The sequence below is a fragment of the Pseudosporangium ferrugineum genome, assembly GCF_003002065.1.
GTDB classification, from domain to species: Bacteria; Actinomycetota; Actinomycetes; order Mycobacteriales; family Micromonosporaceae; genus Actinoplanes; species Actinoplanes ferrugineus_A.
In genome coordinates this window covers 54,756-144,284 of record NZ_PVZG01000017.1, presented here as the reverse complement: position 1 = coordinate 144,284, position 89,529 = coordinate 54,756, and the positions used below count along the sequence as shown (strand labels likewise).

Annotated in this window: 86 protein-coding genes, 1 tRNA gene and 1 pseudogene (1 of these 88 cut by a window edge); 36 read left to right on the top strand and 52 right to left on the bottom strand. The window is 72.4% G+C overall.

Translation table 11 applies throughout. The annotated features are described in order from the left end of the window. Window positions 1-134 precede the first annotated feature (134 nt). Together CLV70_RS39875 and CLV70_RS30105 are read right to left on the bottom strand one after the other, a co-directional pair. A complete protein-coding gene (locus CLV70_RS39875) occupies window positions 135-281 on the bottom strand; it encodes a hypothetical protein (protein WP_158277851.1) in 147 nt (48 codons plus the stop codon). Between the two features lie 30 nt (window positions 282-311). Then, the gene (locus tag CLV70_RS30105) at window positions 312-806 is read right to left on the bottom strand and encodes a YajQ family cyclic di-GMP-binding protein (RefSeq protein ID WP_106129987.1); all 495 of its coding nucleotides are present in this window, start codon (window positions 804-806) and stop codon (window positions 312-314) included. Between the two features lie 150 nt (window positions 807-956). On the opposite strand from CLV70_RS30105, the gene CLV70_RS30100 reads away from it, so the two are divergent. From CLV70_RS30100 to CLV70_RS30090, 3 genes are all read left to right on the top strand, one after another. Continuing rightward, window positions 957-1,037, top strand: a tRNA-Tyr gene (locus CLV70_RS30100). Window positions 1,038-1,396: 359 nt separating this feature from the next. After that, window positions 1,397-1,768, top strand: a complete 372-nt coding sequence (locus CLV70_RS30095) for a hypothetical protein (RefSeq protein WP_211303938.1) — start codon at window positions 1,397-1,399, stop codon at window positions 1,766-1,768. A 384-nt stretch (window positions 1,769-2,152) separates the two neighbouring features. Then, window positions 2,153-2,710, top strand: coding sequence for a Uma2 family endonuclease (locus tag CLV70_RS30090; RefSeq protein WP_106129986.1), 558 nt, complete (start codon window positions 2,153-2,155; stop codon window positions 2,708-2,710). A gap of 197 nt (window positions 2,711-2,907) precedes the next feature. Here CLV70_RS30090 and CLV70_RS30085 read toward each other — a convergent pair whose 3' ends face one another. After that, window positions 2,908-3,192: a hypothetical protein gene (locus CLV70_RS30085; RefSeq protein WP_106129985.1), complete on the bottom strand. Its 285-nt coding sequence runs from the start codon at window positions 3,190-3,192 to the stop codon at window positions 2,908-2,910. Between the two features lie 125 nt (window positions 3,193-3,317). On the opposite strand from CLV70_RS30085, the gene CLV70_RS30080 reads away from it, so the two are divergent. After that, the gene (locus tag CLV70_RS30080) at window positions 3,318-3,548 is read left to right on the top strand and encodes a hypothetical protein (RefSeq protein WP_106129984.1); all 231 of its coding nucleotides are present in this window, start codon (window positions 3,318-3,320) and stop codon (window positions 3,546-3,548) included. Between the two features lie 14 nt (window positions 3,549-3,562). Here the strand turns inward: CLV70_RS30080 and CLV70_RS30075 are convergent, their stop codons facing one another. After that, window positions 3,563-3,844 carry a hypothetical protein gene (locus tag CLV70_RS30075; protein WP_106129983.1) on the bottom strand — a complete coding sequence of 94 codons (282 nt, stop codon included), beginning with the start codon at window positions 3,842-3,844 and terminating at the stop codon, window positions 3,563-3,565. Window positions 3,845-4,849: 1,005 nt separating this feature from the next. Between CLV70_RS30075 and CLV70_RS39275 the strand changes: the two genes are divergently transcribed. From CLV70_RS39275 to CLV70_RS30045, 7 genes are all read left to right on the top strand, one after another. After that, the gene (locus CLV70_RS39275; protein ID WP_146164207.1) at window positions 4,850-5,194 is read left to right on the top strand and encodes a hypothetical protein; all 345 of its coding nucleotides are present in this window, start codon (window positions 4,850-4,852) and stop codon (window positions 5,192-5,194) included. 179 nt (window positions 5,195-5,373) lie between these two features. Further along, a complete protein-coding gene (locus tag CLV70_RS30070) occupies window positions 5,374-6,090 on the top strand; it encodes an ABC transporter ATP-binding protein (RefSeq protein WP_245908543.1) in 717 nt (238 codons plus the stop codon). A 251-nt stretch (window positions 6,091-6,341) separates the two neighbouring features. Continuing rightward, on the top strand, window positions 6,342-8,282 hold the full coding sequence (locus CLV70_RS30065) for an ABC transporter permease (RefSeq protein WP_146164206.1): 1,941 nt from the start codon (window positions 6,342-6,344) through the stop codon (window positions 8,280-8,282). A gap of 75 nt (window positions 8,283-8,357) precedes the next feature. After that, window positions 8,358-8,945 carry a TetR family transcriptional regulator gene (locus CLV70_RS30060; RefSeq protein WP_146164205.1) on the top strand — a complete coding sequence of 196 codons (588 nt, stop codon included), beginning with the start codon at window positions 8,358-8,360 and terminating at the stop codon, window positions 8,943-8,945. Further along, window positions 8,917-9,927 (top strand): LLM class flavin-dependent oxidoreductase, encoded by a 1,011-nt coding sequence (locus CLV70_RS30055; RefSeq protein WP_106129980.1) that lies wholly within the window; start codon window positions 8,917-8,919, stop codon window positions 9,925-9,927. Before CLV70_RS30060 ends, CLV70_RS30055 begins: the two co-directional genes overlap by 29 nt. A gap of 149 nt (window positions 9,928-10,076) precedes the next feature. Next, window positions 10,077-10,439 (top strand): GNAT family N-acetyltransferase, encoded by a 363-nt coding sequence (locus tag CLV70_RS30050; RefSeq protein ID WP_106129979.1) that lies wholly within the window; start codon window positions 10,077-10,079, stop codon window positions 10,437-10,439. Beyond that, window positions 10,436-11,101 carry an MOSC domain-containing protein gene (locus tag CLV70_RS30045; RefSeq protein WP_106129978.1) on the top strand — a complete coding sequence of 222 codons (666 nt, stop codon included), beginning with the start codon at window positions 10,436-10,438 and terminating at the stop codon, window positions 11,099-11,101. The genes CLV70_RS30050 and CLV70_RS30045 overlap by 4 nt, the downstream gene beginning before the upstream one ends. Window positions 11,102-11,203: 102 nt before the next feature. Here CLV70_RS30045 and CLV70_RS30040 read toward each other — a convergent pair whose 3' ends face one another. After that, window positions 11,204-12,136, bottom strand: coding sequence for a glycoside hydrolase family 16 protein (locus CLV70_RS30040; RefSeq protein WP_106129977.1), 933 nt, complete (start codon window positions 12,134-12,136; stop codon window positions 11,204-11,206). 166 nt (window positions 12,137-12,302) lie between these two features. Here CLV70_RS30040 and CLV70_RS30035 point away from each other — a divergent pair, with 166 nt between their 5' ends. Then, on the top strand, window positions 12,303-13,001 hold the full coding sequence (locus CLV70_RS30035) for a GntR family transcriptional regulator (protein ID WP_106129976.1): 699 nt from the start codon (window positions 12,303-12,305) through the stop codon (window positions 12,999-13,001). Window positions 13,002-13,096: 95 nt separating this feature from the next. Here the strand turns inward: CLV70_RS30035 and CLV70_RS30030 are convergent, their stop codons facing one another. The 14 genes and pseudogenes from CLV70_RS30030 to CLV70_RS29965 form a co-directional block, all read right to left on the bottom strand. After that, on the bottom strand, window positions 13,097-14,353 hold the full coding sequence (locus CLV70_RS30030; RefSeq protein ID WP_106129975.1) for an MFS transporter: 1,257 nt from the start codon (window positions 14,351-14,353) through the stop codon (window positions 13,097-13,099). A gap of 123 nt (window positions 14,354-14,476) precedes the next feature. Beyond that, window positions 14,477-15,364: a zinc metalloprotease HtpX gene (gene htpX, locus CLV70_RS30025; protein WP_106130006.1), complete on the bottom strand. Its 888-nt coding sequence runs from the start codon at window positions 15,362-15,364 to the stop codon at window positions 14,477-14,479. Between the two features lie 103 nt (window positions 15,365-15,467). Continuing rightward, entirely contained in the window at window positions 15,468-16,919 is a 1,452-nt protein-coding gene (locus CLV70_RS30020; protein WP_106129974.1) for an NADH-quinone oxidoreductase subunit N, read from the bottom strand. After that, the gene (locus tag CLV70_RS30015) at window positions 16,916-18,457 is read right to left on the bottom strand and encodes a complex I subunit 4 family protein (protein WP_106129973.1); all 1,542 of its coding nucleotides are present in this window, start codon (window positions 18,455-18,457) and stop codon (window positions 16,916-16,918) included. Before CLV70_RS30015 ends, CLV70_RS30020 begins: the two co-directional genes overlap by 4 nt. After that, window positions 18,454-20,355: an NADH-quinone oxidoreductase subunit 5 family protein gene (locus tag CLV70_RS30010; RefSeq protein WP_106129972.1), complete on the bottom strand. Its 1,902-nt coding sequence runs from the start codon at window positions 20,353-20,355 to the stop codon at window positions 18,454-18,456. Before CLV70_RS30010 ends, CLV70_RS30015 begins: the two co-directional genes overlap by 4 nt. Further along, a complete protein-coding gene (nuoK, locus tag CLV70_RS30005; RefSeq protein ID WP_106129971.1) occupies window positions 20,352-20,672 on the bottom strand; it encodes an NADH-quinone oxidoreductase subunit NuoK in 321 nt (106 codons plus the stop codon). Before nuoK ends, CLV70_RS30010 begins: the two co-directional genes overlap by 4 nt. Further along, window positions 20,672-21,187 (bottom strand): NADH-quinone oxidoreductase subunit J family protein, encoded by a 516-nt coding sequence (locus CLV70_RS30000; protein ID WP_106129970.1) that lies wholly within the window; start codon window positions 21,185-21,187, stop codon window positions 20,672-20,674. The genes nuoK and CLV70_RS30000 overlap by 1 nt, the downstream gene beginning before the upstream one ends. Continuing rightward, a complete protein-coding gene (locus CLV70_RS29995) occupies window positions 21,184-21,771 on the bottom strand; it encodes a NuoI/complex I 23 kDa subunit family protein (RefSeq protein WP_106129969.1) in 588 nt (195 codons plus the stop codon). Before CLV70_RS29995 ends, CLV70_RS30000 begins: the two co-directional genes overlap by 4 nt. 63 nt (window positions 21,772-21,834) lie before the next feature. Continuing rightward, window positions 21,835-22,794, bottom strand: coding sequence for a complex I subunit 1/NuoH family protein (locus tag CLV70_RS29990; protein ID WP_106129968.1), 960 nt, complete (start codon window positions 22,792-22,794; stop codon window positions 21,835-21,837). A 266-nt stretch (window positions 22,795-23,060) separates the two neighbouring features. Further along, window positions 23,061-23,654, bottom strand: a pseudogene (locus CLV70_RS29985) (NADH-quinone oxidoreductase subunit C); the annotation flags it as partial. 26 nt (window positions 23,655-23,680) lie between these two features. Then, window positions 23,681-24,985 carry a DUF2252 domain-containing protein gene (locus CLV70_RS29980; RefSeq protein ID WP_106129966.1) on the bottom strand — a complete coding sequence of 435 codons (1,305 nt, stop codon included), beginning with the start codon at window positions 24,983-24,985 and terminating at the stop codon, window positions 23,681-23,683. A 52-nt stretch (window positions 24,986-25,037) separates the two neighbouring features. Next, the gene (locus tag CLV70_RS29975; protein WP_211303937.1) at window positions 25,038-25,625 is read right to left on the bottom strand and encodes an NADH-quinone oxidoreductase subunit B; all 588 of its coding nucleotides are present in this window, start codon (window positions 25,623-25,625) and stop codon (window positions 25,038-25,040) included. A 17-nt stretch (window positions 25,626-25,642) separates the two neighbouring features. Beyond that, a complete protein-coding gene (locus CLV70_RS29970; RefSeq protein ID WP_106129965.1) occupies window positions 25,643-27,091 on the bottom strand; it encodes a pyridoxal phosphate-dependent decarboxylase family protein in 1,449 nt (482 codons plus the stop codon). Then, window positions 27,088-28,410 carry an MFS transporter gene (locus tag CLV70_RS29965; RefSeq protein WP_106130005.1) on the bottom strand — a complete coding sequence of 441 codons (1,323 nt, stop codon included), beginning with the start codon at window positions 28,408-28,410 and terminating at the stop codon, window positions 27,088-27,090. Before CLV70_RS29965 ends, CLV70_RS29970 begins: the two co-directional genes overlap by 4 nt. 49 nt (window positions 28,411-28,459) lie before the next feature. Between CLV70_RS29965 and CLV70_RS29960 the strand changes: the two genes are divergently transcribed. After that, on the top strand, window positions 28,460-29,878 hold the full coding sequence (locus CLV70_RS29960) for a gamma-glutamyltransferase (protein WP_106129964.1): 1,419 nt from the start codon (window positions 28,460-28,462) through the stop codon (window positions 29,876-29,878). Here CLV70_RS29960 and CLV70_RS29955 read toward each other — a convergent pair. Continuing rightward, window positions 29,797-30,771, bottom strand: coding sequence for an FAD-dependent monooxygenase (locus CLV70_RS29955; protein ID WP_106129963.1), 975 nt, complete (start codon window positions 30,769-30,771; stop codon window positions 29,797-29,799). The genes CLV70_RS29960 and CLV70_RS29955 overlap by 82 nt on opposite strands. 90 nt (window positions 30,772-30,861) lie before the next feature. Between CLV70_RS29955 and CLV70_RS29950 the strand changes: the two genes are divergently transcribed. Beyond that, window positions 30,862-31,536, top strand: a complete 675-nt coding sequence (locus CLV70_RS29950; protein WP_106129962.1) for a TetR/AcrR family transcriptional regulator — start codon at window positions 30,862-30,864, stop codon at window positions 31,534-31,536. On the opposite strand, the gene CLV70_RS29945 is transcribed toward CLV70_RS29950, so the two are convergent. Both CLV70_RS29945 and CLV70_RS29940 read right to left on the bottom strand, forming a co-directional pair. Then, complete coding sequence (locus CLV70_RS29945) at window positions 31,533-32,309, bottom strand: class I SAM-dependent methyltransferase (protein WP_106129961.1); 777 nt, start codon at window positions 32,307-32,309, stop codon at window positions 31,533-31,535. The genes CLV70_RS29950 and CLV70_RS29945 overlap by 4 nt on opposite strands. After that, window positions 32,309-32,611, bottom strand: coding sequence for an MGMT family protein (locus tag CLV70_RS29940; protein WP_106130003.1), 303 nt, complete (start codon window positions 32,609-32,611; stop codon window positions 32,309-32,311). The genes CLV70_RS29945 and CLV70_RS29940 overlap by 1 nt, the downstream gene beginning before the upstream one ends. A 61-nt stretch (window positions 32,612-32,672) precedes the next feature. On the opposite strand from CLV70_RS29940, the gene proB reads away from it, so the two are divergent. Together proB and CLV70_RS29930 are read left to right on the top strand one after the other, a co-directional pair. Further along, entirely contained in the window at window positions 32,673-33,806 is a 1,134-nt protein-coding gene (proB, locus tag CLV70_RS29935) for a glutamate 5-kinase (RefSeq protein WP_211303936.1), read from the top strand. Further along, the gene (locus CLV70_RS29930) at window positions 33,803-35,041 is read left to right on the top strand and encodes a glutamate-5-semialdehyde dehydrogenase (RefSeq protein ID WP_106129959.1); all 1,239 of its coding nucleotides are present in this window, start codon (window positions 33,803-33,805) and stop codon (window positions 35,039-35,041) included. Before proB ends, CLV70_RS29930 begins: the two co-directional genes overlap by 4 nt. A 40-nt stretch (window positions 35,042-35,081) precedes the next feature. Here the strand turns inward: CLV70_RS29930 and CLV70_RS29925 are convergent, their stop codons facing one another. From CLV70_RS29925 to CLV70_RS29900, 6 genes are all read right to left on the bottom strand, one after another. Continuing rightward, window positions 35,082-35,552 carry a nitroreductase/quinone reductase family protein gene (locus CLV70_RS29925; protein ID WP_106129958.1) on the bottom strand — a complete coding sequence of 157 codons (471 nt, stop codon included), beginning with the start codon at window positions 35,550-35,552 and terminating at the stop codon, window positions 35,082-35,084. 153 nt (window positions 35,553-35,705) lie between these two features. Further along, window positions 35,706-36,887, bottom strand: a complete 1,182-nt coding sequence (moeZ, locus tag CLV70_RS29920) for an adenylyltransferase/sulfurtransferase MoeZ (protein WP_106130002.1) — start codon at window positions 36,885-36,887, stop codon at window positions 35,706-35,708. A gap of 112 nt (window positions 36,888-36,999) precedes the next feature. Continuing rightward, window positions 37,000-37,797, bottom strand: a complete 798-nt coding sequence (locus CLV70_RS29915; protein WP_106129957.1) for a DUF3152 domain-containing protein — start codon at window positions 37,795-37,797, stop codon at window positions 37,000-37,002. A gap of 62 nt (window positions 37,798-37,859) precedes the next feature. Then, complete coding sequence (locus CLV70_RS29910; RefSeq protein WP_106129956.1) at window positions 37,860-38,720, bottom strand: DUF3152 domain-containing protein; 861 nt, start codon at window positions 38,718-38,720, stop codon at window positions 37,860-37,862. A 30-nt stretch (window positions 38,721-38,750) separates the two neighbouring features. Continuing rightward, window positions 38,751-39,710 carry an alpha/beta fold hydrolase gene (locus CLV70_RS29905; protein WP_106129955.1) on the bottom strand — a complete coding sequence of 320 codons (960 nt, stop codon included), beginning with the start codon at window positions 39,708-39,710 and terminating at the stop codon, window positions 38,751-38,753. Further along, complete coding sequence (locus CLV70_RS29900; protein WP_245908542.1) at window positions 39,710-41,602, bottom strand: Daple; 1,893 nt, start codon at window positions 41,600-41,602, stop codon at window positions 39,710-39,712. Before CLV70_RS29900 ends, CLV70_RS29905 begins: the two co-directional genes overlap by 1 nt. Window positions 41,603-41,836: 234 nt before the next feature. On the opposite strand from CLV70_RS29900, the gene CLV70_RS29895 reads away from it, so the two are divergent. The 3 genes from CLV70_RS29895 to CLV70_RS29885 all read left to right on the top strand — a co-directional run bounded on the left by CLV70_RS29895 (window position 41,837) and on the right by CLV70_RS29885 (window position 44,967). Beyond that, window positions 41,837-42,499, top strand: coding sequence for a TetR/AcrR family transcriptional regulator (locus CLV70_RS29895; protein ID WP_106129954.1), 663 nt, complete (start codon window positions 41,837-41,839; stop codon window positions 42,497-42,499). A 38-nt stretch (window positions 42,500-42,537) separates the two neighbouring features. Continuing rightward, window positions 42,538-42,762: a DUF3107 domain-containing protein gene (locus CLV70_RS29890; protein ID WP_106129953.1), complete on the top strand. Its 225-nt coding sequence runs from the start codon at window positions 42,538-42,540 to the stop codon at window positions 42,760-42,762. A gap of 339 nt (window positions 42,763-43,101) precedes the next feature. After that, window positions 43,102-44,967: a DEAD/DEAH box helicase gene (locus CLV70_RS29885; protein ID WP_106129952.1), complete on the top strand. Its 1,866-nt coding sequence runs from the start codon at window positions 43,102-43,104 to the stop codon at window positions 44,965-44,967. A gap of 44 nt (window positions 44,968-45,011) precedes the next feature. On the opposite strand, the gene CLV70_RS29880 is transcribed toward CLV70_RS29885, so the two are convergent. After that, the gene (locus CLV70_RS29880; RefSeq protein WP_106130000.1) at window positions 45,012-45,305 is read right to left on the bottom strand and encodes a DUF2470 domain-containing protein; all 294 of its coding nucleotides are present in this window, start codon (window positions 45,303-45,305) and stop codon (window positions 45,012-45,014) included. After that, on the bottom strand, window positions 45,302-46,201 hold the full coding sequence (locus tag CLV70_RS41325) for a biliverdin-producing heme oxygenase (RefSeq protein WP_245908541.1): 900 nt from the start codon (window positions 46,199-46,201) through the stop codon (window positions 45,302-45,304). Before CLV70_RS41325 ends, CLV70_RS29880 begins: the two co-directional genes overlap by 4 nt. An 84-nt stretch (window positions 46,202-46,285) precedes the next feature. On the opposite strand from CLV70_RS41325, the gene CLV70_RS29865 reads away from it, so the two are divergent. Then, window positions 46,286-47,419 (top strand): class I SAM-dependent methyltransferase, encoded by a 1,134-nt coding sequence (locus CLV70_RS29865; protein WP_106129951.1) that lies wholly within the window; start codon window positions 46,286-46,288, stop codon window positions 47,417-47,419. Window positions 47,420-47,589: 170 nt separating this feature from the next. On the opposite strand, the gene CLV70_RS29860 is transcribed toward CLV70_RS29865, so the two are convergent. Genes CLV70_RS29860 through CLV70_RS29850 form a run of 3 tightly spaced genes read right to left on the bottom strand, consistent with a single transcriptional unit; the run spans window position 47,590 to window position 49,245 of the window. Next, window positions 47,590-48,687, bottom strand: coding sequence for a hypothetical protein (locus CLV70_RS29860; RefSeq protein ID WP_106129950.1), 1,098 nt, complete (start codon window positions 48,685-48,687; stop codon window positions 47,590-47,592). After that, the gene (locus tag CLV70_RS29855) at window positions 48,680-48,892 is read right to left on the bottom strand and encodes a heavy-metal-associated domain-containing protein (RefSeq protein WP_106129949.1); all 213 of its coding nucleotides are present in this window, start codon (window positions 48,890-48,892) and stop codon (window positions 48,680-48,682) included. The genes CLV70_RS29860 and CLV70_RS29855 overlap by 8 nt, the downstream gene beginning before the upstream one ends. Before the next feature lie 50 nt (window positions 48,893-48,942). Beyond that, window positions 48,943-49,245, bottom strand: a complete 303-nt coding sequence (locus CLV70_RS29850) for a metal-sensitive transcriptional regulator (protein ID WP_106129948.1) — start codon at window positions 49,243-49,245, stop codon at window positions 48,943-48,945. Window positions 49,246-49,427: 182 nt separating this feature from the next. Between CLV70_RS29850 and CLV70_RS29845 the strand changes: the two genes are divergently transcribed. Then, on the top strand, window positions 49,428-50,435 hold the full coding sequence (locus CLV70_RS29845; protein WP_146164204.1) for a C40 family peptidase: 1,008 nt from the start codon (window positions 49,428-49,430) through the stop codon (window positions 50,433-50,435). A gap of 194 nt (window positions 50,436-50,629) precedes the next feature. Here CLV70_RS29845 and CLV70_RS29840 read toward each other — a convergent pair whose 3' ends face one another. Then, a complete protein-coding gene (locus CLV70_RS29840) occupies window positions 50,630-52,786 on the bottom strand; it encodes a RecQ family ATP-dependent DNA helicase (protein ID WP_106129999.1) in 2,157 nt (718 codons plus the stop codon). Between the two features lie 125 nt (window positions 52,787-52,911). Here CLV70_RS29840 and CLV70_RS29835 point away from each other — a divergent pair, with 125 nt between their 5' ends. Beyond that, window positions 52,912-53,310 carry a hypothetical protein gene (locus CLV70_RS29835; RefSeq protein ID WP_106129946.1) on the top strand — a complete coding sequence of 133 codons (399 nt, stop codon included), beginning with the start codon at window positions 52,912-52,914 and terminating at the stop codon, window positions 53,308-53,310. Window positions 53,311-53,521: 211 nt separating this feature from the next. Here the strand turns inward: CLV70_RS29835 and CLV70_RS29825 are convergent, their stop codons facing one another. After that, window positions 53,522-54,391, bottom strand: coding sequence for an SDR family NAD(P)-dependent oxidoreductase (locus tag CLV70_RS29825; protein WP_106129945.1), 870 nt, complete (start codon window positions 54,389-54,391; stop codon window positions 53,522-53,524). Between the two features lie 147 nt (window positions 54,392-54,538). Here CLV70_RS29825 and CLV70_RS29820 point away from each other — a divergent pair, with 147 nt between their 5' ends. Continuing rightward, a complete protein-coding gene (locus CLV70_RS29820) occupies window positions 54,539-55,840 on the top strand; it encodes a TrkH family potassium uptake protein (protein WP_170148679.1) in 1,302 nt (433 codons plus the stop codon). Beyond that, complete coding sequence (locus CLV70_RS29815; RefSeq protein WP_106129944.1) at window positions 55,833-56,501, top strand: potassium channel family protein; 669 nt, start codon at window positions 55,833-55,835, stop codon at window positions 56,499-56,501. The genes CLV70_RS29820 and CLV70_RS29815 overlap by 8 nt, the downstream gene beginning before the upstream one ends. Here CLV70_RS29815 and CLV70_RS29810 read toward each other — a convergent pair. From CLV70_RS29810 to CLV70_RS29770, 9 genes are all read right to left on the bottom strand, one after another. Continuing rightward, window positions 56,498-58,294, bottom strand: a complete 1,797-nt coding sequence (locus CLV70_RS29810) for a serine/threonine-protein kinase (RefSeq protein ID WP_106129943.1) — start codon at window positions 58,292-58,294, stop codon at window positions 56,498-56,500. The genes CLV70_RS29815 and CLV70_RS29810 overlap by 4 nt on opposite strands. A gap of 278 nt (window positions 58,295-58,572) precedes the next feature. Next, window positions 58,573-60,078 carry a fused MFS/spermidine synthase gene (locus CLV70_RS29805; RefSeq protein WP_106129942.1) on the bottom strand — a complete coding sequence of 502 codons (1,506 nt, stop codon included), beginning with the start codon at window positions 60,076-60,078 and terminating at the stop codon, window positions 58,573-58,575. Window positions 60,079-60,108: 30 nt separating this feature from the next. Further along, window positions 60,109-61,122, bottom strand: a complete 1,014-nt coding sequence (locus tag CLV70_RS29800; protein ID WP_106129941.1) for a coiled-coil domain-containing protein — start codon at window positions 61,120-61,122, stop codon at window positions 60,109-60,111. Between the two features lie 94 nt (window positions 61,123-61,216). Beyond that, window positions 61,217-61,975 (bottom strand): SDR family NAD(P)-dependent oxidoreductase, encoded by a 759-nt coding sequence (locus tag CLV70_RS29795; protein ID WP_106129940.1) that lies wholly within the window; start codon window positions 61,973-61,975, stop codon window positions 61,217-61,219. 8 nt (window positions 61,976-61,983) lie between these two features. Beyond that, on the bottom strand, window positions 61,984-62,790 hold the full coding sequence (locus CLV70_RS29790) for an inositol monophosphatase family protein (protein WP_106129939.1): 807 nt from the start codon (window positions 62,788-62,790) through the stop codon (window positions 61,984-61,986). Further along, window positions 62,783-63,238, bottom strand: coding sequence for a response regulator (locus CLV70_RS29785; RefSeq protein WP_106129938.1), 456 nt, complete (start codon window positions 63,236-63,238; stop codon window positions 62,783-62,785). The genes CLV70_RS29790 and CLV70_RS29785 overlap by 8 nt, the downstream gene beginning before the upstream one ends. Then, the gene (locus CLV70_RS29780) at window positions 63,235-64,827 is read right to left on the bottom strand and encodes a sensor histidine kinase (protein ID WP_106129937.1); all 1,593 of its coding nucleotides are present in this window, start codon (window positions 64,825-64,827) and stop codon (window positions 63,235-63,237) included. Before CLV70_RS29780 ends, CLV70_RS29785 begins: the two co-directional genes overlap by 4 nt. Beyond that, window positions 64,824-65,981: a PP2C family protein-serine/threonine phosphatase gene (locus tag CLV70_RS29775; RefSeq protein WP_106129997.1), complete on the bottom strand. Its 1,158-nt coding sequence runs from the start codon at window positions 65,979-65,981 to the stop codon at window positions 64,824-64,826. Before CLV70_RS29775 ends, CLV70_RS29780 begins: the two co-directional genes overlap by 4 nt. A 163-nt stretch (window positions 65,982-66,144) precedes the next feature. Beyond that, window positions 66,145-66,492, bottom strand: coding sequence for a hypothetical protein (locus CLV70_RS29770; protein ID WP_106129936.1), 348 nt, complete (start codon window positions 66,490-66,492; stop codon window positions 66,145-66,147). Between the two features lie 117 nt (window positions 66,493-66,609). Between CLV70_RS29770 and CLV70_RS29765 the strand changes: the two genes are divergently transcribed. Both CLV70_RS29765 and CLV70_RS29760 read left to right on the top strand, forming a co-directional pair. Further along, window positions 66,610-68,994, top strand: a complete 2,385-nt coding sequence (locus CLV70_RS29765; protein WP_106129935.1) for a M28 family peptidase — start codon at window positions 66,610-66,612, stop codon at window positions 68,992-68,994. A gap of 58 nt (window positions 68,995-69,052) precedes the next feature. Continuing rightward, window positions 69,053-70,492: an ATP-binding protein gene (locus CLV70_RS29760; RefSeq protein WP_106129934.1), complete on the top strand. Its 1,440-nt coding sequence runs from the start codon at window positions 69,053-69,055 to the stop codon at window positions 70,490-70,492. Window positions 70,493-70,503: 11 nt separating this feature from the next. Here CLV70_RS29760 and CLV70_RS29755 read toward each other — a convergent pair whose 3' ends face one another. Then, window positions 70,504-70,788, bottom strand: a complete 285-nt coding sequence (locus CLV70_RS29755) for a Smr/MutS family protein (RefSeq protein WP_106129933.1) — start codon at window positions 70,786-70,788, stop codon at window positions 70,504-70,506. A 9-nt stretch (window positions 70,789-70,797) separates the two neighbouring features. After that, window positions 70,798-71,187, bottom strand: coding sequence for a tetratricopeptide repeat protein (locus CLV70_RS29750; RefSeq protein WP_106129932.1), 390 nt, complete (start codon window positions 71,185-71,187; stop codon window positions 70,798-70,800). Window positions 71,188-71,321: 134 nt separating this feature from the next. Between CLV70_RS29750 and CLV70_RS29745 the strand changes: the two genes are divergently transcribed. Beyond that, entirely contained in the window at window positions 71,322-73,487 is a 2,166-nt protein-coding gene (locus CLV70_RS29745; protein WP_106129996.1) for a hypothetical protein, read from the top strand. Here the strand turns inward: CLV70_RS29745 and CLV70_RS29740 are convergent. Then, window positions 73,474-74,862 (bottom strand): hypothetical protein, encoded by a 1,389-nt coding sequence (locus CLV70_RS29740; RefSeq protein WP_146164203.1) that lies wholly within the window; start codon window positions 74,860-74,862, stop codon window positions 73,474-73,476. The two genes, CLV70_RS29745 and CLV70_RS29740, sit on opposite strands and share 14 nt — an antisense overlap. Before the next feature lie 146 nt (window positions 74,863-75,008). Between CLV70_RS29740 and CLV70_RS29735 the strand changes: the two genes are divergently transcribed. Both CLV70_RS29735 and CLV70_RS29730 read left to right on the top strand, forming a co-directional pair. Next, window positions 75,009-75,746 carry a response regulator transcription factor gene (locus CLV70_RS29735; RefSeq protein ID WP_106129930.1) on the top strand — a complete coding sequence of 246 codons (738 nt, stop codon included), beginning with the start codon at window positions 75,009-75,011 and terminating at the stop codon, window positions 75,744-75,746. A 1-nt stretch (window position 75,747) separates the two neighbouring features. Next, the gene (locus CLV70_RS29730; protein ID WP_106129929.1) at window positions 75,748-77,328 is read left to right on the top strand and encodes a sensor histidine kinase; all 1,581 of its coding nucleotides are present in this window, start codon (window positions 75,748-75,750) and stop codon (window positions 77,326-77,328) included. On the opposite strand, the gene CLV70_RS29725 is transcribed toward CLV70_RS29730, so the two are convergent. Then, complete coding sequence (locus tag CLV70_RS29725; RefSeq protein ID WP_106129928.1) at window positions 77,275-77,679, bottom strand: hypothetical protein; 405 nt, start codon at window positions 77,677-77,679, stop codon at window positions 77,275-77,277. The genes CLV70_RS29730 and CLV70_RS29725 overlap by 54 nt on opposite strands. A 271-nt stretch (window positions 77,680-77,950) precedes the next feature. Here CLV70_RS29725 and CLV70_RS29720 point away from each other — a divergent pair, with 271 nt between their 5' ends. The 4 genes from CLV70_RS29720 to CLV70_RS29705 all read left to right on the top strand — a co-directional run bounded on the left by CLV70_RS29720 (window position 77,951) and on the right by CLV70_RS29705 (window position 83,188). Further along, a complete protein-coding gene (locus CLV70_RS29720) occupies window positions 77,951-79,030 on the top strand; it encodes a 3-deoxy-7-phosphoheptulonate synthase (RefSeq protein WP_106129927.1) in 1,080 nt (359 codons plus the stop codon). Between the two features lie 73 nt (window positions 79,031-79,103). Beyond that, on the top strand, window positions 79,104-81,260 hold the full coding sequence (locus tag CLV70_RS29715; RefSeq protein WP_106129926.1) for a glycosyltransferase family 39 protein: 2,157 nt from the start codon (window positions 79,104-79,106) through the stop codon (window positions 81,258-81,260). Window positions 81,261-81,489: 229 nt separating this feature from the next. Continuing rightward, entirely contained in the window at window positions 81,490-82,812 is a 1,323-nt protein-coding gene (locus tag CLV70_RS29710) for a bifunctional glycosyltransferase family 2/GtrA family protein (RefSeq protein ID WP_106129925.1), read from the top strand. A gap of 79 nt (window positions 82,813-82,891) precedes the next feature. Then, window positions 82,892-83,188 (top strand): DUF3040 domain-containing protein, encoded by a 297-nt coding sequence (locus CLV70_RS29705; protein WP_106129924.1) that lies wholly within the window; start codon window positions 82,892-82,894, stop codon window positions 83,186-83,188. Window positions 83,189-83,197: 9 nt separating this feature from the next. Here CLV70_RS29705 and CLV70_RS29700 read toward each other — a convergent pair whose 3' ends face one another. The 4 genes from CLV70_RS29700 to CLV70_RS29685 form a co-directional block, all read right to left on the bottom strand. Then, the gene (locus CLV70_RS29700) at window positions 83,198-84,292 is read right to left on the bottom strand and encodes a DNA glycosylase AlkZ-like family protein (protein ID WP_245908540.1); all 1,095 of its coding nucleotides are present in this window, start codon (window positions 84,290-84,292) and stop codon (window positions 83,198-83,200) included. Window positions 84,293-84,306: 14 nt separating this feature from the next. Beyond that, a complete protein-coding gene (locus tag CLV70_RS29695) occupies window positions 84,307-84,918 on the bottom strand; it encodes a GNAT family N-acetyltransferase (RefSeq protein WP_106129923.1) in 612 nt (203 codons plus the stop codon). Between the two features lie 73 nt (window positions 84,919-84,991). Continuing rightward, on the bottom strand, window positions 84,992-85,789 hold the full coding sequence (locus CLV70_RS29690; protein WP_106129922.1) for an IclR family transcriptional regulator domain-containing protein: 798 nt from the start codon (window positions 85,787-85,789) through the stop codon (window positions 84,992-84,994). Between the two features lie 3 nt (window positions 85,790-85,792). After that, entirely contained in the window at window positions 85,793-87,223 is a 1,431-nt protein-coding gene (locus tag CLV70_RS29685; protein WP_106129921.1) for an amidohydrolase family protein, read from the bottom strand. A 192-nt stretch (window positions 87,224-87,415) separates the two neighbouring features. Between CLV70_RS29685 and CLV70_RS29680 the strand changes: the two genes are divergently transcribed. The 3 genes in view from CLV70_RS29680 to CLV70_RS29670 are tightly spaced (at most 11 nt apart) and all read left to right on the top strand, a layout consistent with a single transcriptional unit that may run on beyond the window. Further along, window positions 87,416-88,540 carry a CaiB/BaiF CoA transferase family protein gene (locus CLV70_RS29680; protein WP_106129920.1) on the top strand — a complete coding sequence of 375 codons (1,125 nt, stop codon included), beginning with the start codon at window positions 87,416-87,418 and terminating at the stop codon, window positions 88,538-88,540. Next, window positions 88,522-89,298 carry a citryl-CoA lyase gene (locus CLV70_RS29675; RefSeq protein WP_106129919.1) on the top strand — a complete coding sequence of 259 codons (777 nt, stop codon included), beginning with the start codon at window positions 88,522-88,524 and terminating at the stop codon, window positions 89,296-89,298. Before CLV70_RS29680 ends, CLV70_RS29675 begins: the two co-directional genes overlap by 19 nt. Window positions 89,299-89,309: 11 nt before the next feature. Then, a protein-coding gene (locus CLV70_RS29670) for a DODA-type extradiol aromatic ring-opening family dioxygenase (RefSeq protein WP_106129918.1) crosses the window boundary here: on the top strand, window positions 89,310-89,529 show its beginning. The gene runs 647 nt beyond the window's last position; the window shows 220 of its 867 coding nt (coding positions 1-220); the start codon lies at window positions 89,310-89,312; its stop codon lies beyond the right edge, outside the window.

Sequence of the window (89,529 nt, the reverse complement as noted above, 5' to 3'; positions counted from 1 at the left end):
CGGCGGGCGCGTTGTTGCGGTCCAACCCCGCCGCCATCCCCGTATCGCATGCCCTAACTAGACAGCAGTCCCGAACCGGCAGGAATCACCCAAAGCGGCGATGTGGACGTAGGAGTGACCTCAACCCCAGAAGCTCAGTAAAGGGCGGCGTCGCGTACGGCCGGGAAGTTCCGCAGGATGCCCGCCGGCCCCCGGCCGGTGACCAGCATCCGCACCCCGAAGACCACGAGCACCGACCCGATCACACCGCCGACGACCAGCGTGGCCGTACCAAGGTCCATGCACCTCAGTCTGCGCCCCGCCCGGCCCGCTTACCGGTAGTTCGTGAACTGCAGCGCGACGCCGAAGTCCTCCTGCTTGAGCAGGGCGATGACGGCCTGCAGGTCGTCCCGCTTCTTGCCGGTGACCCGCAGCTGGTCGCCCTGGATCTGCGCCTGCACGCCCTTCGGCCCCTCATCCCGGATTTTCTTGCTGATGGCCTTGGCCTTGTCGGTCTCGATCCCCTCGATGACCTTGCAGTCGATCTTGTACGTCTTCCCCGACTGCCGCGGCTCGCCGGCCTCCAGCGACTTCAGCGAGATGTTCCGCTTGACCAGCTTCTCCTTGTAGACGTCGAGCGCGGCGGAAGCCCGCTCCTCGGTCTCCGAGGTGATGGTGACCCCGTTCTCCCCCGACTTGACGATGCTGGTCCCGGTCCCCCGAAAATCGAACCGGGTCCCAAGCTCCTTCTCCGCCTGGTGGAAGGCGTTGTCCACCTCCTGGCCGTCGACCTTGCTGACGATGTCGAACGACGGGCTGGCTGCCATGATCAGACTCCTGCTGCTGGGCCACGAATCGATGTCCACGAGGGCACCCGAAGGCCCCCCGACATGCCGACCGTACCCGGTTGCGGAACAGCCCGCGGCTACGGCTATCCTGTTCTCCGCTGCCACCGAACACCACGGCGGCGATGCCCAGGCGGGTTGCCCGAGCGGCCAATGGGAGCGGACTGTAAATCCGTCGCGAAAGCTACAGAGGTTCGAATCCTCTACCCGCCACAGGCACCAATAACGGCCCCGTGAGCTGCGAAACGCGCTCCGGGGCCGTTCTCGTAGGGTCCAGCAAGATCCGGCCGAATCCGGCTCGTCGCGAGCAGTTGGGGGCGGATCGCGGGCAGGTCGATCTTCCGTGCCACTCCCCCGTCCTTGCCTCTCAAGCCGTCCCGTCCGCCGTAGAACCACCCATCGGGATGCGGGTCGCCGCCGGGGCCGCCACAACTCGCGCCCGGTAGAGATGTATGAACGCTGGCGGTGGTCTGCTCGGCTTGCCTGGTTCGGCGGTGGGCGGGATGGCGGCCACCATCTCAAAAGCCCGAGACTCCTGCCGAAGGCACGCCCAGACCTGAGATCGTTCCCAGGTGCGCGAACTCGATCCACTGGAGCACGAAGAAATCTTCCTCCGGGAGATGTCCCAGCGTGTCCCCGATCTGCAGGACTGGTATCACCAGGACCCTGACGGCGAGCCATGGATGCTGGTGTCCTATGACTTCGTCAAAGGCGGCGCCGTGCTGGAAACCCTGCGCGTCGACTACGACGGGGCACAGTTGCGGGGCGGGTGGAGTCCTTCCTGCCTCAACTGGGACGACGGGCTCCGTGCGGCTGAAGCGCTCGTCGACACCAGCCCGCCTGACGGGCTCAGCATCGATCTCGCCGGTGACCCACGGGACGCGGCAGCTATCGCGTCCGAGTGGTTCCAAGCCCACATCGAGCGCTGGAACCGCCGCCCGTAAGAAGACATACGCCAGCAACAACAGCACCCGAGAACGGTTGGCCGGTGCGCTGGCCGATGCCGGCCGGAGGCCGCCAGCAGGCCGAGCGCGTCCGGCCGCGCCGCGCCTTGATTCAGAGAAATAGTTCGGCAGTGCGACGCGACCGCGGGGGCCACCATCAGTGCGGAGCTTGGGCGTCGGTCACAACCGTCACCTCAGTAGGCCGTTGGGTCAAGCGGAGGTTCTTGCGGCATTCGAGTGACGTGGTCACCGCCTCGGCTAGAGGACGACCTCGTTCTCCTCACTCCAGCGGGCCAGCTCTGCAGGGACGCCGTGCCGCTTGGAGTGCCGTACCGTGGGCGAGAGCATCTTCTTATCAGCCGCTGCTGGGGGGTGACGTAGTCGATGAGCGTGGGAGTGGTTGACCACGTCGGTCCATGGACTGAGGACGAGTATTTCGCACTCGGTGAGACGACGGATCGGATCGAGCTCATCGACGGGAGCCTGGTCGTGAGCCCCGCGCCGAGCATGAGCCATCAGCGCCTCTCCCGCCGCCTGGCGAACGCGCTGGAAGACGGCGCCGAGCCAGCCGGACTCTTCGTCTACGAGGCGATCAACGTCCGGCTGCATACCGGCCGTATCGTGATTCCTGACCTGGCCGTCGTGGACGTGGACGAGGAAGACGTCACGGCGGACGCCTCTCGTGTGCTTCTGATCGGCGAGATCGTCTCGCCGAGTAACGCCGCCATGGACCGCGTCCTCAAGATGCAGCTCTACGCCGCCGCCGGTATCGGGTGGTACCTCCTGGTCGAGCACGAGGTGCCAGACTCGCTGACACTGCGACTCAACCGCCTCGACGGTCAGCACTATGTCGAGGAAACCGTCGTGAAGACCGGCACGAGCCTGACCTCTGAGCACCCGTTCCGGTTCGAACTCGACACGCGGTCCCTCGTACATCGCTGAGAGCCGCTGCCACCGACAGCCAGGCACCTACCGACACCGCCCATTCGGTGGCGAGCCGCCGCAGCGGCCGGCCAGCGCCACGCTTATCGGTCGCCTTGGTCGGAAAAGGGACAACTCGGCAGCTGGTTGGGTGTTGAGGCGCCGGAGTCAGCCGCCCGGCCGGGTGCGGGAAGAGCGAAGGCCGACTTTCCCTGGTGTCAGGCTTGCGTGGTGTTGTTCGGGGGGCGGCCGATTTCTCCCAGGCTGTCGAGCAGGCGTTCGCGGGCCGCTGCCACCAGGTCGAGATAGTCGGGTTTGAAGACCTCGACCAGCGTCGTCTCCAGCGCCCCGGAGATTGCGTACACGGGTGACCAGACGGCGGGGTCGCGGTTGACCAGGGCGTCGAATTCGGGGGTGTCCCCCATCAGCATTGTGTGGAGCCAGTCGGACAGGATCAGAGCCTGGTCGTGGGTGAGTGTGATCGTGAAGTCGTCGTCCGCCATTCACGCAGGTTACGAGGCTCTTCGGTGGCAGGGTCAATCCTGCCCCCGAGGCTGCCGGCCCCCGCCGACATGGCGGCTACACGCCTCTCCGGCCCGGGCGAATGCGCTGCTCTACGCTTGCCGTCATGTCTGACGTCGAAGAGGATTTCGCGGCCCCCGGCCCGCTGGCCACGCACTACCTGACCACGCTCGAGGAGGCCGTCGAACACCTCCGGGCGGCGGATCTGCTGGGCTTCGGCGTACAGCTCCGCTCGTACCTGGAAACGACCGACGGCGAGTCGTTCACCGAGCGATGGAAGTTCGAGATCTTCGCGGAGTCCCCGGTCGAACAACTCGAGGCCGAAACCGAGGAATGATCGGGCCGGGCGGCTCAGTACCCGGGCCGCCACGCCAGCCGTTCCACCTCGTCAAGCTCACCGGCCGCGACGAGAAGCATGAGCCGGGTCATCTCGGCCCGGCTCGCCTCGGCGAGGTGCCGGGGCGGAATGCTGTCGTCCTCCACGTTCTCCCAGACCAGGCGGCCGGTCTGGAAGGCAGACAGACTCCAGCCGGTCCGGTCGTCGGTGACGGCGACGTCGGGGTGCTCGTCGTCCCTGGGATCGTCGAGCTCGGCGATGAGTGCGGGAATCCGACCCGGATCGCCGTCCTCCATCCCGCCACCCCGATGCATGACCGTGAAACCCACTACGGCCTCCGTGAGGTTGATCGCTTACGCGATTATGGCGACATCCACGGACGTTTGCCGATAGGTAGTCGAGGTGCGACCGGCCGCCCTCGACCCGCTGGCGGTCTTCGGCCAGCGCGCGACCGGATCGAGCGTCAGCCCGGCAGCTCGAACCGGAGGCAACCACCGCGCTGACCCCGGCTCCCAGCCGGCGGCGAGGGCAAGCCGTACGCCACGCTCCACCACCACTCGCCACGATCCAATCCTCAGGCTCCTGGTTGCGGTTCGGACCAATCACGGGAGCACGTTTCCGCTGCTCTCGCAGCTGCATGGAATCTCTTGTGGCAGGTATAGCAAACGCGTCGGTTCAGCGACTCCTTGAAGGCTCATCTCTTGGCACGCGGCAGCGATTGGCACGGAGCCGCGACGGCGGAGTGAAAGGGGCCGTACCCGTGTGGCTGCTCCCTAGCTTCACTGATCACCGCCGCGACCAGCGGTTCGCCGATGGCGCAACGATCTTTGTCTTACCGGGCCCTGCGGGGTGCTCGACCCACATAACCAGGCCGGATGAGGATCGGAGTCTGCATGCCGGTCGTCCCGCGAGGCATTCGAACCAAGTCCGAAAGTGCATTTCCCCTGCTCATTGAAACTTGCGCAGTGATCGTCGCGTCGAAGACCTATCCGAAGGCCAGCCAAACCTCCTCGCTTCGAGCACGTACGCAGGCAACGAACACTGGATGGATAACGCTCCAAGAGTATTTACCAGCACCTTTGCAAAGAACGTTGACAGCCCCTGCGAAGCTGATGAAGTCGTCCAGGCATCGGTCTTGATCGATGGATTCAGTGCGAAACGGGGGGAGATGCTGGCTGGCCATCCTCAATGCTCACGGGCGTGACAAAGTCCACTAGTTGCCAGGCCCGTCGAGGGCAGCACTCTGCGCCTTCGGCGGCAAACGATTGCCGCACAATTTAGGACGATGAGAGGGTCGGTAAATGAAAGCCTCTGAAATTCTCGGACGAGGTGCCCTTCTGGCGGTTGCCTCCGTCGCGCTGGCCGGCGCCGTAGGGCCCGCCTTTGCGGCGCACAGCTCGTACGTCTCTGGGTCTCGGGTCGTCACGAGCAACAGTGACAAGACGCTCAATGTTGCGGATGAGCTCGACGACGATGCCGCAGCCTACGGCCTCATGACGAGGCAAGGTGTCTCGGGCACGCCGCGACTGACGAACGGCGGAGGATCGGGTTCCACCCTCTCGCGGAACTACTCCGAAACCATCTTGTCGGTGCGGGCCTGCAAGGACTTCAACCTGCAGCCCGATCCCTGCGGCTCCTGGGGTTGATCTCTGATGGTTCCTGCTGTGCGGTAAGGTCTCGCAGGAACTGAGGGCATCGAACCACCGAAGGTAGCGCAGCATCCAGCGGAGGCGGTGTGGCTTTAGGTCACATCGCCTCCGGCTTTGATCAAGAGGATTAGCGCCAAGAATCCTCCATGCCTATAATGGTGCCGCGGGAGTCAAGGTTGAATGTCGATCCAATCGCGTTGCCAGCCAGGTCGGATCCGGTCCTGCGGATCGAGAGCCTGACGTATGCGATCGATGATCGGATTCTTCTGAATGAGGTTGACCTGCAGGTTGGTGCCGGTGAATCGGTGACCATCACCGGTCCGAGCGGGTCGGGCAAGAGCACGCTTCTTTCGTGCATTCTGGGACTCCTGAAGCCCAGCTCCGGGAGAATCGTCCTCTCCGGCCAGGACCTGGTGCGTCTGCGCGGGCGTGAGCTGGCGCGTATTCGTCAGCGGAAGATCGGCATGGTGTTTCAATTCGGTGAACTCATTCCGGAGTTGACACCGCTGGAGAACGTTGCGCTGCCTGCGCTGCTGCAACGAGGCAATCGCCGGGAATCGTACGACAAGGCTGCCGCGCTGTTGTCCGAGCTGGGCGTTCCGTCGCATGGCAGGACCGATCGATTGTCCGGAGGCGAGAGGCAGCGAACCGGCGTAGCGAGGGCCCTGATAAATTCCCCGGCCGTCATCCTCGCGGACGAACCCACGGGCGCCCTGGACGCCAAGACCAAAGATCAAGTGGCCGACATGATATTTGATCTTCCACGGGCGTACGGGTGCGCCGTGCTCGTGGTTACCCATGATGCGTCGGTGGCGGAGCGCGCCAACCACGTCGTGCATCTGGACGGTGGCGTTCTGGCGACCGTCCGGACGCCCGGCCTGGGCGGCTCGTGATGCCATGGTCGCCGATATTCACCATGGTCCGGCTCGGGTGGCGATCGGGGAACCGATCCGAGGCGGGGGGATTCCGGTTCACCGCGTTGTTGCTGGCCGCCGCGGCAGTGTGCATCTCCTTCATGGCCCTGGCTGTCGCTGAGGCGACCTACAGCGGCCGTGAGCATCGAGGAGCTGCGCGGGCTCCGATATATCACTCGGCCGACTCCGATCGACCCGCGGTTGCGCTCTGGGGTTCGGGGTTCGACACAGTGAACACGCGTCAGTTCTCCGTTATCTTCATCGAACCGTTGCTGCCTGACGCTCCGCTCCCGCCCGGCTTGCGCTCATGGCCCGAGCCGGGACAGGCAGTCATCTCACCAGCGCTCCTGCGAGCAGGCGCCGGCGAAGGAATAGCGAGCCGCTACGGTGATCCGGCCGGAACGATCGGTCCGGAAGGGCTTGAGGCACCCGGGGAGAAACTCGCCTACTTCCGGCCGCCGAAAGAACTGATCTCCACGGGCAAGATGTATGAGATCGAAGGATTTGGATCTCTGGGTCATGCCCCCGTGGGAGATGGGCTGATGGTCCGGCCCCTGGGGACCTTTCGGTTACTGGTGGGCTTTTTGATGGTTCTACCGGCGCTGGTCCTGCTTGCAGTCGCGGCAAGGACCGGATCGCAGTCACGCGACCGCAGGGTCGCCCTGGTGACCGTACTGGGTGGAACTCGATTCGACCGAATACTGGTGTCTGCCGGCGAATCCGCTCTCGCTGTCTCGACAGGCGTCGCGGTCAGTTCGATTCTGTTGCCGATACTGGCGACAACGGATGTGCGACTACCTTATGTCGACTATGTCATCTCGGCCTCGGATGTCCGCGGATCCATCTGGCTCCTGGTGGCGATGTGGATCGCCGCGGGAGCGGCCAGCATTCTGACCATCGTGGTGCTCGATCTTCTCGGTCTGGCCAGGAGAGGTGGCACCCGGCCGACCGGTAAACGGCGGGCGCCGACGGCGTTGGCTGCCCTGTGCCCGGTGATGCTGTTGGTCGCCGTTCGTGGGCCGGACTTGTTCACACCCGACAACCCGGCGCGGTTGCTCGTCAATTATGCGGGTGTTGCGGGAACGCTGATAACGCTCCCCGCAGTTGTCGGAATGGCGGCCAAAGTCGTCGGCAACGGGACGGCCCGGATCGCTCGGGCGCTTCGGACCAGTGGTCTCCTCGTCGCGGGGCGTTGGATGTCCGCACAGCCCAACGTCATCGCCCGGGTGACCTCCGGAATCGTCGCCGCGGTGGTGATCCTCATCCAGGTGCAGGTCTGGTACGGATTTCTCGGCGCGTCGGCCAGAGCGGCAGAGGCCGTTCACCGGGTTGTCGGTGACAGCATCCAGGTCTCGAAACTCGGTGCCGACGCCAGCTCGGGGCAGATCGCGGCCTATCACCGTTCGATCGAGAACGTGGCGTTGCCCCTGGTGATCGTCAGCGAAGAGGTTGCTCGCTCGACGCGGATCGTCGGCTCCTGCGCCACGTTGAACCACGTCGGATTGCCGTGCTCAGGGAACGCTGTGCCGTTGAATACGGACCATGCCGATGAAAGGCTGCGGGTGATTCTGGACCTCGCGGCCCCCGCTCGATCCGCCGTTACGTCGATGGCCGGCAGCACCGCGAACGTCGCCCTGAATGCGGACAGTCACGCCATCGAGCTGCTGGTGTCACCCTCGGGCCACCCGATTGATCGTGCCGCCATCGTAAGAGCGGCGTATCGCACGCTGCCCGGAGGGGCTGACGTGTCGCCGATCGGCGGCGATTGGCTCATCGGCGCATCGGTCAACGCCGACCAGGGGAGATGGATCGTCCTTCTGGGTGCGTTCGCGGTAGCGGTTCTGACCTTGGCCTGCGGCGTCAGCGGCTTGGCCGAATATCTTCGCTGGAGTCGCGTCCTCGCTCCTGTCAGCGTTCTCGCCGGCAACCGGGCTGTCTTCATCTCCAGTGCGGCATGGAGCGTCTTCATGCCGATCTTGCTTGCCGCGGCCTGCGCCTTCCCGATCGGCATGTGGCTGGCGCTGCCCGTAGCGCAGAAGGGAAGCGGGTTCTCCGTCACCCTGATCCAGGCGGGGTTCGGCTGCATCGTCAGCCTCGGATTCGTCCTTTATGCATGGGCGATAAGCGCGAGTCGGCATGTGTCGCGAAACTGGCTGCCGTCAGGAGACTGACGCGTCGGACGGTTGATCTCGCGGAGTGTGAGGGGCATAACTTGCACTGAGTGCAAGTTGAGCTACGGTCGGGGGGTGGCCGTACGGGAGTTGAGGAAGCGTGAGACCTGGCGGCTTGTGCATGGCACCGCGCTGCGGTTGATGACCGAGCGTGGGTTCGATGCGGTTTCCGTGGACGACATCGTGGCGGCGGCCGGGGTCTCTCGGCGTACGTTCTTCAATTATTTCGCCGACAAGGAGTCGGTGGTCTTCGACCCGGACCCCGATGATCCGGCGCTCTGGGGTGAGTTGCTCGGGGCGCGGCCCGGCGGCGAGCCGCTGTGGGTGTCGTTGCGGGAAGTGGTCGTCGGCTATACCGGGGCCTGCGCCGAGCGGATGATTCTGCAGCGGCGGGTTCGGCTTGCCTCGCCCGAGTTGGCGGGTTGTTCGCGGGAGGTTGCCGACCGGTTCTGGGATGCCGTGCGGGAGTGGGCCGCGCCGCGGGCCGGGGTGGATGGGTTCGAGCTGGAGCTCGTTGTCGGCGCCGCTCGGATGATTTTGCATGCTTCGTGCCCCTACTGGGACGCCTCTGCCGGGATCGGCGGGCTGCATTCGCTCGTACGGACCGGATTCGACACTTTTGATTGGACACGCCATGAGTCGCGTACCTCTGTCGGTTCTTGATCTCGCGACCGTACGGGAGGGGCATGACAGCGCCGATGCGTTGCGGGGGACGACGGAGATCGCGCAGGCCGCCGACGAGCTCGGGTATGCGCGGTTCTGGGTTGCCGAGCATCACAACATGCCGGCTGTCGCCTCGACGTCGCCGCCGGTGCTGATCGCGCACGTTGCGGCGAACACGCGGCGGATCAAGGTGGGGTCGGGCGGGGTGATGCTGCCGAACCACATGCCGTTCGTGGTGGCCGAGCAGTTCGCGCTGCTGGAGGCGTTGCATCCGGGGCGGATCGACCTGGGCATCGGGCGGGCGCCGGGCACGGATCAGGCTACCGCCGCCGCGCTGCGCGGGGTGTCGCCGCATCTGACCGTGGAGCAGTTCCCCGACCATCTCGGGATGGTGCTGGCGCTGCTCGGCGACGACCGGGTCGCGCCCGAGCGGATCGAGCGGCTGAGGGCCACGCCCGCGCCGCAGTCGTTCCCCGAGGTGTGGATGCTCGGGTCGTCGACGTACGGGGCCCAGGTGGCGGCGGCGCTGGGGCTGCCGTTCTGCTACGCGTACCACTTCGCGATGAGTGCGGACGTGGACACCGCGGTGCGGCTCTACCGGGACGGGTTCAAGCCGTCGCCGCGCTTCCCCGAGCCGCACCTCATGATCAGTGCGTCGGTCGTCGCCGCGGAGACCACCGAGGAGGCCCAGTACCTGGCCGGGCCGAGCCGGATCATGGCGCTGAGCCTGCGTACGGGGCGGCTGGGGCCGATCGTCTCGCCGGAGGCCGCGGCGAAGGTGGAATTGTCCGATCTGGACCGGAGCGTGCTGAGCCAGCTTCCCGGCACCCAGTACGCGGGCACCGCCGACGAGGTCGTGGCCGGCCTCGACGCCCTGGTAGAGCGGACCGGCGCCGCCGAACTGATCCTCGCCGGCACGGTCTACGACCCGCAGACCCGGCGTGACTCCCTGGCGCGCGTCGCCAAGGCCTGGGGCATTTGAGAAGCCGTCACCGGAGCATGAGGTCTGTAAGAATCGGCGCATGGCCTGGCATCTCACGAGGGACGTGACCGAATTCCTGGCCGCGGCGGGCGGATTCCTGCGCGCCCGGCCGGCGCAGAACCGTTGTTGCTGACGGTCGCCGACACCGGATGGCCGAGTTCTTCCGGGAGATCGGCGAGGAGGAGTCCGGGATCGAGAAATTCGTTGCCGGGCGGCTCGCGTACGGTGGCATGCTGCTCTGGGAGAACGGCGGCCTGCCGGTCTCCACGGCGTCGCTCAGCCGGCCCGATGCGGGCATGGTGCGGGTGCAGGCCGTCTACACCCCGCGGGAGCACCGCGGCCGCGGGTACGCCGGGGCTGTCACCGCGGCGATCAGCCGGGCGGCCCGGGAGGCCGGCGCCACGGAGGTGGTGCTCTTCACCGACCTGGCCAATCCGACCTCGAACGCCCTGTACCAGCGGCTGGGCTACGAACCTCTGGAGGACCGTACTGTGGTGGAGTTCCCGTCATGAGCCGGGTGTTGCAGGTCAACCTCGCGGTGCCCGAGCGCAGCGACGCCAAGAACGTCGGCATCACCGGCATCAACAAGCAGCCGGTCAGCCACGCGGTGGCCGTGCGCGCGCCCGGCCCGAAGGGTCTGCCGTCCGACCGGGCGAGCGGGCTGGCCGGGGACCAGATCTTCGACACCGCCCACCACGGCGGGGACGACCAGGCGGTTTACGCGTACGCCCGGGAGGACTACGACTGGTGGGAGAAGGAGCTCGGGCGGGAGTTGCCCGGCGGCCTCTTCGGCGAGAACCTGACGACCGCCGACCTCGACGTGAGCGGCGCGGAGCTCGGTGAGACCTGGCGCATCGGCGACACGCTCGTGCTGCAGACCACGTTCGGGCGCATCCCGTGCGCCACGTTCCAGTGGAAGATGGGCGAGCCGCGGTGGGTGAAGCGGTTCGCCGCGGAGAGCCGGCCGGGGGCGTACCTGCGGGTGGTGACGCCGGGCGAGGTGCGCGCCGGCGACGAGGTGACGGTCGTGGACCGGCCCGGCCACGGCGTGACCATCGCCGATTCGTTCCGGGCGTGGATGCACGATCCGGCGCTGCTGGCGTCCTATCTCGAGCTGGGCGGGGTTCCCGACGGGCTCAAGGCGGACATCCGGCGGAAGCTCCGGCTCGCCTGAGGCCGCCGCGGACGGACGAGGGCTCGCACGGTCGAGAGCTCGCCTGAGGCCGCGGACGGTCGAGGGCGGCCACCGGGACCGCGGCCGCCCTAGTCCGGCGTGCTAGGGAGTGCAGTCGTTGGAGGACACCACGGTGTCCGCGTGCGTGGTGCCCGACGCCCGGTAGGTGTTGATCGCCGAGGTCGCCTGGGCCGGCGTCAGGACCTGCTTCTTCGCGTGGAAGACGTAGTCGATCGACTCCTGCCACACCGAGGTGCCGCCGGGCGTACGGCCGGTCAGGTCGATGAACCACTGGTTGAAGTCGATCGACATGTTCTGCCGCGGGTAGACCTTGCCGGAGTGGTCGCCGACCAGGGTGCCGTCGATGTAGTACTTCACGTGCCCGGCGGCGACCGTGGCCATCACGGTGTGCCAGCCGGCGATGCTGCGGGCCTGCTGGCTCTGCTGGTTGTCGGCGTACCAGGGGTCGGGGACGTACGTGTACCAGGTCGTCTGGTAGTTGATCGGCCCCGACACGCCCCAGCCTCCGTTGGGCAGGTACTCGGAGAAGTCCATCTCCGAGTACGTCGGGTCCATCGGCGCCGCCAGCGGGGAGATCGTGTAGAACGTCTGGTTGACGTGGTTGCCGTCCCGGCCGCTCGCCGGCACGTCCGCGAACTTGATCCGGGCCAGGTAGGTTCCCTCGCGGAAGCGGCGATTGCTCTGCGAGAACTCGGCGTGCGACGTGCCGGCCGCGGTGCCGTCGGTGCGGGCCGTCAGCTGGGCCACCCGCTGACCGTCCACTGTGGGGAACGACACGTTGTCGGCCCGCCAGCTGGCCCCCTCGACGCCGGGGCCGCCCGCCTCGCTGCGGATCCGCCAGCCGCGCTGGGACAGGGCCGGGTCCGTACGCGACGAGTAGGTGAAGTCGTCGAAGAGCGTGCCGCAGGCAGCGGCGGCGCTGCTGCTCGGCGCGTGGGCGATGCCGAAGGCGGCGAGGGCGCCGACGGTGGCGGCGACCGTGGCGCCGAGGGTGAGTTTCCGGGTGTGGCCCATGGCGGAAGGGCTCCTCACGTCGGGGGACGGATGTTTACCACTGGTCAACACCAAACCGCGGACCAGTGGTAAACGTCAATACCTCCCACCTGTGGCCCCACTTAATTCACGGTCTGGCGGAAATGCGCCGTCGCGTCCACAATGGTGCCGACGGGAAGAGGTGGGGATGCGGCGTACGGAAGTGCGGGATCGTCTGCTCGAACTGATCGACGCCGTCGCGCCCGGCGACGCCCTGCCGTCCGAAAGGGACCTCAGCGGCGACCTGGGCGCTTCCCGGCCGACGATCCGCGCCGCCATCGAGGAGCTGGCCCGGGAGGGCCTGCTGGTACGCCGCCACGGCCGCGGCACGTTCACCAACCCGTACAAGATCTCGCAGGAGGTGCCGTCGGCGGTGAACCTGCCGCCCGCCGAGGGCGACTGGGCGAGCGAGGTGCTCGAGTTCGGCGTCACGCCGGCCGGGCCGCGGCTCGGGCGCCGGCTGCGGCTGTCGCCCGGCGAAGCCGTCGTCCGCGCCCTGCGCCGGCGGACCGTCGACGGGGCGACCATCGCCGTCGAGGAGATCCGCATCCCCCGGGCCGTCGCGCCGGGACTCAGCCGCGACGACTTCGGCACCGGCACGCTCTACCGCCGGCTGCGGGAACGGCACGGGGTGGTGCCGGCCGAGGCCGTACAGACGACCGAACCGACCGTGACGGACCCGGCCGAGTCGCGGCTGCTGGGCGTGCCGCTCTACTCGCCCGCGCTGCTGTTCGAGCGCACGACCAAGGACAGCCGGGGACGGCTCGTCGAATACACCCGCTCGGTCTACCGCGGCGACCGCTACCGGATCACCCAGCACCTGCGCTTCGGCCCCGAATCGGGCTAGCCGGGCCGGCCGGAGCCCGGCGCCCCAGCCAGCCAGAGTCCGGCGCGCCCCAGCCGGCCAGAACCCGGCGCCTCAGCCAGCTAGGGCCCGGCGCCTCAGCCGGCCAGGGCCTCGCGCAGTTCGGCGGCGGCCCGTTGGTCGGCGCGGGCCATGGAGCCGGCTGGGATCGCGGCGACGGCCGCGGCCAGCAGCAGCACCCCCGCGGCGAAGACGAAGGCCCACGGCAGGCCGCCCGGCTGGTCCACGATGGTCCCGGCGATAGCCCCGCCCGCCGCGCTGCCAGCGACGGACACCGTGACCATCCACGTGTACGCCTCGTTCAGCATTCCCGCCGGCGCGATCCGGCCGACCAGGTTGTTCTCCACGGTGAGGGCCGGGGCGATCGTGGCACCGCCGACGACCAGGGCGATGCCGAGCGCGGTCGGGTTGGGCATGACCGTCAGCACGAGGAAGCTCATCGAGACCGCGGCGAGCAGCCAGGCGAACTGCCGGGGCAGCGCCATCGCGGGGCGGCGGGTGCCGAACCAGATGCCGCCGATCGCGCTGCCGACGCCCCAGACGCCGAGCAGGACGCCGCCGAGCCCGTCGCCGCCGCCGTGCTGGTTCGCGTACGCCGGCACCATCACCCCGGCCGCGCCGAACGCGATGCCGAGCGCGCTGACGCAGACGAGCAGCGCCGGGAAGCCGCTGACCTTCAGCGGGCCGAGGCCGCGGGTGGTGCCGGCGGACCCGTGGCGTACCCAGTGGCGCATGATCGGCAGCAGCGCGACGGTCAGGGTGCCGGCGAGGGTGACCACCGCCGAGAACACCAGCGCCGCGGCGGGGCCGGTGACCACCACGAACGCCGCGACCAGCAGCGGGCCGAGCACGAAGACCAGCTCGAACAGGGAGGTCTCGGCGGCCATCGCGGCCGGGCGCAGCGCGTGCCGCCCGGAACCCACCCCGGTCGCGTCGGTCCAGGCCCGGCGGATGGCGGCGGTCAGCGGCGGGTACGTCGCCCCGGCCAGCCCCGACGCCACGACGATCGACGGCAGCGCCGCCGCGCCGCCCCGGCTGACCAGGATCAGGCCGGCCAGCGCCAGCGGGTGCAGCACCGCGGTGACCATCAGGACCGGAGAGGGCCCGATGCGGTCGGCGACGCGACCGGCGATCGGGCTCACGGCGGCGCCGGCCAGCGCGTACATGCCGCCGGCGAGGCCCGCGGCGGCGTAGCGGCCGGTGGTCTCCTGCACGAGCAGCAGCAGCGACAGCGGGGTGACGCCGATGCCCAGGCGGGCCAGCACACCGACGAGGAGCAGGACCTTCGCGCCCGGCATCCGCCACACGCCGAGGTACTGACGCAACGCGGTCACGGTCTGCCCCCTTCGGCCGGCGGGATGGTGGTAACGGGCGAAAGCCGCCTCCGACCCTAACGGCCGGAGGCGGCGTAACCCATCCGAAATATTCAGTCTGTCGCCGAGCTCACGCCCGGCGGATCACCGCTGGAACTGCACCGGGCCGGTGCCCGTGATCGCCGCCAGCTGGTGCAGGCGCCGTACGCGCTCCTCCATCGGCGGGTGGGTGGAGAACAAGCCGGCGATGCCGCCCGCCCGCAACGGGTTGGCGATCATCAGGTGCGCCGATGTGGCGAGCTGCCCGTCGGCCGGCAGCGGCAGCCGCTGGGCACCGTACTGGATCTTCTCCAGGGCACTGGCCAGCGCGAGCGGGTCGCGGGTCAGCGTGGCGCCGGAGGCGTCCGCCTGGAACTCCCGGTTGCGGCTGATCGCGAGCTGGATCACCGACGCGGCCAGCGGGCCGAGGATCAGCATGAGCAGCAGCGACGCCGGGTTCGGGCCGTCGTCGTCGTCCGAGCCGCCGAGCGGCAGGAAGATCGCGAGCTGGGCGAACATCGTGATGATGCCGGCCAGCGCCGCGGCGACGCTCGAGATCAGGATGTCGCGGTTGTAGACGTGGGACAGCTCGTGGCCGATGACCCCGCGCAACTCCCGGCGGTCGAGGATCCGGGTGATCCCCACGGTGACCGCGACGGCGGCGTTCTTCGGGTTGCGGCCGGTGGCGAACGCGTTGGGCTGCATCGACGGGCTCACGTACAGGCGGGGCATCGGCTGCCGCGCCTCCGTGGCCAGCTCCCGCACGATCTGGTAGAGCGCGGGGAACTCGGCCTCGGTCACCGGGCGGGCGCGCATCGACCGCAGGGCGATCTTGTCCGAGAAGAAGTAGCTGCCGGCGTTCATCGCCAGCGAGAGGACCACGGCGAACACCAGGCCGCCACTGCCGCCGATCCAGTACCCCACGGCGAGAATCATGGCGGTGAGCAGACCCAGCAGAGCGGCCGTTTTGAGGCCGTTGTGGTGGCTGTGCACGATCACTCCTTCAGCAAGCGGGCCGGTAGGCCCACGTCTGATGGAACATCGAGATCCCGTGAATTCATCCGGGAGTGACTGTGAGTTCGCTGTAGGTCAGCGATCAGCCGGAGAGGGCGTCGAAGATCGACTGGGGGAGGAAGCCGGCCGCGATCGTCGCCGCCGCCGCCACCGTGACGGCCGCCAGGACCGTGCGGGACACCGATGGGGCGCGGTGGAGCAGGTCGGGGTCAAGAACCACAGCAGGGGCGGTGTCGGCCAGGTGGATGACGGGCTGCTGCGGGGCGGCGTACAGGAGGGCGGCGGCGCGGAGGTAGTAGGCCAGGGCGATCACCGCGTTCACCGCCACCACGCCCGCCAGCCAGCCCCAGCCCGCCGTGATCAGCGAGGCGACCACGGCCACCTTGGCGAACAGCCCGGCCAGGCCCGGGGGGAGGCCGGCGAGGCCCGCGAAGGCCAGCACGAGGGCGGCGCCCGGCCAGCGGCTGCGCCGGCCAGCGCCGCGGTAGTCGTCGAGGTCGCCGCCGTCCGTGCCCGGGCCGCGCAGGGCGGCGACGGCACCGAAGGCGACGAACTCCAGGAGGACGAAGAAGATCGCGTACGCGTAAGCGGCCTGCACCCCCGCCGCGCCCGCCGCCAGCGGGGCCAGGATGTAGCCGGCCTGCGCGACCGACGACCACGCCAGCAGGCGGACCATCCGGGTCTGGCGGAGCGCGACCAGGTTGCCGACCGTCATCGTGAGCACGGCCAGCACCGCGACCAGCGGACCCGTGTCGAGGCGCTGGACGACCGCCGCCAGCGCGAGCACCCCGCCGAGCTTCGAGGCCGTCGACAGGTACGCGGCCACCGGCACCGGCGCGCCGTCGTACGTGGCCGGCGCCCACGCGTGCAGGGGCACCGCCGCCACCTTGAACGCGAAGCCGACCACCACGAGCGCCGCCCCGACCGCGGCCAGCGACTCGTACGGCCCCGAGCCCTCGACCAGCGCGTCCAGGTGCAGGGCGCCGGTGGCGGCGTACAGGAGGGCGGCGCCGAGCAGGGCCACCGCCGTCGACACCACGCTGATCAGGAAGAAGGTGACCGCCGCCGAGGAACCCGCCGCCGAGGCCCGGACGCGGCGGAGCCCGACCAGGACGTACAGGGGCAGGGTCAGGGTCTCCAGGCCGACGATCAGCGAGATGAGGTCGCCGGCGTACGCGACCACCACCCCGCCGGTCATCGAGCAGGTGAGCAGGAAGCAGAACTCCCCCACCGGCGCGAGGCCCCGGCGCAACGCGGGAGCGGACAGGGCCAGCACCCCGATTGTCAGGCCGGCGAAGATGACCGTCATCACGCCCGCGTGCGGGGTGACCGTCCACGAGCAGAGGTCGCCGCCGCAGAAGGTCGCCGCGTGGTCCGGCACGGCCACCGCGCACACCGCCGTGGCCACCCCGCCGGCGGTCGCGGTGAGCAGGTGGAAACGGCCGAACGCCAGCTCCACCACCAGGACGAGCAGCGCCGTGCCGGCCGCGGCGTACAGCGGCAGCAGGGCGACGTGGTTGACGGCCTGGATCATCGCAGCGCTCCGGTCAGGGCGGCCACCGGGTCGGCGCCGGCGGCGAGCACCAGCGCCGGCACCAGGCCGACCACGAGGGTGAGCAGGATCAGCGGCGACCACGCGAGCCACTCGGCGGGGGCCACGCCCGGGATGCCGGTCACCGCCCCGGTCGCCGGCCCGTGCGTCACCCGGCGCAGGAGCCGCAGGAAGTAGGTGGCGGTCAGGGCTCCCCCGACGGCGGCCACCACGGCGAGGGTGATCCACAGCGGGCCGCCCCGCTCGACGGCGGCCACCACCGCGAAGGCCTCGCCCCAGAAGCCGGCGAGGCCGGGCAGGCCCAGGGAGGCGATCGCCGCGAAGCCCAGCAGGCCGGCGAGCCGGGGCGCGGACTCCCGCAGGCCGCCCAGCCCCGCGAGGTCGCCGGTGTGCGCCCGGTCCTTGATCGCGCCGGCCAGGAAGAACAGCAGGCCGGTGATGACGCCGTGCGCGACGTTGCCGATCAGCGCGGCCTGGACCCCGGTCACCGTGAGGGTCGCGATGCCGAGCAGGACGAAGCCCATGTGGCCGACGCTGGAATAGGCGATGAGCCGCTTCAGCTCGGTCTGCCGCAGGCACACCAGCGACCCGGCGATGATCGCGGCGGCGGCGAGGATGCCCAGCACCGGCGCCGCCCAGGCGGCTCCCTCCGGCGCGACGCCGACCCCGACCCGGATCAGGCCGTACGTGCCCATCTTGAGCAGGACACCGGCGAGGATCACGCTGCCGACGGTGGGTGCCTCGGTGTGCGCGTCGGGCAGCCAGGTGTGCAGCGGCCACAGCGGCGCCTTGACCGCGAACGCGACGGCGAACAGGGCGAACGCCACGCACTGCGTCGTGCGGGACAGGCCGTAGCCGCCCGCGAGCGCGAGGAGGTCGCCGGTGCCCGCGGCGGCCACCACGGTGAAGACGCCGAGCAGCAGCAGCACCGAACCGAACAGGGTGTAGAGCACGAACTTGCGGGCCGCCCGCCGCCGCTCCGGACCGCCCCAGCCGGCGATGACCGCGTACATGGGCAGCAGGACGACCTCGAAGAAGACGAAGAACAGAACCAGGTCGAGCGCCAGGAAGGTGCCCAGGATGCCGGCCTCGAGGACCAGGAGCAGGGCGGCGAGCGTACGCCCGGAGCCCCCGGCCGGCACCTTCCACACCGTGTACCCGCAGCACAGCAGCGTGAGCAGCCCGGTCAGCACGACCAGCGGGTACGAGATGCCGTCGACGCCGACGTGGAAGTCGATGCCGAGCGCGGGCACCCAGGCCAGATCCACCTCGGCCCAGGGCGCGACCGGCGGGGCGCCGGTGCCGCCGTAATCGAACCAGCCGAAGTCCCGCGTCGTCGGCAGGGCCAGCAGCGCTGCCACCACGAACGTGACCGCCGCGAACGCCGTCGCGACGATCCGCGCCCCGCGGTCGAGGCGAGCCGGCATCAGGGCCACCACCAGCGCCCCGACGACCGGCAATGCCAGGGTCGCCAGCAGCAGGATCTGCAGGGCCGAGGAGACGTCGGTGGGGGCGATCATGATGCGGCTCCGTAGATCGCGGCGACGACGCCGAGGAGCAGCGCGCCGGTGAAGACCGCGACGGCGGCGCGCGGCAGGGCGGCCCGGTGCGCGGCCTCGAGCACCGTGCCCAGGCGCGTGGCCGAGGTGCCGGTGCCCTCCACCGCCGCGTCGACCACCCGCTCGTCGGTGAGGCGTACGCCCTGAGCGAGGGCGCGCACCGGCCGTACGATCAAGCGGTTCTGCAGGTCGTCGAGGCGGAAGCCGGCGGCGAACCAGGGCCGCAACCGGCCGAGGGCCTTCGCCGGGTCCACGCCCGGCGCCGCCTGCCACAGCCACCACGCGCTGCTCGCGCCGAGGACCAGCAACGCCATCGGCAGCAGGATCGACACCTCGAGGTGCGGCTGGTCGAGCTCCAGCGCGGACCGGAAGCCGGGCAGGAATGCGGCCAGGCCGAGCAGCACGGCGGGAATTCCCAGCAGCACCACCGGCCAGCGCATCAGGCCCGGCGGATCGTGCGGGACCGGATCAGCCGACTCCTCGTAGAACGCGTCGTCGAAGCCGAGCGACCACCGGTCGTCGCGGGACCGGGGGTGGCCGAAGAACGTCCGGAGCAGCAGGCGGGTGGCGTACCAGGCGGTGATCGCGACGCCGGTCAGCGCGGCGAGCCAGACGACCCAGCCGACCCAGACCGGCGCCGGGCCCTCCCCCTCGGTCGCGTGCGCGGCCGCGACCAGCACGTTCTCCTTGGACCAGAACCCGGCCAGCGGCGGTACGCCCGCGAGCGCCCCGAGGCCCACCACGAACGACCAGAACGTCACCGGCATAGACGTCCGCAGCCCGCCCATCCGCGACATGAGGTTGGTGCCGACCGCGTGAATCACCGCGCCCGCGGCGAGGAACAGCAGCGCCTTGAAGGCGGCGTGGGTGAGCAGGTGGAACAGCGCGGCGGCGGGCGCACCGACGGCCAGCGCGCCGGTCATGTAGCCGATCTGGGACACCGTCGACCAGGCGAGGACCCGCTTGAGGTCGTCCTGGGCGGTCGCGGCGAGCGCGCCGAGCAGCAGCGTGATCGAGGCCATGACGCCGAGCACGGCCAGGGCCGCGGGCGACTGCGCGAAGAGCGGGAACAGCCGGAAGACGACGTAGACGCCGGCCGCGACCATGGTGGCGGCGTGGATCAGCGCGGAGATCGGCGTGGGGCCGGCCATCGCGTCGGGCAGCCAGGTGTGCAGCGGGAACTGGGCGCTCTTGCCCGCCACCCCGGCCAGCACCAGCAGCAGCGCGACCGTGGGCACCCCGGAATCCGCGAGGACGTCGGAGATGCGGAAGCTGCCCGCGGAGACGCCGAGCCACGCGATGCCGAGCAGGAAGCCGACGTCGCCGACCCGGGTCACGACGAACGCCTTCACCGCGGCCGCGGGCGCCTCGGGCAGCCGCCGGTCGTGCCCGATGAGCAGGTACGAGCAGGCGCCCATGACCTCCCAGCCGACCAGCAGCAGGATCAGGTCGTCCGCGGAGACGACCAGCAGCATCGCGCCGGTGAAGAGGCTGACCTGGGCGGCGTAGGGCGCGTACCGGGGATCGTCGTGCAGGTAGGTGACCGAGTAGATCTGCACGAACAGCGCGACGACGGTGACCGCCAGCGCGACGTAGAGCTCGGCCTTCCCGAGCGAGAAGCCGAGGGTCACCGGCAGGTCGCCGAAGGTCGCCCAGCGGTGCGTCACCCCGACCGGCTCGGCCACCACGACCAGCAGCACGACGGTGATCAGCAGCGCCAGCGCGGCCCCGGCGACGCCCACGGTGGCGGCCCGGCGCCGTCCGTCCCGGCCGCCGTCGCCGGGCGGCAGCAGCAGACCGGCCAGACCGAGCAGCAACGGTACGCCGGCGAGCAGCGGCATCAGCACCTCGGCGGTCATCGTGCCTCCGGCTCGTGGTGCAGCGCGACCTCGTCCACCTGCACGGCGGCGCGCATCCGGTAGAACTGCAGCACGATCGCCAGACCCACGCCGACCTCGGCCGCGGCCAGCACGATGACGAACAGCGCGAAGACCCCGCCGCGGTGGCCCAGCGCGGCGGTCACCGTGACGTCGGCGGTCACCAGCACCAGGTTGACGGCGTTGAGCATCAACTCGACCGCCATCAGCACGAGGATGGCGTTGCGCCGGCGCAGGACGCCGTAGACGCCCAGGCCGAAGAGCAGCGCGGCGGTCGCGTACGGAATGACCGCGTGCATCAGGCCCCGCCCTCCTTCGGCGCCCCGATGTCCGGCCGCGACAGCACGATCGCCCCGACCAGGGCGGAGAGCAGCAGGATCGACAGGACCTCGAACGGCAGCACCCAGGTGCCGAAGATCTCGGCGCCCATCCGCTCGGTCGTCCCCGGCACGGGCAGCGCCACGATCGTCCACCGGAAGGCGTCGATGAACAGGGCGGCCAGCCCCAGCCCGACGCCGCCGCCGACCACGAGCGCGGGCCACGCCGGCCGGTCCAGGTCGGCGGACGGCCCGATCGGCGCCCGGGTCAGCATGACCGCGAAGAGCAGCAGCACGACCACCGCGCCGACGTAGACCAGGACCTGCACCCAGGCGACCAGCTCGGCACCCAGGACCAGGTAGAGGCCGGCCATCGCGCCGAGGCTGACGACCAGGTAGAGGCCGGCCCGGACGAGGTGGGTGCTGGTGACCACGAGCGCGCCCGAGCCCACCGCCACGGCCCCGAGCGCCAGCAGCAACGCGTCGGCGACGGTCACTTGCCGGGCTCCGGGGTCTCGGGCCGGGCCCGCGCGGTTCTCGCCGCGGTGGGTGCGCCGGGGCCGGCGGCCTTGCGGGCCGCCGTGGCCTCCTCCTTCGACGGCTCGCCGAGCACGTCGTGGGCGGGCGGCGGCGGCACGGTCGGCATCCACGCACCGAGGCGGTCCTTGTCGTGCAGCAGATCCAGCACGTCGAGCTCGGAATACTCGAACTCGGGACTCCAGTGCAGGGCGTCGAACGGGCACACCTCGATGCAGATCCCGCAGTACATGCAGAGCGAGAAGTCGATGTCGAACCGGTCGAGCACGTTGCGCTGCCGGGCCCGGGCCGCCCCCGGCACGACGACCTCTTCCTTGTGCGAGTCGATGTAGATGCACCAGTCGGGGCACTCGCGCGCACAGAGCATGCAGACGGTGCAGTTCTCCTCCAGCAACGCGATGACACCGCGCGACCTGGGCGGCAGCTCGGGCTGCACGTCGGGATACTGCTGGGTGGTCGACCGCCTGGTCATGGTCTTGAGCGTGACGGCGAGCCCGTTGACCAGGCCCTTGCCGGGCGCAGACCGCTCCCCGTGCTCACTCATAACCGCATATCCTGCCCGGTCGGCGCAGCGGAGGCGAGCACACCCCCACCAGATGTTCCGATGCTAGAGGGCGACCTTCACGGCCGCGGTGAGGACGAGCTGGGCCAGGGCCACCGGGACGAGGACGAGCCAGCAGAGGCGCTGGAGCTGGTCCTCGCGCAGGCGGGGGTAGCTCACGCGGAGCCAGATGATCACGAAAGACACCGCGAAGACCTTGAGCAGGGTCCAGAGCCAGCCGAGGTGCTCGGCGGCCGGGCCGTGCCAGCCGCCGAGGAAGAGGACCGTGGTCAGGGCGGCGATGACGATGATGCCGACGTACTCGGCCAGGAGGAAGAAGGCGAAGCGGAGGCCGGTGTACTCGGTCATGTAGCCGAAGACCAGCTCGGAGTCGGCGATCGGCATGTCGAAGGGCGGGCGGCGGATCTCGGCCAGGCCGGAGACGAAGAACACCAGCGCGGCCGGCGCCTGCCAGAGCAGCCACCACGGCGACCAGGCCTCGACGATGCCGGGCAGGCTCAGCGTGCCCGCGGCCATGGCGACGCTCGCCGCGGCGAGGACCAGCGGGAGCTCGTAGCCGAGCAGCTGGGCGGCGCCGCGCAGGCCGCCGAGCAGGCTGTACTTGTTCGCGGACGCCCAGGCCGACATCAGCACGGCGACGACGCCGATGCCGAGCACGGCGAGGACGAAGAACAGGCCGACGTCGAGCGGCTGGGCGACCAGGCCGCCGGGTCCGAGCGGGATCGCCAGGAGCACGATCAGGTACGGGAAGAGCGCCACGACCGGCGCCAGCTGGAACACCCGGCGGTCGGCGTCCCGCGGGGTGATGTCCTCCTTCTGCACGAACTTCACGCCGTCGGCGACGAGTTGCGCCCAGCCGTGGAAGGCGCCGGCATACATGGGTCCGAGCCGGCCCTGCATGTGCGCCATGACCTTGTGCTCGGCCTGGCCGACGAGCAGCGGCAGGACGAGGAAGGCGGCAACGACCGCGACGACCCGGACGAGCAGGTCGAGCCAGAGCGGCATCAGCTCTCCCCCTCGGCGGCGGGCGTCTCGGCGGCGGGGCTCTCGGCGGCGGGGTCGGCCGGCGTGGCGGGCCGCTCGACGGCTCGGGCCGGGCGGTCACTCGGTGCCGGACGGGCTGGGCGGTCACCCGGTGCCGGGCGGTCGCCGGGTGTCGGGCGGGCCGGGCGGTCGCCGGGTGCGGGGCGGGCCGGGCGGTCGCCGGGTGCCGGGCGGGCTGCGCGGGCCGGGCGGGCGGGGGTTTCCGGTGGGGGGACCTTGCCCTTCAGCGGGCCCCACTCGTTCGGGTCCGGGACGCCCGGCGGCCGCATCGGGGCTCGCTTGGCCGTGCCGGCCTCGGACTCCCCCGGCTCCTTGGCGCCGGGCCAGGCCTTCGCGACCCGCGAGGCCAGCACGAACTCCTTACGCAGCGGGTGGCCCTCGAAGCCCGGCGGCAGCAGCAGCGGCTCGAGGCCGGGGTGGCGGTCGAAGCCGATGCCGAACATCTCGTGCGTCTCGCGCTCGTGCCAGGCCGCGCCGGGGAAGAGGTCGACGACCGACTCCACGACCGCGTTGTCGCGCGGCACGCGGGCCCGGATCAGCAGGCCGTGCCGGCGGCGGGTGGACCACAGGTGCGCCACCACGGTGAAGCCGTCGGCGAGCTCGTCGACCGCAGACAGCCAGTCGAAGAAGTCGCAGCCCAGCACGCCCGGGTCGCGGGCCGCGCCGAGCGCCGTCCACCAGAGGGCGGCGGGCACGTCGATGACCGCGCGCGCATGGCCCTCGCCGCCGCCGGACACCGTGGCGGTGAGGTCGGCGGGGTTCACGGTCGCGTCGGCCGTCAGCAGCGCGACCATCCGCTCACCGACCTCTTCGGGCGTCATGCCGCCATCCTATGATCCGGCTTCGTTCACTCCAGGCCGGGCAGGCGGCCGTTGCGGAACAGGTCGACGAAGTCCTGGTGGTCCTCGCGGGCCTGGTCGCCGTACGCGTGGGCGAAGTCGACCAGGAGCCCCACGAAGCCGGCCTCGTCCCTGTCGACCTCGGCCACGATGGCCTCCTCGGTGGAGAAGTCGACCAGGTCGTGGCTGGATTCGTCGTCGGCGACGGAATGCATGCGGGCCACCGCGCGGCCCAGGTCAGCGAGGACGCCGGTGAGCTCGCCCGGCTCGTTGACGTCGGACCAGTCGAGGTCGGCGGCGTACGGCGACACCTCCGCGACCAGCTGGCCGACGCCGTTGAGTTCGGTGTAGCCCAGCCACGGGTCGGCGTGCGCCTGGAGGGCCCGCTGCGACTCCGCGGTGCGGTGGCCCTGGTGCAGGAAGTAGCCGCGCACCCGCTCGTCGTCGATCCAGCGTGCGACGGCGGGCACCTGCGCCTGCTTCATGTAGATGATGACGTCGTTCTCCAGCGCCTGGGTGTGCCCCTCGAGCAGGAGGTTGTACGACGGCAGCCCGGCCGACCCGATGCCGACGCCCTTGCGCAGCTTGATGTCCTTGATGGTGGTGGAGATGCCCTCGCCGTGCGACGGCAGGGTGTGCAGGTATTCCTTGAACGCGGCGGTGACCGTGGCGGCGGTCGCCTCGTCGACGTCGTACACGCCGTCGCCGATCGAGAAGCGGCGCTCGTAGTCGTCGATCGTGGTCTGCCCGGCGAGCAGGTCGACGCGGGTGTTGAGGCGGGCCTCCTGGAGCACCCGGCGCAGCACGCCGTCGGCGTTGTCGAGGGTGATGGAGCCGATCGCGTCGTCGCCGCCGTGAGCGATGGCCCGCAGCTCGGTCAGGTACGCCTCCGCGAACGTCCGGACCAGCGACGTGATCACGGTGTCGGAGAGCGCCTTGCTGTAGCCGATCAGGGCGACGCTGGCGCAGAAGCGCTTGAGGTCCCAGATGAACGGGCCGACGTACGCCTCGTCGAAGTCGTTGACGTTGAAGACCAGCTGCCCGGAGGAGTTCATGTACGTGCCGAAGTTCTCGGCGTGCAGGTCGCCGTGGATCCACACCCGGCTGGTGTGCTCGTCGAGGAACCGGTCGTCGGCGTACGCGCCGGTCATGTCGGCGTAGAAGAGCGAGGCGCTGCCCCGGTAGAACGCGAACGGCGAGGCGGCCATCTTCCGGAACTTGCGGCGGAACGCTGCCGGATCGATCGCCATCAACTCGCCGAATTCCCTGGTCAGGACGTCGATGATGAGGTCCGGACGCGCTTGATCAGCCATGCCCGCAGCGTAGCCCCGCGAGTCGATAGCTGTATGTCACACAGACGACGCGTCAGGCGGGCGGGCGCACCATCGGAGCGGTCAGCGACGCCGCGTCGCGGGACCCGGCGGAGGCGTCCGGCGGGCCCGGCACCAGCGTGTCGGCGGACCGCAGCGGGTCGGGGCGTGGCACCCCGCCCGGCCCGGACTGCTCGGCCGCGATCTTCTGCTGGAGCTGGAGGATGCCGTGCAGCAGCGCCTCCGGCCGCGGCGGGCAGCCGGGCACGTACACGTCGACCGGGATCAGCTGGTCGACGCCCTTGGTCACCGAGTACGAGTCCCAGTAGGGCCCGCCGCAGTTGGAGCACGAGCCGAACGAGATCACGTACTTGGGCTCGGGCATCTGGTCGTAGAGCCGCTTGATCGCCGGGGCCATCTTGTCGGTGACCGTGCCGGAGACCACCATGAGGTCGGCCTGGCGGGGGCCGTGCGCGAACGGGATCACGCCCATCCGCATGAAGTCGTGCCGGCTCATGCTGGTGGCGATGAACTCGATCGCGCAGCAGGCCAGGCCGAAGTTGAAGACCCACAACGAGTAGCGGCGCCCCCAGTTCAGCACGAACTTGATGGGCTCACCGAGCACTCCTGGCAGACCGGCCACGCCGCCCAACCTACCCCTTACCAGGCGGGGCGCTGGAGCAGGCTCAGGAAGCCGGCGAGCAGCGCCTCCCGCAGCGCCGGCGGGGCCGCGTCGAGCAGGGAGTTCACCGCCGCCATCGGCCCGGTGGCGCCGTCGCCGAGGCCGAGGCCGGCCGCGAGCCCCTCGATCAGCTCGGGCGTGACCTGCTCGGGGGTGAGCGCGCCGGCCGCCCGCGCCAGTTCGGGCGGAAGGGGGACGGGACCGCGGGCCCGGGTGGCCGCGACGGCTTCGGCGAGGCCGGGCGCGAACTCGGCGGCGGTCCCGCTCACCGCGGCGGTCACGGTCAGGTGCAGGGTCGGGGGGAGTTTCCCGTACGCGAGTTGAGGCTGGGTGTGCCAGCCGCGCGCGGCCAGTTCGTCGGCGAGCACGAACGGGTCGACGTCCGGCTCGGTGGCGAGGCAGACCACGGTGGTCTCGGGCGGGGCGAAGAGGCGTACGCCGGCGGTCGCCTGCACCGCCGCGGCCAGGACGCCGACCGCGTCCCGGGTCTTCGCGGCCAGCGCCAGGTAACCGTCGTCGCCGATGTGCCGCAGCGTCGCCAGGGCCGCCGCGATCGGGCCGCCGGACCGGGTGGACGAGACCACCGGGTTGACCATCGTGTAGCCGGGCCAGTCCGCGTACGCGAAGAACTGCGGCAGGCGCAGGGACGCGTCGCGGTGCAGCAGGACCGAGACGCCCTTGGGCGCGTAGGCGTACTTGTGCAGGTCGACCGAGATGCTCGTGACCCCGGGCACGTCGAAGCCGAACGGCGGCAGGTCCGCGCCGAGCCGGCGCAGGTAGGGCAGCACCCAGCCGCCGAAGCACGCGTCGACGTGGAAGCGCACGCCGCGTTCGGCGGCGAGCGCGGCGAGTTCCGGGATCGGGTCGACGACGCCGTGCGCGTAGGAGGGGGCCGACCCGGCCACCAGCACCGTGTCCGGCCCGATCCGCTCGGCGGTCGCCGCGACGTCCGCCCGCAGGTCGTCGCCGGCCGGGACGACGTCCAGCCCCACCCGCAGGTAGTGCGCGGCCTTGGCGAACGCGGCGTGGGCCGTCGAGGGCACGACGATGCGCGGGGCGTCGGTGGTCGCGGCGTCCCGGGCCGCCTTGACGGCCAGCAGCAGCGACTCGGTGCCGCCGCTGGTCACGCTGCCGGCCATCGCGGGCGCGGCCGTGCCGGGTCCCGCGCCGAGCAGCCGCCCGGCGGCGGCCACCAGGGCGTTCTCCATGGCGAGCAGGGACGGGAAGGCGGTCGGGTCCAGGCCGTTGACGTGCGCCGAGATCGCGTACGCGGCCCGCGCCAGCTCGTCGAGGCCGGCGATGTCCGGGTCGTAGACGTACGCGAAGAGCCGCCCGCCGTGGGTGGGCAGGTCCGCCTCCCGCAGCCCGCGCAGCTCGGCGAGCACCCGCTCCGCCGGTACGCCCTCGGCCGGCAATCCCTCGATCATGAGTCCTCGTATCGCCGTAGGAGCAGGACAGCCGCCGCCACGAGCAGCGCCGGGACGAGCGTGAAGCCGAGCAGGACGCCGAGCCGGGCCGTCGGGTCCTGGGCCGCGGCCTCGCCTGTGGACGACGAGACGTAGCCGAACAGCTGTAGGAGCAGGGCGTATATACCGGGGCCGATAGCAAGACCGAGCGTTTCGCCGGCTGTCCACAGGCCGGTGAAGACGCCCGCCTGGCGACGGCCGGTTCTGGCAGTGTCGTGGTCGATGCAGTCCGGGAGCATCGCCATCGCGAAGACCTGCTGCCCGGCGTATCCGCAGCCGATCACGGCGACGAGCAGGTAGGTGGCGACCGGCGGCAGCACCCCGGCGGCGAGCAGGGCGAGGGCGCCGGCGGCGAAGAGGAGGGAGGCAACGATGAGGGCTCGGAGTTTGCCGAGACGGGCACCGACGCGGGTCCACAGCGGCATCACGAGCAGGGCGGGGCCGACGAACGCGGCGAAGAGGAAGGTCGCCCCGGATCTCTGCGCGATGACGTGGTCGGCGAAGTACTGCACGCCCGCGAGCATCGTGCCGATGCCGGCGGCCTGGACCACCCAGCAGGCCAGCAGACCACGGAACGGCACATTCGATGCCGCTGTTCGTAGCTGGGTGCGCAAGCTGGGTTCGGATTCCGGTGCGACACGGGCGCTTGCTGTGCGCGTACCGGAGAAGGCACCCAGGGTGCCCACGACGATGAGGGCGCCGACGAACGCGCCGGCCCATCGGTGGCCGGCCAGGCCGCCGCCGCCGAGGTCGACGACCAGCGGGGCCAGCGCGCCGGAGACCAGGATGGCGAGGGCCAGCACGGCCACCCGCCAGGTCATCAGGCGGGTGCGTTCGGCGTATCCGCCGGTCAGCTCCGCGGGCATCGCCACGTAGGGCACCTGGAAGAAGGCGAAGGCGGTGGCCGCGGCGAGGAAGGCGACGGCGACGTAGGCGCCGGCCGGGCCGCCGGTGCCCACCGGGCCCGCGAAGATCGCCGCGAACAGCACCGCGAGCAACAGGCCGGCGCCGAGCAGGAAGGGCCGCCGGTGGCCGCTGCGGTCCGAGATCCGGCCGGCGACCGGGTTGACGAGCACGTCCCAGGCCTTGGGAAGGAGCACGAGCAGTCCCGCCACGCCGGCGGCCACGCCGAGGGTGTCCGTGAGGTAGGGCAGCAGGAGCAGGCCGGGCACCGTGCCGAAGGGGCCCGTGACCAGCGAGCCGAGGGCATAACCGGCCAGCGTGCGGCGCGGCAGGGGCGTGCCCTGCCGTACGTCGCGGGAGGGACCGGCGCTCGTCATGGACGCGGATCGTAACCACGGGCGGGCCGGTACGCCTACGCTTCGCCGAATGGAGAATTCCCCACGGGCGGGGCGGGTCGCGGCCGGGGTCGCGGCCAGCCATCCGGCGACCGCCGAGGCCGGGCTGCGGATCCTGCGGGCCGGGGGCTCGGCGGCCGACGCCGCGGTCGCCGCGGTGCTGGCCACCTGCGTCGCCGAGACCGTCTACACCGGACTCGGCGGCGGCGGCTTCGCCACGTACTTCGACGCCGCCTCGGGCGAGGTGACCTGCCTGGACTTCTTCGTCTCGGTGCCGGGCACGGACGGCGACCGGCGGGCGGGGCCGATGACGGCGGTGGACGTGTTCTTCGGCGGGGTGCCGCAGGTCTACTCGATCGGCGGGGCCAGCGTCGCGGTGCCGGGCGTGCCGGCCGGCTGCGGCGAGGTGCACCGGCGCTGGGGACGGCTGCCGTGGGAGGCGCTCGTGGCGCCGGCGTACGAGCTGGCCGTCACCGGCGTCGCCCTGCCGGAGGCGCACGCCCGCACGCTCGAGGCCTGCGCGCCCGCGCTCGCGCCCGGGGACGGCGCCGCGATCTACGCGCCGGGCGGACGGCTGCTGCGCGGCGGCGACCGGCTCTTCCACCCCGGGCTGGCCAGCGCGCTCGAGGCGCTCGCCGCCGACGGCCCGGCGCTGTTCTACACGGGCGCGTACGCGTCGCTGCTGGTGGAGACCGTGCGCGCGGCGGGCGGCGCGCTCGGCCCGATGGATCTCGCGGCGTACCGGGTGATCGAGACGCCGGTGGACCACGCGCGGCTGGGGCCGTACCGGGTCCGCGCCCGGCACGACCTGAACCGGACGGTGGACACGATCGCCGCGCTGCCTCCGGGCCTGGCCGACCTGCCCCGCCCGGCGCGGGCCGTCGCCGTGGCGGCGGCGCTGCGGGACCGGGGACGGCAGAAGATCGGCGACACCACCCACATCTCGGTGGTCGACCCCGACGGCAACGCCTGCGTGATCACCACGACGATGGGTCTCGGCGCGGCGGTGTGGCTGCCGGGGCTCGGCGTCAACCTCAACTCCATGCTCGGCGAGGGCGAGCTGATCACCGACGACCTCGCGCCCGGGCGCCGGATGTCGTCGAACATGTGCCCGCTGGTCGTGATCGACGAGTCCGGCGCGCTGGCCGTGGCGGCGGGCTCGGCCGGGGCGTCGCGGATCCGCACCGCGCTGGTGGACACGCTGATCGGCGTGCTGATCGACGGGCTCGACATGCCGTCGGCCATCGCGCGGCCCCGCTTCCACGTGGTCGACGACACCGTGCACGCCGAGCCGGGCTGCCCGCGCGACGAGCTGGACGCCCTGGTCGAGGCCGGCTGGCAGCTGCGCGAGTGGCCGGAGATCAACCACTATTTCGGCGGTGTCACGGCCGTCGGGGTGGGCGGCGCGGCCGGCGACCCGCGCCGGGACGGTGTCGGCCTGCTGCTCTGAGCCAGCTCGCGCAGGGCGGCGTCGAGGCCGGCCGGGGTCAGCCCGAAGGTGCTCGCCGTCTCGTGCGAGTCGAGCAGGAACGGCCCGTAGAACTGGTAGTCCATCTCGGCCAGTTCGCGGGCCATCGGCACGGCCAGGCCGGCCGTACGCATCACCCAGCGGGGCAGCCGGCGCAGCCTCGGCGCGGGGCTGCCGGTCAGGGCGGCGTAGCGGGCGGCCAGCTCGCGGACGCTGACGGCGGGCGACGACGGCACGTGCCACGCCCGTCCCCACGCGCGCTCGTCGCGGGCCAGGGTGACCAGCGTGCGGGCCATGTCCCCGACGTACGTCCAGGTGTGCGGCGCGTCCGGGTCACCGGGCAGCCAGGCGGTGCGGCCCCGGACGATCGCGGGCAGGAGCACCGCGGAGAAGATGCCGTCCGCGCCCGCGCCGACGTAGTCCGACCCGCGCGCCTCGAACGTCCGGATCCCGCCGGCGAGCGCGTCCTGCCACATGGCGATCCGGACCCGCCCCTTGCGTCCGGTCGCGGCGAGGGGTGTCAGCTCGCTCATCCGGCCGCCGGGCCGCGGCCCGTACCCGTAGAGGTTGCCGGTGATGGCGAGCACCGCGTCGTTCTCCCGCGCCGCCCGGATCATCGCGGCGGAGACCGGCGGCCACAGCTCCGGCCATCTCGTGTACGCCATGTTCGCGCAGTTGTAGAGCACCGCCGCGCCACGGGTGAGCTCGCTGAGCCGGTCGGCGTCGGCGGCGTCGGCGGCGACCCGTTCGATTCGCGGATGCTCCGGTCCCGAGCCGCTGCGGGTGACCACGCGGACGCTCTCGCCCGCCTCGGCGAGCAGGCGCGCCACCGCCGCACCGACCGGTCCGGCCCCGACGACCACGGAAGTCGACATGATGTTCTCCTTTGTGAGCAGTGCTCTCAGCTTCCGCCGGCGCTCACGCGAGTGTCAAGAGCAGTGCTCTCGATATGGCACACTGGTCGCATGACTGCCGCCTCGCTCCGCGCCCGGCTCCGCGCCGAGCTGACCGACGAGATCAAGGCGACCGCTCGGCGGCACCTGGCCACGGACGGCGCGAACCTGTCGCTGCGCGCGGTCGCCCGCGATCTCGGCATGGCCTCCTCGGCCGTCTACCGGTACTTCGCGAGCCGGGACGAGCTGCTCACGGCGCTGATCATCGACGCGTACGACGCCCTGGGTTCGGCCGCGGAGGCGGGCGCCGGCGAGGGGACGTACGAGGAGCGGTGGCTCGGCGTGTGTCACGCCGTGCGCGACTGGGCGCTCGCCAACCCGTACGAATGGGCCCTGATCTACGGCAGTCCGGTCCCCGGCTACCGCGCGCCGGGCGACACGGTCGGCCCCGCGATCCGGGCCGTCCTCGCGCTGGGCCGGATCGTGCGGGACGCCGCCGACGCCGGCCGGGTCGACGTCGGCGAGCCCATTCCCGGCCGCCTCGGCGAGGAGCTGGCCGGGGTCGCCGAACGGGCCGCCCCCGGCGCTCCCCCGCAGCTGGTGGCCCGCAGCATGGCGGGCTGGATCCACCTCAACGGCGCGGTCAGCGCCGAGCTCTTCGGCCAGCTCGACAACACGATCGGCGAACGCCGCGAGTTCTTCGAGTTCCAGATGCGCGGCGCGCTCTCCTGGATCGGCTTCCGCTAGGCCTTGCGGGCGTGCAGGAGGTGCCCGCCGGGGGTGTCCTTCGGCACGCCGGGCCGCCCGAAGTACCGCTCGGCGAGCTCCGCCGGCCCGAGGTCCTCGATCTCGCCGAACCCGCGCTCCCGCAGCAGCGCCGCCAGCTCGTCCGGCTGGAACGACGACCGCCACGGCTCACCCACCCGCGCCGCGCGGGCCGCCCTCGCCTCCAGGGCCGTCCGCCGTTCCCGGGACATCGACGCGGTCGGCATCGCGTAGTCGAACACCACCTCGCTGACGCCGCCCAGCGTCTCCTCGAACGCCCCACGGGTCAGGTACGGCACCACGCCGAGCCACATGACGAACGCCCCCGGGCCGGCCACGAAGGTGTCCTTCTCGAGGTCGACCGGCACGTACGTCACCGTCGGCGGCACCTCGATCCCCGCCTCGCGCAGCCGCCGGCGCTTCCATGCCTGGGTGTCCGGGTGGTCCACCTCGACCACCTCCAGCCCCGGGTACGGGTTCCGGTACGCGAACGTGTCCAGCCCGGCGCCGAGGATCACCACCCGGCGGGCGCCACGGACGACCGCCGCGGCCAGCGCGTCCTCGGCGAAGCGGGACCGGGCGGCGATGAACAGCCGCTGACCCCGCCGGCCCGGCTCCTCCCCGGTCTCCGGCTCCTCGCCCACGATCCGTACGGCCAGCGGATCCGCGAAGATCGCCCCGCCGTCCAGCACCTGATGCGCCGCTCGGTAACGCGCCGCGCTGTACGCCGTGCGGCTCGGCCGTCCCGTCTTCATCACGGCATCCAGGCCGCGCGGGCCATGTCCACGCGATCGCCCTTGAGCGGCACTCCCTCGCTCAGCAGGCGCTGCCGGGCCTCCTGCTCGTGCCCCGGCGGCGTACGCCCGGAGCTGTTCACCACCCGGTGCCACGGGACGCCGCCGCCGTGCCGGGCCATGATCGTGCCCACCTGGCGCGGCGAGTTGCGGCCGGACCGGTCGGCGAGGGCGTCCGCCACCGCGCCGTAGGACATGACCCGGCCCTGCGGGATGCTCTCCACGAGGCGCAGGACCTCTTCCACGTACTCCTGTGGTGTCACCGGCGCCACGATATGGGATCCGCGCCCGGCCGGGCAGGCCCCGGCGAGCAGAATGGTGCAGGTGCGCGAAGAGGTGACCGGTGCCCGCCGGGTCGTCGTCAAGGTGGGCTCGTCCTCCCTGACCACGGCCGTCGGCGGCATCGACGAGCAGCGCGTCGATGCCCTGGTCGACGTGCTCGGCGGGCTGGCCGCCCGGGGCCGGGAGGTCGTCCTGGTCTCCAGCGGCGCGATCGCTGCCGGCCTGGCCCCGCTGCACCTGCGCCGGCGACCGCGCGACCTGGCCACCCAGCAGGCCGCGGCCTCGGTGGGTCAGGGCCTGCTGATCGGCCGGTACGCGGCCGGCTTCGCACGCCACGGGCTGACCGTGGGACAGGTGCTGCTCACCGTCGACGACGTGACCCGGCGGGCGCACTACCGCAACGCGTACCGGACCCTGCGCAAGCTGCTCGACCTCGGCGCGCTGCCGATCGTCAACGAGAACGACACCGTCGCCACCGAGGAGATCCGCTTCGGCGACAACGACCGGCTCGCCGCCCTGGTCGCCGCGCTCGTCCAGGCGGACCTGCTGGTGCTGCTCTCGGACGTGGACGCGCTCTACACGGGCGATCCGGCGGATCCGGCCTCCCGGCGAGTCACCACCGTACGCGGCGACGCCGACCTGGCCGGCCTCACGATCGGCGCCGCGGGCCGGGCCGGCGTCGGCACCGGCGGCATGGTCACCAAGGTGGAGGCGGCCCGGATCGCCACCGGCTTCGGCATCCCGGTCGTGCTGACCGCGGCGCCGATGGCCGGTGCGGCGCTGGCCGGCGACGAGGCCGGCACGCTGTTCCACGCGGCCGCGAGCAGGCCCACCGCCCGGCTGTTCTGGCTGGCGCACGCCACCTCGCCGCGCGGCCGGCTGCACCTCGACCCGGGCGCGGTCGCCGCGGTGGTCGCGCGCCGCAAGTCGCTGCTGCCCGCGGGCATCACCGCCGTGGACGGCTCGTTCGCGGCCGGCGATCCGGTCGACCTGGTCGACGCGACCTCCGGCGCGCCGGTCGCCCGCGGCCTGGTGAACTACGACGCCGTCGAACTTCCCGCCCTGCTCGGCCGGTCCACACCGGAGCTGGCGGCGGCCCTCGGGCCAGGATATGAACGAGAGGTCGTGCACCGCGACGACCTGGTCCTCCTCCGAACCTCCCAGGAGTCAACATGACCGTGCATCAGCAGGCCGCCGAGGCCCGGGTCGCCGCCATCGAGCTCGCCGCCGCCACCAGGGCGGAGAAGGACGCCGCGCTGCTGCTCATGGCCGAGCGGCTGGTCGAGCGGACCGACGACATCGTCGCCGCGAACGCCGTCGACACCGGCAACGCGCGCGACGGCGGGCAGCCGGAGTCGATGATCGACCGGCTCACCCTCACCCCGGAGCGGGTCGCGGCGATGGCCGACGGGCTGCGCCAACTGGCCGCCCTGCCCGACCCGGTCGGCGACGTCGTCCGCGGCTCCACCCTGGCCAACGGCCTCGAGCTGCGCCAGGTCCGGGTGCCGTTCGGCGTGGTCGGCATCGTCTACGAGGGCCGCCCCAACGTGACCGCGGACGCGGCCGGCATCTGCCTGAAGTCCGGCAACGCCGCCCTGCTGCGCGGCTCCGGCTCGGCGATGAGCTCGAACGCGGCCATCGTCTCGGTGCTGCGCAAAGCGATCGCGGATTCCGGCCTGCCGGCCAACGCGGTGCAGCTGCTCGACGCGTCGACCCGCGACTCCGTGAAGGAGCTGATGCGCGCCCGCGGCCTGGTCGACGTGCTGATCCCGCGGGGCGGCGCGTCGCTGATCAAGACGGTGGTCGAGGAGTCCACGGTCCCGGTGATCGAGACCGGGGTGGGCAACTGCCACGTGTACGTGGACGAGGCGGCCGACCTGGAGAAGGCCCTCGGCGTGGTGCTCAACTCCAAGACCCAGCGCCTGTCGACCTGCAACACGGCCGAGTCGCTGCTGGTCCACTCGGCCCTCTCCGAGTCGTTCCTGCCGCTGGTCATCGAGGAGCTGATCAACGCCGGCGTGACGATCCACGGCGACCCGCGGGCGGCGGCCTTCGACGGTGTGGTCCCGGCCACGGCCGAGGACTGGGGCAAGGAGTACCTGTCGGCGGACATCTCGCTCGCGGTGGTGGACTCCCTCGACGACGCCCTCGACCACATCCGCCGCTTCGGCACCGGCCACACCGAGGCCATCGTCAGCGAGAGCACGACGGCGGTCCGCCGCTTCGCCGCCCGCGTCGACGCGGCCGCCGTCATGATCAACGCTTCGACCCGCTTCACCGACGGCGGCGAGTTCGGCTTCGGCGCGGAGATCGGCATCAGCACCCAGAAGCTGCACGCCCGCGGCCCGATGGGCCTGCCCGAGCTGACCTCGACCAAGTACATCGTCACGGGCAACGGCCACACCCGCTGAGGCGAGCGGGCGCCGCCCGGGCCACCGGCTGCGAAAGGGCCTACACCGGGGTCAGGCGGAAGATGCGGATCTCGCGGGTCCCGGCTCGTTTCGCGTACGAGGCGTAGCCGGGCCAGATCCGCTGCACCATGCCCCACAGCCGGTCCCGTTCGTCGCCCTCCGCCAGGGCGGCGTGGACGTCGAGCTCCCGGCCGCCCAGGGTGATCCGGGCGGCCGGGCGCGCCAGCAGGTTCGCCGACCAGGCCGGGTGGTGCGCCTGGCCCCAGTTGGAGCCGACGACCACGTAGCCGTCGCCGTCGACGGCGTAGAGCAGCGGCTGGGTGCGCGGCAGGCCCGACCGGCGGCCGGTCGTGGTGATCAGCAGCGTGGGCAGCTGGTGCCGGCCGATCACCGACCAGCGGCCGTCGGTGAGCCGGTACAGGCGGCGGTCCACGCCGGCGAGGTGGCGGCCCAGGGCGGCAAACCAGCGCTGGGAGCCGAGGCGGCGCAGCAGGGCGGTGTAACGCGACATCCGCTCAGTATCGCCCGGCCGCTCACCCCTCCATCGGGCGAGCGGCCGCGCAAGACGAACTCAGTGAACCTTTTTCCACCTGGCATCGAGCCCGACGGCGCCGGGCCGTCGACCAGCGGCGGGCGCTGCCGGCCCCGCCACGTGGAAAAAAGTTCAGTACGAAGGCAGGGACGGGTCGACCGTGTTGACCCAGGACACGATGCCGCCCTGGACGTGCACCGCGTCCTTGAAGCCGGCGGCCTTCAGCGCGGCGAGCGCCTCCGCCGAGCGCACCCCGGACTTGCAGTGCAGGACGATCTGCCGGTCCTGCGGGAAGCGGGACAGCGCCTCGCCGGAGAGGATCTCGCCCTTGGGGATCAGCGTCGCGCCCGGGATCGAGACGATCTCGTACTCCGCCGGCTCGCGGACGTCGACCAGGAACACGTCCTTGCCGGAATCCTGCCAGTCCTTGAGCTCGCGGGCGGTGATCGTCGCGTTGAGCGTGGCCTCCTGCGCCTCGGTGGAGACGGCGCCGCAGAAGTCCTCGTAGTCCTCGAGCAGGTCGGTGACCGTCGGGTTCTCGCCGCAGAGCGCGCACTGCGGGTCCTTGCGGACCTTGATCTTGCGGTATTCCATCTCCAGGGCGTCGTAGACCATCAGCTTGCCGACCAGCGGCTCGCCGATGCCGGTGAGCAGCTTGATCGCCTCGTTGACCTGGATGGAACCGATCGACGCGCAGAGCACGCCGAGGACGCCGCCCTCGGCGCAGGACGGGACCATGCCGGGCGGCGGGGGCTCCGGGTAGAGGCAGCGGTAGCAGGGACCGTGCTCCTCCCAGAAGACCGAGGCCTGGCCGTCGAAGCGGTAGATCGAGCCCCACACGTACGGCTTGCCGAGCAGCACCGCGGCGTCGTTGACCATGTAGCGGGTCGCGAAGTTGTCGGTGCCGTCGACGATCAGGTCGTACTGGGCGAAGATCTCCTTGACGTTGTCGCGGTCGAGCGCGGTGTTGTGGATGACCAAGTTCACCAGCGGGTTGATCTCGCGGATGCTCGCCGCGGCCGACTCGGCCTTCGGGCGGCCCACGTCGGAGACCCCGTGGATGACCTGGCGTTGCAGGTTCGACTCGTCGACGGTGTCGAAGTCCACGATCCCGAGGGTGCCGACGCCCGCCGCGGCCAGGTAGAGCAGCGCCGGCGAGCCGAGGCCGCCCGCGCCGACGACGAGCACCTTGCTGTTCTTGAGCCGCTTCTGCCCGTCCATCCCCACGTCGGGGATGATCAGGTGACGCGAGTAGCGGCGGATCTCATCGACGGACAGCTCCGCGGCCGGTTCGACGAGCGGGGGCAGTGACACGGTGAACTCCCCGGGTTGACGGTAAGGTGCGCCCACCATTGTTGCTCGTGGATTGCCGGAATGGGCATGACGTGGGACACCGGCCCGGCATGCGGGACGCGGGAATTCCTCGTCAGGCCGCGGGGTTGCCCGCGTAGCGCCGGCCCCGGACGTAGGGCCACGCGTTCGCGACGCAGCCGTCGAGGCCGAAGGTCTGCTGCATCATGACGGGTGCCCGGCGCCCCTTACCGGGACAGGTCTCGTGCCGGTGCCCGAGCTGGTGGCCCACCTCGTGGTTGATCACGTACGCCCGATAGGCCGGCAGCGGCGCGTCGTAGCCCGGCACGGCGGCGTCCCACCGGTCCGCGTTGATGATCACCTTGCCGGGCAGCCGGCACGAGCTGAACCCCTCGGTGTCCAGCCCGCCGTCCGCGCACATCGTCGCGGAGGTCGCGGCCGCCGCCAGATAGACGGTGAACTCGGCCTTCTCGGCGCGCGGCACGCGCTGCAACCGGAACGTGCGGCCGGCGATCCAGCTCCTCGGGTCGCCCAGGATCCGGTCGACCTCGGCGGCGAAGGCCGCGCTGTCGCCACTCCCCCGCTGCACGGCCACCTCGAACCGCCGTACCGTGCCGGCGCTGCCGAGCACCGGCCCGCGGCCGGCGGCGAACGCGAACCCGCGGCGGGGGGCAGAAACCACCGACTTCCCGGGTACGGGCTGAGCAGCGCGGACAGCCGGCCCGGCGGTCTCCGGCGCGACCGCACCGGACCTGCGGATGAGCTGGCCGGCCACGATGGCGAGAAGGGTCAGCAGCAGGGCGAGAAGAACGCTGGCGCGGCGCCGCCGGGACAACCGCCGGCCCGCCCGGGGCAGGGTCGCCACGGCGGTGACCTGTCCCTCGACGACGAGCGGGGTCTTCGCGGCCTTCATGACACCAGCCAGCGTGCCAGAGGTAGCCGCAGGTCACAGGCGTTTCCCGGAGGCGGCGGAGGTCAGACCGGGGGACCCTGCCACAGCCGCCCGCCGCGGTACGGCCACGCGTACGGCACGCATCCGCGCAGCGTCAGCGTCTGCTGGACCATGACCGGCGCCGGACCGCCGCGCCGGGGGCAGCCCTCGTGGTGGCGGCCCAGCTCGTGGCCCACCTCGTGGTTCACCACGTACTGGCGGTAGACGGTGAGGGGCACCCTCGCCGCGACGTACGGCCGGGCCGACAACCGCCAGCGGTCCAGGTTGATGACAGCCCGCCCGGCGGTGCGGCAGGACGTGTACGGCCGCCCGCCCACGGCGATGGCGACGCCCCCGTCCGCGCACATCCGCCCGGCGGTGTCCCGGGTGGCCAGATACACGGTGAAGGCGGCGGCCTCGGGCCCGGCGACGCGCTGGAGCCGCAGCCGCCCGCTGCCGATCCAGCCGCGCCGGTCGCCGAGGACGGCCTCCACGTCGGCGGCGAAGGCGGCCGGGGATTCGCCGCTCCCGCGCTCGACGGCCACCCGGAAGCGGCGGACGGCTCCGGCCGTACCCAGGATTTTGCTCCGCCCGGGCGCATAGTCGAAACGGCCCGAGCCCCGGGACGGCACCCTGCCCGGCAGCGACAACCGGTCCCGGACGACCGGGACGGGCGCGGACGGCGGCGCGACGGGCCCCTCCGCCGCGGATCCGGCGGAGACGGACGGCGGGACCGGACCGGACGGCGAGGACGAGGGGGCCGGGAAGGCCCGTGCCGACGACCACACCGTGGGCAGGAACATGCCGCCGGCCAGCAGCAGGAGCACCGCTATCGGCGCGGCGAGCCACAGGCGGCGCTGATCATCTCCGGACAGACCGGCCGAGGGCGTACGGAAATCGATCATTGCTCGTCAGCGTCCCACACCGCGGGGTCCTCAACCCACCGGAGAGTTGACGTCCTCCAGCATGCCGACGACGGCCCGCGCGACCAGCCGCGGCACCTCCATCTGGGCCACATGACCGACGCCGGGAAGGATCAGCAGCCGGCTGTCCGGGATCACCTTCGCCACCTGGGCGGGCACCCGCGGGTCGACCAGCGTGTCCTTCAGGCCGCCGATGACCAGGGTCGGCGCGCTGATCCGGGCGGCCAGCCGCCACTGCGAGTTGTCGCCCGGCAGGTACGCCCGCAGGAAGCTCGACACCAGTCCGCGCAGCGTGCCAAGGTAGGCCTGCGGATAGTGGGCGACCGTGTAGCGGAGCTTGATCTCCTCCATCGCCTCCGCCCGGCGCTGCGGGCTGACCTTCGCCGTGTCGCCGAAGCAGGCCAGCATCACCTGCTCGGCCATCTCCTCGACGGTCAGCCGGGCCATCCCCCACGCCAGGATGCGGTGCGCCCGGGGCAGGGCGAGCAGGGGCAGCACGGGTCCCTGCGCCGTACGCCGCGGGTCCAGAAACGGCATGGCCGGGCTGACCAGGGTGAGCGTCCGGATCAGGTCGGGGCGCAGCGCGGCGACGCGCACGGAGATCGAGCCGCCCAGCGAGTTGCCGACCAGGTGGACCGGGCCGCGGCCGGCGTGGTCGAGGTAGCCGATGAGCCGGTCGGCGAACGCGGCGATGGAGTACCGCGGGCTCGGGTCGCTGTAGCCGAACCCGGGCAGGTCCACGGCCTGGCCGTCGAAGCGGTCGGCGAGCAGGCCGGCCAGGTCGGTGAAGTTCTGCGACGAGCCGCCGAGGCCGTGCACGTAGACCGCCGGCTCCGCGCCGGGCGCGGTCGCCGGGGTGTCGCGGACCTGCAGCATCGCGCCGCCGATCGTGACCCGGCGGGCTGGCCACGGCGGCGGCACGGATCCGTCCGGCGGCAGGACCTCGTCCGCCGCGAGTTTCGCGCCCTTCATCAGGACAAGAGTGCCTCGAGCCGCCGGTTGACGGCCGCGAGTGTGGCCCGCACCATGGCGTGCCGGTCGTCACCCGTGACCACGGCCGACCCGGCCAGCTGCTCCACCCAGCCGTCCGTGGCGAGCAGCACGACGACCACCGCCACCTGCATCGATCCGAACGGTACGGCCGCCGCGTGCTCGACGAAGCACTTGGCCGGCCCGTCGGCGTGGTCGGAGCGGGTCAGCAGCTCGTCGACGGCGCTGGCGGTCGCCATGGCGCACAGCCGCAGCAGGTAGCCGTCTATCGCCGGGCCGGTGGCCTCGCCGGCGGCGGTCTCCCCGCCGACGGTCAGGCGCACGCCGACGGTCGCCTCGCTGCCGAACGTGTTGACCTGCACGTTCTCGATCATCACGCGCGGGCCGGGACGCTCGCCCGGGTCGAGGAGCGGGCGCGGCGGCGCGGCGTCGTACCCGGTCGGCACCTGCTCGACCGTGCCGGGCAGCGCGGGCAGCGGCCGGCCGGCGGGGTTGGGCTGGGCGGGCACGAAGGGCGCGGGCGGCGCCGACGAGGGCACGGGCGGCGCCGAGGCCTGCGCGGGCGCCGGTGGCACCGACCGGATGCGGGACGGGCCCGGCAGGGTGGCCCGGCCGGCCGGCGGGGCCGAGCGGGGGGCCGGGGCCGGCGGGGCCGAGCGTGGCGCGGGAGCCGGGGGCGCGGGCGCCGGGCCGCCGAACGGGCTGGCGCCCTGCATGGCGGCGTCCAGCCCCATCCGGTCCTGGAGCAGCCGGGCGACCTGACGGCTCACCTCGGCCGGGTCGGCCCCCTCGGCGAGGTCGAGCCGCAGGCTGTGCGCGCCGGCCTGGGTGGTCCGCAGCGCGGCGTCGCGGACCCCCTCGACCTCGCGGACCGCCTCGAGGATCGCGGTGACGTCGAAACCCTCCTGGCGCTCCTGCGACGACAGCACGTCGTCGCGACGCAGGTGCGTCGCGATGCGGGCCAGCGCGGGGGTCTCGGCCGAGGGCTCCACGGACGGCGGCTCCGGGACGGTGGGCACGTCCGGCTGGGCCGGCACGCGCTGGGGCAACGCGGAGAAGGGCTGCTCCCCCACGTCGCCGGGGTCGCCGGGCGGCCGGGCTGGTGACGCCGGTTCGGGGTGCTCGTAGGGCAACCGGCGCGGGAAGCTCGCCGGATCGTACGACGGCCGGGCGACGGTCTGCTCACCGGACCGGCCCGCATCGGCGTTCTCCCCGCCCACCCGCGGCAGGCCCTCCGCGGGCGTCGGCGGGTCGAGCGCGTGCCGGGCCGCCTCCGGGGTGGACCAGTCGGGGGTGCTGGACCAGTCGGCGCGCCGGCCGCCGGGCGTGGCCGGGCGCACGGCCGGGAAGGGCCGCTCGACCGGGAGCTGCGCCCGCTGCTGGCGGACGTCGTCGAGATCGCCCTCGTACGGGTACGGCGGAGCGCTGGCCGGCAGCCCGCTGGTCTGGTGACCGTTCGGGCGCAGCATCTCCGGGGACAACGGGTCGGGTCGCTCCGCCGGCTCCGGGGCCTGCGGGTTCGGCCGGGGCTGCGGTGCCTGCCGGGGCTCGGTGCCGTTCGGCGACAGGTGGGAGAGCAGGTCCTGGTAGCGCGCCCGGCTGTCGGACCAGCGCGGCGAGGCGGCGTTCTCGAGCCGCGGCGGCGGGTCGTCGGCCGGCGGCGCGGACGACGGGCGGGCCGGCGTGAACGACGGCGGAGGCGGCGGCTCGGCGAACGGCCGGATGTCACCCGACGGGGGGTCAGTCGGAAGGGGCCGCTGGGTGAAGGGCCGGACCTCGGTCGCGGGCCGTCGCCAGGCCGGGACCTCCTCGTCGGAATCCAGCGCCGCACCGGCGTTCGACCAGGGGCTGTCCCGGGCCGCCCACCCGTTCAACAGGGTGCGGTCACGCGACTCGCCCCCGGTACCGCCGTCCGCGGTACCGGCGTCACCGGATTGCCCTGTTTCGTCCACCACGCGCTCCTCGCTTGCCCCCTGCTGAGGCTACCGTGTGGTGGCAGTGGCGATAAGTTGCAGCGTCGCGACATTTGCCCGCCCGGAACGCGACAGGCGATGAACCGGGCAATCCGCGTAGCTGCGCGCGGTGGAACGAGCTCGGAGGTTCTTGACATGACCGCTGCGTCCGGCGGGGCACAGACGGCGGGGCGCCCCACGCGCCTGCCGCGCTCCGCGCGCCGTAAGCAACTGCTTGCTGCCGCGCAGCAGATCTTCGTGGCGCAGGGGTACCACGCCGCCGCCATGGACGAGATCGCGGAACGGGCCGGCGTGTCCAAGCCCGTGCTCTACCAGCACTTCCCGGGCAAGCTCGAGCTCTATCTGGCACTGCTGGACACTCACTGCGACGCGATAATCGCCAAGGTGCGCGGCGCGATGCTGGCGACTCCCGACAACAAGGAGCGCGTCCGTGGTGCCGTACGCGCGTATTTCGACTTCATGGACCACGAGAGCGAGGCCTTCCGGCTGGTCTTCGAGTCGGACCTGCGCAACGACCCGCAGGTGCGCGAGCGGGTCGAACGCGTCGAGCAGGGCTGCATCGCCGCGGTGACCGACACGGTGGTCTCGGACACCGGGCTGAGCCAGGCCAACGCCGAACTGGTCGCCTCGGGCCTGGTCGGCGCGGCCGGCCAGGCCGCCCAGTTCTGGCTGGCGAACGGCCGCCAGACCCCCAAGGACGAGGCGGAAACCCTGGTCGCGGCCCTGATCTGGCGGGGGATCGCGAGCTTCCCGTTGCAGGGTGAGTCAACGCCGGGAACGCCTGCGGAAATCGGCTAGCCTTCAGGTCGGAAGACATCTGAGAGGGAGGGACCCCCGTGGAGGTCAAGATCGGCGTGCAGTACGCCTCGCGCGAGCTGGTGCTGGAGAGCGCGCAGACGCCGGCCGAGGTCGAGGAGCTCGTGACCGAGGCGATGGCCAAGGACAGCGTCCTCACCCTGACCGACGAGAAGGGCCGCAAGGTGATCGTCCCGATCGCCAAGGTGGCCTACGTGGAGATCGCCGAGAGCTCCAACCGGCCGTTCGGCTTCACCACCCGCTAGTCGCAGGATCGCTCACCACCGTGTTCAGGGGGCCCACCGGGCCCCCTGACGCACCTTCACGGGACCGTCACCTTCGGCCTGAGGTGCGAAATCTCTCCGTCGGGTAGACTTGCGTCCGTCGCCGCCACGTCGATCCGTTCAGCCTGCTCCATCCGGCCTGTTCGACTCGGCTTTTCTCCTCGGCCGGTCGTGCCCGGCCGGTTCGGACGGCAGGCCGGCTGGTATCGCCGCGGCGACGCGCGTGCGGCCCGCGAGCTTCTCTCGCGTGTGGCCCGCGCTCTACCCAGACCGCGCCCAGGACTTCGACGGGCGCACCACGAGAGGCACCCGTAGAACTCCATGACCGACATTCCGCAGACCGACACAGAACCCGCCCTGGTACCGGCTCTCACCCGCGCCCCCGTCCGCGTCGACAGTCCCACCTTCGCCGAGCTCGGCGTGCGTGCCGAGACGGTCGAGGCGCTGGCGGCGGCCGGCATCACCCGGGCCTTCGCGATCCAGGAGTACGCCCTCCCCATCGCCCTGCGCGGCACCGACCTCATCGGCCAGGCCCCCACCGGCACCGGCAAGACCCTCGGCTTCGGCCTGCCCATCCTGGAGCGGGTCACCGCGCCGTCGGAGGGCGCCGACGGCAAGCCGCAGGCCCTGATCGTCGTGCCGACCCGCGAGCTGGGCCTCCAGGTGGCCCGCGACCTCGCCGCCGCCGGCGCCACCCGCGGCGTGCGGGTGCTGCCCATCTACGGCGGCGTCGCGTACGAGCCGCAGGTCGAGGCGCTCAAGAAGGGCGTCGAGATCCTGGTCGGCACCCCCGGCCGCCTCCTCGACCTGTCCAAGCAGAAGCAGCTCAAGCTCGGCTCGATCAAGGCGCTGGTGCTGGACGAGGCCGACCGCATGCTCGACCTCGGCTTCCTCGAGGACGTCGAGAAGATCCTGGCCATGCTCCCCGACGAGCGCCAGACCATGCTCTTCTCGGCGACCATGCCGGACCCGATCGTCGCGCTGTCGCGCCGCTTCCTGCACCACCCGGTGACCATCCACGCCGGCCACACCGCCGACAGCGGCCCGTCGCCGCTGACCAAGCAGGTGGTCTACCGCACCCACCCGCTCAACAAGCTCGAGATGGTGGCGCGCATCCTGCAGGCCCGCGAGCGCGGCCTCACCATGATCTTCACCCGCACCAAGCGAGCGGCCGACCGGGTCGCCGAGGACCTCGACTTCCGCGGCTTCGCGGTCGCGGCCGTCCACGGTGACCTCGGCCAGGGCGCCCGCGAACGGGCCCTGCGCGCCTTCCGTACGGGCAAGATCGATGTCCTGGTCGCCACCGACGTCGCCGCCCGCGGCCTCGACGTCTCCGGCGTCACGCACGTGATCAACTACGACTGCCCGGAGGACCCGGACACCTACACGCACCGCATCGGCCGCACCGGCCGCGCGGGCGCGACGGGCGTGGCCGTGACCTTCGTGGACTGGGAGGACATGCCCCGCTGGGTGCTCATCGACAAGTCGATGGGCCTGGGCATGCCGCAGCCGCCGGAGACCTACCACACGTCGACGGCCCTCTACTCCGACCTCGACATCCCGGCGGAGGTGTCCGGCACGCTCCCCACGGCGGACCGCAACCGGGCCGGCCTGTCGGCCGAGATCGAGGAGGACCTGGGCGGGCGCCGTCGCGGCAGCCGCGAGTCCACCCGCCCGCGCGCCCGGGGCCGGTCCCGCGACCGCGACCGCGACGACCGTCCGGCGGAGACCACCCCGGCACCCACGGACGAGACCTCCGACCGCCCCCGCCGGCAACGTCGCCGGCGCCGCGCCGGAGAAACCCTTTCCGGTACGGACGCAGCACCCGCCACTGACATCGGGGAAGAGACCGGCGCGGCCACCTCGCCCGAGTCGACCGGGCCGGGTGTCTCGGCCGGTGCCACGCGCACGCGGTCGCGGTCCCGCTCGCGGTCCCGCGCCGCGGGTGCGGCCGAGTCGGGGCCGGTGGAGCCGACCGCTTCCGGGGCGGCTGCCGCTCCGGCCGAGCCGGCGGTTTCCGGGGCGGCTGCCGCCTCCGCTGGGTCGGCTGATTCCGCTGGGCCGGCCGTTTCCGGGGACGCGGCGGGCGACGAGGGCGACCGGCCTCGGCGGCGGCGCCGTCGGGGCGGGCGTGGAACCGGCGACTCGGACGCGCCGGCCGCCGAGAGCGGCGACGCTCAGGAGTGACCTGACGAAAAGGGGCGTCCCGGTGGGACGCCCTTTTTCCCGTCTCAGTGGCGGGGCTCGACACCCAGCGCGGTGCACGCCTCCCGGTACATGCGGACGGCCTCACCCCGCACCTGCCGCCGCTCGGTGAGCCGCTCCGGGAACGGTATCCGTACCGGCACCGCGATGCCGTCGACCGTGGCCTCGAACTCCATCCCATCGGCGTCCAGCCCCGACATCCGCGCCGCACTCGCCGCGCCGACGCCGCCCAGCCCCCGCACGATCAGCACGTTGTCCTCGGCGTGGTCGTCGTTCATGTGGCGGGCGATCTGCGCCACCACGTCCGGCGTGAAGATCATGACGCCCACCGCTCCTTCAGTTCGGCCAGCACGGCGATATTGAGCCGGTACGCCTCCACCACCTCGGCGAGCAGCAACTCCGCATCCTCCGCCGACAGCTCCGCGGCGTCGAGCAACTCGCGATACCGCCGCCGGAACTCGGCCGGCGACACCCCGTCGAAAACGAAGAACCGATGCCCGGCGCCGTCGAGCCCGTACGCCCGCGCGATGGCCGGCCCGAGATACTGCCCACCGGACAGGTCGCCGAGGTAACGGGTGTAGTGGTGCGCGATGAACGCCCACGGCTTGTCGAAGGCGACCGCGTGCAGCCGGGCCCGGTACTCACGGGTCGCGGCGAGCGGCACAAGCTCCGCACCATCCCCGGGCAACCCCAGGTCTCCGGGCTGCCCGCCGTCCCCCGCCAAGCCGTCGTCGTCGCCGGGGCGCGAGGCTCGGCCGTCCCACACCAAGCCGTCGTCACGGTCCGGGCGTCCGGCCGGGCCGGCCCCCGGCAAACCGTCGTCACGGGCCGGGTGTGAGGCTCCGCCGGCCGCCGACAAGCCGTCGTCACTGGCGGGGCGTAAGGCTCGGCCGGCCGCCGGCGAGCCGTCGGCGTCGCTGGGGCGTGGGGCTCGGCCGGCCAGGACGGTCAGGTCCTCGGTGAGGGCGGGCAGGCGGGTGAGCTCCGGGAAGACGAACGCGCCCGCCACCGGGTGGTCCGCCATCGCCGCCGCCGCGCGCTCGAGGGTCTCGTAGATGAACCAGTGCTGGGCTGCCAGGTCCGCGTACGCCGCCCGGGGCAGGGTGCCGGCGGCGAGCCGGTCGAGGAACCCGCTGCCCTGGGCGCGGTCGTGCTCGGACCGGGTGCCCGTACGCAGCCTGGCGGAGAGTCCCGCGGGCGGGTCGGCCAACGTCATCGCAGCTCCTCCAGTAAGTTAGGGCAGCCTAACAAAGATCGGCCGGATCGGGGATCTCCGGTGGCGCCGAGGCAGAATGGACGGATGCCCCAACCCCTGGACACCGCCCTGGCCGAGGTGCGCGATCTGGTGCTCGGCGCCGGCCTGACCCGTGCGGTCGCGGCCGGCCGACGCCGCGGCGCCGAGCTCACCATCACCCGCGCCGAGCTGCGCCCGGTCACCCTGAAGACGGGGCGGAAGCTCCAGATCGTCACGGACGACGGCTCCCGGCCGTACACGAGGAATCTTTCCGGCGACGAGGCCGCGGCGGCGGTCGATGCCCTGCTCGCGGAGCCTTTCGGCAACTGGCACGTCGAGACCGCCACGGCGACGGTGCAGGTCCGGGTCACGAAGAAGGGTGAGGCGCAGGTGCACCGGGCGGGCGCGCCGGACGCCCCCGCCGCCGAGGGGCACGACCGGGCGAAGCAGTGGCTGCTCGACCCGGGCGACCCGCTGTTCGGCGTCATCGGGGGCAACGCCGCCAAGCGCCGCCAGGTGGACGCGTTCCTCCGGGCGCTGGCCGCGACGCTGCCCGAGGAGCTGCCGTCCCCGCTGCGGGTCGTCGACCTGGGCTGCGGAAACGCCTACCTGACGTTCGCGGCGTACCGCTATCTGACCGACCGCGGCGCGACGGTCCGGCTCGTGGGGGTCGACGTCCGCGAGGATCAGCGCGTACGGAATTCCGCGGTCGCCGAGCAATTGGGCTGCGCCGACAACGTCCGCTTCGTGGCGGGCACCATCGAGGACGCGGTCGTCGACGAGGCACCGGACCTGGTCCTGGCCCTGCACGCCTGCGACACGGCAACGGATCAGGCCCTCGCGCGCGCCGTACGCTGGAACGCCCGGTGGGTCCTCGCGGCGCCCTGCTGCCACCACGACATCGCGGCGCAGCTCAAGGGCCACCCCGCCCCCGAGCCGTACGCGGAGATCACCCGCAATGCGATCCTCCGCGAGCGCTTCGCGGACGTCCTGACGGACTCCCTGCGCTCGTCGCTGCTGCGGATGAACGGGTACAAGGTGGACGTGGTCGAGTTCGTGGACTCCCAGCACACCCCCCGCAACCTGCTCCTGCGCGCACGCCGCACGGGCGCGGCCCCGACAGACGCCCAGCGCCGCGACTACGAAACCCTGACCGGCCAGTGGGGGGTGACGCCCGCACTGGAGAAACTCCTCACATAGCAGCCGGCCAGGACCGCCGGGCCCGGACCAGGTGGACCGGGACCGGCAGGCAGCCGGACCCGCGGGCGGGACCGGCTGCCGGGGGGACCGGCGGACCGGCGGGCGGACCAGCGGGCGGGCGGACCAACGGGCGGGCGGACCAACGGGCGGGCGGACCGGCGGGCGGGCGGCTACTTCACGATGGTGGTGAAGGCGGCGGTGTGGACCTTGCCCGCCACCTGGAAGTCGAAGAACATCCGGTAGCGGCCCGGTCCCGGCGCCGCCAGCCAGAACTTCACCGCGCCGTCGACCGGCTGCGCTTCCGGGTGCACGTGGACATAGCCGACGTCGCCCTCGCGGAGCACGACCAGATGTCCGTACGCGCCGAGGTACGGCTCCAGCGCCGCCGGTTTGCCGTCGGGGCCGCGTACCGTCATGAGGATCGGCTGGGTGGTGCCCGTTTGCGGCGTACCCGCGTACTGAACGCCGAAGCCGTCCGTGGTCGCCTGCGGGACCGGCGCGGGGAGCCCGACCGGGGTGTAGTTGCCGGCGACCGTGAGGTCGACGCCCAGCGTGGCGGGGGTCTGCTGGCCGCCGACGACGGCGGTGAAGTCGGCGATGGCCCGGTAGCTGCCGGGCTGGGCCAGCGTGAGGTCGATGCCCCAGGTGCCGTCCGGGGCCATGGCCGGGTGCAGATGCTGGAAGCCGGTGAGGTCGCGCCGCACGACGATGAGATGCAGCGGCTTGTCGTGCACGATCGCGTACGTGGTGACCGGAGCGCCGCCGGCAGCGGTGATCCGGAACTTCAGCGGTTGCGCCCGCCCGGCCGTGAACGAGCTGGTCACGGGCTGAAGCGTGAGGTTGCCGGCGGTCACCGCGAGCCCGCCCACGGCCTGGGCCGCCGCCCCGGAGCCGGCGACCTGCGTCACGGTCCCGTCGGCGTTGTGCACATGCGGCGCGGCACCCGAGTCATCGTGTGGCGCGGCCTGCGCGGCCCCTACGCCGGGCGGCGCGGCACCCGCGTCGGGCGGCGCGGCACCCGCGTCGGGCGGCGCGGCACCCGCGTCGCCGGGCGGCGCGGCGGCACCGTGGGCGTGCCCGTCCGCCGCGGTGGCGGGCGGGTTGGCGGCCGGGGTCCGCGCCCGGTCGACCGAGTTGTTGAGGCGGCCGATCCCGTACCCGGCGAAGAGCACGACCACGACGACGGCCCCGAACGCGGCCAGCCTGAACGCCGTCCCCCGTTCGGCGGCGGCCTCGGCCGGGGGCGCGTCCTCGAGCAGGTCAGGCATCGGCGAGCTCGTAACCGGCCTCGTCCACGGCGGCCCGCACCGCGTCATCGCCGAGCGGCTCCGCGCTGGTGACGGTGACGGCGCCGGTCGGGAGGTCCACCTGGACGTCGTCGACGCCGGGCAGCCCCTTGAGCTCGCCGGTCACGGCCTGGACGCAGTGCCCGCAGGTCATGCCGGTGACGGTGTAGGTGGCGGTGACGGCCATGGCTGGCTTCCTTTCGGCGGTGCTCCGGACCTCTGCCGGCGCTGACGGACTCAGGAACGTACGAGGCGCGCGATGGCGTCGGACGCCTCTTTGACCTTGGCGGTCGGGTCTCCGGCACGGGCCGCATCGACGACGCAATGCGCGAGATGGTCTTCGAGCAACCCCACGGCCACCGCATGCAGGGCACTCTTCGCGGCGGAGATCTGGGTGAGGACATCGATGCAGTACGTGTCCTCGTCGACCATCCGTTGCAGGCCGCGGATCTGCCCCTCGATCCGCCGCAACCGGCCGAGCAGGGCGGCCTTGTCCCCGGAGTAGCCGTGCGGCCCGGCGTGTTCGTGGTCGGCGCTCATGGAACCAGTATACCCCCCACCCGTATCCCGGGGAGCCACGGGTGCCGCAGCCGGCGGCGGCGACTCGGCCGGACAGCGCCAGTCCGAGCGGGCGACGGCCCCGATCCGGATTCACCCACGACCACTGATCTTGCACCGCCCGGAAGCGTCGCCTTTGCGAGTTTTGCCTCGTTGAAGGCACTGTGTCGTCTACCGTGACCGCCCGGGCCGCCATTGTCGCGCTGATCTCGGCGCTGCTGCTCACGGGCCTCCCCACCGCAGCCCCCGCCTCCCCCACGGAGTCGCTCGGCACCCTTTCCGCCACGCTGGCGTCCCCCGCGGCCGACCTGGACAAGCACATCGCCGCCGCCTCCCGCCGCCTCGAGGTAGTGGTCGAGCAGTACAACAACTCCCGCGAGGACCTCCGCACCACCCGCCTCCAGACCGCCCGGCTCAACGAACGGCTCGGCCCGCTGACCCGCGACCTCGCCCAGCGCCAGGCCCTCGTGGACGGCCTCATGTCGAACACGTACCAGCGCACCCGCACCGGCCCCACCGTCGCCCTCTTCGCCTCCGACGCACCGCACGAGTTCGTCGACCGCCTCCTTGTCCTGCACCAGCTCGCCTCCGAGGAGGAACACGCCACCGAGGCGCTGCAGGCCGCGAAGACCAAGGTCAACGAGACCCGGCGCCTGCTCAACGCCCTCGCCGCCCAGCAACGCCGCCAGCAGCTCCAGCTCAACACCCGCAAGGCCACCGTCAAGGGCGAGATCACCACCCTCAAACGGATGCGAGCGATCGCGTACGGCGGAGGCTCCCGTTACACCGACCCCGGCAACATCCCGGCCCCCGACTACATCCCCGGCCCTGCCGGCCGCGCGGTGGCGTTCGCATTCCGCCAGCTCGGCAAGCCCTACCGCTGGGGCGCCGAGGGCCCCCGCTCGTACGACTGCTCGGGCCTGACCCTGGCAGCCTGGCGCACCGCCGGCGTCGGCCTACCGCACAACGCAGCCCGCCAGTACGCCGCGACGGCCCACCTCGACAGATCCGACCTCCGCCCCGGCGACCTGGTCTTCTTCTACGGCCCCATCAGCCACGTCGGCCTCTACATAGGCGGCGGCCGAATGATCCACGCCCCGGAATTCGGCGAAAACGTCCGAGTATCAAGCATCGACTCCCAACCCATCACCGGCTACAGCCGACCAACCTGACCGCCCAACCCGCCAGGGCCCCTGCCGCGCGGGCCAGGGCTTGCGCCGCGCAGGCCAGGGCTTGCGCCGCGCAGGCCTTCCGTGCAGGGCACTGTCCTCCACAGACCGCCGCCCCGCCGGCGACGAGCGGGCCGGGGCGGGCGGCCCCGGCCACGCCGGCGAAGAGCGCGCCCGGGCGGGCGGGCTCGGCCCCGTCAGCCCGCCACTGCCAATGCCAGGGGCAACACTCCCGCCGCGCCCGCTCGTCTCAGCTCCCGGCCCGCCAGCACCATCGTCCAGCCCGATTCGACCAGGTCGTCCACCAGCAGCACCGGCCCGCTCAGGCCCGCGAGCGCCTCCGCCATCTCCGGCGGCACCGAGAAGGCGTCGTGCAGGGCGAGCACCCGCTGCGCGCTGTTGCCTCGCGGTCCGCCGTCGCCGCGGTGGGTTGACGACAGCGTTCCCAGCATCGGGAGCCGGCCCACCGTCGCGATGTGGCCGGCCAGGCCGGCGACGAGTTCCGGGTGGCGATGCGAGCTCACCGCCACGACCGCCGCCGGGCGCTGGGGCCAGGCGTCGTCGCCGTGTGCCCAGCCCTTCAGCACCTCGACCACGGCAGCCGCCAGGTCGGCAGGGACGGGTCCGTCCGGAGCCTCGGGGCCGACGAGCGCGCGCAGCTTGCTGCCCCAGCCCTGATCGGAGAGGCGGCCCACGGCGCGGCCGGGGAGGATCTGCTCGGCCGGCGGGATCTTGCCCTTGAGGCCGACGCCCACGGTGGCCATGCCGGTCGGCCAGAGCTTCTTGGGGGCGATGTCGACGCCGGCGCGGCCGAGGAACGCGTTCGCGGCGGCCAGCGATCCCGGGGAGACCTTGGCGTCGAACTGCGGCGCGGTGCAGGTGTCGCAGCGCCCGCACGGCGTCGCTTCGGGGTCGTCGAGGCACCTGCGGAGGAACTCCATGCGGCACACGGTCGTTCGGGCGTACTCGAGCATGGTTTGTTGCTCGGCGTTTCTCGCCTCGGCGACGCGGCGCAGGCGGGCGGTGTCGTAGGTCCAGGGCTCGCCGGTCGCTGTCCAGCCCCCGCGCGTGCGCCGGACCGCGCCGTCGACGTCGAGCACCTTGAGCATGAGCTCGAGGCGGGCGCGCCGCAGGTCGACGATCGGCTCGAGGGCCTGGGTGGACAGCGGCCGGTCCGGTGACAGCGCGGCCAGCACCGCGCGGACCTGCTCCTCCGGCGGGAAGGCCAGCGACGCGAAGTAGCGCCAGATCGCGGTGTCCTCCTGCCCGGGGAGCAGCACCACCTCGGCGTGTTCCACGGCCCGGCCCGCCCGGCCGACCTGCTGGTAATACGCGATCGGGGACGGCGGTGCGCCCAGGTGCACGACGAAGCCGAGGTCGGGCTTGTCGAAGCCCATGCCGAGGGCCGACGTCGCCACCAGCGCCTTGATCTTGTTGTCGAGCAGGTCCTGCTCGGCGGCGCGGCGGTCGGCGTCCTCGACCTGGCCCGTGTACGACGCGACGGCGAACCCGCGCGACCGCAGGAACTCGGCCGTCTCGGTGGCCGCGGCGACGGTCAGCGTGTAGACGATGCCCGAGCCCGGGAGCCGGTCGAGATGGTCGGCGAGCCACGCCAGCCGGTGGGCGGCGTGCGGCAGCTCCAGCACCGCCAGGCGCAGCGAGTCGCGGTCGAGGGTGCCGCGCAGGACCAGCGCGTCGCCCAACTGGTCGGCGACGTCGGCGGTCACCCGGGCGTTGGCCGTCGCGGTGGTCGCGAGCACCGGCGTACGGGAAGGAAGCCCTGCCAGGAACGTCCGCAGCCGCCGGTAGTCGGGGCGGAAGTCGTGCCCCCAGTCGGAGACGCAATGCGCCTCGTCGACGACCAGCAGGCCGGTGCCCGCCGCCAGCCCGGGCAGCACGTTGTCGCGGAAGTCGGGATTGTTGAGCCGTTCGGGGCTGATCAGCAACACGTCGACGGCGCCCGCGCGGATCTCCGCGGTGATCTCGCCCCACTCGTCGAGGTTGGCCGAGTTGATGGTCCGCGCCCGGATGCCCGCTCGCGCCGCGGCCTCGACCTGGTTGCGCATGAGCGCGAGCAGCGGCGAAACGATCACGGTCGGGCCGGCGGGCGGCTCGCCCGGCTCGGCGGCGGCACCGTCCCGGAGAAGCGCGGTGGCGACGAAGTAAACGGCCGATTTACCCCATCCCGTACGCTGCACGCACAGCACCCGCCGCCGGTCGACCACCAGCGCCTCGATCGCGCGCCACTGGTCCTCGCGCAGCACGGCATGCTCGCCGGCCAGGCGCCGCAGAACCTCCTCGGCGCACTCCCGGACGGCGGCCCGCTCCGCCTCGCTGACTGCCTCTTGCGTCATCTCCACCACGACCGCATGTCTACCAGCCCGGTCCGACAGGATGCGGGTTGTCCACAGGACGCGAGTTATCCACAGGCCTCGCGATTTTCTCGCCGAGCTTCCCGCGTCGGTGGCAGCGTGGAGGCATGACGAAGACGATCGCGGAGAAGCTCCTGATCAAGCCGCACTCCACGGTGTGGCTCTCCCATCCGGCCAACCTCCCGCTGCTCACGCCCATGCCGGAGGGCGTGCGGGAGGTGGACGGCCCGAGGACGGCGAGCGCGGCAGTGGTCTTCGCCGACGACGCGGCAAGCGCCCGCTCGCTGCTGGCGGAGCACGGGGAGGATCTGAAGCAGCCGGCCGCCGTGTGGGTCGCCTACCCCAAGAGCAACAAGTCGGACATCAACCGCGACAGCCTGTGGCCGATCGTGGCCGACTTCGACATGCGCCCGTGCGGCCAGGTGGCGATCGACGAGCGATGGTCGGCGCTCCGCTTCCGCCCCAACAAACCCGGCGAGGGCCGCTTCACCGGAGGAGGCGGCTGAGGCCGGGCCGGGAGCGGCAGCGGCAGGGAGCGACAGGGCAGGGATCGGGAGGGAACGGCAGCGGCCGAGAGCGGCAGCGGCCGGCAGCGGCCGACGGCGCCAGCGGCCGACGGCGCCAGCGGCAGCGGCAGCGGCAGCGGCAGCGGCAGCGGCAGCGGCAGCGGCCGAGAGTGGCCGGGAGCGGCCAGGAGCGGCTAGCGGCCGAAGGGCGTCAGCGGCCGAGGACAGAGCCGCCGTTGACGTTGATGATCTGGCCTGTCACGAAGGTGCCGCCCGGGCCGGCCAGCCAGCGCACGGCCTCCGCGATGTCGTCGGGCAGCCCGGCGCGTTTCACCAGGGTGGCCTCGACCCGGTGGCGGTGGCCCTCCTCGGTCATCCGGCCCGTGAAGAACTCGCTGTCCGTGACATAGCCGGGGGCGATCACGTTGGCCGTGATCCCCTCCGGGCCGAGCTGGGTGGCCAGGTCGAACATCCAGCCGTGCAGGGCCGCCTTCGCGGCGGAGTAGGGGCCGCCACCGCCGCGCTGGGCGGCGATCGAGCTGGTCAGGATCACCCGCCCGCCGGGGCGGCGGAGGAAGGGGCGCAGGGCCTCGGTCGTCAGTACGGCCGTGGTGACATTGGAGTCGAAGGTGGCACGCCAGCGAGCGGCCAGCTCCGCCAGATCCGCGCCGCCATCGGCCGCGCCCGGAGAAGCAGCCGCGCCCGGAGAAGCAACCGCACCCGAAGAGGCAGCCGCACCCGGAGAAGGAGCCACGCCCGGGGAAGAGGGCGCGGCCGGGGAAGAGGGCGCGGCTGGAGAAGAGGACGCGGCCGGGGATGGGGAGATGAACGCGCCGGCGTTGTTGACCAGGACGTCGACGGGGCGGCCGGCGACGGCCTCGACCAGCGTGGGCAGTTGGGCGGGGTCGGCGCAGTCCGCCGTTACCGCCGTGGCCTGGGGGCCGATCCATTTGACCGCCTCGGCGAGCACGTCGGGGCGGCGGCCGACGATGATGACGTCGTAGCCTTCGCCCGCCAGCATGCCCGCCGTCGCCCGGCCGATTCCGGTACCGCCACCAGTGACCACCGCAAGCCTCGACATGCCGCCGACTCTAGATCACGCGGATTGAGCGGCGCCTGGTTGTATCAGGCAGCACGGCCGCCGGGTAAAGAGCCGGGCGGGTGATACACGAGATCGGGAGGTACTGGGGTGCGTGCTCGCTCGCCGTGGCGCTATCCGGCGCGGATCGTGCCCCTGGCGTTTCTCGGGGCGATCGCCGTCGGCACGGCGCTCATGATGCTGCCCGCCGCGCGGGCCGAGCCGGGGCATGCGCCGTTCGTGACCGCGCTGTTCACCGCCACGAGCGCCGTGTGTGTCACCGGGTTGTCGGTGGTCGACACGCCTTCGTACTGGTCGGGGTTCGGGCTGGTGCTGTTGACCGTGCTGTCGCAGATCGGCGGCTTCGGGATCATGACGCTGGCCACGCTGCTGAGCCTGCTGGTGTCGCGGCGGCTGGGGTTGCGGAGCCGGCTGCTGGCGCAGGCGGAGAGTGCCGGGCTGTTCGGCGGCAACGTCGGCGGGGTGCTCATCCGGGTCGCGCTGGTGATGTTCGCGTCCGAGGCCGTCATCAGTGTGGTGCTCACGTTGCGGTTCTGGCTGGCGTACGACTATCCGTTCGGGCGGGCCGTGTGGGAGGCCGTCTTCCATGCCGTGCAGGCGTTCAACAACGCGGGGTTCGCGCTGTATCCGGACAGCCTCGTGCGGTTCGTCGGGGACTGGTGGATCTGCGTGCCGCTGGCGCTCGGGGTGCTCGGGGGGTCGATCGGGTTCCCCGTGCTGTTCGAGCTGGCGCGCGAGTGGCGTACCCCCGGATTGTGGTCCACCCACACCCGCCTGACCGTGTGGGGAACCGTTCTGCTCAGCCTCAGCGGGTTTCTGGTCTTCCTCACCTTCGAGTGGAGCAATCCGGGCACGCTGGGCCCGCTCGGCACCTCCGCCAAGATCCTGGCCGCCTTCACCCAGGACGTGATGACTCGCTCCGGCGGCTTCAACAGCATCGATCTCGGCGCCATGAACACCGAGACCATCGCCGTCACCAACGGGATGATGTTCATCGGCGGGGGCAGCGCCAGCACCGCCGGCGGCATCAAGGTTACTACGTTCCTACTGCTCGCCTTCGTGATCTGGGCGGAGATCCGGGGCGAGCCGGACGTGGTGATCCGCAAGCGGCGGATCGCGGAGGAGACCCAGCGGCAGGCGATCACCGTGGCGCTGCTGGGGGTTGCCCTGGTGGCGGCCGGAACGCTCGCACTGATCCTGTTCACCGAGAACGTGCCGTTCGACCGCGCGCTGTTCGAGGTCACGTCCGCCTTCGCCACCGTGGGGCTGAGCACCGGGATCACGCCCGGCCTGCCGCAGCCCGCGCAGGTGGTGCTCGTCGTCCTCATGTACGTCGGCCGGGTCGGCACGATCGCGGTCGGCACCGCCATCGCGCTGAACACGCGGCGCCGGCTGTACCGCTATCCGGAAGAGAGGCCCATCGTTGGGTGACAACGAAACAACCGACAACGTCGTGGTGGTGGGGCTGGGCCGGTTCGGCGGCGCCGTCGCCGAGTCGCTGGTCAATCTCGGTCACGAGGTGCTCGGCATCGATGTCGACGCGCGGCTCGTGCAGGAGTGGTCGGACCGGCTCACCCACGTGGTCGAGGCGGACGCCACCGACACCGACGCCCTGCGCCAGCTCGGGGTGCAGGACTTCTCGCGGGCCGTGGTCGGCATCGGCACGAACCTGGAGACCAGCGTGCTGACCGTGCTCACGCTCGCCGAGGTGGGCGTACGGGAGATCTGGGCGAAGGCCACCAGCGTCAAGCACGGGCAGATCCTGTCCCGGGTCGGCGCCCGGCACGTGATCTTCCCCGAGGCGGAGATGGGCGAGCGGGTCGCGCACCTGATCACCGGCCGGATGCTGGACTACATCGAGTTCGATGACGGGTTCGCCATCGCGAAGGTGCGGGCCCCCCGCGAGGCGACCGGCCGGACGCTCGCCGACATCGGGCTGCGCAGCAAGTGGGGGGTCACGGTCGTGGGCATCAAGCTGCCCGGCGAGGATTTCACGTACGCGCGGCCCGAAACGGTCGTGCCGAGCGGCGGCATCCTGATCGTGGCCGGCAACACGTATAAGGTGGAGCAGTTCGCGGCGACCACGACCTAGATGGCGACGGAGAACCCGCCGCCCTTGGTCTTCTCCGGGGACGGCTGCGGGGCGGGCTTGGCCCGTTCCTTCTTCCGGGCGGGAGCGGACGGGACGGACGGGAGGGGCGTGGGCGGGACGACCACCGCGCCCAGCACCTCGGCCTGGCACTGGTGGCCGTTGAGGGTGAACGACAGCGGCAGCGGGTTGCTGACCCGGTAGCTGCCGCTGAGGGTCACGCTGACCGAACGGCCCGGTCGCAGGTCCACGCCCGTCCGCGGGCGCAGCACCAGCTTGCGGCCCCGCTGGGAGAGCCGCTTCGGGGCCTCCGTGAGCCGCTGACCGCCGGTGAACGCGAACACCAGCCGCCATCCCGACAGCACGTGGACGCCGGTGTTGACCACGGTGAGCTGGGCGCCGAAGTCCGTACCCGTGTCGCGCTGGATCCGGTAGCGGACCTTGCAACCCGTACCGTGCGGCACCACCGACCCGGGCCCGGCGCCCGCCGCCGCGGCCTGCGCGGTGCCCACATCGACCGGCTCGCGGGTCGAGGACCAGCCCAGGCCGACGGCCGCGACCAGCACCAGCGTCGCCACCGCGGCGTGCACCCGGTGCCGGGCGGCGAGCACCGCCTGGCCGAGCCGGCCGCCGCTGAGCAGGTCGCGGGCCAGGAACCCGCCGCGGAACAGGCCACCGCCGAGCGGCACCGGCCCGCCCACCCGCAGACCCCGTGCAACCCGCGAACCGGCCCGCAACCCCAAGCCGGGCCGCAGCCCCAAGCCGGCCCCCAGACCCGGGCCAGGCCGCAAACCCAGGCCGGCAGCCCGCAAGCCCGAACCGGCGGCCCGGGAGCCCAGGCCGGCGGCCCGCAAGTCCAGGGTGGGGCGCACGGGAAGAGAGCCCGGACGGGGAGAGCGGAAGCCGGCCGGCGCCGGTTGCTCGCCGGAAGCCACCGGCGGGATGATCGGCTGGAGGCCGACGAGGGCGGCGAGCCGGGTGGCGACCTCCGCGGCGTCCGGCCGGTGTTCCGGCTGCTTGGCCAGGCAGCGCAGGCACAGCTCGGCGACCTCCGCCGGCATGCCGGGCAGTTCCGGTACGGGCGAAGGCTCCGAGTACAGATGCGCCCGTAACGCCTCGGTGGTGGTCGCGGCGGGCCACGGCAACCGGCCGGTGAGCAGGCGGTAGAGGAGCAGGCCGAGGGCGTACACGTCGGCGGCGGGCGCGACCGGGCCACCGTTGAGGCGCTCCGGGGCCAGGTAGGCGGGCGTACCCAGCAGGCTGCCGTCCGGGGCGGCGTCCCGCTGCCCGGTCAGCGCCGAGATGCCGAAGTCGACGACCTTGGCGCCCGCGCCGGTGAGCATGACGTTGGCCGGCGTGACGTCGCGGTGGACGATGCCGCGGGCGTGCGCTGTGGCCAGGGCCGACGCCACTTCCGCGACCACCGTCACCGCGCCGCGCCACGGGAAGGGACCCTCGCGGCGCAGGCGGTCGGACACCGGTTCGCCGTCGTTGAGCTCCATGACCACGTACGGGACGGAGACGCGCTCCCCCATCGGCGATTCGCCGAAGTCGAAGACGCCGGTGATGTGCGGGTGGCACAGCCGGGCCGCGGCCAGCGCCTCTTGCCGCAGCCGGCGGCGGAACGCGGAGTCGGCGGCGAGTTGGGGGGACAGCACCTTGACCGCGACCGGACGCCCGAGGACCTCGTCGTGACCGCGCCAGACGACCGACATGCCGCCGGTGCCGAGCCGCTCGATCAGCCGGTACCGGCCGCCGACGTGGCCGCCCTGCCTCCCGGTCGCCAGCCACCCCATGTGCCGATTGTTGCCCGAGGGAACGCCCGGTCAGGGCGCGTCGGCCAAAATCGCTTCGGAGGTACGCGCCCTTTGTCCGAGTTCCGCCGCAGGCAACCGGATTCAGCCGACGGCCAGCCGCACCAAGGCCCGCAGCCGGCCGCACCAAGGCCGACGGTCAGCCGGACGCCGGCCGACGGCCAGCCCCACCGAGGCTGACGGCCAGCCGACGACCGGACGACGGCCAGCCGCACCGAGGCCGACGGCCAGCCGGACGGCCGACCGGCAGGCGGCCGGATTCAGCCGGCGAGCAGTTGATCGACCGGGGCGTAGTCGTCGGTCAGGACCCGGGTGTGGCCGATGAACGTGTCGAGGGCCGGGCCGGACACCAGTTCGACGGGCTCGTCCACGAGGTCGAGGTGGGAGCGGAGCTCGGCGAGCGGCAGCGGGGATCGGGAGGCGACGATCACGAAGTTGGCGCCGATCTCCCCGGCGAGGGCCGCCTTCGGCGCGATCACGGCGACGTGCGGGAAGACGTCGGCGACCGTGGCCAGCTCGGCGCGGATGAAGCGGTCCGGCGGGTAGTCGATGACGTTCTGGGCGTACACGCCGCCGTCGCGCAGGACGCGGGAGATGTCCGCGGCCATCTCCCGGGTGGTGAGGTGCCAGGGCACCACGAGGTGGCCGAAGGCGTCGCCGACGACCACGTCGTACGCGCGGTCCTTCTGTTCGGAGAGCCCGACCCGCGCGTCGCCGACCCGGACTCGCAGCTGGGGGCCGGTGGTGAGGCCCAGTTCCCGCTTGTCGAGGTCGACCAGGCCGCCGTCGAGTTCCAGGACGAGCTGGTCGCTGCCGGGGCGGGTGGCCGCGACGTACTCGGGCACGGTGAAGCCGCCGCCGCCGAGGTGCAGGGCGTCGATCGGGGCGCCGCCGGACTTCTGGATGTCGATGATCGCGCCGAGCCATTGGACGTACGCGTATTCCAGGTGTTTCGGGTCATTGAGGTCGACGTACGAGTGCCGCGCCGAGTTGAGGAACAGCGTCCGACCGCCCGCCTTCTGCGAGTCGGCGTCGACGCGGGCGCAGTGGTACGCGGTCTCCACGTCGCACGGCGTCGGCGCGGAGGCCCCCAGCCCGGCGCCGACCAGCCCGACGGTGGCGAGCACGGCCCGGGTCCGCGACCGCCCCGGCAGCGCCACCTCGGGATGCCGCCGCCGCAGCCACCACCCGAGCCCGAACCCGGCGACCGCGAGCAGCCCGGCGAGGGTCAGCACGATCCAGCTGCTGGGCATCGCGGCGACGAAGATGAAGCCGGTGCCGAGCGTCGCCGTGATCGCCCCCAGGGTGCCGAAGCTGGACAGCCGGCCCACCACCTCGCCGGTCCGGCGCAGGTCGCCGAGCTGGAGCTTCACCGTCAGCGGAGTGATCGTGGAGAGCAGGAACGCGGGCAGGAACACGGCCAGCGCGGCGAGCAGCAGCACCGCCGGGGCCGCGCCGCCGCGCAGGATCTCACCGCCCCAGCGCACCAGCGGCAGGGTGACCGCGGTGGTGATCGCGGCCAGCAGCAGGGCGGGCGCGAGCAGCAGCCGGGGGTCGTACCGGTCCGCGAGCCGGCCGCCGAGCCACGTCCCGTACGCGATCGCGGCCAGCGAGATGCCGATCACCGAGCTGCTGACCTGAAGGGTCACGCCGACGTACGGCCCGACGAGCCGCAACGCCACGATCTCGAGGACGAGGACGGCGCCGCTGGCGAAGAAGACGAGCGCGGTAGCCAGCCCGGACGGAAGGGCCCGTGGTGATTCCATCGGCGGAATGCTACAGACGCCGGCTGAGGGTCAAAGCATCGAGAGGTGCACGTGGTTCGTGTGTGTCGCATTCGGCCCGCCGGAGCCGCTGTACGACGACCAGCCGTTGCTGGGATGCCAGATCTGGCGGTACCAGATCACGTACATCACGCCGAGCCGCTCGGCGTTCTTCACGAAGTAGGCGGCCAGATTGTTGCCGTACGTACGGTCGCCGCCGGAGGCGTTGACGTTCTCGAAGCCGCCGGGGGCGGCGGAGAAGTCACACGCGCGTCCCTTGGGATGCTCGCCGGAGGAGCGCTGGCTGAAACAGGAGGTGTAGCGCTTGAACCCGGCCGCCTTGGCCTGCTGATACGCGTTCAGCAACCGCGGCGTGATGCACCCGGACGTGGTCGGGTCGTTGACCGTGCACGACTCCTTGGGCCACGAGCCGTCCGAGTTGCGCGGGGCGGCCTTGGCGAGGGGCGAGTTCGCGTTGACGAAGCCGCCGGCCACCGCGCCGCCACCGGCCGCCGCCAGGGCGCTCTCGGCCTGCTGCTTCTTCCGGGCCAGCACCTTGACCTGGTTCTGCTGTTCCTTGACCTCGAGGTCGATGGCCTTGGTCGCCTTCTCGGCGGTGGTCACCGCATTGCGATATTCGGTCAGGGCGTGCCCGTCGACCTGGGCCATCTGGTCGAGGCGCAGCATGCGGTCGAGGAAGCCGTCCGGGGACGAGCTGTTGAGCAGCATCGTCATGGTGGTGAAGCGCCCCTGCCGGTAGGAGCGGCTGGCGATCTCCTGGACCCGGCCGTCCAGGGCCGCGGCCCTGTCCTGCGCCTGCTTCAGCGTGACCTTCAGCTGGCCCTGGCGCTTCTTCGAGGCCGCGAGCTTCTGTTTCGCCTCGACGTGGCCCTTGGCCGCCGATTCCAGCTGGGCGCGCAGGGTCTTCGACCCGCCCTCGGGGTCGCTGGGGGCCGCGTGCGCCGCGGGAGCTGCAACGAGCAGCATCACGGTCGCCGCGAGCAGTGCCAGGCCGTGCTTCGCCCGGCTAGGGAGAGTCGCCGCCACGATCCACCTCCAGGCTGAGCCGCTTCGACTGAAACCCAACGTAGTGATGAGCGCGGGTGACTCTACCCCGCCCACACACCAGAAGGCAGATCGATCATGTCGCCGAATATCCACCGTCGACGAACAGTGTCTGACCCGTCACCGCAGCGCTAGCAGCACTCGCCAGATAAACGACACAACCGACAAAATCCTCCGGTACGCCGTTGCGCCCGATCATCGTCCGGCGGGCGTGCGCGGCCACCTTCTCCGGATCGGCGAAGACCGGCTCGGTCAGCGGGGTGTGCACCACTCCCGGGGCGATCGCGTTGCACGTCACGCCCCGGCCGGACCACGCCTCCGCCTGCGAGCGGGTCAGGCCCACGAGGCCCGCCTTGGCCGCGCCGTACGCGCCGCTGTTCCCGTACGCCCGGAACGCCTGCTGCGAGACGACGTTGATGATCCGCCCCCAGCCGCGCGCCGCCATGGCAGGGCCGAAGTGCTGCCCCAGCAGGAAGGGCGCGGTCAGGTTGGCGGCGAGGGTGACGTTCCAGTCGTCCTCGGTGAGCTCGTCGAGCGGCGGGCGCCGGTTGACCGCGGCGGCGTTCACGAGGATGTCCACCCGCCCGTACCCGATCACCCGGTCGAGGGCCGACCGGTCCGCCAGGTCCGCGGCGACCGTCTCCACCGCGACCCCGTCGGCGGCCAGGTCGGCGGCGGTGTCGCGCAACGGCCCGGGGCGCCGCGCGACCAGCACCACGCGCGCACCGGCCCGGCCCAGCGCGCCGGCCATCGCACGCCCGATGCCGGAGCTGCCGCCGGTCACCATCGCGGTGCGCCCGCCCAGTCCGAAGAGATCGTCGAGGTACGAAGCCATGCGTGCCCTCAGGGAAGCAGGGTGCCGCGGACGGTGTGCCAGATGTCGTGGTTGGCCGCGATGAGCAGGCCGCGCTGCGAATCCGTCGGCAGGTACGCCGAACCGTCCAGGTGCAGCACCGCTCCGCCGGCCTCGCGCAGGATCAGCGCGCCGGGCGTGTGGTCCCACGGCAGGATGCGCCAGAAGACGGCGAACTGCTGCTCGTCGGTGGCGACGGACGGGTACTCGTACCCCGCGCAGTGATGGCCGCCGGTCACCCGGCCGAGCCGGGACGCGTTCTCGTCGATGCCGGTCCGCAGCTCGTCCGGGAAGTAGTTCCGGGAGATCGAGCCGGTCAGGGCGCCGGCGCCCGGGTCGTCGCCGCGGGTCTTCAGCCGTACGCCGTCCAGATAGGCCCCGCTGCCGGCCTCCGCGACCGTCATCCGGTCGCCGGCCACGTCCAGGATCCACCCGGCGGCCGGCTCACCGTCGCGCAGCAGCGCCACCATCACGGCGAACGGCGACTTGCCGGCGGCGAAGTTGTTCGTACCGTCGACCGGGTCGACGATCCACACCGCGCCGCCGTCGCCGACGCGGTCGAGCACGGCGGGGTCGGCGGCGACCGCTTCCTCGCCGACCACGGTCGAACCCGGCAGCAGCGCCGTCAGCCCGGCGGTCAGCGCGCGTTCCGACTCCTGGTCGGCGATCGTCACCAGGTCGCCGGGCGACTTCTCCCGCACCTCCGACGTGCCGAGGTGGCGCCACCGGGGCAGCACGATCGTGCGTGCCACCTCGCGCACCAGGTCGGTGACCTGGTCGATCAGGTCGTCACGCACGCGGCGGCAGCTTCACGACGCTGACGAAGAACTCGTCGATCTGGCGGATCACCGCGATGAACCGGTCGAAGTCCACCGGCTTCGTCACGTACGCGTTCGCGTGCAGCTGGTAGCTGCGCAGGATGTCCTCGTCGGCGGCCGAGGTGGTGAGCACGACCACCGGGATCCGGCACAGCTCGTCGTCCTTCTTGATCTCCTCGAGCACCTCCCGGCCGTCGCGCCGGGGCAGGTTGAGGTCGAGCAGGATCAGGTCCGGGCGTACGGCGTCGGCGTACCGGCCCTCGCGGCGCAGATAGCTGAGCGCCTCGGCGCCGTCGGACACCACCGTGAGCCGGTTGCGGACCTTGTGCTCCTCGAAGGCCTCCTGCGTCATGAGCACGTCGCCCGGGTCGTCCTCGACCAGCAGCACCTCGATCGGCGTACCGTCCTGACGGATTGCTCCGGTCATGAGGCGACCTCTTTCGCTTTCTCCTGCACCGGCACACCCGCCAGCAGCGGCAACGTGAACCAGATGGATGTGCCTTCGGTGACGTCGAGATCCAGCCAGATCCGCCCGCCATGGTATTCGACGATCTTCTTGACGATCGCCAGTCCGATCCCGGTGCCCTCGTACGCGTCCCGCCCGTGCAGCCGCTGGAAGATCACGAAGACCTTGTCGGCGAACTCCGCCTCGATGCCGATCCCGTTGTCGCGGACGTTGAGCAGCCACTCCTCCCCGTCCTGGCGCGCACTCACCGTGATGACCGGCGGCACCTCGGGACGGCGGAACTTCAGGGAGTTGCCGATCAGGTTCACGAACAACGTGGTCAGCAGGGGCTCCTCGCCCTCGACCGTCGGCAGGTCCGCCCACTCGATCCGGGCGTCGTCACCCGCCCGCGCCTCCAGCTGCGACGTCACCTCGGTCAGCACCCTGTTCAGGTCCACGTCCGAGAAGCCCGAGGTCAGCCGCCCGATCCGGGAGAAGGCCAGGAGGTCGTTGATCAACCGCTGCATGCGCTGGGCGCCGTCCACCGCGAAGCCGATGTACTGGTCCGCCCGCTCGTCCAGCTGCCCCGCGTAGCGCCGCTGCAGCAACTGGCAGAAGCTCGCCACCTTCCGGAGCGGTTCCTGCAGGTCGTGCGACGCCACGTACGCGAATTGCTCGAGGTCCCGGTTGGATCTGGTCAGCTCGTCGGCCTGCTGCTTGAGCTGGTCGTTGACCCACTCGATCTGCTGGCGGGCCTCGCGCACCTCGGCCAGCTCGGCGGCGATCTGCCGGCGCATGCCGTCCACGTCGTCGGCGAGTTTGCTCAGCTCGGGCGAGCCCGTGCTCTCGATGTGCTTGTCGTAGTCGCCCTTGGCGACCTGCCGCACCTGCTCCGCCAGCTCGGTGACCGGGCGGCTCACCATCCGGTCGAGCAGCAGCATGAGCGCGGCGCCGGCGAGCACGATGATGGCCGCCGCCGCGATCTGGATCGCCACCATGCGCTTGCTGGCGTCCTTCGCGGCCTCGGCGGACCGCTCACGGAGCACGCCGATGTCGGTCTGCATCGCGGTGATGGCCTCGCGCAACGCGTTGAACTCGGTCGTGCTGCCGGCCTCCACCAGCGCCCGGCCCGCCTCCGGGCCCCGGGTGCGCACGGCGTCGAGGATCGGCTCGGCGACCGCGGTGTGCCAGGCCCGGGAGCGGCTCGCCACCTCGGCGAGGTCGGCCCGGATCCGGTCCTCCAGCGGACCGGACCGCAGGAGGCGCTCGATCTGCGCCATCTCGGCCTGCTCGGCGGCGAGCCCGCTGCGGTACGGGTCCAGATTCTGGTCACGCCCGGTGATCGCGTACCCGCGGACGCCGGTCTCCTGGTCCACGACGGCGGTGTTGAGGCGCTCCCCCGCCGCCCGCATGGGGCTCGCCCGGTTGACCACGTCGTCCAGCTGCCGGTTGCTGCTCGCGGCGGTGAAGGCGGCCACCACGCCGAGCGCGCCGAGGAGCAGCCCGACGGTCACGCAAAGGGCGAGAACGCGCCGGCGCAGGGTCCACGTGCCCACCCGCAGCACGCTCACCGGCCACCGCCCCGCGAGATCAGCAGCATGGCGACGTCGTCGGCGAGCGGCCCGCCGTTGCCCTGCTCCGCGCGTCCGACCAGCCAGGCGGGCAGCGCGGCCAGCGGTACGTCCTTCGCCGCGGGCTCGCTCAGCAGGCCGCACAGCCCCTCGACGTCGAGCCGTTCGTTGCCCTCGCCGGTGTGGCCCTCGATCAGTCCGTCGGTGTACATCAGCAGGGACCAGTCATCGCCGGAGAACTCCACGTCGGTCGCGGGGGTGGGGGTGGGGCGTACGCCCAGCACGATGCCGGTCCGCGCGGTCACCGGGGCCGCCGCACCGCCGGAGAGCAGCACCGGCGGCGGGTGACCGGCGAGGCGGACGGTCGCGCGGTTGCCGGCGAGATCGAGGGAGACCATCGCCACGGTGGCGAAGACCTCCCTGGCCCGCCGCTCGGTCATGAGGACCTGTTCCAGGGCGGCAAGGACGTAGTTCTCGGGTACGCCCGCGAGCACCAGCGCCCGCCAGGCCACCCGGAGCTCGACGCCGAGCGCCGCCTCGTCGACGCTGTGCCCGCAGACGTCGCCGACGATCACGTGCAGCTTGCTGTCGCCGACCTGCACGACGTCGAAGAAGTCGCCGCCGAGCAGGCCCATCGCCCGCCCGGAGCGGTAGAACGTGTGCACCGCCACCTTGGTCGTCTGCATCAGCGGCTGGGGCAGCAGGCCCCGCTCGAGGCGCGCCGACTCCGCCTGGCGCAACTCGACCTCGCGCAGCCGCTGGGCGTTCTCGTCGGCGCGCTTGCGCTCGACCGCGTAGCGCAGCGCCCGGACCAGCAGCACGCCGTCGACCTGGCCCTTGACCAGGTAGTCCTGGGCGCCTTCGGCGACTGCCTGGACGCCGAGGTGCTCGTCGGAGCGCCCGGTGAGCACGCAGACGGCGGCGCTGCCGGCCACCCCGAGCAGCTTGCGCAGCCCGTCGATGCCCTCCGCGTCGGGCAGCCCGAGGTCGAGCAGCACGCACTGGACGCCGCGCATCATCGTGCGCGCCTCGCGCAGGCTGGTGGCGATCCGCAGGTCGAACGAGGCACCGGCCTCGGCCAGCAGCTCGCGGACCAGGAAGGCGTCGCCCTCGTCGTCCTCGACGAGCAGGATCCGCAGCCGCTCCGGCGCCATCACGGGCCGGGGCGTGGTCACTCCGGTCACGGCGTCACCCCGCCCGGTGCAGGACCGTGGGCGGTACGCGGGACGGCGGCACCGGTGTGCGCGGGGGCTCGACTCTTGACATGACCCGCTGATCGTCCATCACCCGCGGCGGAGGCACAACTCAGGCCCGGCCTCATGCCGGCGGGCCGTACGAGGGGTCCTGGGCCACCCGCCGGGCGTGCTGGGCGATCACCTGGCCGAGGATCCCGTGCAGCTGCCCGCAGTCCCGGCAGTGCAGGTTCTCGTCGAGCCGGCGCCCGCCGCACCCCGTGCAGAGCCCCCGGTCCTCGGGATCCCGGTACGCCTCCAGCGCCCGGCAGATCGCCCGGACGACGTGGTCGCCGACCTGGAACGTCGCCTCGCCGAGGGCGGTACGCACCCCGATCACGGCGACCGGGCCGGCCTCGGGCGCCGGGTCGTAGGGCACCACCCGCTCGAGGAACTCGGCGACGACGGCGGCGGGATCGAGCGGGGCTGTCACGGGACAAAGTTATGTCACCGGACCGTAAGATCGCGCGGCTACCCGGCGGGGGCTCACCCGCATAAGTTGACTGCGGAGGTCCGGCAAGGTCGCCGGGCCGGCGAGCCGGGAGGGTCCATGGGGGACGTGCCGAGGGTCGAGGCGGTGGACCGGGCGCTGACCCGGCCCGCGCGGCGAGGCTGGGCCGCCCTGGCCGCGGTCCTGCTCCTGGCCGTGGTCGGCGCGCTCGCCCTGCAGGCGGTGCGTCCGCCGTCCGCGCGGCCCGCGGACGCCCCGGCCGGCGAGTTCAGCGCCGAGCGCGCGTTCCGGCACGTCCGCACCCTGGGGGCCGGGCCGCACGTGGCGGGCAGCGCCGCCAACGATGCGGTCCGCGACCATCTGCTGGGCACCCTGCGCGACCTCGGATTCGAGACCGAGGTGCAGGACACCGTCAGCACCCAGGGCAGCGAGCTGTCGTCCAGCGCGGGCGGCGTGGGCCTGGCTCAGGTGCGCAACGTCGTGGCGCTGCGGCCGGGCACCGGATCCACCGGTCGGATCTTCCTGGTCGCGCACTACGACTCGGTGCAGACCGGCCCGGGCGGCAACGACGACGCCGCGGGCGTCGCCGCCATCCTCGAGGCGGTGCGCGCCCTGAGCGGCGGCCCGCGCCTGCGCAACGACCTGGTCCTCGTGCTGACCGACGCCGAGGAGGCCTGCCTGTGCGGGGCGAAGGCCTTCGTCGACCAGCACCCGCTGGCCCGGGGCGGGGGCGTCGTGCTCAACCTGGAGGCCCGCGGCAGCAGCGGCCCGGCGATCACGTTCGAGACCTCGGCCGACAACGCGGGGCTGGTGGACGCCCTGGCGTCGGTCCCGCACCCGGTGGGCACCTCGTTCGCCGTCGAGATCTACCGGCTGCTGCCCAACGACACCGATTTCACCGCCTTCCGCGAGGCCGGCTTCACCGGGCTGAACAGCGCGTACATCGACGGCGCGGCGGTTTATCACACGCCGCTCGACACGCCCGCCGCGATGGACCGCGACAGCCTCCAGCACCACGGCGACACCGTGCTCGCCCTCACCCGCGACCTCGGCAACCGCGACCTGGCCGGCCTGAGGTCGAGCGGCGACGCGACGTATTTCCCGGTGCCCGGCGGGCTCGCCCACTATCCCGGCACGTGGACCTGGCCGCTCGCGGTCGCGGCGCTGCTGGCGGTGCTCGCCCTCGCCTGGCTCGCCCGGCGCCGCGGTCTGGTGACGATCCCGCGCCAGTTCGCCGCCGTCGCGCTCGCCGTGGTGCCGCTCCTCGCCGTCCCGGTGCTCGCCCAGCTCCTCTGGATCCTGATCAAAATCATCCGTCCCGGGTACGCGGAAATGCCGATCGACCCGTACCGCCCGGAGTGGTATCGCCTCGCCGTCCTGGCCCTGACGGTCGCCGTGGTCAGCGCCTGGTACGCCCTGCTCCGCCGCCGCCTCGGCCCGGCCGCCCTCGCCGTCGCGGGCCTGTTCTGGCTGGCGCTGCTCGGCCTCGCCCTCGCGGCCCTGGCCCCCGGCGGCTCCTACCTCACGGCCGTCCCGTCCATGGCGGGCGCCGCCGCCGGCATCGCCGCCGTCCTGCTCCGCCGCGCCCCGGGCTGGGCACCGGTCCTGGCGGTCATCCTCGGCGCGACGGTCGCGGTCGTCGTGCTGCTCCCCACGACGGTCATGTTCTTCCCCGCGATGGGCCTCAACCTGGCCGGCGCCGGCGCCTTCATCGCCGTCCTCCTCGCCCTGGCGCTGCTGCCGATCCTCGACCTGATCCATCCCGAGGCCGGCGGCCAGCGCGGCCTCGACACCCTGCGCGCCCGCCGCCGCGGCGCCGCCCCCGCCCTGACCGCGACGCTGGCCGCGCTCGCCCTCGCGGCCACCGGCCTGCTCGTGGACCGCTTCGACGGCACCCACCCGGCCCCGGCCCACCTGATGTACGCCCTGGACGCCGACACCGGCCAGGCCCGCTGGCTGAGCGGCTCGCCGTCACCCTCCGCCTGGACCGCCCGGTTCGTCGGCGACGACCCGGCCCCGGTCACCGACACCCTCCCGGCCTTCGGCGACGAGAAGCTGCTCTCCGGCCCGGCCCAGCCCGCCACCCTCCCGGCCCCGGACCTCACCAAGACCACCGACACCACCACGGGCGACCGCCGCACGGTCACCCTCCGCCTCACCCCGAAACGACCGGCCCGCCTGGTAACCCTGCACGTGACCGCCCAGACCGAGGTGTACGCGGCCACGGTGAGCGGCCGCCCCCTCCCGATCGACCGCGCCGCCGGCGGCACCTGGGGCTTCGGCTTCGTCTTCCACGCACCCCCCACCGCCGGCATCGAGGTGACCCTCACCATCCCGGCAACCGCCCCGCTCAGACTCCGGGCCATGGACGCGAGCGACGGCCTCACGACCCTCCCGGGCTTCCACCCCCGCCCGGCAGACGTCGGCGTGGCCGGCTCCCACAGCTCCGACATGCTCGCCGTAGCCAAGACCTACACCTTCTAGAGGTAGATTCCATCTACGTAGATCGGATCTACCTAACTGTGCGCAATCGGAGGTGCCCGTGTTCGTCGGCCGGCGCAACGAGCTGTCGCTGCTGACCAAGCGCGTCGAGCATGTCTCCCGCACGCGAACGGGTCTGGCGGTCGCCATCCGGGGCCGCCGTCAGGTCGGCAAGTCACGCCTCGTGCAGGAGCTATGTGACCGCTCGGGGCTCCCCTACCTGTACTTCACAGCCGTCAAGGGCGCGTCCGTCACCGAGTCGACCGCCCAGTTCCTCGCCGCCCTGACCGAGTCGGATCTGCCGGCCGACCGCGCGCTGCTCCCCGGCACCCCGCCGCCGGGCGGCTGGGGTGACATGTTGCGGGTGCTCGCCGGTGTCCTGCCGGACCAGCCGTGCATCGTCGTCCTCGACGAGTTGCCGTGGCTGTCCGAGCAGGACGACACGTTCGACGGGCACCTTCAAGTCGTCTGGGACAGGTTGTTGTCGAGCCGCCCGGTCCTGCTGCTCCTGCTCGGCAGCGATCTGCACATGATGCAACGGCTCACGGCGTACGACCGGCCGTTCTTCGGGCGAGCGGACAACCTGGTCCTGGGTCCGCTGAACCTCGCTGACACGGCATCAGCGACCGGCCTCCCGGGCTCGGACGCGATCGATGCGCACCTCGTCACCGGCGGCCTGCCCGGGATCCTGCTGCGCTGGCCGTCCGGCGTACCCGCCGACGACTATCTGCGCGACGAATGCGCCGACCCCGCATCCCCGCTGTTCACGGTGCCGGAGCAGGCCTTGACGTCGGAGTTCCCCAACCCGGACGTCGCCCGGCGGGTCGTCGAATCGGTCGGCGGGGACGCTCATGCCTTCACCAGCATCGCCAGCGCCGCCGGCGGTCACGGCGGACCGGTCAGCTCCGGCACCCTGTCACCGCTGCTGCGGCAGCTCACCGACGACAAACAGGTCCTGGCGGCGGACCATCCGCTGTCGGCGGCCGGCGGCAAGCCGGCCCTCTACCGGATCGCCGACACCAACCTGCGCCTCTACCTCGCCATCCTGCGCGACGTCCACAACCTCAGCCGGCGTGGCCGGCCGGACGCCGGATACAGACTGTTCACCACCCGCTGGGCGAGTTGGCGCGGCCGCGCTGTCGAGCCGTTGATCCGTTCCTCGCTGGAGCAGGCCGCGCTCGGCGGCGCCCTGCCCTGGCCGGAAGCCCACGCCGTCGGTGGCTGGTGGAACCGTCAGTTCAATCCGGAGATCGATCTGGTCGGCGCCGATCGGGGCCCCATCGCCTCGCAGCTCTACTTCTGCGGATCCCTGAAGTGGCTCGGCACCCCTTTCGGCACCCGCGACCTGCACCAACTCAGGGAGGGCGCCCGGCACATCCCGGGCTTCGAGGTCACCCGCACCGGACTGATCGCGGTCTCACGCTCGGGCTTCGACCTGCCGGCCGACACGGTGGACGTCGCGTGGGGGCCCGAGGACGTGCTGGCTTCCTGGCAACGGTGACCGGGCGTTCGTCAGCGCCCTCGGCCGCGGCGGCCGGTGGGGGCGTCGAAGCGGAAGTGGACGAAGAGGCGGCCCCAGTTGTCGCCGTCCTTCTCGACGCGGTGGTAGAGCTGCTTGATCTCCTTCTGGTCGAGGAAGCGCAGCACCTTCTTCTTGAGCTGGCCGCTGCCCTTGCCCGGGATGATCTCGACCAGGGTGGCCTTCCTCTGGATCGCTTCGTCGATGATGCCGCGGAGCGCCTTGTCGATCTCGGTGCCCCGGTTGAAGATGTCGTGGAGATCCAGTTTGAGCTTCACGTGCGCAGCCTACTCAGCGGCGTACGAGGTGCGGCCGCCGTTCTTGCCCACCCAGGTCTCGACCCGGCGCAGCGCGTCCTCGTAGTCGTCGTGGCGTTTCATCGCCGCCGCCAGGCGCAGGTGCGGGAGGGCCTCGCTGAAGCGGCCGGCCCGTTCGAGGGTCCGGCCGAGCACGTGGTGCGCGTAGTGGTCCGACGGGTCCCGCTCGATCAGGGTTCTGAGCTGTTTCTCCGCCCCCGCCAGCTGGGCCGAGTTGAAGTACGCCCGGGCCAGGAGCTGGCGCACCGCGGCGTTGTGCGGTTCGGCCTCGACGATGGGTTCCAGCATCCGGGCCGCGCCGAGCGGGTCGCCGGACTCGAAGGTGAATGTTGCCCTGCGGTACTCCTCGAGAAGATCCACGCGTCCGCTCCCCTGCTCGTGCCGCCGACCTGACCAACGCTGGCACAACTCCGGGCGAACGGCGAGTGTTCCTGCGGTCCACCTTCACCGACAATTCGGCCGATTCCGCAACCGTCGGGACGGAGAATGCCGGGGTGGGCGACTTCCCGCGTCATCTCGTCGAGGCTCCGCCGCGACCGCGGTTCGGGCGTGCCAAGGCCGTCACCATCGGGCTGGTGACCCTCGGCATGTGCCTGTTCCTGGCCGGGGCGGCCGCGCGGCCGGCGGTCCGGTCCGCGGCGTTCGCCATACCGGGCGTCGCCGCGCTCAGTGCGCCGCCCGCCGGCCCGTCGTGGGCGCCGGCGCCCCGGTCCGCCGGCGGCCTGTCCAGTGTCGCGGTCGCCCGGGGGCAGACGTTCGCGCTCCGTACCGCGGGTGGGGACGTGACTTTCCTGCCGGGCATCAACCTGGGCAGCACCACGCCGGGGCACCTGCCGGGCGAGTTGTCCATCGGCGCCGAGCAGTACCGGGTCTGGTTCGCGGCGATGGGCTGGCTGGGCATCCGGGTGATCCGGATCTACACCATCCACCCGCCGGCCTTCTACACCGAGCTGGTCCGGTACAACCGGGCCAACCCGGCCCGGCCGCTCTACCTTATGCAGGGCGTCTACTTCCCCGACGAGTCGTACGTCGAGAAGCGCAACCTCTACGACCGCGGTGTCACCAGCGCGTTCCGCGACGAGTTGCGGGACGCGAGCGCCGCGGTCCGGGGCCGGCTCGCCCGCGCGCCGCAGGCCGGCCGGGCCGACGGCACCTGGGACGCCGACGTCACGCCGTGGCTGACCGGCTGGATCATCGGGGTGGAGCTGGACCCGTACGCGGCCGACGTCTCCGACAAGCGCAACACCGCCGCCCCCGCCGTCCAGGGCCGCTACTTCCGGAGCACCGCGGCGGCCTCCCCCACCGAACGCTGGCTGGCGGCGCGGATGGACGAACTGGCCGGGTACGAGGCGGCGCAGGGCCTGAGCCAGCCCATCGCGTTCGTGAACTGGCCGACGACCGACCCGCTGCGGCACCCGGAGGAGCCCCTCGGGCAGGAGGATCTGCTCCAGCTCGACCCCAACCACGTGCTGCCCACCGCGGCGTGGCCGGCCGGGACGTTCGCGAGCTACCACGCGTACCCGTACTACCCGGACTTCCAGCGGCACGAGCCGGGGCTCCAGGCGTACCGGTACCGCGGCCGGCCCGACCCGTACGCGGGCTATCTCGCCGCCCTGCGCCGCCACCACCGCGACATGCCCACGCTGGTGACCGAGTTCGGCGTACCGTCGTCGATCGGGTCCGCGCACCACGGCCCGCTGGGCCGCTCCCAGGGTGACCACAGCGAGCGCGAGGCGATGCGCATCGACGCCGAGCTGCTGCGGCTGATCCGGGATCAGGGGCTGGCCGGCGGCTTCCTGTTCGCGTGGGCGGACGAGTGGTTCAAGTTCACCTGGAACACCGTCGCGCATCAGGACGCCGAGCGGCGCCAGCTGTGGCACGACCCGTTGACGAACGAGCAGCACTTCGGCCTGATCGCGATGGACGCGGCCGGCTCGCCGGAGGCCACGACCGCGTACCTGGTCGACGACGAGTCCGCGCGGCCGGCGCGGCGGGTGACGGCGCGGGTGGACGAGGCGTACGTGCATCTGCGGGTCGGGTTGGGCGCCTCCCCGCCGGGCGCCCTGACCGTCGGCTTCGACGTGCTTCCCGGGCTCACCGGGCCCGCCGCCCCCGGCTCCGGCAACCGCGAGGCGGATGCGGCGTTCGTGTTCGATCTGGTTGCTCGCGGCGGGCAGGCGTACCTGAGGAAGGAGCTGGATCCGTTGCCGCTGGACTTCGCCGTCCGGGACGCCGTGCGCGGTCCGGCGCCGGCCGGCTGGCGGCGCTTCGAGCTGATCGTCAACCGGGACCTGTCGGTCCCGTCGACCGGGGAAAGGCTGCCGGCCGAGCTTCAGAACGCCGGTTCGCTACGGTACGGCCGCCCGTCCGACGACAGCCGGTCCCTCTGGTACCGCGACGGCGACGAGCTGGTGATCCGGGTGCCGTGGGCGATGCTCGGGTACGCCGACCCGTCGAAGCACCTGGTCGGCGTGCCGGACGGGAAGCGGCTGACCCTGCGGCCGAGCCCCGGCGTGTCGGTGACCGTCTCCGCGGCCGGCACCGACCAGGCGACCGGCCCGGTGACCTGGACGAACTGGAACCGGGTGTACTACACCGAGCGGCTGAAGCAGGGCGCCGAGCTGTTCCGCGACGCGGCGCTGGCGGCTACGGCTTCCTGACCAGCAGCGCGACCAGTCCCCCGCCGAGCAGCATCGTGCCGATGGCGATCAGCGCGGCGGGGCTCAGCCCGGTCACCGGCAGCCCGCCGCCCGCGTCCGGCGGCAACACCCGGGGCACGGCGGAGGTGAGCTCGGCCGGCTCGGGCGCGATCGCGGCGGGCGCCCCCGTGACGTAGTCACTGACCGTCACGCCGTCGCTGGTCTTCACCACCACGGCGACGTCGTACGCCCGGCCGTTGTGCAGGTTCCGCAGCTCGCAGCCGGTGGCGGTGAGCACGGACAGCGCGCACCCGGACTCGTGGCCGGCGGTCGTCGCCCACACGTACTCGAACTGCCCGCTGCCCAGGTCGGCCGGGGGTGTCCAGGACAACCGCAGGCCGCCGTCGAGGGCACGCACCCGCACGCCGGTCGCGCTCGCCGGTGCTCGCGGCAGACCCTCGACCCGCATCGGTACGCCGGACAGCCCCCAGCAGTACACGTAACCCACCGTGTCGACGGCGCAGGTGCGGCCGATTCCGGCGTCGAGGGCGACGAGCGGCGCGCCGACGTCCACCGGGGCGGCGACCCCGTCCCCCCGGCACCACGCCCGCCCGTCCCGCCGCAGCCCGCAGACGTGTCCCGCGCCGACGCTGATCCCGGCGAGCGGCCCGGTGCTGCTCGCCTTCGGGTCCCAGCAGGTCGCCTCCCCATCGGTGGCAAGGGCGCACTGCCCCCGGCTCCCCACCGCCACCTGGCGCACCTTGCCGTCGGTCCGGAGCGCCGTGGGCCGCTTGCGCTCGCCGCCGGGCACGCCGGCACCCCAGCAGTACGCGACCCCGCCGGCGGTCGCGGCGCACGTGGTGTCCCCGCCGGCGGCGAGGTCCACCACGGGTCCGGTCAGGCCGCCGACCCGCACGGGCGTCGCCGATCGGCCCGTACCCGGCACGCCCAGCTGTCCCCGCGAGCCGTCGCCCCAGCACCAGGCGGATCCTTCGTCGTCGAGGGCGCAGGTGTGCCGGTCACCGGCGGCGATGTCCACGAGCGTGCGGCCGGTGAGGCCGGGTACCCGCCGCGGCGCGGATTCCGCACCCCAGCAGTACGCGTCCCCGCGGGCGTCGATCGCGCAGGTCCGGGCCGGCCCCGCGGCGAGTTGCACCGCGTTCCGTAACCGCACCACGGGCCGCCCGGACGGACCCCAGCAGTACGCGTCCCCCACGCTGGTGATCGTGCAGGACTCGGCGCCCCCGGCGGCGACCACGGCGGGCCCGGACGTCGCGAGGGCCAGCGTCCCGGCGGTGATCCCGGGCGGGTACGTCCCCTGGGCCGCGGCCGGCGACGCGGGGGCCGCGGCGAGGATCAGCACCGCGAGGGCGCCTCCGATACGGCCCAGTCGCACCCTGTTCCTCCGCTCCCCACCGGACACAACGCGGGAATTATGCGCAAGATTGGGCTCTTAGTCCGTTTTGACACGCAACCGGCGCGCACAGGTGCTACACAGGAAGCCGAAAGCCGCCGCATAGCGTGGCCCACGACAGTAGGGGCATGACGATGGCGAACGCAGACCCCGGCAGCGACCTCCGGCGCCCCGACGGCGGCCCGGTCCGGGTCCTCGTGGTCGACGACGAGCCGACCCTCGCCGAGCTGCTGTCGATGGCGCTGCGCTACGAGGGCTGGGACGTGCGCAGCGCGGGTGACGGGCAGACCGCCGTACGCACCGCCCGCGACTTCCGCCCCGACGCCGTCGTCCTCGACATGATGCTGCCCGACATCGACGGGCTGGAGGTGCTGCGCCGGCTGCGCGGCGAGACGCCCGAGGTGCCGGTGCTGTTCCTGACCGCGAAGGACTCGGTCGAGGACCGGATCACCGGGCTGACCGCCGGCGGCGACGACTACGTCACCAAGCCGTTCAGCCTGGAGGAGGTCGTGGCGCGGCTGCGCGGGCTGATGCGGCGGATGGGCCGGTCGCCGATGCGGACCGGCTCCCAGCTCGTCGTCGGCGACCTGACCCTGGACGAGGACAGCCACGAGGTGCGCCGCGGCGGCGACCTGGTCACCCTGACCGCCACGGAGTTCGAGCTGCTGCGTTACCTCATGCGCAACCCGCGCCGGGTGCTCAGCAAGACCCAGATCCTGGACCGGGTGTGGAACTACGACTTCGGCGGCCAGGCCAACGTCGTCGAGCTGTACATCTCGTACCTGCGCAAGAAGATCGACGCCGGCCGGACCCCGATGATCCACACCATGCGCGGCGCCGGCTACGTGCTGAAGGCGGCGGACTGACATGACGGCAGCCGTCCGCCCGGCCCGCTGGCGCTCGCCGGCGGGCTGGTCCCTGCGGAGCCGCCTGATCGCCATCATGATCGTCCTGATGACCGTGCTCGGCCTGGTGGTCGGCGGCACCGCCGAGATCTACCTGCACAACGCGCTCTACAAGCGGGTCGACACCCAGCTGGCCGGGGCGAGCGAGCGCGCCCTGGACGGGGAGGGGCGGGGCGGAGTGCCGGGTCCCGGATTCTTCCCCCGCTACAACGCCGCGATCGACCCGCCTCCCGGCGCCCAGTCCGGGTGGCTGGTGCTGTTCTTCGGCCGGTCCGGCACCGGCACGGTCACCCTGCTGGGCGGCGGCGTCGTGAGGTACCGCGAGGCGGAGACGGAACGCCGCCAGCACAACGAGTACGTCGACGCCCCCGCCGCCGCGGTGACGGCGCTGTCGAAGCTGGCCCCCGACGGCACCCACGTCGACGTCGACCTCGGCGGCGACCTCGGTGACTACCGGGCGGTCAGCCTGAGCCCGAACGGCAGGGGCATGATCGTCACGGCGGTGCCGCTGGCCGAGACGCAGCAGACGCTGCTGGCCGTGGCCGGGGTGACCGGAGGCGCGGTGCTGCTCGCGCTGGTCGCGGCCGGGTGGGCCGGGGCGGTGATCATCCGGCGTACGCTCCAGCCGCTGAACCGGGTCGCGGCGACCGCGACCAGGGTCTCCGAGCTGCGGCTCGACCGGGGTCAGGTGGAGCTCGCCCAGCGGGTGCCGGAGCCCGACACCGATCCCCGCACCGAGGTCGGCGCGGTCGGCGCCGCGCTGAACCGGATGCTCGACCACGTCGGCAGCGCCCTCGCGGCGCGGCACGCCAGCGAGATGCAGGTACGCCAGTTCGTCGCCGACGCGAGCCACGAGCTGCGCACCCCGCTCGCCGCCATCCGCGGCTACGCCGAGTTGAGCCGCCGCAGCCGGCAACCGGTGCCGGACGAGGTCGGCCACGTGCTGCGCCGGGTCGAATCCGAGGCCCAGCGGATGACCACGCTGGTCGAGGACCTGCTGCTGCTGGCCCGGCTGGACGCGGGACGGCCGCTCGCGCACGACCCGGTGGACCTGACCATGCTCGTGGTCGACGCGGTCAGCGACGCGCACGCCGCCGGCCCCCGTCACGACTGGCGGCTCGACCTTCCCGAGGAGCCGGTCGCGGTCACCGGGGACGGGCAGCGGCTGCACCAGGTGCTCGGCAACCTGCTGGCCAACGCCCGTACGCACACGCCCGAGGGAACCACCGTGACGGTCGGGGTCGCCGCGGAGCAGGGCGCGGCGGTCATCCGGGTCACGGACGCGGGGCCGGGCATCCCCGCCGAGTTGCAGCCGCACATCTTCGAACGGTTCGCGCGCGGCGACAGCTCCCGCTCCCGGGCGGCGGGCAGCACCGGCCTCGGCCTGTCGATCGTGCACGCGGTGGTGACGGCGCACGCCGGCACGGTCGCCGTGACCAGCGAGCCGGGCCGTACGGAATTCACCGTGCGGCTGCCGCTGACGCCGGAGCTACCAGCCGAGCCGGATGCCGTCCATCAGCACGTCACGCAGGTCGTCCAGTAGCGCGCCCGCCGCGTCGCCGTCGGAGACGTGCAGCTCCAGCGGCACCGACTCGCGGTCCCGGCCGACCAGCACGTCCAGCGCGCACAGGGCGCGGCCGGCCAGATCGCTGGTCACGCCGCTGATCGCGGCGGCGCGGAGACGGTCGTCGAGCCACGGCTTGCCCTGGGCGCCGGGCAGGCCGGCCGCGATCGCCGCGACGGCTGCGAGGGCCTGCGCCGGCGGAATCTCGCGGAGCAGCACCTGAGGCGTCTCCCAGACCCGCAACACCACCAGGGAGACCGCCTGCCGGCGCTCCACCGGGGACAACTCGGACAGGCCCTCGAGGAGATGCGGCGGGCTCGCGTTGTTCATGGCTCTCATGTGAGCACACGCAACTTGCATGTGCCCATACCCCGGCTGACGGACACCGTCCGCCATCCATGGGCTACCATGGCCGCGTGTCCCGTTGGTATTCGTGGTTTACGAGGCCGGCACTGCCGGTGGCTCGGCCATGAGGTCATGACCTGAGACACCCCCGCAGGGCCGGCAGAGGCAGCGACGCGAAGTCGCTGCCTTTTCGTTTGCAACGAGCCGGCCCAGGCCCGGGGACGCCGGCCCCGGGAGCCGGCGAGAAGGAGTTTCAATGACCATCCCCGAGGTGCAGCGGGTCAGCGACCACCGCATCGACCGCGTCGTACCGCTCATGAGCCCCGCCCTGCTGCACCACGAGCTGCCGCTGACCCACGAGCTGTCGGCAAGCGTGCTGGACAGCCGGCGGCAGGTGGAGGCGGTGCTGGACGGCCGAGATCCCCGTCTGCTCGTCGTGGTCGGCCCGTGCTCGGTGCACGACCCGGTCGCCGCCGCCGAGTACGCCGACCGCCTCGCCGCCGAGCAGCGGCGGCTCGCCGACGACCTGCTGATCGTGATGCGGGTCTACTTCGAGAAGCCGCGCTCGACCGTGGGCTGGAAGGGCCTGATCAACGACCCGGCCCTGGACGGTACGGGCGACGTCGGCAAGGGCCTGCGGGTGGCCCGGGCGCTGCTGCTCCGGGTGCTCGAGCGGGGGCTGCCGGTGGCCGTGGAGTTCCTCGACCCGATCACCCCGCAGTACATCGCCGACACGGTGGCCTGGGGCGCGATCGGTGCCCGTACGGTCGAATCGCAGGTCCACCGCCAGCTCGCCTCGGGCCTGTCGATGCCGATCGGCATGAAGAACCGCCCCGACGGCAGCATCAGCACGGCCATCGACGCGATCAACGCCGCCGCCGCACCGCACGTCTTCCCCGGCATCGACGTGTCCGGCACGCCGGCGATCATGCACACCACCGGCAACCCGGACTGCCACCTGGTGCTGCGCGGCGGCAAGGGCCCCAACTACAGCGCCGCCGACGTCGAGGCCTCCCTGGAGCTGCTGCGCAAGGCCGGCCTGCCCGAGCGCGTGGTGATCGACTGCTCGCACGGCAACAGCAACAAGGACCACCTGCGCCAGCCGATCGTGGCGGACGACGTCGCGGGCCAGCTCGAGGCGGGACAGCAGGGCATCCGCGGGGTCATGCTCGAGAGTTTCCTGATCCCCGGGCGACAGGACCTGGGCGGGGAGCTCGCGTACGGGCAGAGCGTCACCGACGCGTGCATGGGCTGGGAGCCGACCGTGGGCGTGCTGGACCGCCTGGCCACGGCCGCCGCGAAGCGCCGTCCGGCGTTCACAGGGGCCGCACAGTAACGGCACAAGGGGCCGACAGGCGGGCGGAAGACAGTACGGAGGTCAGTGCTTCCGCCTGCCCTAAGGACCCTTGATGACCTCGACGTTGCCCGCATCGCCGGCGGTGGGACGGCCGGACGAGCCCCTCGCGGCGCGCCGCCCCTCCCGCCGGTACGCGTTCCTCCGCGGCCGGGTGGACGACGCGCCCTGGGTACGCCCCGCCCTGCTCGCCCTGCTGGTGCTGACCGGCGTCCTCTACCTCTGGGGCCTCGGCGCGTCGGGCTGGGGCAACGCCTTCTACTCGGCGGCGGTGCAGGCCGGGTCGGAGAGCTGGAAGGCCTTCTTCTACGGCTCGTCGGACGCGGCGAACTCGATCACCGTGGACAAGACGCCCGCCTCGCTGTGGGTGATGGCGCTGTCCGTACGCCTCTTCGGCCTGAGCTCGTGGAGCATCCTGGTCCCGCAGGCGCTCATGGGCGTCGCGACCGTGGGCCTGCTGTTCGCCACCGTCCGCCGCTGGTACGGCCCGGCCGCCGGGCTGATCGCGGGCGCGGTGTCGGCCCTGACCCCGATCGCCGTGCTGATGTTCCGTTTCAACAACCCGGACGCCCTGCTGGTGCTGCTCATGGTCGCCGGCGCGTACGCGACCGTGCGGGCGGTGGAGAACGGCTCGACCCGGTGGCTCGCGCTCGCCGGGGTGTTCGTCGGCTTCGGCTTCCTGACCAAGATGCTGCAGGCGCTGCTGGTGGTGCCCGCGTACGCCCTCGCGTACCTGATCGCCGGCCCGCCGAGGCTCGGCAAGCGGATCGGGCAGCTGCTCCTGGCCGGGCTGGCGGTCGTCGGGTCGGCGGGCTGGTACCTCGCGATCGTCGAGCTGGTGCCGGCGTCGATGCGGCCGTACATCGGCGGCTCGCAGCACAACAGCCTGCTCGAACTGACCCTGGGCTACAACGGCCTCGGCCGGCTCAACGGCAACGAGACCGGGAGCGTGGGCGGTGGTGGCGGCGGTGGCGGCTGGGGCGAGACCGGCCTGCTGCGCATGTTCGACGCCTCGCAGGGCGGTCAGATCTCGTGGCTGCTCCCGGCCGCACTGGTCGTGCTCGTGGCCGGCCTGGTGCTGACCCTGCGCGCGGGGCGCACCGACCGGTCGCGGGCCGGACTGCTGCTGTGGGGCGCGTGGCTGGTCGGCACCGCGCTGGTGTTCAGCCTCATGCAGGGCATCTTCCACGCGTACTACACCGTGGCGCTGGCCCCGGCGGTCGGCGCGGTGACCGGCATGGGCGCGGTGCTGCTGTGGCGGGCCCGCCGGAATCCGTTCGCGGCGGTCGCCCTCGCGGCGGCGATCGGGGTGACGGCCTGGTGGTCGTGGCACCTGCTGGGCCGGAGCCCGGACTTCGTGCCGTGGCTGCGCTGGGCGGTGCTGATCGCGGGCGGGGTGGCGGCCCTGGGCGTGCCGGCCACGCTGCGGCTCCCGGCCCGGGTGGCGGCGGTGTTCGCCGGGGTGGCGCTCGGCGCGGTGCTCGCGGGCCCGGCGGCGTACGCGGTGCAGACCGCCTCCGAACCGCACACCGGCTCGATCCCGTCGGCCGGCCCGGCGACCACGGGCGGCGGGTTCGGCCCGGGCGGCGGCCGCGGCGGTCCGGGCGGCCGCGGCGGCTTCCCCGGCGCCGGCTTCCCGGACGGCGGCTTCCCGGGCGGGGCCCCCGGCGGCTTTCCCGGCGGCGGCGCCGCTCCCGGCAACCTTCCGGGCGGCCTGCCCGGCGATCCCTCCGGCGGCGGCACCGCGCCGGGTGGCCCGACGGGCACCACCCAGCCCGGCACGACTCAACCCGGCACCGCCCAGCCCGGCGGCACTCCGACCGGCGGGGGCAGGGGCGGGCTGTTGGACGCCGCCAGTGTCAGTGACCGGTTGAAGGCCCTGCTCGACGCGGACGCCGGCCGGTACACCTGGGTCGCCGCCGCCGTGGGCTCGCAGAGCGCCTCGGGCTACCAGCTGGCCACCGGCGACCCGGTCATGGCGGTCGGCGGTTTCAACGGCAGCGACCCCTCCCCCACCCTGGCCCAGTTCCAGCGGTACGTCGCCGACGGCAAGATCCACTACTTCATCGGGGGCGGCGGAGGTTTCGGCGGCCGGGGCGGCACGAGCACCGGCGGCAGCAGCTACAGCTCGCAGATCGCCGCGTGGGTGGCCGCGACCTACCCGGCGCAGACCGTGGACGGGGTGACGCTCTACGACCTGACCGCGCAGTGAACCTTTTCAACCTGGCATCGAGCCCGACGGTGCCAGGCCGTCCACCAGCGGCGGGCACTGCCGGCCCCGCCGCGTGGAAAAAGGTTCAGTGATCGGCGCCCACCAAGACCGCCAGGCGGCTCCCGGATCCGGGGGCCGCCTGCGGCGTCCGCGGAAGTCGGCCCGCACTCACAGGCCCGGCACAGGGTCGCCACACATCGGGCAAAGCCCCGGCGACGACCTTGGCGGCATGACCCTTTCCGCCGTGCCGCCGCACGCCCCCGACCACGCCCGATCCGCCCCCGGCGACGCCACGCGGGCCCCCGGCCACGCCCCGGAGCCGGGCCGGGTTACCGCACCGGTTCTCGACGTCGTCGTGCCAGTCCACAACGAGGAGATCGACCTCGAGCCGTGCGTCGAGCGGCTGCACGGCTACCTCACCGCGGAGTTCCCGTACCGGTTCCGGATCACGATCGCGGACAACGCCAGCACCGACTCGACGGCCGACGTGGCCCGCCGGCTCGCCGGCTCGCTGCCCGGGGTCAGCGCGGTGCACCTGCCCGAGAAGGGCCGGGGCCGCGCCCTCAAGCACGTGTGGACGCGCTCCGACGCCACCGTCCTGGCCTACCTGGACGTGGACCTCTCGACCGACCTGGGCGCCCTGCTCCCCCTGGTCGCACCGCTCATCTCCGGCCACTCGGACCTGGCGATCGGCTCCCGGCTGGCGCGCGGCTCCCGGGTCGTACGCGGCCCCAAGCGCGAGTTCATCTCGCGCGGCTACAACCTGATCCTGCGCGGGACGCTCGCGGCCCGCTTCTCCGACGCCCAGTGCGGCTTCAAGGCCGTCCGGTCCGACGTGGCCGCCCGGCTGCTGCCCATGGTGGAGGACACCGGCTGGTTCTTCGACACCGAGATGCTGGTCCTGGCCGAGCGCGCCGGCCTGCGCATCCACGAGGTGCCGGTGGACTGGGTGGACGATCCGGACAGCCGGGTGGACATCGTGGCGACGGCGATGGCGGACCTGCGGGGCATCGCGCGACTCGTACGGGGGCTCGGCACCGGGCGGCTACCCCTCGCCGCGCTCCGGGAACAGCTGGGGCGCGACCCCCTGCCGGTGGCGGGGGTGCCCGCCGGGCTGACCGGACAACTGCTGCGCTTCGCCGCCGTCGGGGTCACGAGCACGCTGGCGTACCTGGTGCTCTTTGCCGTCCTGCGCACCGGCGTGGGTCCCCAGTGGGCCAATCTCGCGGCCCTGCTGATCACGGCGGTGGCGAACACGGCGGCCAACCGCAAGGTCACCTTCCGGGTACGCGGCCCCGGCGGCGCGTGGCGGCAGCAGGCGCAGGGGCTCGTGGTCTTCGCCGTCGGGCTGGGCCTGACCAGCGGTTCTCTGGCCGTACTGCACGCGCTGACCGAGCCGCCGACGGGGCTGGAGCTGACCGTGCTGGTCGCCGCCAACCTGATCGCCACCGGCGTACGGTTCCTGCTGATGCGCAATTGGGTCTTCGGGGTTGCACGAAATGGCAATGAACACAACCCCCGCAACGGTATGAATTCCGTGACGCACGGGTAACAATAGGGGGCATCGACCGGGGTGGCTGACCGTCCCGGCCGTCGTGCCCCTACAGTCCGGGCCCCGCCGGAGGTGCGCCATGCTCAGCAAGGAAGACAGCCGCCGGCTAGCTCAGCTGGAACGGCAGCTGCGCCGTGAGGACCCGGATTTCTGTTCCCGCATGGCCGGCGGGCGTCCGCCGCGCCGTCCCGTGCCCGTCTCGCTGATCCTGGCCGCCACGGTGGTCTGGGCGGCGGCGCTCATCCTGGCCGTGGTCGGCTGGTGGGCGGCCGCCATCGTCGCGGGCGTCTGGGCCCTGGTCATCATGGTGGCGCTCGGATACCGCTGCCGCCCGGCCCGCGACCCCGTCCCGGACACCCTGCCCCCGGGCTGGTGACCGCCGGCCTCAGCCGAAGGTCACCGCGGCGTCCGGCACCTCCCGGGCCCTCGCCACCACCGCAGCCTCGTCCTCCAGCGCCCGCCGCGCCTTCGCGCCCAGCGTGCCGAACGGCGTCACCGCGAGATCCACCCGCTTCCGGCCCGCCATCTTCGCCCGCCACACCCCGGCTATCTCACCGTCCACGAGGATCACCCCGGGGTTGCCGAGGATCCGCCAGACCTCCTTCTGCCGCGCACGCTCGGGCACCAGCACGTCGCGGTCGCGGGCCTGGAGCAGCGGATCCATCGCCGGCACGAACCGCACCCCGGGGACCGGCGCGGCCTCCTCCAGCGCCGCCACCGACGTCGCCGGCAGCCACGCCCGGCGGCCGGCCACCCGTACCTCGGTCAGCTCGTCGCCCGGCCACACCTTCCTGATCTCGGCGGTCGAGCTGCCCAGATACTTCGCGACCTCCACGGGGCCGGCCGGGCCGAGCAACCGCAGATAGCCGGTGATGAGCCGGTCGATGCCCTCGCTGGCGGCCGGCCGCGGCGGGGCGCCCGGGATCGGGCCGAGCGTCGCGTCCCTGCCCCGCGACTCGACCTGCACTCCCCCGGCCAGCCCGGAGTGCTGCCAGACGTTGCCGGCGATGTGCCGGGCGCCGCACGTGCGGCAGTCGTACGTCAGCTCCCACGGCACCCGCCGGCTCACCTCGGTGCTGGCCTCGCCCCGGGACATCGAGGACGTCACCACCTCGCGGAACGCCGCGGCGGTCACCTCGAACGCCCTGATGCCCAGCTTGACGCCCTGCGGGATCTGGGCGCTGTTGATGCGCGCCGAGGCGTCCGCGTCGCTGACCGGCCAGAGCGCCTTGACCAGCGCCGCGAGGTCCCGCCGCCGGTGCAGGTGCGGCGCGCCCCGGGCGGCCCAGACGGTGATCAGCCGCCGGTCGTCGAGCGGCCCGGCGGTGCGGGCGGCCAGCGCGACCCGGGCCGAGCCGGGGGTGTATTCCTGCACGCCGAGGTCGAGGACGGCGAGGTCACCCGGCCGCTGGTCGCCGCGTTCGGCCAGGCCCAGCGCGGCCACCCGGTAGGCCAGCGCCTGCTCGCGGTCGACGTCCACGGCCACCTCCGGCGTCAGTTGCGACGACCGTACCGCCGGGCTGCGACATTTCTCAGCCGTTCCTTCCGGCTGCCGCCGCCCGCCGAGACCAGCTCCCAGGTGTCGAGGCTGCTGGGGCCGTACGGGCCCTCCTGCAGGATCGGCGGCTCGCCGGTGAGCCGGTAGCCGCAGCGCCGGGCCACGGAGGTGCTCGCCGTGTTGGCCGGGTCGATGCGCAGGAGCAGGCGGCTGAGGCCGAGCGTGCCGCGGGCGTACCCGGAAAGCAGGGAGAGCGCGGCGCTGGCGAGCCCGCGCCGGCGATGGTGCACGCCCACCAGGTAGCCCAGCTCGGCCTCCCGCAGGCCGGCGTCGACGCCGAAGAGCAGCACCTCGCCCAGCGGCTTGCCGCCGTCGAGGGTGATCGCGAGCTGGAGGCGCTGCCCGCTGAGGCGGCCCTGACGGGCGCGTTTCAGGTACGCCACCCCCGCCTCGAGGTCGAACGGCGACGGCATCGGGGTCCACCGGGCGATGTCGGGCTCGTCGAGCATCGCCACCAGCTCGTCGAGGTCCTCGTCCCGCCACTCGCGCAAGGTGATGCCGTCCCCGGGGAGCGTGATCGGGTAGGGCAGGCGGCCGGGGGTCGTCATGGGCCCGATCCTGCCCGTAAGCACCCGGTTCCTGCCAGTAGGCGGGCCTTCATAAAGGAGTGAGTGAACCCCCTCAGGCGCGGACCACGAGCGGTGCGGTATCCCGCAACGCCCAGTCGTGGCTTATTTCCGCCGCCGCTTGCAGGAGCAGGGGCAGGTACTCCCCTGTCAACTTATCGACAGACGTCTCCGCCGCGTGCACGGTGACGTTGATCGCCGCCACCACCCGGCCGTCGCCGTTGCGCACGCCGGTGGCGATCGACCGGATGCCGAGGGCGAGGTCCTGGTCGGCCAGCGCCCAGCCCTTGGCCCGCACCTCCCGCAGCGACCGTTCGAGGTCGTCGCGGTCCGGGCGCCAGCGGGCGTCGATGCCGGAGCGCCCCGGCTGGGCCAGCACGGCGTCCAGCTCGGCCGGGGCCAGGGCGGCGAGCAGCACCTTGCCCATCGAGGTCGCCGCGGCGGGGAAGCGGGTGCCGATGCCCACCGACAGGGTCACGATCTTGGGTACGGCGACCCGCGCCACGTACACGATGTCCGAGCCGTCGAGCTGCGCCATCGAGCTGGACTCGTTGGTCCGCGCCACCAGCCGTTCCATGTGCGGGCGGGCGATCTCCCACATGTCGAGGCTGTTCACGTACGCCATGCCGAGCTCGAGCACCCGCGGCGTGAGCGCGTAGCCGCGGTCCTCCGCACGCACGTAGCCCAGCTCGGTGAGGGTGAGCAGGATCCGGCGGACCGTGGGCCGGGCCAGCCCGGTGTCGGCGGCGATCTCGCTCAGCGTCGACACCCGGCGGCCCGGCCGGAAGCTGCGCAGCACGTCCAGACCGCGCGCGAGGGCCTCGATGAAGTCAGGTCCGGCTTCGCGTGGCACGCGTCAATGCTTCCACTGCGCCGAGCCGGCGTCCCACTCGGTGTAGGTGTACGGGTTGTCCATCACCTTCGTTTCCGGGATGTCCGGGTTCATGCCCTTGAGCCAGGCCTCCTCGCCCATCGTCGAGCGGAGGTGCTCGATCGTGCGGCCGACGGCGTCGCGGGCCGCGGCGAGGTCCACCCCGACCAGCCGGCCGTCCCGCTTCACGATCCGCCCGTTGATCACCACGGTGTCGACGTCGCCGCGCTGCGCCTGGAACGCGACGTGCCCGTACGGGTGCAGGATCGGCGTCATCACCGGCGAGTGCTCGTTCTTGAGCAGCACCACGTCGGCCTTCTTGCCGGCCTCCAGGCTGCCGACGACCGAGTCGAGGCCGAGCGCCCTGCTGCCGCCGCGGGTGGCCCAGTCGACGACCTGCTCGGCGCGCAGGTGCACGTGGGTGACCGTCTCGGCCCGCCCGTGCGCCTCCATGTGCTCCCGCGACCGGTCCGCGCCCAGCGTCGTGCGCATCGCGGAGAACAGGTCGCCGCTCCACCAGACGCTGGTATCCATGGACAGCGACACCGGGATGCCGTGGTCGCGCAGCGTCCAGGTGGGCGGGTAGCCCTGGCCGGCGCTCTGCTCGCTCTCCGTCGATACGGACACCGAGCCGCCGGTCGCCGCGATGCGGTGGTACGAGTCGTGGGTGAGCGTCGCCGCGTGCACGTACACGGTCTGCGGGGTCATGAAGCCGTTCTCGTGCATCAGGCGGATGCCGTCGTCGTTGGTCGCGCCCCAGACGCCGGCGTGCGTGGTGACCGGTACGCCCAGCTCCCGCGCCACCTCGAACGCCGCCTTCTCGGGGAACGCCGGGTCGCCGGTGACGTCGAAGGCCATCTGGAAGCCGAGCATGTCGTTGCCGCCGGACATCCGCCGGTTGACGAAGTCGCGGAACTCCGGGCTGGTCGCCCACTCCCACGGCCCCTGCTGGATGTTGCCGTACGCGAGCACGAACCGCCCCGGCACCGCCTGGAGCGCGTCGACCGCGGCGTCGGCGTGCTGGCTGGTCTGCAGGCCGTGGGACCAGTCCACGGTGGTGGTGACGCCGGCGTCGATCGCCTCGAGGGCGGCGAGCAGGTTGCCAGCGTACACGTCCTCGGGGCGGAACAGCTTGCCGGATTCGAGGTAGTACCAGACGAAGTACTGGGTGAGGGTCCAGTCGGCGCCGTAGCCGCGCATCGCGGTCTGCCACATGTGCCGGTGGGTGTCGATCATCCCGGGCATGACGATGCCGCCGGCGGCGTCGATGACGGTGGCGCCCTCGGGCGCGGTGAGGTTCGGCCCGACCTCGGCGATGCGCTCGCCGACGATCAGCACGTCGGCGCCGGTGAGGACGGTGTGCCGGTCGTCCATGGTCAGGACGGTGCCGTTGCGGAAAAGAACAGACTCGCTCATCGCTCTCCTTCGAGCCCGGCGGACACCCGTCCGTCTGGCGGTCAGCGTCGGCGCCAGTGTGTTGCGGGTCACCGGCGCATGTCAAGGGCATGTTTCGGCTAGGTCACCATTGACAGCTCAGATCCGTCGGTCAAAACTGTCGAAGACGCGGACGTCTGTCCGCCAGACGGACACCTACCCGAAAGGCGGCCCATGGGCGCACTGGACGGACTGCTCGTCGCGGACTTCTCCCGGATCCTCGCCGGCCCGTACGCGACGATGCTGCTCGCCGACCTCGGCGCCACCGTCGTCAAGGTCGAGAGCCCCGGCGGCGACGACACCCGCACCTGGATGCCGCCGGTCCGCGACGGGATCTCCACCTACTACCTCGGCATCAACCGCAACAAGCGCTCGATCGCGCTCGACCTCAAGGACCCGGCCGACGTGCGGGTCGCGCAGCGGCTCGCGCACCGGGCCGACGTCATGATCGAGAACTTCCGGCCCGGCGGACTGCGGCGCTTCGGGCTCGACTACGACACGGTCACCGCCGCCAACCCGGGGATCGTGTACGCCTCGATCAGCGGCTTCGGCACCGGCGCGGGCGCGAACTACCCCGGCTACGACCTCATGGTGCAGGCGATCTCGGGGCTGATGAGCCTCACCGGGGATCCGGACGGGCCGCCGTACCGGGCCGGCATCTCGGTCTTCGACGTCATGGCCGGGCTGCACGCCAACATCGGCATCCTGGCCGCGTTGCACCACCGGGCGGGCACCGGCGCCGGCCAGCACGTCGAGGTCAACCTGCTGTCGTCGGCCCTGTCCGGCCTGGTCAACCACTCCAGCGGGTACGTCGCCGGCGGCACGGTCCCGTTCCGGATGGGCAACGCGCACCCGAGCCTGTTCCCGTACGAGCCGCTGCCCACCTCGGACGGCGAGCTGATCGTCATCGCCGGCAACGACGGGCAGTTCCGCAAGCTGTGCCAGGTGCTCGACCTGCCCGGCCTGCCGGACGACCCGCGCTTCGGGCGCAACCAGGACCGTACGGCCAACCGCGAGGAACTGCGCCCCCTGCTGGTCGAGCGGCTGAGCAAGCGCACCAAGGACGAGTGGTTCCGCGAGCTGCTCGCGGCCGGCGTCCCCTGCGCCCCGATCAACACGATCGACGGCGGCGTGGCCCTCGCCGAGGAGCTCGGCCTGGACCCGGTGGTCGACGTCGGCGGCGTGCCCGGCGTCCGCAACCCGATCACGTTCTCGGACACCCCGGCGGGCTACCGCCTGCCGCCACCCGGCCTGGACGAACACGGTGAGGAGATCCGCGCGTGGCTGATGGAGGACTGAGCTTCCCCACCTCGATCGGTACGTCCGACGAGACCCACATCCGGCTGCTGGGGCAGGACCTCGCCGCCGACCTGATGGGCAAGGTGGGCTTCGGGGAGCTGGCGTACTGGCTGGTGGCCGGTCGACGGCCGACGCCGGGCGAGACACGGGTCTTCGAGGCCGTGCTGGTGGCGCTGGCCGATCACGGGTTCACGCCGACCGCGATCGCGGCCCGCCTGACGTACCTGAGCGCCCCCGAGTCGATCCAGGGCGCGCTCGCCGCCGGGCTGCTCGGCGGCGGCTCGCGCTTCCTCGGCGTGACCGAGGACTGCGGGCGGTTCCTGCACGAGACGCTGCGCGACGCCGGGCCCGACCCGGACTACGACGCGGTCGCGCTCGACGCGGTGCGCAGGGCGCGCGAGGGAAAGCGGTTCGTCCCGGGCCTCGGTCACCCCGTGCACAAGACCGGGGACCCGCGTACGCCGGTCCTGCTGCGGATCGCGGAGGAGGAGGGCCTCAAGGGTCCCCACCTGCGACTGTTCGAGGCGATCGGGCGCGTCCACCCGCAGGTGCTGAACCGGACGCTGCCGCTGAACGGCGCCGGGGTCTGCGGCGCCGCCCTCGCCGACCTGGGCCTGCCGGTGGACCTGCTGCGCGGCTTCGCCCTGCTGGCCCGCGCGGCCGGCCTGCTCGGGCACCTGGCCGAGGAACGCCGCAAGCCGCTCGGCATGGACATCTACCTGACGGTCGACCGCAACGCGGTCTACGAAGAAGACTGAGGGGAGCCAGAATGGCCACCGTCGTAGCGGTGATCGCCTCCACCCACCATCCGTTCTACTACCGTGCCAGCACGGCGACCGGCGAGGACCGCCCGCCGTTCGCCGACGAGTGGGTCCGCAAGATCACCGGCTTCCGGGAGACGCTGACCCGGGCGAGGCCCGACGTGCTGGTCATGGTCGGCTCCGACCATTTCCACCAGCTGTGGCTGGACAACATGCCGCAGTTCCTCG

Excerpts from the sequence above, each read along its gene's own strand:
- CLV70_RS39875 (WP_158277851.1), bottom strand. The coding sequence starts at position 281 with ATGGACCTTGGTACGGCCACGCTGGTCGTCGGCGGTGTGATCGGGTCG.
- CLV70_RS30105 (WP_106129987.1), bottom strand. The coding sequence starts at position 806 with ATGGCAGCCAGCCCGTCGTTCGACATCGTCAGCAAGGTCGACGGCCAG.
- CLV70_RS30090 (WP_106129986.1), top strand. The coding sequence starts at position 2,153 with ATGAGCGTGGGAGTGGTTGACCACGTCGGTCCATGGACTGAGGACGAG.
- CLV70_RS30085 (WP_106129985.1), bottom strand. The coding sequence starts at position 3,192 with ATGGCGGACGACGACTTCACGATCACACTCACCCACGACCAGGCTCTG.
- CLV70_RS30080 (WP_106129984.1), top strand. The coding sequence starts at position 3,318 with ATGTCTGACGTCGAAGAGGATTTCGCGGCCCCCGGCCCGCTGGCCACG.
- CLV70_RS30075 (WP_106129983.1), bottom strand. The coding sequence starts at position 3,844 with ATGGAGGACGGCGATCCGGGTCGGATTCCCGCACTCATCGCCGAGCTC.
- CLV70_RS39275 (WP_146164207.1), top strand. The coding sequence starts at position 4,850 with ATGAAAGCCTCTGAAATTCTCGGACGAGGTGCCCTTCTGGCGGTTGCC.
- CLV70_RS30055 (WP_106129980.1), top strand. The coding sequence starts at position 8,917 with ATGAGTCGCGTACCTCTGTCGGTTCTTGATCTCGCGACCGTACGGGAG.
- CLV70_RS30050 (WP_106129979.1), top strand. The coding sequence starts at position 10,077 with ATGGCCGAGTTCTTCCGGGAGATCGGCGAGGAGGAGTCCGGGATCGAG.
- CLV70_RS30045 (WP_106129978.1), top strand. The coding sequence starts at position 10,436 with ATGAGCCGGGTGTTGCAGGTCAACCTCGCGGTGCCCGAGCGCAGCGAC.
- CLV70_RS30040 (WP_106129977.1), bottom strand. The coding sequence starts at position 12,136 with ATGGGCCACACCCGGAAACTCACCCTCGGCGCCACGGTCGCCGCCACC.
- CLV70_RS30035 (WP_106129976.1), top strand. The coding sequence starts at position 12,303 with ATGCGGCGTACGGAAGTGCGGGATCGTCTGCTCGAACTGATCGACGCC.
- CLV70_RS30020 (WP_106129974.1), bottom strand. The coding sequence starts at position 16,919 with ATGATCCAGGCCGTCAACCACGTCGCCCTGCTGCCGCTGTACGCCGCG.
- CLV70_RS30015 (WP_106129973.1), bottom strand. The coding sequence starts at position 18,457 with ATGATCGCCCCCACCGACGTCTCCTCGGCCCTGCAGATCCTGCTGCTG.
- CLV70_RS30010 (WP_106129972.1), bottom strand. The coding sequence starts at position 20,355 with ATGACCGCCGAGGTGCTGATGCCGCTGCTCGCCGGCGTACCGTTGCTG.
- nuoK (WP_106129971.1), bottom strand. The coding sequence starts at position 20,672 with ATGCACGCGGTCATTCCGTACGCGACCGCCGCGCTGCTCTTCGGCCTG.
- CLV70_RS29995 (WP_106129969.1), bottom strand. The coding sequence starts at position 21,771 with ATGAGTGAGCACGGGGAGCGGTCTGCGCCCGGCAAGGGCCTGGTCAAC.
- CLV70_RS29990 (WP_106129968.1), bottom strand. The coding sequence starts at position 22,794 with ATGCCGCTCTGGCTCGACCTGCTCGTCCGGGTCGTCGCGGTCGTTGCC.
- CLV70_RS29980 (WP_106129966.1), bottom strand. The coding sequence starts at position 24,985 with ATGGCTGATCAAGCGCGTCCGGACCTCATCATCGACGTCCTGACCAGG.
- CLV70_RS29970 (WP_106129965.1), bottom strand. The coding sequence starts at position 27,091 with ATGATCGAGGGATTGCCGGCCGAGGGCGTACCGGCGGAGCGGGTGCTC.
- CLV70_RS29965 (WP_106130005.1), bottom strand. The coding sequence starts at position 28,410 with ATGACGAGCGCCGGTCCCTCCCGCGACGTACGGCAGGGCACGCCCCTG.
- CLV70_RS29960 (WP_106129964.1), top strand. The coding sequence starts at position 28,460 with ATGGAGAATTCCCCACGGGCGGGGCGGGTCGCGGCCGGGGTCGCGGCC.
- CLV70_RS29955 (WP_106129963.1), bottom strand. The coding sequence starts at position 30,771 with ATGTCGACTTCCGTGGTCGTCGGGGCCGGACCGGTCGGTGCGGCGGTG.
- CLV70_RS29950 (WP_106129962.1), top strand. The coding sequence starts at position 30,862 with ATGACTGCCGCCTCGCTCCGCGCCCGGCTCCGCGCCGAGCTGACCGAC.
- CLV70_RS29945 (WP_106129961.1), bottom strand. The coding sequence starts at position 32,309 with ATGAAGACGGGACGGCCGAGCCGCACGGCGTACAGCGCGGCGCGTTAC.
- CLV70_RS29930 (WP_106129959.1), top strand. The coding sequence starts at position 33,803 with ATGACCGTGCATCAGCAGGCCGCCGAGGCCCGGGTCGCCGCCATCGAG.
- CLV70_RS29925 (WP_106129958.1), bottom strand. The coding sequence starts at position 35,552 with ATGTCGCGTTACACCGCCCTGCTGCGCCGCCTCGGCTCCCAGCGCTGG.
- CLV70_RS29915 (WP_106129957.1), bottom strand. The coding sequence starts at position 37,797 with ATGAAGGCCGCGAAGACCCCGCTCGTCGTCGAGGGACAGGTCACCGCC.
- CLV70_RS29910 (WP_106129956.1), bottom strand. The coding sequence starts at position 38,720 with ATGATCGATTTCCGTACGCCCTCGGCCGGTCTGTCCGGAGATGATCAG.
- CLV70_RS29905 (WP_106129955.1), bottom strand. The coding sequence starts at position 39,710 with ATGAAGGGCGCGAAACTCGCGGCGGACGAGGTCCTGCCGCCGGACGGA.
- CLV70_RS29895 (WP_106129954.1), top strand. The coding sequence starts at position 41,837 with ATGACCGCTGCGTCCGGCGGGGCACAGACGGCGGGGCGCCCCACGCGC.
- CLV70_RS29885 (WP_106129952.1), top strand. The coding sequence starts at position 43,102 with ATGACCGACATTCCGCAGACCGACACAGAACCCGCCCTGGTACCGGCT.
- CLV70_RS29880 (WP_106130000.1), bottom strand. The coding sequence starts at position 45,305 with ATGATCTTCACGCCGGACGTGGTGGCGCAGATCGCCCGCCACATGAAC.
- CLV70_RS41325 (WP_245908541.1), bottom strand. The coding sequence starts at position 46,201 with ATGACGTTGGCCGACCCGCCCGCGGGACTCTCCGCCAGGCTGCGTACG.
- CLV70_RS29865 (WP_106129951.1), top strand. The coding sequence starts at position 46,286 with ATGCCCCAACCCCTGGACACCGCCCTGGCCGAGGTGCGCGATCTGGTG.
- CLV70_RS29860 (WP_106129950.1), bottom strand. The coding sequence starts at position 48,687 with ATGCCTGACCTGCTCGAGGACGCGCCCCCGGCCGAGGCCGCCGCCGAA.
- CLV70_RS29855 (WP_106129949.1), bottom strand. The coding sequence starts at position 48,892 with ATGGCCGTCACCGCCACCTACACCGTCACCGGCATGACCTGCGGGCAC.
- CLV70_RS29850 (WP_106129948.1), bottom strand. The coding sequence starts at position 49,245 with ATGAGCGCCGACCACGAACACGCCGGGCCGCACGGCTACTCCGGGGAC.
- CLV70_RS29840 (WP_106129999.1), bottom strand. The coding sequence starts at position 52,786 with ATGACGCAAGAGGCAGTCAGCGAGGCGGAGCGGGCCGCCGTCCGGGAG.
- CLV70_RS29835 (WP_106129946.1), top strand. The coding sequence starts at position 52,912 with ATGACGAAGACGATCGCGGAGAAGCTCCTGATCAAGCCGCACTCCACG.
- CLV70_RS29825 (WP_106129945.1), bottom strand. The coding sequence starts at position 54,391 with ATGTCGAGGCTTGCGGTGGTCACTGGTGGCGGTACCGGAATCGGCCGG.
- CLV70_RS29810 (WP_106129943.1), bottom strand. The coding sequence starts at position 58,294 with ATGGGGTGGCTGGCGACCGGGAGGCAGGGCGGCCACGTCGGCGGCCGG.
- CLV70_RS29805 (WP_106129942.1), bottom strand. The coding sequence starts at position 60,078 with ATGGAATCACCACGGGCCCTTCCGTCCGGGCTGGCTACCGCGCTCGTC.
- CLV70_RS29795 (WP_106129940.1), bottom strand. The coding sequence starts at position 61,975 with ATGGCTTCGTACCTCGACGATCTCTTCGGACTGGGCGGGCGCACCGCG.
- CLV70_RS29785 (WP_106129938.1), bottom strand. The coding sequence starts at position 63,238 with ATGACCGGAGCAATCCGTCAGGACGGTACGCCGATCGAGGTGCTGCTG.
- CLV70_RS29775 (WP_106129997.1), bottom strand. The coding sequence starts at position 65,981 with ATGGCGCCGGAGCGGCTGCGGATCCTGCTCGTCGAGGACGACGAGGGC.
- CLV70_RS29765 (WP_106129935.1), top strand. The coding sequence starts at position 66,610 with ATGGGGGACGTGCCGAGGGTCGAGGCGGTGGACCGGGCGCTGACCCGG.
- CLV70_RS29735 (WP_106129930.1), top strand. The coding sequence starts at position 75,009 with ATGACGATGGCGAACGCAGACCCCGGCAGCGACCTCCGGCGCCCCGAC.
- CLV70_RS29730 (WP_106129929.1), top strand. The coding sequence starts at position 75,748 with ATGACGGCAGCCGTCCGCCCGGCCCGCTGGCGCTCGCCGGCGGGCTGG.
- CLV70_RS29725 (WP_106129928.1), bottom strand. The coding sequence starts at position 77,679 with ATGAACAACGCGAGCCCGCCGCATCTCCTCGAGGGCCTGTCCGAGTTG.
- CLV70_RS29720 (WP_106129927.1), top strand. The coding sequence starts at position 77,951 with ATGACCATCCCCGAGGTGCAGCGGGTCAGCGACCACCGCATCGACCGC.
- CLV70_RS29715 (WP_106129926.1), top strand. The coding sequence starts at position 79,104 with ATGACCTCGACGTTGCCCGCATCGCCGGCGGTGGGACGGCCGGACGAG.
- CLV70_RS29710 (WP_106129925.1), top strand. The coding sequence starts at position 81,490 with ATGACCCTTTCCGCCGTGCCGCCGCACGCCCCCGACCACGCCCGATCC.
- CLV70_RS29705 (WP_106129924.1), top strand. The coding sequence starts at position 82,892 with ATGCTCAGCAAGGAAGACAGCCGCCGGCTAGCTCAGCTGGAACGGCAG.
- CLV70_RS29695 (WP_106129923.1), bottom strand. The coding sequence starts at position 84,918 with ATGACGACCCCCGGCCGCCTGCCCTACCCGATCACGCTCCCCGGGGAC.
- CLV70_RS29685 (WP_106129921.1), bottom strand. The coding sequence starts at position 87,223 with ATGAGCGAGTCTGTTCTTTTCCGCAACGGCACCGTCCTGACCATGGAC.
- CLV70_RS29680 (WP_106129920.1), top strand. The coding sequence starts at position 87,416 with ATGGGCGCACTGGACGGACTGCTCGTCGCGGACTTCTCCCGGATCCTC.